This is a genomic window from Lactococcus muris (genome assembly GCF_042849115.1).
Classification (GTDB): domain Bacteria; phylum Bacillota; class Bacilli; order Lactobacillales; family Streptococcaceae; genus Lactococcus; species Lactococcus muris.
Window position 1 is genome coordinate 1 of the sequence record NZ_BAAFQO010000001.1, and the last position, 115,343, is coordinate 115,343.

Sequence of the window (115,343 nt, forward strand, 5' to 3'; positions counted from 1 at the left end):
ACGGTTAAAGGTCGGCATGAAGTAAGGGGCATTCAGCTGACCTGAGCCGTCTGTGGCTGCGCGGGGCTGCCAACCGACAGTCCAGCGGGCACGGGCATTGAAGACAGCGCCCGGTCCGACACGTTGGCCGACTGTATTGCCTGAGGCTTCTGGTGTCCAAGGCGTCCATGTGCCCGTGTCTTCTTTGATGGGTTGGACTGCGTTACCGTCTTCCACCTCTTGTGGGTCGGCTTGGACCAGAGATTCGCCATTGATTTCCATGTATTCGAGGAGTTTTACGCGCACCAAGATAGGGGCATCGCCAAAGTTCTCGGCGAAGACGTCCTTGTTGCCTGAGGCGCGGTCAAAGTAGTCGTGCAGGCGGCCAACTTCTTCAAAGTTGACACTGACACTGCGGTCATTGATGGCTCTCTGTGTGAAGGAGAACCATGCGAAGGTTCCTGAGATGAGCAGCAGGACTGACAATATGGCTAAAAGGATTCCTAGTTTTTTCCTGTTTCTGTTTGTTGCGTGCATTTTATTTCTTCCTTGTATTTCAAATTTTATGGATATGAGAAGTTTTATGACTTTGGGGTCAAAAACGATTATTTTTTAGCTTTAGTGCAGGGCAAAAAACGTCCCAGTTATCCGGAACGTTTTGGTGCATACGAAAAAGAAGGGTAATCTACCGCTTGTTGTGTTGTGTTGTGTTGTGTTGTGTTGTGTTGTGTTGTGTTGTGTTGTGTTGTGTTGCCTGATTATAAGTCATTGGGGGGCTTTCTCCAAATACAATGATATCTCTCATCATATTTTAACATGTTACTTAATATTTATGAAATGTAATCATAACATTATTGTTACAGTGCTATCTCTAGAAAGAATTCTTATTAAAAAACACCACCAATATCCTAATTATCACCAAAAAATCAATCCCATGATTTCGGATTGATTTTTGCTTTTTTCTAAACTTTATGTTTATCTGATTCCAAAGATTGTTTCTTCTTCATGAGTCCCACTAGGGCAAGAAGTAAGATGCCTGATGCAGTTAAAGTCAAGTCCAGAGTTTCTCCTGTTTTAGGGAGTTCCTTGGCTTTCTCTGCAACTGAAACTTTTTCAGAAATAACTTCAAGTACAAAGTCTTCTCCACTTTCTTGCGGAACTGCTATAAGCTGAGGAGGTGGAAGAGGGCTCTCTTCTTCTAATCCTACCTGAGTTTTTTCCTCTGGAATTAACTGCTCTTCATCGATACTATAAGCTCTTAGCTGAGTGATAGTATCGCTATTTCCCGCTTGGTCAATCACAGATAAAACTGCAATCACGCGTTGATCTGAATCTGTCAATAAGTCTTCCATACGCACATCCACTTGCCAAGAACCATCTTCGTGTAACTCGACAAAATAAGTCATATTACCGACAAGCACTGCCAGACTAGCCTCTTTGACATCTATTGGCAGGCTGAAACGTCCCCCTATCACAGCAGTAGCCTGCGCCTGCTCAGTAAGAGATACATAATCGTCATGCGCCACATGAAGAATTTCTAAAGTAGCACCTTCCAGTGCTTCCGTATCGTGATCCACTGTATAGCTTAAACTGTCTGAACTCATGGCACTATTATTGGCGCTATCCTTAGAAGTCAAGATGGCCTCAATAATCAAATCTTCATCTTGCAGTAAATCTGCCGTTGAAACTTCTAAAGACCATGAGCCGTCTAGCGCAACAATTGCACTATAAGTTTGATCGTAAACTTTGAGCAGCAAGCTATATTCAGCCGTGTCCGTAGGCAGCATAGCGTGACCCGTAACTGTTATTTTTTCTTGGGCTTGCTCCAAGAGTGTCAGGTGATTATCTGTCGCAATACTTTCGATAGTCACGCTGTTGCTATGTTCCTTATCCTCTAAAACATCATCGTCTAAGATAATCTCATTAGCCGGTGGTAGGATACGAATAGGCAAGTCCGTCTCTGAAATAAGTGCATCACCATCTAAGTCCAAATGTGCTGTTAAGATAATAACTGTAAAGTTTTCATCTGGTTCAACGATTGAATCTTGTGTAGTATTGACAAAAACAGTCACTTGCTTTTGTCCCGCTCTAATCCAAATCCCGCCCGTAAGATCTTCAAAATCATCACCTGCACCAGCACTGCCGCCTAAACTTGTAAATGTTAAATAGACATCATAGGGCTGTTCCTGATCCAGACTAAAGATAAACTCGGCCTGCTCTCCCTCTTTAATGGTAGGGTTATCAGTCACCCGAACCGTTGGCAAAGGGAGGATGGCGAACACTTCACCATCTGATGCGGTGTTGCCTGCTTGATCTACAGCAGTCGCTGTGGCAGTCAAGGAAACAGAATTTCCTTCTAAGAACAGGCTGTAGTCAATATTAGTAAGGGACCATTGACCGTTGACAACATTGACCACATAAGTTTTTTCATCTCCCAGTGCCGAAACCAGTGTAACAGTTACTTCCTGCCCCTCTTCTATATCTTCCACATAGCCTGTAATGTTCAAGACTTGGCTTTCATAGATGGTGCTGACAGGATTGATGTGAACTGTAGCTCGAGTATCTATGACAAAGCCCGAACGATCATTGTCCTTAATGCCAGCTTGTGCCTGTGTTTTTACAAGAGGTAGCGCTAAGAGTTGATTCCCAATATGTACTTTTGCTGAAAGCAACTGCAAGCTATACTTTTCCTCATCTGCTTCGTCAAAGCTATCATCGAGAGTCGCGACATCAACAATAACTGAAGTTTGTCCTGCTTTGAGAACAACTACTCCTGTTTTTGCGATGAAGTCTGAACCCTCACTGGCAGTTCCAGACTGCGTTTGATAAGTAATCTCTGTATCATATTCTAGAGCGGTTTCCAAACTGATAATAAACTGGCTTGTTTCACCCTCAACAACAGTTTGCGCATCAAGTATGTCGATACTTGGAAAATCAAGAACAGCCGTAACCCGCACATTACTTGTTTCGTTACCCGCTAAATCAATGGTCCAAGCCGATAAACCAAGCGCTCCAAGTTTGAAATCAGAGGAGGAAATCCCTAAAACTTTCCATTTGCCATTTTCTACGACAGTCGTAAAATACTTTGAAGTTAATCCATCAGTTACTGTAAGTTTAACCGTTTGTCCGTCTTCAACATCTGTGACTGTACCATAAACATCAAACAGTTGACCTTTATAAATGCTATTGCTTGCGTTTATTGGATTTGCATCAAAATCAATCCCTGCATAGACATCCGCTTCCCATGGTGCAACCGCAATAGGACTCGTATTTCCTGCTGGGTCAACTGCTTGGGCTGTGATATTTCCTGAGGATTGCTGTGCATTGCTTTCTACAGTCCAATGTCCAGCTGCATCTAGAGGCACGCCATCAGTCATCGTTCCGTCAGGCCAAGTAATTGTAATCGTTGTCCCAGCCTGAAACACTCCACTCATACTCCCTGATGCTGTAGGAAGGCGGTCATTATCGGCATCCGAAATATAGATAGACGGCTTGCTTGGTGGAGTAATATCTGCATATTGCGTGCTGACTGTCACACTTGCATTACCCGCAAGGTCAATAGCAGTGACACTTAGCGTACCGCTGCTTTGAGAAGTTGGGCTCTCTACAGTCCAAATTCCCTCTGTATTGACAGGAACATTAAATGTTTTTGTACCGTCTGGCCAAGTGACCGTGACAGTCGTGTCTAGTGCAGATGTACCTGTAGCGTTGATTCGGTCATTTCCGTCTGGGTCAGCAGCAACGATAGTTGGTGCTTCAGATACTTGTGCCAGTAGCGGCTCCAGCTGCTGCTCTCCACTCAAAGTTTGTTCAGAAATAGAGAGCACTTCTCCTGTTTGGACCTTATAAGTTACAGCAGTAGGAAGACTACTCCTATCTGCATCCAAATTTTCCTGAGTGGGGGCTTGGTCAAATAGAACAAAGTTATTGTCCTCAAGAAAGGCCTGTGTATCATCGTAAACAAAGATTTCAAGATTGAAAGCAATGTCATGTCCGTCAATGGCAACAACGGCTGACATATTATTTACACCGACAGGTGTACCCGCCTCGCGCAGTTGTATAAATAATGCCTCTACAATCTCATCAACATAGCCATCAATAATCGTTTCCGATGTGTTGGCATAGATAGCAGCCGAGGCCGAAATCAAAAGTGAACGCTCAATCTCAGCCCTTAAGGTAGCATCATCAGCCCTGTTCGAAATGGCAAAATTACTGAGCTGCTTCGCAATAATCTCTTGACTGCTTTGTTCTGCTGAAACCTTTTTAACTGGCCATACTGTTCCAACAGCAGCACCTAAGCCAGCAGCGACTGTAGCTGTCATCAGGACATTACCAAATTTTTTCAAGCGTTCCAACCTTGCTTCTGGGCTGGAATAGCGTGTGTGTGTTGTGTGCATAAAAACTCCGTTCTAATTATATTTTAACTTTGCAATCATTATCTCATAATTATCAAAAGTAAAAAAATAATATAAGGCTTGCACATTTTTAGGAGCAAATCACTATTTCTGAATATAAAAAAACTCCCGAGGAGTTTTTTCATTTATAAAATCATTATTTTGTTTTTTCTGTTAATTTTTTCTGTAAAAATTTATCGTAATTTCGTACAGATGGGGTGAAATAAAGGAGAAAAGCTGATAATATACCACCGAAGCCTGCGATGATAAGCATGTTTTGGACACCGATAGAGTCTGCAACAGGTGCTGCAAAAATAAGTCCTATAGGTCCAGCAAAACTCATCAAGGCAGAAACAATCCCCATGACACGCCCGAGGTATTGTGGTTCAAAAGACTGCTGTGTAAGCGCCATATTCATAGTATTAAAAATCTGTCCGACAACACCCGCTAAAACGTTAAGGACAAGGAAAATCCAAAAGCCCGTCATATTTCCAGGGAGGAAACCAGAGCCACCAATGGTCAAACCTACTACTAGATAAGCCATAATAATCCAAGGCATCCGATCTTTAACCTTACCAAAAATACCAACAGCAAAAGAGCCGACAAGCATCGCTGCTGCATAAAGAACTTCTACCCAGCCCGCATGAACAATTGTCCCACCAAAATATTTCGTCGTTACCAAAGGATAAAGACTCATGGCTGGCATAAAGAGAAGCATGAAGAGAGCCCCGATGAGTGTCATCTTCCACATCGGTTTATTGTCCCTTAAAATATTGAAGCCTTCTTTGGCATCTCTGAACACAGCAATTTTTTCACCCTGCGTAGAAACTTCAGGAATTTTGACCAGAAGCAGCATACCAGCCCCTAAAATAAAACCAATGACATCAAGTAGGATAACCCAATGAATAGGAAAGGCAGCAACCATGAAAGCCCCAATACCTGGAGAAACGATGAAAACTAAGGACTGAATCATCCCAAACTGCCCGTTTACTCTAGTAATTTCATGCTTAGGTACCATGGTAGGCATGATAGATTGGACGGTTGGCATTTGAGCGGTTTGTGCCACTGCACGAATCCCAATAGTGATAAAGACCATCCACAGGGGATATACATCATGATTAATACCATAAATAAAGAGCCCTAAGGCGATAACAGCAACGATGGCATCATAGAAAATTAAAAGAAATTTCTTGTTTATACGATCGATAAAGGGACCGACCAAAGGACTAAGAATAGCCATCGGTAGCATGCCAACCAAGGTTGCGATAGCAAGGACAGATTCTTCACCAGATTCGAGAGTAAGATACCAGATAATTGCATATTGGACAATCATCGATGTTACCCCGGTTAAGAGTTGCCCTATTAGAAACAGGTAAAAATTCTTTCGCCAGTTTTCTGGTTTGATTGTAGTTGTATTCAATTTATATTTTCCTTCTTCATAAAGTCAAGTATTCTTTTTCAGTTATAGCAACTTTTATTACAAACTCCTCTTCAAAGCGCTTTATTATTCTATCATATTCGTCTCACATAAACAAAAGGAATGAAAAAGATATTTTTCTGGAAAAATTAGTGAAAAAACAAATTCTTTTACGTACTAATATATGGAGAGGATTTATGAGCTTTATCAGGAATAAATAATTTTTATTTTTTGAAGTCTTTTTATGTTTATTTTTCCAACGCAAAGAGAGTTCAAAAGAGAGGAGGATTCACTAGAAAGTTCATAAAACTTAGAGAAAAATAAAAAGTTATACGCAGACTTTTCTAAACCCGTCAGACAGTGGTTAAAAGAAAGGTTTATCAAGTAAAAATGATGTGGAAATTTCCGCATAAATGTCGTTAAAGGAGACAATGATGATAAAAAACAGAGCAAAATTTTTTACAACAATAGGAATTTTAATCTTAAGTGCAGTGCTTGCAGGATGTTCCAAAGGAGACACAAATAAATCAAGCACAGCAGCACCCGAACAAAGCAAGACAGAAGAAAAAACACCGTCTTTTAATTTTATTGCTAATAAAAATCAACCTGAAACAGTCAATGACTTTTTACCTATCTTCGCTCAACAGTTGAAAAAATATAATCAGGTTGCTGAAAAAATTTGGCCTAACAGTGCCGTCACACAGATTCCTGTTGTTTTAGAAGACACGGACAGTAAAAAGATGTGGAAAATCACTCCAGATGGGCAAATCAGTGATTTTTCTGACAAAGATGCAGAAGATATGAATGTTAACCGCTCTGAATATCCAGGGACTTGGGGCTACTATGGCAAACAGTTTGGAAAGTTCGGAGTAGATGCAAACTATAGTGTACATGGCAAGGAGCTTAAGGGCGGAGGAATGTATTTCTCACTCAATAATGCTGCACTTAAGGATAAGAAAACATGGAACCGCTATCCACATCTTGGCACTTACGATGCCTTGGTCTTTGTCTTGCATGAAAATTTCCATATCTTTGAACAGGAGAGATGGGACAAGTTACCTGAAGAAGAAATTGCAAAAATTGGCTCCAAAAAAGATCAACATCTTGATAATGTAGAAGCCCGAGTCCTTCGTTATCAATTGATCCAAGAGCTAATGAAGGCTGTTGCGCAACCTAACGACCAAGCTTTAGTTCTCAAAGCTCTTTCAACTTATAAAGAATATGAAGCAAAGCACAAGGCAGACTTTGATGCTGCACAATATTGGGATCGCGTAGAAGGATCTGCTCAGTATATGGAAGTAATGGCTGCTCTCCAAACCTATTTCCCAGATCAGCTTAAGACGGACGATGATATTGCTCAAGCTGTCCAAGCATTAGGGAAGCAGACGAAAGGTTATGGAAAATCAACCGGAAATGTGGAAGAAGCTTATGATGTTGGTGCTTTCGCAGGTTTTTTATTGGATCGCTATGATACCTCATGGAAGACTAAACTTATGAAGGATAAAAATACAACACCAATAAGCTTACTCGCTCAACATTTTCAGAAAGAAAAACTTCCTGATTATAAACCGCTTAGTGAGGATGATAGAAATAAGCTCCTAGAGCAAATATCAAGTAAGAAAAAAGAGCTTATCACTTATCAAAAAGAATCATTAGAACAAATGAAAAAAGATCTTCAATCAATCGAAGACCCTCAACAGAAAGCGGAATTAGAAAAAGAAATCAAAGCTCTCGAAGAAAAAATTGCAGCCTTAGAAAAATAATCTAAATAAAAAAGACAAAATCATACCTCTTGAGTAAACATTTAAGAGGTATGATTTTTCATTTTATAATATCTTTCCATTCGTGCACTTAATGTATTTCCTGCTCATCCTCCCTAATGGCACAAAATACTTCAAAAGCTCAAAGTTTTCTTTTAAATCAGTGATATAACAAACAGTACTGCAATAAGCAAGACTAACAGCAAAAGTGATTCCCATATGATGAGAGAAAGCAAGGGATTCAGGCCTTTGATATGTAACCGATCCGCAATCCCATCTAATAAATTCTTATTCATGTATATAATATATCAAAAAGTTTAATGCTTTGCAATATGATTTCTTTATTTTTTCGTAAATATTTCCAAAATTATATTTCTCCCTTGCACTTCCTTTTTCATCTCACACAAAAAAGCTAGGAGTTCAACATAAATGAGTCTCTTTTTATACTCCTTCATGCATTTTTTCAAATTCTTTTTCCACAAAATATCCCGACAAGAAAATCGCAAAAAGTATCCCTATCATTCCTAAGAGCATTGCGGCCATGTCCGCCAGAAGCAGTTTGGAATTTATTATTTCTGCAAAGCTATAATGAAGTCTTACAAACCAAAGGATAAGACTAAGTGATGAACCTAATAATCCAAAAAACAATGTATTTACAGCAGTGCCAAGGATTTGTTGAGAAATTATAAAGCGTTGTTCTTTAAACTGGGCCAGTGACATCTGCGCATCTTGTTCGACAACTTCAGATAAACTAGCAACAAGTGCCATAGCTGCCTCTGCTACTGCCCCTAACATCGAAATAACCATAACCACAATTGCAACATTGGAAAAATTCAAACCAATAGCCAAAGACAGTTCCTCGAGTTCTTCCGTATCCTCAATTGCAAAGCCTTGGAGATTACCCAAATATTGGACAAGAATAGCTAAAATCATCAGCGTAAAAACAACAATAAGACTTGCTTTGAAAGAAATATTGGTCACCCTGTTGTCATCTGAAGACATATATATAGCCACTGCTAAAATTAAGACAGATGCAACACATAAAAGAATAAATGTATTCGCCCCCCATGACAGGAGCGTTATCATAAGAAAAATCAGAGCAAAGTTGATAAATAATCCGAAAAGGTTACGCATCCCTTCCCCTCCAGAAACGAGGACAAGCAAAAGTGCCAAAATGAGAAAGAGAACCATTAAACTATTCATTTTATTGTCTCCCTTCTTAAAGCAAAACTTGTCACAAAAGCCGTAATTGGCACTGCAAGGACAATGCCGATAGCAGAGATAATCGTCTGTAAGAGCCCCAAATTAAGCGCCGTTCCAGCAATATAACTCCATGTGTTGCCGTTTCTCAATAAGAGCAAGGTCATCGGAATCGTTTCTGCCATAAAAATCATAAATAGAACATTAGTTAATGTCCCGATAATTTCTTTCCCAATTTCCATTCCTGACTTTACATAATCCTTCTGGGTCATGTTAATATCATGGGCTTTGTTTTGACGATAAAGACCAAATAAACCTGCGACAATATCTCCTGTACCATCCATAATTGCTCCGAGTACACTTATGATTGCTCCGACAAAGAAAAACAGGATAGGGTTCTGTGTCACATAGCTCATATTTTCAAAATGTACACCTGAATTTCCTGTGGCCTTCAAAACAGAAAATGTCAATAAGAAAGTTAAGAGGCTTGTTAAAAGGGTTGTTAATAAGGTAAGGAACATCTGCCGTGTAAAGCCCAGTACAAAGCTCAAAGAACTGAATACGAAAAGAAAAGCTAAACAAGAAAAGATAATCAGAGCATTGACAGAAGTAAAATGAATGTCAGCAGCAAGAGCCAAGACAAAGTAAAGGAGGTTTAATGCGAGCGAAACAGTTAAAAATAGAGAAGCACGCCAGCGAATAAAACTTAGCAGTAATCCAATAAAAAGTACTGCTAAACTTACAATAACCGCATCACGTTTTTGTCCGACAATTTGCATTTTACCTGCGCTTTTTCGTAGAAGAATTTTTTGATTTTTACGAAAAATTTGTCCTGTTACCTGAGACTGATTTGTGATATTTTGTAAATGTAAAATTTCATTTTTTTGAGCTGTATTGAGCAGTTTAACCGTAAGGTTTTGCTGTATCTCTGTGTCCTTGTTACCAAAATTATCATCTAATGTTGTCTTTCCAACATGCTTTACTTCTTCAATAATGCCCAAGGGCTCCTGATAGAATTGAGCATTGTTATCCACGATAAGAAAAGCTGCCACTGCAGCTAAGCAGGGCAGAAGAACTTTTTTCAGAAAGAGTTTACTCATCATCTTTTACCACAGCTAGGACAACGAAATAGCCCAGTAAATAAATCACAGCAAAGCCGAAAATCAATCCCATTGGGAATTTTGTCTTAGGCTGCCTTTGCGAGATAGAAAATCCAAATGAAGCTTGCTTATCGTTAGGAAGCTCAATCAAATAAGGATAATCCAAATTTTCAGTATTGGTCATCAGAGACATGGTAACAGGAACTTTTTGTATATTTTGAACCTGCATGCGGTACTGACCAGCAGTCATGTCTGCTCTTAACACAGTTATCGCATCTTCTGGAAGTATGGCTTGCTCAGCCACTTTTTTCCACCCACCTGCTTCCTTTTTCTCAATAATCAGCTTCATTTCCATAGTTGCATAGGATTTGAAATCAATATGATTGGCAAAGGTAGCGAGCTCAAAAGGTTGAGAAATACTTTCTCCTGCACCAAGTTCAATGCTCCCCTTACTGTAACCAAAGTGGTTTAGGGAATGTTGTTGCGCATTGACAGTAATCTTCTGCTTAGGTTGCACCTGCATTAAGGTGAGCATCAATCCCAATGACAAAAGTGACAGCACTGGATAAGCTATTTTTAAAAGCTTCTTCTTCCCTTTTTCAGGTTTAAATAGTGCTTTTTCAGAAAAAATCTTATCAAAACTCAGTGCAGCAGCAAGTATAATCAACGCAATTGTCATAAATTGATAACGCGGTTTCACTTCCCAAAGTAAAGTATGAAAGAGCGTAATCCCCATCGTCGTCAAAATAGAGAGAGAGAAAACCGAGATTTCTTCCTCTTTTGATTTCCAAAGACGATAAACAATGGCCAGAAGGAAAATAGACATAAGTGCTTTGGCATAGGTTGAAATAAAGATATTAACAGCACCGATATTATCAATCAGCCAACCCGGACCTCTTGTCCAGTTATAGTGACCAGAGAAAAGTTGATAATCTGTTGCTGTGGCAAATGTTCCGCAAGACCACAGCTGCCCAAATTTTCCAAGGAGAAGCACCGGAATCATCCAAGGCTTCTGTCCCAAATATGCGAGTCTCTCTTTTATTCCCGCAATATTTGCATCTTTTGCTGTCTCGAAACCAAAGTGATTGAGCGTATAGTCACGGTCGGCAGGAGTCCAAGTTCCCATCGAATCCGTATTAAGAGCTTCATAAATCCAGTTGATGGTTGGAAAAACATCCGGACCTTTGAGATCGTATTGCATCACGCTCGCCAAACCACGGGTTACGCCCATGGCTAAAATAATTCCTACAAGAGAAGCTAAAAGGAGTTTAGTAATAGAAAGCCACAATTTTTTATATTTTTGACGCTGACTAAAAGCCACCAAGCCGAGTATTGCTAAAGCAACCAAAACAATAATAATATTTGGACGGGCCAAGTATCCTACTGCAAATAGGAATGCTGTGCTGATAAATTGCCAAACGCCAAATGTCTCTGTTTTTTGTAGTTTATCAAACTTAAGTGCAATAATCAGTAAGACTAAAATCGCAAAACCATCAGAGTAACCAACTCTTAGAAGAAAATCGTAATTCATTGGAAGAATAACCATGATTAAGGCAATAAAGGCTGCGAGAGCTGCTCTTTTCTTCCAAAGAAAACGAATCATCAAGACCCAAATGCTCGTATTAATAAAAATATTAAAAGCATAAAAAATCACATAATAAGACACATGAAACAGTTGAGCAAGTTTCATAAAGCCAACGTTCAGAGCAACTAAGGGAAGAAGGTTGGGATATTGTCGAATCCAAACATCCCAAACCATATCCCCTTGCATAATGCGTGTCGCTTGAGCTTGTATATGCCAAGGGTCTCCGAAAACCATCATGTGAATCTGAGTAACAGAAATAATCTGAAACAAGAGAAATACTGTAAAAAAGGCGAAAATAAATATTTTCAGTCCTTTTTTATTCATCTTATGGAATTTTTGATAGGCAAAACGGAGAAGGAAAAAGAGCAAAGCAGCCAGCAATAATACGGAAATCGGTTCTAAAAAACCCACATCTGTATAGGGCTGTATAGCCATAAGCGCCAAGGCTGCAATAAAGAGCCCCAGCAAAATACGATACATGCTTTTATTCAGAAAGTCCATTTTTCCTCCTATAAGATTTGATAAAGTCAACCAGACCCATAGTTGCTAAAACAAGCATTACTGGCGCAAAGTTATAAAGGTAACGTGAGTTAGCTTCCCAAAGCAAGAGAAAACCTGTAAGACCTACCATTGAAAGTCCAACAATAAACCACTCTGTTTTATGTTTTTTGAAGATGCCCAAAAAGATTTCATACCACATAAGTGGAACAATAGCCAGCCAATAAAGGGTTTGAGCCGCTTTGAGCAATAACCAGCCCGTGATATTGCCTTCTTCTGGAGCAAAACTTGTCCAGTCAAAGTAACGAAAAACAAAGGGATTAGAATGACGATAGGTGTAAAAGAAGCTACTCAGATCACCATTAAACCATGTATACATAATCTTACGCCAGAGCTGTAATAGAATATCAAAAACGCTCATCTCTCTCAGATTATTTTTAAGTCGTTGTACAATCCCCTCTTTCTTAGATTCTACGTCTGTAAATGATTGGGAATAAGCTAAAACGTCTGGATTAAAGCCACCGTATTTATTGATGGGATCAAAGGACATTGTAATCCAATGAATCATCGGCAAATTGTAGCGATCATTGGCTGACTCTGAAAATGCTGGGTCTGAGGAAACAACAGACTTAACCCCTTGGTGAACACCAACAAAAAGAAGTGCTGCAATAGGCAGCATGATAAGGAGCTTCTTCCATTTGCGATTAAGGATGAGGAAACAGAAGACAGCAATCATCGGAATGAAAACCGTTGGCTTTATACTAAATCCTAGAAATACAACTAAGCAAGCAGCAATCCACCACATAATCATCTTGCTTGTTTTTTCTGCTTTAAGGGCATAAACCATAAAAAGCAAACCGAAAATAACAAAAGGCAAAGTAGCGGTATCGGTATAGAGCTGGGCACCGTAGATGTAAAAAGGGAAAAATCCAAAGGCAACCAAATTATAGAGCAGAGCCATTTTAATAGTGGATATCTTTTTAATCAAGAGTGAACCACCTAAGACAGAAAGGCTCGTAAGAACTGCTGCTACAGCTGTTGTCGCTAAAATAAGAGAAGAATAGTTCCTAAAAGGTGCAAAAATCGTATTATAAATTATCCCGAAAAATTGATTATTAGGATAGCGCAAGAAATACAAAAGTTGGTTTTCTGTCATTGGCAGATTTATAAAGGAACGGCCGCCCAAGTAAAGGCTGTTTCTCAAAACGACAAAGAAATCCCAGTCATGTGCCGTGTCAGGGACATGAATAATAAAGAAAAAAGGAACGAGCAATACTGCAAGACCTAAAATCCACATTGACATTTTATAGTAACGTTGGAGTTTATTTTCTGTCAGAGTGGCTATTTTTTTGAATGAGCGATAAACGAAAACCATGTAGGCTGCTGCGATAAACATACAGACATTCCCTAAAATGAAAGCTGTAATATACTTCTCATTCCAAGCGGGCGTTTCCATGATTACATAAATATTTGTTCCGAGCCAAAGAAGGCCAAAAATAATTGACCAAAAAATCTTAAACTTTTTCGGATCTTTTAAGTGCTGATGTAGTGTATTCAACTTTATTTTCCTTTAGTACATTTTGTAGAAGTTGATTGGATTTTCCCAATACAACAAACTGATATTCCTTGCCGATATAAATAAATCGAAGCGTTCTTGGCGTAACTTTAACGGAGCTCATGTAAGCGAAATCTATTTTGAGCATTCCTAATCGAAAATCCCGAGAAAAATGCAAGGCATCCTCTGCAGCAAAAAAACGACGCTGCCTCACTAAAAAGTAAAAGGCAAAAACTAGAAAGACAAGGATAGAGATTTGAAACCAATTTGTCCGAAGATTATTTTCATAGAAAAGCACTTGCTGGAAAGAAAGAAGAATAACCCACCATATCCAAGCTATTTTATAAGCATTTGTCAAAGGCTGAAAATATCCTGATTTCATAAAAGTTTACTTTCCTTTCTCAACTTTTTTAGCTGTGGAAGATGTTCTATTTGTGCCGTCCTTTTCCGCATTTTTCACTGCTTCAGCTTCTTCCTGTGCCTTTTGAGCTGCCAATACAGGATCATTAAAGAGATTCACAGAAGAAACGCCCTGATTTTCTGACAGAAGGGATGTCGAACGTGCTTTCAGCACATCTTGTTCCTTTCTCAAACGTTCCCGTGTTGAGTTTACGCCATAACTAAAGCTTCCTGGTTGCACCGGTTCAAATCCTGGTGGCGTATAGAAGCGCAGCAAGTCTTCCGTATTGAAAGTATCAGACATGTCTAACATCTGATTAACTTTTTCCTGAATACTGTCCACATACTTTTGTTGCTGCTCTGTCAGCGTCAAAACTTCTCCTGTTTTTGTATCATGATAAACAGAACTTGTTGCACTTGACTTAGTGATTGTAGGCGTAACAAAACCACGATTTCGAAGCGCTACAAATTGCTCACGATTTGGTGCAAATGCATCCTGACCAAACTGGATATAATCCTTGGTTGAAATTCCTAACAAGTGTTCCAAGGTTGGCATAACGTCAATTTCACCGATGTACTCATCACTGATATGTCCTGTTGTTTGTCCCGGAATATCAATCATGAATGGTGTACGCTGCATCATTGTGTTATCGTACTCTGTCCAGTCTTCTGCATTTTTACCAATAAATGGTGCATAGTATTTTGTATCTGAACCAGAAATACCATAGTGATCGCCATAAAGGACAATGATCGATTTTTCATAAAGTCCTGATTTTTTCAAATAATCAAAGAAATCTTTAACTGATGAATCTAAATAATTTGCAGTTACAAAGTAATTATCAACAACTGAGTTGCCAGATCCTCCCTCTAAAAGTTTCGGATTTATTTCAAAATCTTTCAGCCCTGTGTAAGGCGTGTGATTCGTAACAGTCAGATATTTCACATAAAAAGGTTGTTGTAACTGTTCAAGATACGGAATAGAATCCTTAAAGAAATACTTGTCCTTTATGCCCCAAGCCGTTGAGTTATCCGGTGTGAGATTAAAGAAAGATTGGTCAAAGAAATTTTGATAACCCATATTGCGGTAAACATTGTTACGGCTGTAGAAGGACCCAACGTTTCCGTGGAAGACTGCACTAGAGTAACCCTCTTTTTGCTGCAAGATGGCCGGCATGGCTTGGAAGGTCTGTGTGCTGCCCAGACTTGAAAAAAGTGAACCTGAGGCTAAGCCAAATGTAGACGTTTCAAGCATTGTTTCCGCATCTGATGTTTTCCCTTGTCCAACTTGATTGAAGAAATTAGAGAAAGAATAAACAGAAGGATTATTGTTATAAAGTGAATTCAGGAAAGGTGTAACTTCTTCACCGTTTACTTTCATATTGATGACATCTTGCTGCAGGGACTCAAGATGAATTACAATGACATTGCGATTTTTAGCAATACCGAACATCTCATCGTTGGGGGCAAGATAGCGTTCTTCTTGGATATAATTTTGAACCTTAGTGAAGTCAGTTTTTGAGGCCATGGCTCGCGTTTCATTAGATACATGCGTATACCAACTGTTTGTTGCTAACCATGGACCCAAACCCAGATAACGTACAATATAAGTCGCATCATATTGCGCTTGGCGTGAAACTAAGCGATGTTCTGTCAAGTCTGCCATCCAGAAGTTCAAGCCGAAAATCATCACAGATACGCTGAAAATTTTAAAAGCATAGAGCGTTGTTGGACGTCGTTCATCCATTTTGATCTTTTTCGTAAGGAAAAGGATGAGGATAAGGACAAGGTCAATCCAGAAAACAAGGTCAACCCATGAAACAGCAATTGCTCCTAGGTCAAAACCTTTACCTACCATACCTGCTCCACCTGTAAGTGTATTTAAAGTAAGAAAATCCGAAAATTCTCGGTAATAGAGAACATTCCCATAAACGAGCAGGTTCCCGATAAGGTTCATAAGGAGCAGACCCAAATAGAAAAGTTGCTTCCTTTTGACAAACAATACTAAACTAAAGAAAATTGCTGTGAAGCCTATCGGATTAACAATGACTAACAAATAATCTGCAAGCTTTGAAGAGTTTAATCCCTTAAAAACAGAGAAATAAGCAATCATGGTTTTGACCCAAATAAAGAAGGTCGACCAGCAAACTAAACCTAGCCGTGTATTAAAACTGTTGAATAATTTTTTCAAGGTTAACCTCAATTTATTTTTTATTTGCACAAGAGTAGATTCCTTTTTTACATTAGGAATAATTTTACCAGATGAGTCTTGAGTTAAGCTTAAGTTTTTTACGACCTACCCATTTTCTACTAAATATCATCCTCTAAGCGCACAGAAATAACTTTGGAGACACCTGCATCTGCCATTGTTACACCGTACATCGTACCAGCTGCTGCCATTGTCCCTCGACGATGTGTGACGACAATAAATTGATTAGAGTTATCAAAATGATTCATATAATCACCAAAACGTTTTACATTCGCCTCATCTAAAGCTGCTTCAACCTCATCTAGAACGACAAAAGGAACGGTTCTGACACGCAAGATAGCAAAAATTAAGGCCAAGGCTGTCAGAGCCTTTTCGCCACCCGACATAAGGTTGAGACTTGCTAATTTTTTACCCGGTGGTTGCACTTTAATCTCTACACCAGCTTCGAGTAAGTTCGTGCTGGTCAGCTCTAGGTTTGCCTCTCCGCCCACAAACATTTGTGAAAAAGTCAGTTGAAAACTTTCTCTAATCTGCTCAAAGGTTGATTTGAAACGAATTTCAACTTCTTCGTTCATCTCTTGGATCGTTCCAAGAAGCAAGTCTTTCGCCTCCAGAAGGTCATCTTTCTGCCCACTTAAAAAGGTGTGACGCTTGTTTACTTCTTCAAATTGCGTAATAGCATCCAGATTAATTGGACCTAGTGCACGGATTTGACGTTCAAGCTGGCGAAGTTGGTGCTCTGACTCGGCTAGGTTATCAAGTGAATTAGCTTTTGCTTTTGCCTCATCAAAACTCATCTCATATTCAGTAAAAAGTATGTTTTGACGATTTTTTAAAAGCTTTTCTGCCTGTTCAATTTTTACTTCTAAACGCGCTTTTTGATTATTAAGAGCTTGGTTTTGTTCAAGTAACTCATGATTTTGTTCTTCTAGCTCCTCCATTTGAGCTTGTAAATCCTCGCGTTCAAAGCGTAAGCTGACTAATGTCACATTGCATTCCTGAAGTTTTGCTTCTGCTTCCTCCAGTCTCTTGGCATAGCGATTACGGCTTTCTTCATCAATCTGAGTTGAGTTTGCAGCTTCCAGCTTAGTCATCTCTGATTGAATAAGAACTTGCTCTTCGCTCAAGCGGTCAAATTCCGTTTGCATAAAGCGCAATTCATTTTTTAGGTTTGAAAGTAACATTTTACTCTCATGATAAGCATTGCTTTTTTCTGTCTTAAGCGCATTGAAACTTTGACTGCTTGATTTTACATCCTCTAGCTGACCATCCAGAGCTTGCTTTTCTTCATCAATTTTTTTCAACTCCAGTGAAATTTTTTCATTTTCTTCTGTCAGTTCTTGCAGTACTTGGTGTGATTCTGTACTCTCAGCTCCAGCCACCAAGGTTGCAAGGTCTGATTTTCGCTCTGACAGTTGTTTGAGCTGCAGTTGTAACGCTTGCTCAGACAGGCGTTTTTCTTGAATATCTGAACGCAACTCCGCCACATGATTTCGCAAATTTTGTCTCACAGCTTGCTGTTTTTGCAACTTGTTCTCCACTGCTTTGAGCTTACTTTCTGCTAAGGCGATAACTTCAGTCAAGTGTTCAATTTCTGTACTTGTAAAAGTTGTATTGTTACGCTTTGCGGCTCCTCCTGAGTAAGAACCTCCTGGATTAATCTGCGTGCCGTCTAAAGTTACAATGCGAATCGTGTAGTTCATCGCTCTTGCAATTTGACTGGCATGTTCTGCTGTATCAACAATTGCTGTAGTTGCCAGTAAACTGGCCATAGCGCGCTGCAAGCGCGGCTCAAAATGAACAAGATTTAAGGCTGTATCAATAAAGCCTTCCATATTTATTAGACGCTCATAATTACGAAATTCACGTGGTTTAATCGTTGTCAAGGGCAGGAAAGTGGCACGTCCTAAACGTTTTTCACGTAAGTAGGCAATGGCTGCCTTCGCTGCCTCTTCGTCTTCAACAATAATATTTTGACTTCCAGCCCCCAAGGCAATATCAATAGCCGTCGTATATTTCTTATCAAAAGTCAGCAGTTCCGCAACAACTCCAACTATCCCACCTAGGTTTGAAGCTTGTGTCATTACGGCACGAACCCCTTGAAAGAAGTTACTGTGACTCTCACGGATATTTTCCATACTTGCCAGATTAGCCTTGTATTTACTCAGCTGTTGCATCTGGTCATACATGATGTTCTGCACGTGACGTTCATTTTCAGCATGCTGTGCTTCTTCTTCGGACTTTTCTTCCAATTCTTTTTCTAAAAGATGTATAAGCTGAGTTAAATCGCTCAACGATTTCTCAATTTGGGTTAATTCTGCAGACACAGCTTGGAATTTTTCCGTATTTTCTCGTACATGTTCATCGGATTCCATGAGACGACGTGAAATATTTTCAAATTCCACCTTATTTTTAGTCAGTTGATTGGAGAGCTCGGCTTCGTGATGTACGAGTTTCAAATAATCTTCACGAAGACGTTCAGACAAGCTTTCTGGATTTTCAGAAAAACGTGCCAGCTCTTTTTCTAACTGTTGGAGTTGAACCTGAGCTTTAACTTCCTGATCTTTCAAGTGTGTTTTTTTCTGCTCGGCTTCTTTCCTTTTGTTTGTTACTTCAAGGAGTTTTACACCCAGCTCATCTATCCGACTTTTCCGCTCTGCTTCTGATTTTTCAGAAGTTGATTTTTGTAAGTCAAAAACCTCTATTTTATGTTGCAGTTCTGCTTTTAGCTCCGTTAAAGTCAAGCTATTATGCTGAAGTTTTTCTTGCTCGCTCTCTACTTTCAAACGTGATTTTTTCAGCTGAACAAGCTCTGATTCATAGTTATTTTGCTGCCCCTTTAATCTTTCCAGCTCCAACTCGGTTTTACTAAGGTCACTCTTAGCTTTTTCGTATTTTTCTTTTTCATCTAAAAGCTGAGCAACAAGGACAGAAAGAGCTAGCTCTGAACGCTCTGCCTCTAAATCTTGAAAGCGCAATGCAACATCACGTTGTGCACGGAGAGGCGTCAACTGACCATTCAGCTCAAAGATGATATCTTCTAAACGGTCAAGATTATCTTGTGTCGTCTTTAGTTTGCTTTCTGTCTCAGTGCGGCGTGTCTTATATTTAAGTACTCCTGCTGCTTCCTCAAAGATGGCACGCCGCTCTTCTGGTTTAGAGTTAAAAACTGATTCGATACGTCCTTGAGAAATGATGGAAAGCGAGTCCCGCCCTAAGCCTGTATCCGTAAAAAGCTCATGAATATCTTTCAAACGACATTTTCGTCCGTTGATTAAAAACTCAGAATCCCCATTGCGATACAAGCGCCTTGTAATTGTTACTTCGCTTTCTTCTTCATAGCCAACAAGGTATTGATCTGAATTATCAAAAGTGACAATGACTTCTGTATAATTCAAAGCTTTTCTTTTAGCCGTTCCAGAAAAAATGACATCAGGCATTTTCCCACCACGAAGCGACTTGGCAGACTGTTCTCCCAAAGTCCAGCGTAATGCCTCAACAATGTTTGACTTTCCTGACCCGTTAGGTCCTACAACCGCTGTGACTCCCTGATCAAATTCGATTTTTGTACGGTCGGCAAAAGACTTGAAGCCGACGATTTCCATTTTTTTAAGATACATGAATTTGACCTTTTATTGCATTTTCTGCTGCTTTTTGTTCAGCAAGTTTCTTTGACTTTCCACGCCCGCGACCAAGTTCTTCACCATTATTGTAAACCGCGGACACAAATTCGCGCGCATGGGCAGGACCAGTTTCTTCCAAAATTTTATATTCAATTACTGTCTCACCATCTGCCTGCAAGACTTCTTGTAAAGTGGTCTTATAATCGATTACCTTAAAATAATCATCTGCTTTCACATGTGGGATAACAACACGGTTGATAAAACGCCTTACCTCTTCCATCCCTGCATCAAGAAAAAGAGCACCAAGGAATGCTTCAAATAAATTTTCCAGATTTGTGTCACGATTACGGCCACCTGTTTTTTCTTCACCATTTCCTAGGCGTAAAAAACGACCAAATTCACACTGACGCGAAAAGTTAGCTAAAGATTCTGTGCGGACAATGCTAGAACGCATCTTCGATAATTCACCTTCAAGTTTATCTGGATAAGTACGGTAAAGATATTCTGAGATGATTAAAGACAGTGCGACGTCTCCCAAAAACTCCAAACGTTCATTGTTTGCAACCTTTGGGAGGCGTTCTTCATTCGTGTAGCTCGAGTGAGTAAAAGCTATTTCTAATAACTCTTCATCGGCAAATTTTATACCGAATTCATCTTTAAGCTTAGTTTGAAGCTCAAACATAAAAATTCCTCCTAATTTTTAGTATTAACTTAGTTATTATACCAAAATTTTGTTTATTTTTGGTATTAACCATAAAGGAAAAGAGAGCTTACTACGATAAGCTCTCATACACTGTCCATACGGGCTAAAATAAAAGACAAGACAAAGCACAGTCCTAACGGTAAAGTAACTACCATAACATGCAAGTCCACAAGTGAAACCAAAATATAAAAGCTGCCAATAATCAACTGGTAAAACTGCCATATTCCACCAGTTGGACGATCCATACGAATAAAAGCAACCCAATTTACAATCATAATGGACATGACAATAACAAGGATTAAGGCAAAGAGTTTCAGCAAAAAGATCCCACTATGCCCCGCAATAGACAAGGTCACTTCTAAGTCTTTGACCTCCCAGTTAACTATGAATCGAATAAAGGCAAACATCATTAATACAGCAATAAGGGTCGTAAAAGCACTCCCAATTAAGGCACAAATTTTCGCTCGTTTCATCTTTTCTCCGTTGTTTTAATGACTGTATTTTATAACTATAAGCTTAAACTAATACTAAAGCAGCATATTTCAAATAAGAGCACAAGGCTTAGACCCCACTTCTTTCTCTAAGAAGAATGCACAAATGGGGTACCACTCGCTACGCTCCTTGCGTATTATCATTCTAATCTGCTAAAGCAGAAAGAATGTACAAATGGTTCACCACTCGCTGCGCTCCTTGCGTATTATCATTCTAATCTGCTAAAGCAGAAAGAATGTACAAATGGTTCACCACTCGCTGCGCTCCTTGCGTATTATCATTCTAATCTGCTAAAGCAGAAAGAATGATAATAAAAAACCACGACAGCGTCATGATTTTTTGAATACTTCTGTGTTATTTGAGTGCTTGCGCTGCTGTAATGATGGCAAGTTTATAAACATCTTCCTCATTACTTCCACGAGAAAGGTCAGAGATTGGTGCATTCAAGCCTTGTAAGATTGGACCAATCGCTTCAAAGTTCCCCAAGCGTTGCGCAATTTTATAGCCGATATTCCCAGATTGGATATCTGGGAAGATGAAGACATTTGAATGGCCAGCAACTGAACTTTCTGGTGCTTTTTGTCGTGCTACAGCAGGGGAGAAAGCCGCATCAAACTGCAGTTCACCATCAACATCAATTTCTGGATGTGCTTCTTTTACGAGAGCGGTTGCTTCAACTACTTTCGTCACATCATCTGACTTCCCTGAACCTTTTGTTGAGAATGAAAGCATCGCAACTTTTGGCTCAATATTGAAAAGTTTTGCTGTTTCTGCCGAAGCAACAGCAATGTCTGCCAAAGTGTTCGCATCTGGATTAATATTAATCGCACAGTCTCCGAAGATATATTTTTCATTATCATCGCGACCACGAACCATGATAAAGGCACCGGATACAGACTTCACCCCTGGTTTCGTCTTGATGATTTGCAAAGCTGGACGTACAGTATCTGCCGTTGAGTGAACTGCTCCTGAAACCATACCATCTGCGATTCCCATGTGAACAAGCATTGTTCCAAAATAATTTGGGTCTTTCAAAATTTCACGCGCCTGCTCCTCAGTCACCTTACCCTTACGACGTTCAATAAAAATTTCCACCATCTTTTCAAAACGACTACAGTTCAACGGATCGTAGATTTGGAAACCTTCTGGATTAATCCCACGAGAAATCAAAGTCCCTGTTACTTCCGAAATATTCCCAATAAACACGGGCGTAATGAGCTTGTCTGCATAGAGACGGTTAGCAGCGCCGAGAACACGTGCATCGGTTCCCTCTGGAAAGACAATTTGTAGACCTTTGCCAGAAATTTTTTGTTTGAGCGATTCAAAGAGTTCCATAATTCTTCCTTTTACTATTTTTAGAATTTCATTATTGATTATATCACAAAGTCACAAAAAATGCCTACTTATGTAAACGTTTTTTTGGATATTAGGATGCAATTGCTGAAACTGCAAAATGAAACGTGAAATTTCGACCGTGATAAGCTTGATTAAACGGCCAGAAATCAAAGAATCCTCCAAAGACTCAGGACTATCTTATCGTTTTTTATATTTACTCAGCTTTGTCAACGCAAGGCTAAGCTTACCTCCAACCGACTCCGAGAACCATGAGAGTAGCCAGATTATTCGCCCTATCACAAAGCATTGTCCACTTATTATCTCTTGGAACCCTGCTTGAATGCACGTCCATAAGAAGCAGTTATTTCTTAATTAACCGAGCCTTGAAAAACCATTTCCAGCCCCCACTCCGTTTTAAGAAGCTGAAACATTCTCAACAAACATAGACTTATTTTTAAAAGACAACCTGCTTAATACCTTGACAATCGACTATGGTGCCGCCCACAGTAAAAGCTCTATTTTCTATAATAGAGCCCGCTAAACAATCACACTGCATTTAGAAACAATAAGATGTTGTTAAATTATATATACAATCCATCATACACCATATCAGCACCAGCAACCTATTTACCGACAACATCTGTATTCCTTTGACAGTCTTCTTTGTGTAGATATGCGCCATTTCTCGCAGATGTTCAAAAAGTCTCTCTAGAACGTCATACCTACTCCCATTATACCCAAAAAGGGAAGTTTTCTTGACAAATGACAATGTTTATAAATGAAAATGTAATGTTGCTTATTTCCGATAATTATTTTACCAATCCAGTTGTACTCCAACTGTAATATGTTGGGCATCCTGCTTTAGCAGAATTAAAGAGTTTTGCTTTTTTCATTTTTCTCCTTTCTATTTCTACAAAAAGAATAAATGAGCAACTCTAGAAGCATATGGTGTCATCCATTCTTAAGGTTTAAGTGATGAAAGTATAAATACAATTCAGTAATTTTATCTCTGATTGAGCAATGCCGACAATAATATTATCATGTTTTAGTTAGAAAGTTTCAAGTATAAAAAGTTGCCATTTTATAGCTATTTAAACAATCATTTATGATAAAAATAGTTATTTTTAATAAAATCTATTCACTAAAGGAAACTTTTTCAAGACGATTGGCAATTTAAGAACAAAGTAAATACCATAATATTCACCTCAAAAAAAGATGTGAAATATCGTATTGTATTTCACATCTTTTATTCTATAGCATTTGATTTACAACTGTACCAGACCCTACTAAGATAAGCAGCACTTTAGGTAAAATCCTTCCAGCCAGTAATTGTCATTAATAAAAAGAAAGTCTTCCAATTGTTTCTATATTATTCTTCATGTAAAATACTTGCTATCTTGGTCGTTAAAATATCTACTCCGACAGTATTTGACACGCCTTCTGGAATAATCACATCAGCATAACGTTTGGTTGGTTCAATAAACTGGTGATACATTGGTTTAACAGCGGTCATGTATTGCGTGATTACAGAATCTAAAGTTCTGCCGCGTTCCTCAATATCACGACGAATACGACGAATAATACGCACATCATCATCCGTATCTACAAAGACTTTAATATCCATCAAATTACGTAACTTTTCATTTTCTAAAACCAAGATTCCTTCTACAATCAAGACATCTACAGGTTCTTGACGATAAGTTTTTTCACTTCGTGTGTGCTTGGCATAATCATAGGTCGGAATATCAACGGCACGCCCATTTTGCAGCTCTTTCAACTGAGCAATCAGATAGTCCGTATCAAAGGCTAATGGATGATCATAGTTTGTTTTTGTACGTTCTTCAAATGTCAGCTGTGATTGATCTTTATAGTAACTGTCATGCTCAATCATAGCAATCTTTTCATCCTTAAACATAGATAAAATAGCATGGGAGACGCTGGTTTTTCCACTTGCTGATCCCCCTGTCACACCGATAATCAATGGTTTTTTCAAAATCATTTCTCCATACTTTACATATCCACTCTAGTTTCTCTTCACGGATATTGTGTTATTCCACTTAATTTTATCACAAAACTAAAGTTCATTCAGTTTTGAAACGCCTCCCAAAATCCTATTCGTTTTTATATGCGCTATATACTATTATCATTATCATTCAAGTTCCAATGAAAAGTGACATTCTCAATAATTGCTTCTCTCCTGTATCCCTTGAAATTAAAAAGATACTTTTCATATTCAGCATCACAAATTTTACATGAGTTTTACGAAAAAATTTGCTATAATAGATTTAGTAAATTTCAGATAGGAAATGGAGTATGATGCTTAAACTTGGAATTATCGGTACAGGGTGGATTAGCGGTTCTTTTGTAGAAGCGGCCCACCTCACAAAAAAATATAGCCTTGAAGCTGTTTACTCGCGTAATCTTGAAAGTGCAGTGTCGTTTACTGAGGACTTTGATGACGTTGAACTTTATGATGACTTAGATGATTTTTTTAAGCATGATTTGGACATTGTCTACATTGCAAGTCCTAACGCTATCCACTTTGAGCAAGCCAAAGCAGCAATTTTAGCTGGAAAGAATATTATTGTAGAAAAACCAGCTTTTTCAAATCCGCAAGAACTCTCTGAAATCATTAGGCTTTCAGATGAAAATAATGTTCTCTTTTTTGAAGCTGCACGAAACATCCATGAAGCATCTTTTGAGACAATCAACTTGTTCTTAGCGGACAAAAAAATAGTGGGCGCTGATTTTACCTATTCAAAATATTCTTCTAAAATGCCTGCTCTCTTAGCTGGGAAACTTCCTAATAAATTTAACAGTAAATTTTCTGGTGGGTTGCTTGCTGACTTAGGCGTTTATTTGCTCTATGCAGCTATCTACTGGTTTGATAAACCGCAATCTGCCTGCTATGATGCCGTAATTTTACCGAGTGGTGTAGATATTTCTGGTATTGGTAGCCTAGACTATGGGGATTTTAAAGTCGCTATCAAATGCGCTGGAAATCTAACAAGCTATCTTTCATCCGAGATTTATACAGACCAAGGTACTTTAATTTTGGATGGTGTTCATGCAATTACCTCTGCCAAATTTATCAAATATGATGGCAGCAAGGAAGTCCTTAAAATCACCCCTCCAAAACACTCTCTCTACGATGAGGCACTCCACTTCGCTGAAATTATCGAAACGAAGTCAACGCCAGCCGCGCATGCACTTTATAAATCTTTGCATCAACTGGCCCAAGATGTTTCAGAAACAAGTTATATGATGCGCCAAAGCGCTGGAATCGTCTTTGAAGCAGACAAAAATTAATCTCTGGCTCCTTGAAGGAGTCTTCTGATCCCTTAGTTAAATTGGATATAACCCGGACCTCCTAAGTCTGAATCGCCAGTTCGAATCTGGCAGGGATCATCAAAAGCAATTGTTTTGAAAAAGCTACCGATAAATCATGAAAGTCTGAACGAACATTATTATAAATCACTTTTCGTCTATACTTTGGAGTAAAAACGATATGATATTTGCACATCCATTTGGTATGTGATAAGCTGTAGCTAGTTTTTGCCATTTCTTTCTCCTTCTTTTTGAGCCTGAACACTCTAATTATACTAGGAGAAAGAAATGGAGGCTATAAGCCTTATCAGCCACCCGTTCAACGGGTGGTTTTTTCATCGTCAACTTCGTTGCCGACTGGCTCGAAGCCAGAATAAAAAATGGAACCTGGATGTCAAGGTTCCGTTTTTGTGATTTTTGAATGATTCTTCTTCAGAAATCCAATGCAGAAGGAGAATATGTTACTGCAAAAGTATTAGGCCACTTTGTTAGAGAACCTATAGACATTTATTTAGGGAGATTGAAAATAAGGGATTTGATAAAATTAGTAGTCTTTAGAAAAAGAATCCTAGTTAATACTAACTAGGATTCTTTTTCTAATCGCTTTACTCTTTTTGTAAGCTTTCTTATCTTCCTTGGTATGAAAAATTTTTCCTTATCTATTGAATAAGTTGGGAACGTTTTTTTCATAGAGACTTTAATTGGTATTCTTAGCTCTCCCGCATCACCACGTCCAGTATTTATTTGATATATTTGATGATAGTATTTTCCGTTTAAGCAAAGGAACTGCAAAATATAATAGTCATTGTGTCCAATGGGAAGATTATCCTCGGAGTTATTTAGCTTAACTTCTTCATTTACTTTTATAGTCCTAATGTTATGAATAAGGGACACAATAGAATCTTTTTTATCTAGATTGGGAGTAATTCTGTATATGGATACATTAAACGCAGAAGTATCTCCCATATTTTTTATCTTAGAATATCGTTCTTCAAAGGACAGGAAAGCCAGTTTCTCCTCTCTTAATTGTATCCTTAGAACAAAAAAAGAAACAATTGCACCAATTACTGAAGTAATGGCTGCAGTTATAATTTCCGTCAAAATATTAACTCCTTAAAATGAAAAGGGGCAAATTTATGGGTAAATAAAAAAATTTCCATTAAATCTTCTTGATAAGTAAATCCTAAAGAAATATTTTAAGGAGAATATGGGATTCGAACCCATGCGCGGTTTTACCCACCTATACACTTTCCAAGCGTACCTCTTCAGCCTCTTGAGTAATTCTCCAAATAGAAGCAAAACACTTCAGAACATATTATATCATATTATCATTATAAATGTGAAACTAAACTCATCTAATCAAGAAAACCTTCGGACTGTTCCAGGATAATGATGTGTTTATATGTGTGGCTTGATTTCATGAAAATATTTTGTTTGAAAATCTCCCCTTCCATATATTTTACTCCTCGCTCTATCAAGCTTCTTGTAAAACCACATTTTATCCTCATAATTTCGAGGAGTTGAATTCAAGAAAAAACTCTCCCATATTGTCACGGAAGAGTAAGGAGTTTTATGAAAAAATTTTATCGGAACATATGTATTGTACTGCTTATTTCTTAAAAATGGCTCAAATCAAAATAAAGTGAAACAAAAATGATTTATTTAGTCCTGAAGTATCGTGTTGAAAACAAAAGGATAAGACAGTTTTCAATGCTGATGAAAAGCCCTGCTTATCCAAAATCTATAAAAATAGAACCGTGTAGTTGAAGCTATTCCACTGTTTTGCTTTCATGATTTAGTATTGATTTTCAGCAGTTTCAGACCCTACAACCTCTTTTCTTAATCCCTCTTACTTCATTTCATTATTTAATTTTTCTGAACGATCTTCTTCATCTTTTCGTTCTTGAGCTTTTTTTGTGCGGTGTAATGCTCTGAGCCTTTGTTTCTTTTTGCCATGATAGATTCCTAAAGCATATATGGGAATAGAGATAAAGAAGAGAAGAACCATCTCTATAAGTGTCATCCGCTCAGAAAACAGAAGCAACACAGAAAAAATCACTACAAATGTAAAGACATAATAAGCACGGTTTTTATTTTTACTCATAGGCATTATGGAAGTGATACTGTTCGAGACAAAGAGACACGTGGAATGTAGACACCGACACTTACACGGCGAACTCTATTTTGTACCGCCTCTCGAACAGCTCCTACAACACCTCCTGCAATAATAGCAACGACACCTGCCGTATGTGGGGTTGTTGCAAAAATTTTTAATGCAAATTTAACTTGTCCTCCCGCATAAAGGCCCGCTGCCCAAGCATTCATTGACCGAACTCTTGGTCCTAAGTTAATATGTAGTCCTACAAATCCCCGAGCACGCAGGGGGCTCTCTTGTACATTACCTGCATCTGCGATAATCAACTTCGCATCTTTTTCTGAAATCCCAAGGGCAGTTAAATCCTTGACTGTTGCATTAAACTGAGCATTACCATTTTTATCAAATGAATAAAAATCTGCGATAGCATCGGCTATTTTTTGATCTTGGTCAGACAAGGCAACATCAGTTTTTATATCTTCTGTAATATCGAGGTGTACGGTATCATTGTAAATCTCAAATTTTTCTGGAGCTCGCTCTTGCACTAAATTTACATCATTTGCTTGAACTACACCAACTGCTGAGGGTAACGTTGCTGATAACAAAGTTAGTCCTGAAATGCTCATAATCATAACTTTCTTTAATTTTTTGTTCAATAAGTTCTTCCTTTCTCAACTTTGAATTGAACTATTTTTTTCTAGCTCACTCATTTGCAAATCCCTCTTCTAAATTTTCTGCTCCTTTCACGAAAAGGCTTTCATCTATGTTCTTGAGAAAAGCTTAACAAGCCAACCTTAAGCAAGGCTGAATTTAAGACAATATTCAGATGATTCTGAAAGCCAAATATGGCATGCTTTGTTTAAAATCTAAAATTATACATAAAAAAACGTCCGTAAAGACGTTTCGCTTTTCTATTAGTGGGCGACTGGATTACTTGCAATAATTTCCATATTTCCTGAAAGTTCCCATTTATCAATGCCTGTAGGAAGAATAAAGTGGTCTCCCTTCGATAGTGGATAAGTATTGTCTGCCACAATAAGTTCCCCTTGCCCCTCAAGAACTGAAACCAGCATATAGTCTGCTCTTGCTTCAAAAGCTTGTCTACCATGGATTGACCATTTGTAAACATCAAAGAACTCTGAGTTGACCAAGGTACTTAAGTCAGCATTCTCTCCCTTAATGACCTGAATCTTATTTTCTGGTGTTTGGTCTCCTGGGATATGTAGCACATCAATAGACTGCTGGATATGCAACTCACGAAGATTGCCTTGGTCATCTTTGCGGTCAAAGTCATATACACGGTAAGTCGTATCACTGGATTGTTGTGTTTCCAGGATAACAATGCCCGCACCGATAGCGTGCATCGTTCCTGCTGGTACATAAAAAAAGTCTCCGGCTTTGACTTTCACTTTGCGAAGGAGGTGACTCCAGTCAGCAGATTGAATCATTTTCTTCAGTTCTTCACGGGATGTTGCATTATGACCATAAATAATTTCAGAGTCTTCTTCTGCAGAAATGATATACCAGCATTCGGTTTTTCCGAGCTCTCCCTCATGTTTCATACCATATTCGTCATTCGGATGAACTTGGACAGAAAGCCAATCATTAGCATCCAAAATTTTTGTCAGGAGTGGAAAGACTTTCTCATCAGTATTACCAAAAAGCTCACGATGCTGATCAAATACCTTATCAAGCTTTTGCCCAGAAAATTGACCATTTTTTATGGTTGATACACCATGTGGGTGAGCCGAAATTGCCCAATATTCTCCAATTTTATCGGAAGGTAAATCATAACCAAAGCTTTTAAGATGTTCGCCACCCCAGAGTTTCTCTTGCAATACGGAATCTAGAAATAAAGGTTCTACTGACATTTTTTCTCCTCAACTGTTTATTATCACTTCGTTCATTATAGCACATATTTGGAAATTTCCGGTATCTATAACACATAAATAGATTCTATATCTTTCGCGCATCGTTTTCATCGGTTTTGCCTTCGATAAAAATAAAATTTTTTCAGGTTGGTACACTCCTATGAATTACTGTAAACCTACGGACAGGATAATCTTTAAGTTCCTTTATTACTTCAAACTTCTCTCTAAAAAAATAAGCCTTCAAAACTTAAGGCTTATTTTTTGGATCACTCTTCTGATTTATTCAAATTGCGGAGAAGTTCATCGATTTTTGAACCGTATTCGACAGATTCATCTTTGGCAAACTTCAAATCCGGGATGCGATACATGGTCATACGTTGCGCTAATTCGCGCTTAATAAGACCCGTAGCTTTTTCCAGACCTTTCTTAGCTTTTTCATTGTCACTGGCAAGAGTTGAAAGCAGACTATAGTAAACGGTAGCTTGACTCAAATCACCAGTCACCTGAACATCTGTGATATTCACTTCTTGAACGCGGGGGTCGCGAATCTTGTGGCGTAAAATGTCATTAATTTCACGTTGAATTTCAACAGCCACACGATCACTGCGGAAGGAAGTGCCCATACTTATTCTCCTTTTTTATTTTTTTATAGAAATTATCCTTAACGTTTAATTTCAACCATTTTATAGACTTCGAAAGTGTCATCGACAAGAATGTCATTGTAGTTTTCAATCATCAAACCACCCTCTTGTGCATTACCAACTTCTTTCACATCATCCTTATAGTGTTTCAAGCTAGCAATAGCTCCGTCATGAATAACAACACCATCACGGATTACACGAACGCTGGCATCACGTTGAACTTTACCACGAATGACCATAAAGCCAGCAATAGTACCAACTTTAGAAACATTAAATGTTTCACGAACAACTGCTTCACCGATAATTTCTTCTTTGTATTCAGGATCAAGCATACCACGCATGGCTGTTTCGATTTCCTCAATAACTTTATAGATGATGCTGTGGAGACGAATATCTACATCTTCATGTTCTGCTTGCTCACGCGCTAGACCTGTTGGACGTACGTTGAAACCGATAATGATCGCATTTGAGGCTGCAGCTAGTGACACATCTGACTCACTGATAGCACCTACAGCAGCATGGACGATATCCACTTTTACACCTTCAACATCAATCTTTTGAAGAGAGGCCGCTAAGGCTTCCGCTGTCCCTTGCACGTCTGCCTTAATGATGATATTAACAGTTTTAACTTGTCCTTCTTTAAGAGTATCAAAAAGATTGTCAAGACTGACACGGCGCGTGCTTTGACGTTTAATCAGTTGGGCACGTTTGGCACGTTCTTCACCGGCTGCTCGTGCAGATTTTTCATCTTCAAAAACAGCGAAGTGATCACCAGCTTGTGGTACATCAGATAAACCTGTCAATTCGACTGGCGTTGACGGTGAGGCTTCTTTGATACGACGGCCAAGGTCATTCGTCATCGTCCGTACACGTCCGTAAGTATTACCAACAACGATTGGATCTTGCATATGAAGTGTACCTTGTTGTACTAAAAGTGTTGCAATAGCACCACGGCCTTGATCCAGACGTGCTTCAACTACTGTACCAATCGCACGTACTGTTGGGTCTGCTTTGAGTTCTTGTATTTCAGCAACAAGCAAGATGGTTTCCAAAAGAGCATCAAGGTTTTGATTGAACTTGGCTGAAATTTCAACAAACTCAGATTCTCCACCCCAAGCTTGTGACATTACACCATGTTCAGCCAGCTCTTGAATAACACGTTGCGGATTAGCCCCTGGCTTATCAATTTTATTAATCGCAACGATAATCGGAACTCCAGCAGCTTTTGAGTGGTTGATGGCTTCAATCGTTTGCGGCATGACACCATCATCAGCAGCAACAACCAAAATTGTAATATCTGTTACTGAGGCACCACGTGCACGCATGCTTGTGAAAGCCTCATGTCCAGGTGTATCCAAGAAGGTAATCTTCTTATCTCCCGCTTTGATTTGATAAGCGCCGATATGCTGCGTGATACCACCAGCTTCTCCTTCAGTGACACGTGACTCACGGAAGCGATCAAGCAAGGTTGTTTTACCATGATCGACGTGCCCCATAATCGTAACAACTGCTGGACGTTCCACCATCTCCTCTTCGTTCAGATAGCCTTCTTCAACAAAGAGACGCTCAATATCAGATGCATCTTCTTCAACTTTTTTAATAGGCGTAATGCCATAATCCATGAGAATCAATTCTAAGGTATCTTCGTCAAGAGATTGATTTTGATTAACCATTGTCCCCATCATGAAAAGTTTTTTGATGATTTCTGCTGGTTCACGTTTGATAGCTTTAGCAATGTCTTGAACATTCATCCCTTCAGCATATTCTACTGATTCTGGTAATTCATGGAATTTACGTGTAGATACTGGAGCAGTCGATTGTTGATTTTTCCCTCGACGGCCCTTTTGATTCCAATTTGAGTTGCGTGCATTACGGACTTGATTTCGGCTATCATTAACGCGAAGTGGTCCACCTGGGCGACGGCCTTCTGAAGTTTTGTTGTGCTCATTTTTCTTGCGCTCACGGTCTCGACGGCTATTACTCTTAGCTGGAGCTACTGGAGCAGTGAATACTTCTGCTGAAGGGGTGCTTTCAAACTTGCCTCCGCGATTTTGGTTATCATTTTTGCGACGGTTATCGTTTTGATTGCGTCCTTGGCCTCCACGGCGGTTGTCGTTGTTACGGCGATCATTTTGACGGAGTTCTTGACGAGCAGCATCTTTCTTCGCTGCTTCTTTTTTGATGTCTTCTGCACGTTTTACAACTTTAATCTGAATCCTTGGTTTTTTATCCAATGCTTTTTTCGGTTCTTCTTTCACTGGCTCAGTAGTTTTATCTTCTTGCTTTTTCGTTGCTGGAGCTTCTGATTTTTTCTCTACTTTTGGCACTGTTTGTTCTTGTTTTACTGCTTGGGTTTCTTCTACTTTTGGCTCAACTTTAGCTTCTGCCTCAAGTTTCGCAGCCTTTTCTGCCTCTTCTTTAGCTTTAATGCGCGCTAGGATGGCAGGATCTTCAACAACCGCTTTCCCTGCAAATGTGCGTGGTGCATCCTCTTTTTTCTTCCCGGCTTTTGAGTCAGCATTTTTTACTGAGAGTGAGGCATTCTCACTTGCCATCACGCCTGATTTGACATGTGCAATGATTTTTTCTGCTTCGGCTTCTGTTACCGAACTTGAGTGAGCTTTAACAGCCATTCCCAATTCTTGTGCTGCTGACACAAGTTCAGCATTTTTCAATCCTGTTTCTTTTGCGATTTGATTAATTCGTTTTTTATCAGACAATGTTGCCCTCCTTATTTTTTAGTTAGTCATAAGGCTCTCCATTTTCTTTGCAAATCCATCATCAGCAATAGCTAATACCTTTCGGTTAGCTCCAATTGCCATTGACAGTTCATTTACTGAGAACGTTTGTAACACGCTTACCTCATAGTAACTCGATTTATCGGTGATTTTTTTGATTAAATTCTCGGAAGCATCATGCGCGACGAAAACTAAGCTTGCTCTACCTATTTGAATGGCTTTGACGACTAGCTCCTCGCCTGTGATAACTTTTCCTGCACGCTTGGCAAGACCGAGTAAGTTTAATATTTGTTTTGTACTATCCATATTAGTCGTAATCCGGTGCTAAGTCTACCGAGTATGTAGCTCCTGCTAACTCACGGCGCGCGACTTGGTGTTCAACATAATTGATCAGTTCATCATAAAACTCATCTGCGATTTTTGTACTGAATGTACGATCAAAGACACGTCTTTTTTTGGCAAGTTGTGCTTCTTCATTGGATAAAGCAATGTAAGCCCCTCGTCCATGTGCTTTTCCTGTCGGGTCAATAGAAATTTCCCCTTCTTTGTTAAAAGCAATACGTAAAAGGTCTCGTTTCGCGATTTGTTCACCAGATACTACTGATTTTCTCATGGGAGTTTTTCTTTGTTTCATAGGCTTATTCTTCAGTGCTTGCTTCTTCTAAAACAGCTTCAGCAACTTCTTCTGTAAATTCATCCACTTCTTCAACAAGTGCATCAAGCTCAACCATTTCTTTTTGGAAATCTTCTTCTGACTTGATGTCGATTTTACAATTAGTAACATGGGCTGCAAGGCGGACGTTTTGGCCTCGTTTACCGATAGCCAATGACAATTGATCTTGAGCAACAACTGCAATTGCTGAACCATCTTCACGAATCGCCACCTGTTCGATGCGTGCAGGTTTGAGCGCATTAGCAATCAGTGTTGCTTTGTCGGCATTGTATTCGATGATATCCATCTTTTCCCCCGAAAGCTCACGGATAATTCCTTGAATACGTGCGCCTTTTGTACCAACCATAGTACCTATGGCATCCACATTCTCATCATGACTCTCAACGATAACTTTCGCACGATCGCCTGCATCCCGCGCAACCGATTTGATTTCCACTGTTCCATCGTAAACTTCAGGAATTTCTTTTTCAAACATACGTTTGAGCATATCTGGTGCTGTCCGGCTAATAAATACACGCGTACCTTTAGGAGTCAAAAGAACATCCGTCACATAGACTTTAACCTTGTCTCCAACATGATAACTTTCTTGACTGATACGATCTTTTGCTGTTAAGAGTGCATCAACGCGTCCCAAGTTAACATAAACGGCACGTGCATCAACTTTTTCAACTGTTCCTGTGATAATTTCATCTTTATAACGGCTATACTCGTTATAGATGATTGTGCGTTCTTCTTCACGCATTTTTTGCATAATTACTTGCTTGGCCGCACCAGCTGCTGTACGTGCAAAATCTTTTGGTTTTTCTTCAAACATGATTTTGTCGCCAATTTCATAATGTGGGTTAAGTTCTTGGGCATCTTCAAGCGAAATTTCAAGACGACTGTCAAAGACTTCATCAACGACTTCACGTGTCGAATAAACATTGAAGTTCCCTTTTTTTTCATCAAAAATAACTTTTACATTTTGCGCTTGACCATATTGGCGTTTATAAGCTGCCGTGATAGCTTGCTCAATAGCTTCAATAACTATCTCTTGTTTAATGCCTTTTTCTTCTTCTAGCATTGCAAAGGCGTTAAGCATTTCCTTGCTCATTTTGCTTTTTCCTCTTTCTTGCGTTTTTTGGAAAATATTTTAATTTTTATTTTTAGTGTCAAGATTTCTTAAAGCTTAACCAAAGTCGTTGCTTTTGAAATCTTATCTGCTGGAATTTCAACTGTTTTCTTACGGGCTTTGTCCATATACTCAACAGTCAAGATGTTATCCTCGTACTTCACCAAATCACCAACGAATTCTTTTTCGCCTTCGATTTTTTGATAAAGCTTTACAAGAATATAATCACCAACAGCATCTCGAAAATGCTCAGCCTTTTTAAGTGGACGTTCAGCACCAGGACTGACTACTTCAAGCATATAACCCTCTGTCGGGAAGGGGTCTGGTGAAATAGTATCCAGCAAGGGCGAAAGAATTTCACTTAAGTCTGCTGTGTCTTGAATGGTAATTCCTTCCGCCTTGTCTACCAAGAGTCGCAAAACCATATCCCCGCCAAGCTTCTCCCACTCGACATCGATAAGTTCAAACTCCTCTGGTAAGTGAGGCAAGATGAATTCCTCCACTGTTTTCACAAGTGTTTCTGACATCTCTTCTCCTTTCAGAAAACAACACAGAAAGAGCGCTCCCTCGAACGCTCCTTTCTAGTAGTTTTTATTTAGACCTATTATAACATATTTTAACTCGATGTCAAGCCCCGTGATTATGAAAAAAATTTCCCACGGACATCTGCTCAAATACTGCCCTTATTTCCATGAAGTACTTTAGATATCTTCCTTGGCATTCTGTGGCTCCTTCTTAAAATTCTTGATAATCTGGTCTTAAAGGGCTATGATAAAAAGAGTGTAATTTATAGGAGATTTTTATGAAAATTTATTTTCAATTACTTATTATTTTTGGTTTTTCTTTTGCGGGAGATACGCTATCGAACAGTTTGCATCTTCCTATTCCCGGAAGTATTTTAGGAATGATTTTTTTATTCCTTGCGCTGCAATTTAAGGTTTTAAAATTCACCGATGTGGATGAAGTTGGAAGCTTCTTAATCAATAACATGACGATTTTATTCTTACCTGCTGGAGTGGGCATCATGGCCAAATGGCCCTTAATTTCCAACTTTTGGTGGCAAATAGCCTTGATTATTCTTCTTGCCCTTATCGTGAATGTCTTTGTTTTAGGTCATTTGGTTCAATTTATCAAAGTCAAATATGAGGGGGATTACCTCGAACCTGAATTATTAAAAAATAAAAGAGAGGTACACTGATGGATACCATTACTTCTAGCCCGCTGTTTGGATTAACTCTGACACTTTTAATATTTATTGTTGGTGTACGTATCAATGAAAATATACGTAAACCTTGGACAAATCCTTTGCTTTTTGCTACTCTCGTTATTATTTTGATTTTGGTGGTAGCTAAAATACCCTATGAGAATTATTACAAAGGAGGCGCGATATTAAATGACTTGATTGGTCCTTCAACTGTTGCCTTAGGTATTCCTTTGTATAAAACCTTTCAGCTTATGAAACACCATGCACGCTCTATTTTAATCAGTATCGCTGCTGCTGCCCTTATCAATACAGTTATTACAGCCTTATTGTTAAAATTTTTTGGTTTATCAAAATTAGCTTCCTTGTCTCTTTTTCCAAAATCTGTAACCACTGCTATGGCTATTGGAATAACGGAAAAAATGCAAGGTGTTACAACGATTACGGTTGTGGTCGTCGTGGCTACCGGAATCCTAACCAGTGTTCTTGGTGTGTCATTGATGAAACTCTTTAAAATTGAAGATTCTGTTGCCCAAGGTGTCGTTCTTGGCGGCACTGGACATGCTGTGGGCACAGGTACTGCCATTGAACTGGGAAAAGTTCAAGGTGCAATGGGAGCTTTAGCTATTGGTGTAACTGGGATTATGTATGTTATTTTTGCACCCTTAGTGGCTCATATTATTCTTGGGTATTGAGACATGTCTGCGTGAAGTGCCGATAAGTTATGATAAAAAGCTTGAAAATTAACTTCAAGCTTTTTTATTATTTACGCTTACGTGCAATCAAATGAATCGGTGTACCTTCAAAGACAAAGGCTTTACGGATTTGATTTTCTAAGAAGCGCATATAAGAGAAATGCATGAGTTCTTCTTCATTAACGAAGATTACAAATGTTGGGGGCTTCACTGCAACTTGTGTTGCATAGAAAATCTTCAAACGTTTCCCTTTATCTGTCGGTGTCGGATTAATCGCTACCGCATCCATAATGACATCATTCAAGACAGAACTTGAAATACGGAGATTTTGAGAATGATGAATTTCCTTAATCATATCTGGAAGTTTGTGGAGACGTTGACCTGTTTTAGCTGAAACATACACAATCGGCGCATAATCAAGAAATTTAAATTTCCAGCGGATATCTTCCTCAAATTTTTTCATGGTGTAGTTATCTTTTTCAAGTGTGTCCCACTTGTTGACCACGAGAAGAATTCCCTTGCCGGCATCATGCGCGAAACCTGCGATGCGCATGTCATATTCACGAATTCCTTCTTCTGCATTGATAACCATGAGGACAATATCGCTCCGATCAATGGCACGCATGGCGCGCATCACAGAGTATTTTTCTGTGTTTTCATAAATTTTCCCTGATTTACGCATCCCTGCTGTATCAATCATGAGGAACTCTTGCCCTTCAGCATCCGTAAAACTTGTATCAATCGCATCACGCGTTGTACCTGCCACAGGGCTGGCAATGACACGCTCTTCTCCAAGAATGGCATTAATCAAACTCGATTTACCAACATTTGGTCGACCAATCAAACTGAACTTGATGACATCTGGATTTTCTTCTTCTGTTTCTGTTGGGAGATTTTCAATGATTGCATCAAGAAGATCCCCTGTTCCCAAGCCGTGAACAGCGGATACTGGATAAGGTTCTCCAAGTCCGAGTGAGTAGAAGTCGAAAATTTCCATGCGACGTTCAGGGTTATCCACTTTATTGACAACGAGGATAACTGGTTTGTCTGTTCGATAGAGGATTTGCGCCACATGTTCGTCAGCATCTGTAATCCCTGTTTCGCCATCCACAACGGCAACAATGACATCCGCTTCTTCCATCGCAATCTCTGCTTGGGCACGGATTTGTGTCATGAAAGGCTCATCCGAAAGTTCAATCCCTCCTGTATCAATAAGTGAGAATTTTTTATTCAGCCACTCGCCTGTGGCATAAATACGGTCACGTGTCACTCCAGGAACATCTTCAACAATCGAGATACGTTCCCCAGCAATACGGTTAAAAATTGTGGACTTCCCAACATTCGGTCGGCCAACAATAGCTACTGTAGGTAGTGTCATTTATTTTTTTATCCTTTTCTTATCAGTAATAAGCTCTTTTCTCTTATTCACCCTCTTCTTTCCACACGAAAGAGAAAAAGCATACACTGTAATTGTAACATTTTACTGACTTTTTTTATAGCTCTGCCCTTTCACTTCAAAAGTGTGACAAAAAACTCAGAGTACTCAAAATTATTTTTTTATGTTTTTAATCGGAATCTCTTTAACGCCGAGTAAATCTAAAGCAAAGTTAAAAATTGGAATACCTACAATTAACCCCCAAACGCCAAAGAAATGTTCCCCTAAAAAAAGAATGACAAAGGTATAAAACATCGGCAGCTTTGCCTTGTGCGCCATAAGATGTGGATTCAGCACATAAGATTCCAGAGCATGAATCAGGGCTATAATCAGTAAAACCAAAATAACGTCCTTAATCCCACCAATTGAATAGCCAATAATCGATAAAGGTACACAAGAGATTAGAACTCCAGCCACAGGAATAAGACTAAGCAGGAAAATCATTACTCCTAGACTCAATAGTTCAGGAAATCCCATGAAACTTAGTGCTACAATCGTTAAAAGAGTGTTAACCACTGCGATAATAAACTGTGTTTCCAATACTACACCAAATCCAGTAAAGAATTTGCTGACAAGATAGTAGGTGTCTTCAAAGAACCATGCAAAATCACTTTTTAGGAAAAGTTTTGAAAACTTGTTGGTTTCCTTACGATCAATCGTAAAAAAGAAACTCATTAAAAAAGCAAAAAGAACTATCAATAATCCCTTTCCAAAACTAGTCAAATAGTTAACAAGTGTTCCCAAACTGCTTTGAATTTTATCTGCAAGATTGTATTCCTTGAAAAGCGTATAAATCGAATCCATCAGAGTACTCCCTCCGTGATTATTGCTTTGATAAAACTTGTTCACTGCATTGATTAAATGTGTAACTTGATTGACCAAAACAGGAATATACTCTGTAATTCCCAAATAAGCTAAAAAGAGAATTACTCCATAAAGGATAAAACCACTTATTTTTCCGGGGAGTTTTATTTTTCTCTCAACAAAACTTACAAATCGATAAGCGAGATAGCTAAACACGAAGGTCAAAAGCGTGAGTGGGAGAATGCTTCTCAAAAAATAGAGCATAACGACCAAAAATGCTAAGACCATCCATCTGCGTAGCTTCTCATTTTTTATAAACTTTTGGTAGTATTCCATGATTCTTCCTTTATCCATTTCTTATTAAGTTAAACAATTCCAGCTTAAAATTTTCAGACATCTAAATTATATCATGTTCAGTATAGAAAAAGATACATCCAAAGACGTATCTCAGACTATAGAGTGTGAGACACAGGTCCCTCCTCCTTCTTAAAGTGACTAAAAGCTACTTGCCTAAGTCTTGAGCTTGCCCGCATAAAAGAGAAATTAGTCTCACTCCCACCATAGGAACACACACACTTCCCCAGTCAAAGCCAAAGCATAAACCTTCATCTCTTTCAATCTTAGAGTAGCATAATGCTTATAAGTATTCGAGCTCTGTTGTCTTCTGGTAATCTGTTTTAATATTTTTCAGATTGGGTGTCAAAAATCAGCTCAACAATTTGCGAGCCTCTTAACGTAATGAGCATCATAAAAGGACTGTTCGGCTACAGTCTGAGATTAAAATGTTACTCTTGATTTTTGATACTCACATAGCGCTTTGCCTATTTTTTATTTTTTTTGTCTAAAATAATACCTATAATATTTATTATCACAACTGCTGCTAACAGTATATTTAATATCAATTGCCCCCAAAAACTACTGTTCAACACAAAAGAGATAAATAAGCTAATTAAAATTAGAATTATTGCAACACATTTATAAATTCGGTTATAATTGTTCATTGAAAACCTACTCCCCAAACTATGGCTCCTGAGCCTGCAATAGGAACAAATTGAGGAGATGAGTTAAAAACAATACCTCCTGGAATATTACTTGCTGCCAGTCCTAATACTCCAAGAGCAGCTATAACTGCTCTTGCTGGAACATAAACCGAACCTATTGTACATCCTACTTGAAATGCAGCAATAAAATAAAATAATATACTTTAATTTCTCTTGCATGGAAGCCATAAAGACAATAAAAATATAAGTAAGAACGGGATGTATAACCATTTGAGGTCTGGAAAAACAAAAGGAAGAACAAAAATCAATATACAAAGAATAGTTTGAAAGATTTTTAGCTTCATAAATAAGACTCCTCATTATTTTATTGAAATTCAGCTCCCCAGAAAACTGCAATAGGCGGAGTGGAATTGAAAACAATACCACCAGGAGAGGCTGCTGCAAGAATGCCCAAAGAAGCTAAAATCTTAGATACAGTAGGTTCAGGAATCCATACTCCACCGATAGCAACACCAGTTCCTATTCCATTTACAGTTGACTTAGATAGACCGATACGTAACCCCCACCAATAAACATGGACGTAATTGCTTCCTTCTCTAAATCTTAATAATCCGCTATTTCCAGAATTTGAAATAATAGTTACAGAGTTATTATTTTGTTCAATTCTTGTTCCATTTTTCAAATTTTCAGAATCTGAAATAATTTCATTTTTTTGAGAAATTAGTGCTTTTAATTTTGATAACTCCTCTGAAGCAATATCTTTGGGTAATTTATTGGTATCAATAATAAATTTATTCCCTAATAATTTGATAGATTGGTCAAATTTATTAATAAAATCTGAAGAAAGTGGATGCTCTAAACTTTTTTGTACATCTGTAGTTATAGATGTGTTAACTTGGTCTGCCGACGCACTGTTTACCCTCAAAGATGCTATAGCAGAAAATAAAATAGGTGCTATTGCTAAGATGGCAATCGATTTTTTCACACGAATCTCCTTATGACTTGATGCCCCCATTAAATCACTTTAACAACCGAAAGTAAAGCGTTATCATGAAATTAGTAAGACTATTTTTTTATTACTTGCGTTTATGGCAAGAATCATTAGTGCTGCAAAATGACTCTATAATCTATAGAACAAGGTGTAAACAAAACACCTGCCACAGTGATAAATGTGCAGGTGTTTTGTTGGTATTTCCGTCTTTATTTTTAAATTTTAGCAAGCTAAGGTAAGCTGCCCCAAGTAATAAACTAAGCTATGAACTGGTAGTTACTACTTTAGATAATGTCCTTTTTGACTGGGGGATTCAGCCCCCCTCCTGTCACAGCATCAGTACTTTTCATTCTTGCCAAATCAGAAACTAATTTTTAAACATCATCTTTGTCTTCACTCCCAGATACATCCGAAAATATATCTGCTTCTTTTATATGCTATTTCTTTCTGCCTTTTTTCATTTTTTTCTGCGCGCGTTTCATAGCCTGCTTCATGGCAAACTGAGTGGCTTTTCCTTTAAGACCACCTCCAAACATGGCACTCATATCAGGCGTGCCAGAAGGTGTTCCGCCTCGCATAAGACCTTGCAAATCTCCTAGGGAAGACATGTCTGGCATACCTCCAGGCATATTTTTCATGTTTGGCATTTTACCACCAGCGCCGCCCATCATTTGTTGCATCATTGCATCCATATCCCCATTCATAATGCCTTGCATCATGTCTTTAGACTGATTAAACTGCTTGATGAACTTATTTACTTCAATGAAACTATTCCCCGAACCTGCAGCGATACGACGACGACGTGCTGGTGAAAGCTCCACCTCTAATTGACGTTCCGCTGGTGTCATCGAAAGAACAATGGCACGTTTACGCGCGATGTCTTTCGGATCAACTTTGACATTTTCGATGCCAGGCACTTGTGACATCCCTGGAATCATTTTCATAATTTCTTCCATAGGTCCCATATTTGTCACCTGATCCAATTGTTCGACAAAGTCACTGTAGTCAAAACGATTTTCCGCCATCTTGGCAGCCATCTTCATGGATTGTTCTTCGTCAAACTGTGCCTGCGCTTTTTCAATCAGCGTCAGCATATCTCCCATACCAAGGATACGCGAGCTCATACGGTCTGGGTAAAAGATTTCTAAATCTGTCAGCTTTTCTCCTGTACCCGTAAACTTGATGGGTTTACCCGTAATTTCACGAATAGATAAGGCTGCACCACCACGTGTATCTCCGTCAAGTTTGGTGATAATGACACCACTAATATCTAACTTTTCATCAAAGGTTTTAGCCACCTGAGCTGCGACTTGACCTGTCATCGCATCAACAACCAAAAGAATTTCGGTTGGTTGTGCAAGAGCTTTGATCTCTTGCAGCTCATTCATCAGCTTATCGTCAATTTCTAGGCGTCCTGCCGTATCAATCAAAACATAATCTTTACGTTCTTCACGCGCTCGCGCTAAGCCGTTCTTGACGATATTTACAGGACTTTCAGCTGTGCCCTCATCATATACAGGGATATCAAGCTGTTCACCTAGAGTTTTTAATTGATCAATGGCTGCTGGACGATAAACGTCAGCCGCAATCATGAGGGGACGGGCATTTTGTTCTTCTTTGAGTTTTTTAGCCAGTTTACCTGCAAAGGTTGTTTTACCTGCCCCTTGCAAGCCGACCATCATGATGATTGTTGGAATTTTAGGTGATTTGAGCAGCTCAGCTTCACCGCCACCCAAAATCGCTGTCAATTCTTCATTGACAATAGAGATGACTTGTTGCGCTGGATTAAGCGCTTCTGAGACCTCTGTCCCAATCGCTCGCTCGCGAATCGCTTTGATGAACTTTTTCACTACAGGAAGAGCTACGTCAGCTTCAAGAAGCGCCACACGTATTTCTTTTGTAATTTCTGTTACATCTTGTTCTGTGATTTTCTTTTTGCCGCGCAAATTTTTGAACACATTTTGCAAACGTTCTGTTAGATTTTCAAAAGCCATTTTTATATTCCAGTCCTATTCTTTTATTCAGATAGTTTTATTATATCACATTCTCTTAGAGGTCAATCATTGACCGTGTCTTCGTACAATGAAGGTATAATACTGTAGATTTTAGTTTTGCTCAGATAGTTTCTTGATATCCTCTGGACGGCCAATGACAAACAAAGAGTCACCAATCATCAAGCGCGTATCTCCTGAAGCAATTTCTACTCCACCATGGATATGTTTGACATAGCTGATATTCAAATCATATCCATTTAACTCTGAAATTTCAGAGATGAGACGATTGTCCATCTTACGCGAACATACCTTAACTTCTGCAAACTCAATGTTTTCTGCAATATCCACGACATTACTGATGTTTTCAAAAATTAAACTTTCAGCAATCTTACGCCCCATCTCAACTTCGGGAAGAACAACCCGGTCTGCACCGATTTTTTCTAACAGGCGATAGTGATTTTTATCAACAGCCTTCGTGATGACTTGAGGTACTCCTGCATCTTTAGCAAGCATGGTTACCAGTACAGAGGACTGAATGTCTTCACCGATAGCAACGATAGCAACATCAAAATCTTTAATGCCAATCTCCTCCAGAACACGTTCATCCTTTGCATCCGCAATGATTGCATTAGGTACTATATCTTTAAAGAGATTGACCCGGTCCTCATTTTGATCCATGACGAGCAAGTCGGCTTCTGTTTCTGCGATAGTTTTAGCAACCGCAGAGCCAAAACGTCCAAGCCCTATAACAACAAATGATTTCATATTAGCCCACCATTACCTTTTCTTCTGGATATTTATAGAGAGATTCATGATTATCTTTCGCATTGATTGAATAAATAATCGTAAACACGCCGACACGACCAATGAACATAAGAATGCCTACAATGATTTTTCCGAGCACATTTAAATTCGGTGTAACTCCCATACTCAATCCTACAGTAGATAAGGCTGAGATAACTTCAAAAAGAATTTGATCTACACGAAATTTTGGATTCGTCAAAAGGAGGATAAATGTCGCAATAACCATCATAAAGAAGTAGAGAAAGACAGATTCGTATGCCTGTTTGACAACACTTTGTGGAATTGTTCTATTTTTAAAGCTGGTGTGTTTATCGCGCTTAATAATCGCGCGCACATTGAGCGCTAGGACACCTATTGTCGTCGTTTTCAAACCTCCGGCTGTTGAGCCTGATGTTCCTCCGATAACCATTAATATTATGGTGAGGAAAATACTTGCTTGACTGAACAAATTATACTCTTGGATAGAAAAGCCCGCTGTCCGCTGAGAAATCGATAGAAAAAGGCTCTGCATCACAAATATAAATGGATTATTACTTACACTTTCAAAGTCAGAAATTAGAAAGAGCAACATCCCACCAAAAACAAGAAAGGCTGTCGTTGTAAGAGCTAATCGAGTGTGAAGAGATAACTTTCTCTGCTTCCTATAGTTAAGTAAATCCATAATAACGATAAACCCTAAACTTCCGCAAACAACCATTGATGCAATAACCATCAAGACGTATGGTGAATGCTCATAAAGCATAAGTGAATTGCCAAACAAGTCAAAACCAGCATTGCAATATGCTGAAATGGTATGGAAAACACTGTACCAAATCCCCTTGACTAGTCCAAACCTTGGGACAAAGGAAAATGACAAAAGAACGCTGCCACAAAATTGAATCAAAAGCGAAATAATCAGTACGTTAATGACTACTCGAACACTTGAACTCATATCTGATAAACTATAGGATTCCTGAATAATCAGCCGAGATTTGAGGGACATTTTTTGATTGAGGAGGAGGAAAATACTGACAACCAATGTCATAAAGCCCAACCCGCCTACCTCGATCAAAAGCAATAGGATAACTTGTCCAAAGAGAGACCAGTGGGCACCGGTATCAATTACAGTTAAACCTGTAACACAGACAGCAGAAACAGCAGTAAATAACGCATCTATCGGATGTGTAAACTGCCCCGTACTCGAAGAAATCGGTAAACTGAGCAAGGTTCCTCCTCCAATCACGAGCATCAAAAAGGCGATAAAAATAATCTGCAGCGCTGTTAATTTTTTTAAGTTTTTTTGCATGAAGTGCTTACTCTATTTCTCCTGTTTGTATTTTGTCTAAAACGCTTCTCTTTTCAAAAAAATATAGCAAAAGACAGGCCTTTACTATATAATATTTTGCCGTGTTTATCTGGAAAGTAATCTTAAGCGCTTGAGGAAAGCTTATCCAGCCTTTCCACTAGTCTTACTTGACTTCTTCTTATTGCCCTTATAACGGCGAGTCAACTCTTGTGGAGCACGTGCTTCCATGACTACTGGCAGAACAACTGGTTTACGACGGGTTTGAGTATAAAGGAATTTGCCCAGAGCATCACGGATGGCACCCTTGAGGTCTGACCAATCAAAATCAGTTCCTGCAAGATACTTTTCAACCGTCTCATTTACCAAGTTTCCCGCATCCTTCATCAAATCTCGTGAGGTTTTGACATAAACAAAACCGCGTGTATGTACACGTGTTTGGCTGATAATTTTACGTTCAGCCTTATTGATTGTTATAACAGCGATAAAAATTCCGTCTTCAGATAATACTTTACGGTCCCGTAAAACCACTGAACCGATATCGCCAATACCTGAACCATCAATCATCACGTTTTCCGCTGGAACAACTCCTGCTGGAATCATCTCGTCTTCTTTATTGAAAGAGACAGACTCCCCTTTTTTAGCTATAAAGATATGTTCTGGAAGCATTCCCAGCTCCATAGCTAACTCTGCATGAGCACGTAACTCCCGATATTCACCTTGGATAGGAATCAGGTTTTTCGGACGTAAGATATCAATCATGAATTGTAAATCACGCGCGTTGGCATGACCGGAAACCTTCAAGTCTGCGCCCAACATCTTCATGACACCACCAGCACGATAGACATCATTTTCAATGCGCGCAATTAAGGTTTCATAAGCGATAGAAGGTGTTGTTACTGCAAAAGCAACATCTCCTTCTTTGATTTTCACCCATTTATGACGCTTATGAGCCATGTCTCCGAGGACTTTTAGCGGTTCACCCATGCGACCTGTTTCGATAATAACCAGTTCTTCATCCGCATACTTACTGATTTCATTTGGCTTAATAATCGCCTTTTTATCTTCAATTTTCAACTTCTTCAAACGTGTCGCTGTCTCGACGATCTGGTCCATGTCTTGACCTGTAAAGGCAATACGCCGGCCAAGTTTGAGCGCCGCTCCAACAACCTGTTGAATGCGTCCCAGATTACCAGCATTACAAGCAATGATTACGCGTCCTTGTGCTTCATCAATTGTATCGTAGATTTTCTCATAAATTTCATGCTCACTTGCTGACTGTTCGGGTGACAAGGCGTTAGGAGAACTCGAAAGCAGGGCCAGCACCTTACTGTTTCCTATTTCTGCAAGACGTCGCATGTTCGTCCGATAGCCTTGTGCAACGGCTGGATCAAAACGGAAATCACCCGTGTAAACAATATTTCCCGAATCAGTGCCAACGACTATCCCCATTGATTCTGGAATGGTGTGTGTTGTTGAGAAAAAGGAAATTACTGCTTGACCAAAATCTATTTCTGTTTCCTCAGTTACAACGTGGAAGTCCTTGAATTTTTTGCTGCCCTCATAGTTGCGCACATTGATTTTAGCAAGCTCTATCGTCAACTCACTCCCAAATACAGGGACACGTAATTCTGAAACGATATAAGGCAAAGCACCGATAGAATCTGCGTGACCATGTGTCAAGAAAATTCCCGCAACACGGTCTGCATTTTCTACGAGATAATCAATATCCGGAATCACAAAATCAATCCCTAGCATATCACTATCTGCATATTTTAAACCTGCATCAAGAACGAAAATTTGCTCGTTCACCTCCACTAGGTACATATTTTTACCAAATTCGCGTACACCACCTAAAGGTGTAATTTTTATATCTGCCATTTATTAATTAAAAAACCTTTCTTTTTTCGTAATAAAAGGGATTGGCATTCCAATCCCCACCGAGAATACTTACTACAAGTATAACTCAAAGCTCCAAAAAAATCAATCAGCTGTTCCTTAATTCCTCTTATCATGCGGCTTATACAATTTTACATTTTGAAAAAATTCCCTTATTTCAACATCATATTTTTCCATAAATTTTGAACTTTTGATACGTAAACAGCCCTTGCCCATGGCTGATTTGGGAAAGTTGTTTTGCCACGATATATTTTCACCGTAAAAATAAATCGCCACATAATTTTTTTGTGAAGAAATGTTGACAGTGCCAGCTTCTTCATAGCCTGGACTGGGGTAAGGGTTTTGTCCTAGAGCAATAGCAGAAAAAGTCTTGCCATTGTCAAAATAACGCAGTTCTTCTTCCGGAAAGGTGCTGTGAACCATGTGTAAGACCTGCCTCAAAAGTTGCGAATCTTGAGCTTGTGCGATGTACTCTTCGATATTTCCAGCAGCATTATACATTTATTATTCTCTCTTTCTGCATCAGAAGTATTTGTTCAAAAAACTTTCACAACTTCCTTATATTTTTCCTTATCCATTTCATAAGACCTAATGTGACGAGCCCCCTTAGCAATATAGATTTCTTTTGGTCCTTGGGTCGCCTCATAGTTTCGATAGACCATTTCTAGAGGTACAAACGTATCCTGATCGCCGTGTATAAAAAGGAAGGGTCTATTATTCTTCGCCAGCTGACTAAGCGCAGAGGCTTCTTTCCAGCTGTAGCCTGCAAAAAGCTTTGACCAAAAAGAAAGGAGATGCATCAAGGGAAACTGAGGTAAGTGAAAATCATGTTTCGCCTTATAAGATAACTCGTTCCACACTGTATCATAACCACAATCTTCAATAAGGCACTTGACATTTTCCGGGAGTGCTTCACCTGAGAGCATCATCGTTGCAGAAGCTCCCATCGATATACCAAACAAAGCAATCTGGCTCTGTGCATTTTTCTCAATAATTTTTTCAATCCATCCCTTATTATCCTTAAGATCCAACCAGCCAAAGCCAATAAATTTTCCTTGACTTCTAGCTCCAGCTCTATAGTCAGGCATCAACACGTTATATCCTAACTCATGAAAAAGCCAGCCAAACGCACCGTAACGCTCTCTTACAGACTTATAGCCATTGAACAGTAGAACCGTCTTATCAGTTGGTACTTTAGCTGAAAGATACCAAGCCTTGAGTATGAGGTTATCATGTGTCTGTAACTGCCATTCTTCTTTTTCAGCCTGCATAAATGCGGCCCATTCAGAGTATAATGGAGAATTCTCTTGAGGTCGTCTTACCCAGATACTTCTATTTTTATTTTCAATAAAAACAAAAAGTCCTAAACTGACAACAAGGATGAAAGAAATAAGGGAAAATGAGAATATTAAGAGGGATACCATGTTGCTATTATAGCATGATTTTTATCTTTGTTTTTCAAAAATGAAAAAGCTAAGCCGTCCCTGACTAACGGAATCTCAGACTATAAATAAACAGCCCCGGATTGCGGAGCTGTTTGGATATTTTGGATACTTTTAGTTTGACGTTTGTTGGATGATGAGAGCGGGGCGGACACCTCCATTAATACTTACGGTATTTGCTGTATGTCCTCCATTAAAGGCTCCACCTAAGCTTGTCGCCTCTCGTGCCTGAAGGAGAACCCAAGCATGCCCTGCTTGAGCACGAGTTCGAAGCCACCACCAACTATTATTGGCACCTATACGTCCTGCTGGATTAGGAAAAGCTTGCCCGCTTCCTGATAAACGTGCTACATCAGCTAAGGAGAGGGCAAAAGCACGAGGAGCTCCACTTGTATCAACATCAGTCACATCAGCCGCAACCAGTGGAAAATCTGTCAAGTTACTTGGTAGCCATGCCTGAGTTGAACCTGAGCTTGTCCAAGTCAGATAGTGATGCGAGACCGCTCCTGTATCAAAATTATCTGAAACCGGTTGAACCATAGTCCGAACATCCGCATGTAGGGCGTCATACCAAGAAACCAGTTCTGCCTCTTGATCGTTCCAAGAAACATTACGTATCGCCTCATTCCGGATAATCATATGATTGCCAGAACCCATGTTTTCAAGGTAGCGGTACTGCTCACCTGCCATGGTAAAGATACGGCCCGGACGCATGGTTGAAAAGTCAAAGTCTGCTGGTGCACTGTCTTCGTTAGGCAATGGGTTCTGTCCATCATCAAACATCACCCCGTTCTGGATACCTTGGAGAAAGTCTTCCAGCTCCGCATGGTGCTGCTCCCCGTCATTGAGGAACTCCTCATGCTGGTCAGGGCTCACCAGCCCACTCTCGACATGAATCCCATAGTAGTAAAAGCCGTTAAAGACCTTGTCCTCAATGGCAGCCGTCATCTCTGCTGCATCAAGCAGGTAAGAGGTGGCTTGTTCCCGGTCCAGTCGGTTGGCCCAGTAAGCCCAGCCTGTGTTCGGGTCAACCACCCAGAAGTTCCCTATCTTGTCTTCGTTAGGCAAATTACTCCACTGGTTCATGGTCATTGGGGCACGGTCCTGTTGTAAGTTTTGGGCAGTTTGGTTGGTCACTTCTTCTCCCGGCCAGATTGGACCACTGTTGTCAAAGTCTTCGTTTGCTGACCAGTAAGCATCAATACCATCTCCCGGATGTGTCGCGCCATCTGTGACCCCATCTGTTGCCTCGTTCCCTTCGATCCAGTCCCGCGCATGACCTGCCGCTGCTGTTCTTAAGTCTAGGTTGTCATGGTTGAAGGTCGGCATATACCATGGGGCATCTTGACCGGAACGCTCCCAACCAAAGATGAGGTTGGCGTACTGGTCGAAAGCATTTGAGTCATTGGTGTTTTCACGGTCGGTGATGTCGTTTGCGCTGGGAATCCATGTGGTCCAGTTTTCTACATCCTCACGGCTGGTTCCTGCCACTAATGGGGTGAAGTTGGCTTCATCACGTTGGCGGGTTTCGAGGAACTCGGACAGGCGTATCCGGGCCATGATTGGCCGTTCGCCATAGTTTTCTACGAAGACGTCCTTGTTTTCTGTCTCACGGTTGTAGTAGTCGTGGACACGGCCACCGACATTGATGTCTACTTCATTCAGCCGGTCATTGATGGCCCGCTGGTTGAAGGCTTGGAAGGCGAAGGTGCCGCCTACTGCGAGTAACAAGAGCGACAGGAGTGCGAGGTTGCGCAGCCGCCGCTGTTTTTTCTTTTCTGGTGTCATAAACTCCTCCTTTGACGTAACCTGTGGTTTTGTATTTTTATTACAAGTTCATTTCTAATGTTACGTTTACTTTCTGAGTCTATAGTATAAAAAAAAAAAAAGGTCAAATGAAATGAGTGTTTGATGAGAAAAGCGGAGGGAACTTCCATGTGGGTTGACTTCTGGCTTCCGTAGTCCGTGCCTGAAAAGTGGACAAAAGAAGCTCCAGTCTAGGCTGGAGCTTCTTGACTTCATGAAAGTACTTCTCACTTTCTCTTTTTACAATTCTCTATCCCCTTTTATTTTTTCATGTGGTTCATCACAGATTTACTTAATTACTTGGTACGTCAGATAAGGTCCAAGTCAACCCACCTTGATATTTTGCTGCATATTGTTGAGTAACAGGTACCTCTAGATAGATACCTTTCTGAGTTGTTCCATTCCAATTTTGGCTCAGATTAAACGTGCCGCCTTTTGTTCCTGCAAGCTCGCTATGAACGAGTGTGTTATTGGCTGACAGCATTGTTTTGTTTACACCATCAGCACTAAACCAAAGCGCTCCAACTAACGACCGTCCTCCTGCAAGAGCTACTCCTGACTCATCCACCTCGACTAAAGGATGATTTTCTTTTACAAACATTGTCCATCCTGTATTTTTAGATACCTCTCTTGTATCAGTTACCACAACATCCTGATCGTAGCTTGGAAACGCTCTTAGGCTGCTTGTTTTAACTTTCAATTGTCCAAAACTCATTATTGAGGGTGCGCTTGTAAAGTTAAGGCTTCCGCTAAAAATTGTGACATCTACAGACTTAGAAAGTGTTTTATCAGCAGCAGAGAAGTTATAAGTAATGGGGACAACGTCATTTGATGCAGCATTCTTTAAAGCAGAAAAATATTCGCCCGCATTAGCTAATACTGCTGGAGAAACAGTGCCGTCTGCCTGATAAGCTTTTGCACGCGTGTAAAAGTCAAGTTTTTCTTGATTCCTGCTCGCTCCTATTTCATTGGCTATATCTTGTCCCAATGTCACAGGGTAAGCATTCACAGCCTTTTGTCTGTCTGAAGATATGACCGCTTCATCTGCCACAAGGACGAGATGTGCCTGTGCCTTTTCATAGCTTGTCGTCCATGTGACAGGAATGTCAAGATAATCTCGACCTTCTAAACCAGCATTTGCTGTCTTGATTGTATTCGCATCAAGTTGAAGTCCTGCCAGATTTTCTCCAGCAACATTCATAAGAGATTTCAGCTGACTTTCAGTGAGACTTTTTGCGGTAGTTTCTGAAATAATTATATTTTGGGCTGAAAGTTTCAGTGTGATAGTGATTGTAGCCTTTTGAGAAATGTGAGGCACCGCTGCAGAAATTTTATTTGTAGTGATACTATTTAGAAGAGCAAGTGATAAAACTACATTTATTATAAAAAGACGTTTCATTTTTCTCCTCTTCTTTATGCTGGACCGTGCGCAAGGGTATATTTAAAGATACCAGCTCGTGTCCCTGTTTGTGAAAGTAATGTGTTTTTTGCTCTAATCCTTATGCCAGCTGAGCTTGGAACATTCACGGTATAATTTTGACCAGCATTAGCCATCGAAATATAGGACGGAAGCTTTGCATCCGAAGTAACAGATACAATGGGAAGTGCTATTCCTTTCCTAAATTCTGCCGTATTCTCCTTATTTGCTGGATCACTCCAGTAATAGCTCAGACGGTCAGAAAAATTATTTTCCATCATGGTTACAGTAAGATGAAAATTAGGCGCCTGTCCCCTATCATCTCCTAGAACGAGTCGTTGAGCTGCGTTACCATTGATCAAATTTGACCAAGACCCGTTAGCAGGTGTCCCATTAGCATCATTCGGATTGAGTGATATATTAAAAGTTCGTGTCATAGAAGATTGCCCTGCATCTAACCAGAGCCCAATTGGCTGGTACCAAGAAATATAGCGGGCATTATTCATATTAACTAAATCCACTCTAGAATAGTTATTCGGCGTTAATGCAGAGTCTGTAATAGCACCCAACCCCGTTATTCGGCCTGTATTTTGCCTGTACCAAACATCACGCGTTCCTAAATTATTTCGATTAGGTGCCACTAAATCTAACTTTGCTGTATCAAAGCGTGCTGCTGTCGTTGAGGTATGTGTTCTTAAACCCCTTCCTGTAATTGTGATTGGAAAATTATTATTTGCATTCACAGTATAATCAAACACTGAACCCCCAGCCGTGTTTAAGGTTACGACCTTAGAATCATTAAGCATCATACCGCTTCCTACTCCTGGACTTCCAGCCACGAGACTCGCTGTTGTTTTCAAGTTATTTAAGAGTAAGCTAGCATTTTGCCCAATGTTCCAGCGCACAACTCCTGTACCTACAAAACCATTGAGATTGATGTTTCCACCGCCAGTAGTTACGGCAAGTCTGCCGTTATTTCCGATATTCAGTGTCCAAGAGTTATTGGCTACAGCTAAAAACCAGCCTCCGTTGTTTCGTGCAGCTGTATTTTCTGTTCCTTTGATATCAAAGGAAGCATTATCACCAATATCCCAAACCATCGGACCACTATTACCATCATCATAATACATACAATATGTATCATTAAGATTCCAAACCAAACGCGCATTATCCGCAACTTTCAGTGTATGAGCGTTATTATTATAGGTATAAAAAGGTTGATCCCAGCCCCAGTTTTGGTTTAAAGTTGTCGTCCCTGAAACAACTTCAACCCACTTCCCACCTTGAATCCACTCCCCTTGATTATCAGCGCCGGTCAAGCCCACCGTGGTCATATTATTATTTTGTCGGATATTAAAGGTATTATTACCGAAAAACAATATTCGACCGTTGTCATTACGGATAGGTTGAGCACCAGCTGTTGGTGCTCCATTGCTCACTGTAACATCTTGATAGACAAAGGTTGGTTCAGAACCACCTCTTCCAACAGACTGAAAAATTCCTCCAGTAATATTGTTTATGATGTAGGCATTTTTCACCTCCAAGACCGTAAACTGTGAAACACCTGAGTTTGGTACACGGAAAGGACCTCGGATATATCCTGCCCCTGCACCAGAACCCGCCCCTGCTGTCGTGTAGTTGGTATCTGTATCAAGATAAAGTCGTCGTCCATTCCCATTGATGGATAAACTTTTGCCCTCAACAATCGAAACGCCATTATTGGTATTTCCAGTATTTGCGTAATTATAACCTCCAATATCAGGAGCGCCTGGCACATCTCGAACAACGTTAAAATAGACTGTCCTGTTTGAAGCAGCATTGGGTCTAACATGATGGTAGGTATCCATCATATCTTTCCAACTGTCCGTATCATAGTAAGTCGCTCCTGCCTGACCTGTGATTGCCCCAGTGGTATCAATACGGCCGCTTAACACTGCTGCATCTACATTTCTTCCGATTCCGAGCAGTATCAAAATCATAGCTGTTATAAAGAATGGAGCAAGATATTTTTTACTTAATGTCATAAATTCATTTCCCTATAGTCCTTGAACAAGTGTATTTGTGATTGTTGCTTGATAAGCGCCGGGCTTTATTTCTCGTGTGGTGTCCAATTGCATTTCAGCAGTGACACCTCCACTCTTTTGGTTTCCCTGAGCGTTTCTCTGTCCAGTTAAGACCCTTCCCGCTTGCCCAAGGATATTGACAGCAGGATTTCCCTTTATCGTGCCAGAAGCATTGTCTGCAACGCTAATCTTAAAATATTTTAAGGGTAAAACCGTTGGCTTACCATTAATATTTCCTGTAAACTCACTTATCTTTTGCTGCAAATTATAGCCATTAGAATTCCCTGTGATATTGACGATAGTATAGGGTTGCGTTCCTTTAGTGCTTATAGCGCCAGTTGTCGTAGCTTCTGTATTTGAAAAGTTAAAGTCTGGAGCTTGAGTAAGATATAAGTTATCTGTCGCAGGTGCAGTGACATTAATATATGTATCCGCACTGCCATTATTTGTATCAATCTGTACATCTGCATGAACAGGTGAAATAAATGTTACGTTAGCTATAAGAGTCAAAGCTGTATAAAAAATGAGTTTCATTTTTCTTTTCAATTTTTCTCCCTTCTTCGCTTTAGACTATAACTAATAAACCCAGTCACTCCCCCACCTAGAGCCAAAGCACCCAGCCATAAAAAGTTTGCCTTGGCTTTTTGTTTAGCACTTTGGGGGCTAACCTGAACCTTGCCTTCACTGTCCACTCTAAGCAGATAGACTTCTTTTAATGTTTTGTTCTCCTGCCTCGCTTCAATATCTAGTTTATACTCGCCACCTTTGTCCAACGCTTTTTTCACCTGTAAAGGGAGGAGAATATCGGCATAAGGTACCACTGTTCCCGAAGGATAATCTAAGCTTGAATAAAGATTTCCCTTTCTATCTTTTATAGATACACTGAGCTGAGTTTTCTCTTGCAATACATTCTTAGTATTTTTAAGACGAATGAATTGTTCATCTGTTTTCATCTCACCAGCTGAAAGCGCGAGAGAGGCCGACTTGTCCCGTTCACCAGACTGCAAAATCAGAGCAAAAGCTGAACTATAAATGTTTAATAAGCTTTGTTCTTTCTCTACCTCATTCGCACGTCGCGTCACATTGATCCCCCCTATTGCAATCTTATTTGTCCAAGAACTAGGAATTCTAACTCTCAGAGGAATTTTTTTAGACTCTCCCGGCTGCAACACTACTGTAGCACTTCCTGAACCTTTCTTTTCGCCAATCAAAACATCTCTGTAAAAGTCAAAGACTTTTGTATGTGAAAGAAAGTTTTTAGTTTCGTCTTCTTTCAAGCCATAGTCTATAACAAAATTTGAATTCGTGATGGCTTGATTTGATGTGATATAAAATGTATTTTTCTGCTTGCCGTTGTTTATTTGGATGTATAAAGTGAGTTCTTCACCACTTTTGACATTTAACCACCAATACCCTAATTTATCGTCTATCTGACGTTCTTCAAGTAGAGGACGTGCTGAGAAGTCTGCTCCTGCATTTTCTTGGGCAGCGATGCTTTCTCCATTTACCATCAAACCCAAAAAGCTCGTTAGGAATAAGAGTGAGCATATTGTAATTTTCTTCATTTCTTTCATCCTTAGTGTCTAAAATACAGCAAGTTCAGCTAATAAGTAAAACAGTGATTGCTTCCTTAATTTTCGATATCTTTTTCATTCAATCTTTTCTCAAGTTCAGCTATACGTGCTGTTTTCTCATCCTCCTCTTGGTCTTTTTTGCGACGTTTCCAAAGGATAAAGAAGAAGATAAGAATGAGGAACAAGAAGATGAGAACAATGATTAACCACTTAATCCAAGAACTGTCTTGCTTTATGGTGACATCTTTCGCATTAAGCTCCCGCGCTTTGTCCGCTGTAATTTCGAAATCTTGTACGAATGTCCATTCATATTTGTATCTTGTTTCATTGCCTTTTTCATCTTTGACCACATAGCTTCCATTTTCATCTTTTTGCCCGTGCACAACCATCTTCATTTGATATTTACCCGGTTGTAACTTCTCTCCATTCAATGACAAAGGGTAATCAAAGTTGGAGTTGGGAGCCATCTGCATCATCTCTTTGCTTGACTTATATTCCAGCTTAGGGTTGTCAATACCTTTGACAGTTGCTGAAAGTTGCATCTGATTCAGATAGCCCATACTTGGATTTTGTAAGTTGGCATTAATCACATTTCGATAATTGACTTGACCTGCTGAAACTTTTGTGAGTTTGAGATCCGGAGCCACTTTTTCATTTGATTGACTCAGCAAAAGGGCAATAACATAGGCATATTCATTTTGGATACTGATTCCTTTTGTATCTGCTGTCTTTTTTGAACCTTGCTTTTCTTTATAAGTAAGTCCTCCGGCCATATAACCTTTGAATGCCGAATCAGGCATTTTGACAGTAATCTTTACAGTTTTTGTACTTTTTGGCTCTAGGACTATTTCTTCATCAAGTTTCACATAGTCCTTCATATTATATTTTAAAGAAGCATCAGGTTTTATACTGTTCGGGGAGTATTCCACTACACCATTCAAATTTGTTGTTGCACTGGCTAGTCCTTGCTCAACAGTAACTGATTTATCTGTTGAGTTACTCAGCTCAACTGTAAGCGTCTGTGTTTGACTGGGATTCATTAAGAGGTCAAAATACGAAGCTTTACTTGCTTGATTGTCAGGAAGTATGGCCTTGACACTAAAGTTAAATTGGTTGGCAAAGGCTGGATTTACAAAGATAAACATCCCTGCTAGAGCCAATATAAGAGTGACCCACTTTTTTAAGTTTTTCATTTTTTGTTTAACCTCGATAATAATCTGCGAAATACAAATAGTAATTTTATAAATAATGACTTATTTTCTTCTCTCTTTATTCCACAAGAGAGAGGAAAATATAATTTGCTGAAAAATTTAGAGTGATGTAATCTTTTTAAGGAAGGAGTCTCAGCTTAAACTTTTCAGCTGTAACAATCTTCCGAAAGCTCAAACGCTAGTTCGCAGGAGTATCTGTTAGTGCCCATGTAACCGTAGATTTATAAGTCGTAGCTAACTTTGTCGTTTTACCCGGAACAAACAAGGATACTGATGAACCTTTACTTGTGTCATCTCCCCATACGAGCAAGTTTGTCCCTGCACCTTTACCAGAACTTGCACCAAGTATCGTACCTGACGAAGCTCCCGGCGTTAAAGTTACTGAAGAAACGGACTTATTTGCAGGTGCATCAGAGATGGAAACAAGACGACCATTTGCAAGTGTTAATTGAGCACCAGTCAAAGTTGAGCCTGTCCCTGCTGCACCCGTTGTAAATTCTGTCGCTTGGACAGAAAGAGACCAGCCTGCAAATGTCCCACGATTATCCGTCACTTGAACCCAGTTTGGACGAGTTGAACCATCGGAAATTGGATTTGCGGCAGCATTGTATGTTCTATCTGCTGAAGTGATTTCTTGGCTGCCAAAGTCAAAGCTGGAAGCATAGTCAATAGATAGAGGTCCATCCGTACCAGGATTGGGGCCGTTTGGATCGGTAGGATCAACGGGTTTAACTGGCTTTGTAGGATCAGTGGGATCGACAGGATCCGTTGGTTTAGTTGAAGGGGTGTAAGCCACTTCTCCTTTTGAATTATAAACAGCTTCATCGGCAGCAAAGACTGTCGATACTCCAGCAGATGAAGCAAGTAAAGTCAGTAATGCGAAAGAAAGAATTTTTTTCGTTTTCAATATTTATTTTTCCTTATTTTTATCTCTCTAACTGTTCTGAGGAAGTTCAGACAGTATCCATTTTAGTTGTGTTGTATAGAAGGTTGAATCTTTAAATGTTTTTCCGGGGACGAAAAGTTGAACATCTGTGTTAAAACTTTCTTTTACCCATTGTCCCTCTTTATTAAGTGTCCTTTGCTCTACGAGTCTGCTTCCCCAACGTATCATCCAAGTTCCGGCGCCTGCACCCTTATCTGCTGCTGCCACAAGAGTTTCTTTCCCGGGGACAAGATCAATCACTTCTTGAGGTTTTGGCGCTGTATCCGTATTTTCTGACACTGCTTCTGGTTTTTTCAAGGAGAGCATTGCTCCTTTCAAATCGGGATATTTTGCTTCTGGTTTTCCTTGATGAAACTGAGTCACCTCTAAGACTTTCAGCGTCCAGCCCCCCAGTGTTCCTCGGTTGTCTGTCACTTGGACATAATTAGGTGTTTCGAGTGTTGAAGCATGATATTTTTGCGCTTTGGCATAATAGATTTTATCCTGAGCCGAGATAGCATTAACTCCAAAGTCAAAAGAGGAGGCATAATCTATTGATAAAGGACCTGCTGTTCCCGGAGCAGGAGTAACTCCTCCCGGCCAGACTGGAGAAACAGGAACTCCTGGATGCTCTGGACCTGGGCTAATCGGCGGGGTTATCTTGCTTCCTGCAAGAAAATTAATTTGTCCCAATGCTGGATGGTCTTCAGAGTCAGCTTTGCTCTTCTCTGAAACGCTCGTGAAAATCATAAAAACTAGAAGTAAAGCTACACTGTACACAGATTTTTTCTCATTCCACCTGCCTTTCGTTAACCAGCACATCCTCTAATTTCCTGGTGTATCTGAAAGTTTCCAGATCAGGGTTGTTGTGTAAGCTGCTGCCTTTTTAGCAGTACTTCCCGGAACAGTGAGGGTAATTGGAGATTGAGCCGCTACAGCATCCTGAGAGCGTGCACTCGAATCGTAATCTGCTGTAGCACCTAGAGCGTATGTCCAAGTTCCCATCCCTTCATTTGCTTTGGCTGACATCAGAACTTGATCAGAGGTATTTAAGGAAAATGTTGCTGAATTAACATTAGAAGGTTTTGCAGGAGTTACTGTACCGTTTGTTACACCCTTGCTGAACTTGAGGTCGGCGCCAGTCAAGTATGTTCCAAGAGGTGCAGCTGTTTCGGGTGTGCTTGTGATGTCCGTTCCCTTTTCTCTAAATTGTCCGTCTGTTGCCACAGAAAGGGTCCATCCTGCAAAGTTTCCACGTACATCAGTCACTTGTGCATAGTTTGGCACAATGCCAGAAACCGCACCATTTCCATCAAGTATTTTTTGACCATGAGCATAGTATGTTTCACTTTTCGCGCTGATTTTTTGCTTACCAAAAGCTAAACTAGAAGCAAAGTCTAAACTCAATCCCTTTGTTACTTCAACAGGTGGTTTTACTGGATCCGTTGGGTCTGGATTTTCTGGTGTTACTGGTTTCTCAGGATCTGTTGGATCCACGGGTTTGGTTCCCGTATCTCCTGTTACGAACTTCACGTCCCCTGAAGTATCATAGTTCGCGTTTGCAGCAAAAACTGGGGGTGCAATAAGTGGGCCAACCAGCATCAAGGCTGCAAGCGCTGCTGCTGATTTGATATAAATTTTATTCATAAGTTTATGGTATTCCTTTGGTTCTTTGTAATTTGTGACAGCCATGAATTTGAGTAATGTTCACTGTCAAGGGGGTATTTGTTCGCCTCCTAAACTGGAGGTCACTAGATAAAGCAAGATATTTTAATCTCCTACAATTTGAAATAAATCTTTCAAGCTGTTCTTTTGGAATGCTGTTCAAGTATTACTCATTTCCTGATTATTTGAAGTCCGCTTTTCGACCAAGTCCGCACGTTTTTGCATTTTATAATATCTACTGTTCACTTGGGATTCAGTCATTATGGGCTCAAAGATAGTCATGAAAGTAATAAAAACTTTTTTACATTCCCTCTCCAATTCTTTTAAGGTTTTATTAAAATGAGGTAATAAAGTTAGACGTCAATCACTTTAAACCACAAATCTATTTAAGCATACCCTTCATTCTCTAGTCAATCTTATTTTGAGATTTTCATTTTTTATTATTTTTTTCAAAAAAAATTTTAAAAAAAATACGCTTGAAAGCCAATAATAGCGCTGCTCTATTTCTTCCAAGCTGAAAATACACCCTCTTGCTTTACTCGATATTGATTTCAGAAAAAAAGGAATTATTTACAAAATTTTTTCATTTTGTTATGATTGAAAAAATAAGAAATGGACTAAAAATGAAGAAAAAGCGCCTAAAAATCCTGATTACTTTACTCACTCTTTCAATGCTCGGAGTTCTCTCCATTCCCTTTTCAAAATATTTTGGACTAGCAAGCCATTCCCAACTGATAAAAAAACCAGATATAACAAATACTTTGCCTGAGAGAATTGCGGAGCCTGAGCTTATTGAAGCTCCTAATCTGAGGGATGTGGTAAAATCCTACAGCAATAAAGATAAAACTGCTGTTGGGCAGGTAATCATTCCCAGTGCTTCTGTCAACCAACCAATTTTTATAGGTTTGACAAAGGAAAATATGGCTCGTGGTATTGTAAGTCTCTTTCCCAAACGCCAGCCGGATCAACAAAGCTTAACGCTCATTGGGCATCATGTTCAGTATGACTCTAGTCTTCTCTTTGGTGGTGTCCAGTCCTTAAAAAAGCATGCGGATGTTTATGTGCGTTATTTTGATGAGTATTACAGTTATAAAGTTGAGTCCAATCGCATCATCAAAGAAACAGACCTCGCTGCTCTTGAAGATAAGGGGCCTAATTATCTGCTTCTTATTACTTGCAATAGCGCGACAACTACTCCCTACCGTGTTCTTGTCACTGCTAAAAAAGTAGCCACTCCATCTAAAAAAGCTCACGCTTCTTTTACTCATCAGAAAGAGATTATTCAAAAAGCGCATAGCAAAACCTATTGGATAAAATTTCTACTGCCACTATTTTTTGCTATCTTTTTGTCAGGAATATTTTTAATATATATTTGGAAATTTTAAACAGGCTACTGAAAATGACAATAGCTCGTGAAAACAAAAAATGAAACCCCAATCCTGTGGTTTCATTTTGATAGACTCTCGATAAGCCGAATTTTTTAAACTCCCTCTTCACGATGGGTTTATTTTTTGTTTAAGCTCATACAAATGCTTTATACGTCTATTTTTCTCCGAAGAGTAATCTCCCTGACATGCTAGAGAGGACTCTTCCAGTGTTGGTTGACTGCAAAGCTTCTCCATCCAACATGCGCACTTTTTTCGAATTTTGAAGGGAGACAGCAGTGTCTGGTGCAAAGAAATACTTGGCCTTCTTTTTCTTTTTATTTTCCTTTTCACGTTTTTCTTTTTTTATTGGTTCAGACGACTTAGAAGGACATTTTTTTGTTTTCTCTGTTCTTGGTTCTTGAGGAGCAGGTATCGTTTCTGGATCCTCGGGCCTTACTGTCGTATCTGGCGAAATGGGGTTCAGAACTTCAGCAGCCTCAGCAGATGTTTGAGATGTTAGCTCTGTCGAACTAAAAGATAATAAGATCAGACCACAAACAAGCCAAGAAGCCATCTTCGCTGTTTTTATATTTATTTTTTTCATCAAAGATCGTCCTTTTCGCAATTTATTGGTTGTCTGGAAGCTCACTGAGTATCCAAGTTAATTTTGTACGATAATCAGCGGGGGCTTTAGGCGTAATTCCGGGAACATACAAGCTAACAGAGGAGGTAAAGTATTTTTCAAGCTTTTCTTTACCAGCGAATAGCTCCTTTTTGAACAAATCTTCTTTTCCTCCCCAGCGAATAATCCATGTCCCAGCTCCCTCACCTCTTTCTGCTTGAGCAATCATTGTTTCCACTCTTGGTGTCAGATTAATAACCTCATAGGGCTTGGGATGTTTTGAATCGCCATTCGTTACTGCTGTTGATTTTAGAAAAGACAGAGAAGCCCCTTTCAACTCCTCATACTTTGACGATTTCCTTGTTTTAAACTGTTTTTCTTCATAAACTTTTAAAGTCCAGCCCTTAAGTGTCCCTCTATTGTCCGTTATTTGAATAAAATTTGGTGTCACAAGCGAGGAATTATAGTAACGTTGAGCTTGGGCAAAATAAACTTGATTTTTATTCGAAATTTCATTCATCCCAAAATCAAAACTGCTTGCAAAATCAATAGAAAGATTACCCCCGGTACCTTTATTCGGCTTGGTATCATCTGGGTTAATCGGTTCAGCAGGAACATCTGGATTTTCTGGATTTACGGGTGGCGAGACTGCATCAGATGGGGTATAGGTAAGTTCAGCATTTCCTCTGTAAGCTCTAGTTTTGTCGTCGGCTGCTCCTATTAGGACGAACTGTAAGGAAAGAAAAAGCCACAGTGAAAAAATTATCATTTTTATATACATCTTCCCTCCTCTACTTGGATTGATTTTGAGTTGTTACTTTTAGAAAATTGTCTGTTCTTCCTTCAAAGTTTTCATCAAGAACATCGCCAACAAAAAAGGCAAGAGAGCAAAAACTATAAATTTTGCATTTGAGCCATCACCTGCATCTGGTATCTTTTCACTTTTTGCCATCCCTGCTTCCCTTTTTTCTGCAGATGACAGGGTATTCTCCTTATCTTTTGGAGGATGATATTCTCCATAAAATCCTGTTTGCCCATATCCTTCATAAGAGGCAGCTGTTACAGAAAAATTCATAAAACTAAATGGTATTAAAATTAATAAAAGCAGAACCCATAAATTTTTCCTTATTTTCTTCATGCAGCCTTCCTCCGAAATATGTCATTGTATTCACTAATTCTAACATTTCACATGAAAGAAATCATTTTTATTTTTTGTTCAAAAATAAAAATAAAACAAAAAATCGAAAAAATGAATTTACGATTTTTTAACAATATTAAGAGTCTAGGCTGTCTTTCTTTATCCTCACCACGCTGTTTCCAAAAAATTCCCAGTCATAAGAGGTGGGAGGAGAAGCCCAAATGATTTGCTCTGCCTCAACGTCTAGGGAGGGCAAGTTGGACAAATAAATATCAATGTTTTCTCTGTCCCCTCCAATACTTGCTTCAATATTTAAAAAACCCAAAGATTTTATATTTCTCAAAATATACTGGTTATAAGATACTCCATAGGAGAAATCAACACATATTTTGACCGTTTTCCGCGTTTTGTGAACAGAGGTATAGCAGAGCAACAAAAACATATATTCACGCGCAAGTGCCTCATGTTTTTCTTGAAATAAATCGCCATCTTCGGAAGACATCATCTTTTGATTAACGAAGTTATAGCAAAAGATTTCTATTTCTTCATAATTTTCTCCCATAAATTTAAAATCATTGAGACTAGAAGAATCAAAGTTTGCTCTTAAGGAAATGAGTAATCTCAAGTGAATATTATTTAATTCTCTTTGAGTTTCGGCTTTTTCAAACTCAGATTCATGCTCCCCAAATTTTTCACTGAAAGTTTCTGTAAATTCCCTTGTCAGTTGAAGAACCTTCTCTGGCATCTTAAAACTACACTCTTCCGTTATACCCTCACTTGAAAGAAAGTAGAGCAGCTCATGAGCTTCTTCTAATATTTCATGATCTGCCCCCTTGAGAAACTCTTTTAGAAGTTCTTGGATAGGTGCAATAAAAGGACTATTTCCTTTCATAAAAGCTTCAGCTTTTGTTTTATTTCCAAGATAATTTCTCGTATAAATGACAAAGAGACGATACGATAGTTTCGTTTTATCTGTTAAGGTAAGGTCCTGAGTAAAAAGTCCGTTTATTTTTTCTAAACCCGCTATCATCAGACTAAGATTTGCGGCAACATCACTCGAAAAAATCTTGTAGAAGTCACCATAAAGGGAGAGATAAAAGTTATAAACAAACTCTCTAATCATCCATTCTTCACCTGAAAACCTCATGTTTTTATCAATGGAAATCCCATACTCTACTGTCAAGTCAGAAAACTTTTTTACAAGCTTATAGGTTGATGATTTGGATAAAAAAACTATTTCTTCCAAATCCGCAATTTTGTTGACTTCCTCTGTAAATATAGCTCTTACAAGCGATTGCATCTGAGACCTTTGCACATAGTGATTCAAAAGAATCATTATGTTCCCTTGAGTCTTCCTTTCATAACGCACATAACTTTTCTTGGTCTGCAAATCGATGAGATAATAGCGCTCTAACTTCCAGGTCTTAATTTCTGCCTTTATTTCTGATAGCAGTTTTTTCACTTGATAGTTATTAATCTTAACTTCTTCCATCAACTCATCAAAAAGAATTGTAGAAAGATGGTGATTTTCAAGATAATAGAGTATCTTCAGTTTTTTTAAATCATCTTCGTCTAAATATTTTAACAAGCAACACTTCCTCCAACTCTCTTTTTTATTTATCTAATATTACACTATATTGAATAAATGTCAAATAGCCTAACAGAAAAAGAGGCGTGCCGCAATTTTTTTAATTTTCTATCCGATTGTTTATAGATTACAGCTTAAAATTTGAGTCTAACAAAAAAATCGTAAAGAAAATTCTTCACGATTTTTTATATGAGCAATTACTTTGCGTTCAAAGCAGCAACAGTCATGTAATTATACGGACTATTGAAATGCGGTAAAAAGAAAAGGTCAAGCAGCGCAAGTTCATCAATTGTTTTCTGTTCCTGAATTGCTAAACTAAACATGTTGATATTTCCGGCGATAATCTCGCTATAGCTGGCCATTTGAGCCCCCACGATACGACGACTTTCTTTTTCATAAACAATACGAATCTTGACTGTATCATTGTCTTCATGCAAGAACCAAGCCTTTTGCTTATCCTCAAAGTCCGTGTAGCTCACATCTAGTCCAAATCTCTCCGCCGCCTTAACTGAAAATCCTGTTGAAGTCATGTTATAGCCAAAAATAGAGATACCATTAGAACCCTGAACACCTGCTGATTCCAGAGATGTTCCCCCGATATTATGACCTGCGACAATCCCTGAGCGGACAGCATTTGAAGCGAGTGCGATGTAGGTAAAGTTCTGTAAAGCATTTGAATAAATACTTGCTACATCTCCTACAGCGTAGACATCTGGATCACTCGTTTGTTGATGCTTGTCTACTTTAATCGCTCCGTTTCTTAATGTTTCAAGTTGATCACTTGCCAGAGCACTGTTTGCTGTAAAGCCGATACAGTTGATTACCATATCAACGTCATAGCTGTCCTTATTGGTCACAATCTGTGAAACACGACCATTTGTGCCCTTAAATTCTTGGGCAATCTCCCCAAAGTGTAATTCAATCCCCTGTTTTGAAAGATTTTCATCCATTCCTTTGGCAAAGTCTTCATCGTAATACGAAGCAAGAGAGGTAGCCTCTGCATCAAATAATAATACTTCCTTACCGCGGCGTTTTGCGGCTTCAGCAATCTCTGTCCCAATATATCCTGCGCCAATAACAGCAATACGTTTCACGCTCTCTTTAGCAAATTCTTCATCAACTGCTTGCCCTTCTTGGAAAAGTTTAAGAAAATGAATCCCTTCTAACTCGTTGCCTAAAATTTTAGGAATAATTGGTCTTGAACCCATGGCAAGAATGAGCTTATCATAATCTCCCACCAAAGTTTCGCCAGTTTTTGCTGTCGCGTGTACTTGCTTCTTCTGAAAATCAATAGTGGAAACTTCTGTTTCAGTAAGAACCGTCGCGCCTTTTGCTTCAAAATCTTCTGGACGAGCATAAAATAACTCGTGGGGTTGGTCAATCTGACGCCCTACCCAAAGCGCAGTACCACACCCAAGGTAGCTCATATTGCTGTTGCGGTCAATCATGACAATTTCATGGCCTGGGTACTTATCTAATAATGTATTTGCAGCAGCAATACCAGCGTGATTTGTGCCTATGATAACGATTTTCATATTGAAAAATCTCCCTTTTACTTTAGTTATATTACGTATATTTCATTTACATAACTATATTATCACATATATTTCTATACATCAAACAATACATCCTGTTCACTATAGCAAAATAGGACTTTTCACCTGCTCATCGTCTATAATCAGACTTGGAGTTACAGCTCTAAGATAAGTACTCTAAGGGAAGCAACTTTTATCAGCACTTATCAGTTGCTCACTTTACCCTGTCTTTATTTCGTTCATTGATTTTCCTCTGTTATTTGGGAACAAAATAGTTAATGCTTCTGCCTTTCTCTCAAAAAAGGCATCCTTTTATCCTTAAATGTTTCTCCTGATTTCTTAAAGAAAACCATAAAATATGTGTTGTTTCTTACAAAGAAAAAAAGCCTCCCAAACGGAGAGGCTTTGTTAGGCAACTTTCGCTGTGTCAGAGTGGTTCACACACACTGACAAGTTCTCATGCTTCCTGCACGAACAACTTAATGCTCCAGAACTCCTGTGCTTCAATAATCTACCAAAGTAGAACATCGACTCATCGCATGAAACTATTATAACATAATATGCTCCCCTGAGGGCAACAAAAATTTTTCACGATATTGCCTGAGATTAACAACAGCCTTTAGGACAATTGTCTTTCATTTCTTTATATGTTTTTACAACATTTTCTACTGTAAAGCCATATTCTGGCAAAATAACATTTGCAGGTGCTGAAGCGCCCCATTTGTCTACTGTTACAGTAGCTCCAGCTAAACCGATGTATTTGGCCCAGCCGAAGCTTGTACCTGCTTCGACAGCCAAGCGGCAGCATACATTTTTCGGAAGAAGTTCTTCTTTGTACTCTTCAGATTGTTCATCAAAGATATTCATTGACGGCATAGAAACGACACGGACACCTTTTCCGAGTTCTTTCTTCGCTTCAAGTGCAAGTGCAACTTCTGAACCTGTCGCAATGATAATCCCTTCAAGTTCACCTTCTTCTTTAGAGAGAATGTAGGCACCACGGTTTAAGCCTTCTTCAGCCAACTGTGCTGTTCCTTCAAGTACTGGCAAGTTTTGACGTGTCAAAACAAGTGCAGTTGGGCGTTTTTTACTTGAAACTGCACGGCGCCATGCTGCAACAACTTCGTTGCCATCTGCAGGACGAATCGTGTCCAAGTTTGGCATAGCACGCACTGAGGCCAACTGCTCAACGGGTTCATGTGTTGGCCCATCTTCACCAACAGCGATAGAATCATGCGTCCAAACGTATGTGACTGGCAATTCTTGCAAGGCAGCCATACGTACTGCTGGAAGCATATAGTTACTAAAGACGAAGAATGTACCGCCATAAACACGTGTACCCCCATGAAGGGCAATGCCGTTCATAATGGCTCCCATGGCAAACTCACGAACACCAAACCAGATGTTACGACCTGCGTAGTTATCTGGCATGAAGTCTGTATCATTTTTCGCCATTGTATTGTTGGAGGCTGACAAGTCAGCTGAGCCCCCCCAAAGGTTAGGCATTTGTGCTGAAAGCTCTTGGATAGCTTCTTGTGATGTGACACGTGAGGCTTTGCTTGACCCCACTTCGTGTTTGCTTAAATCAAGTTCCGGCGTCTCATTTTCAAATGCTTTGGCATATTGTTCCGCAAGTTCTGGATATTTTTCAGCATAAGCTTTAAAGGTATCGTTCCAGACTTGTTCCAGTGCTTCGCCACGTGCATTGAGTGTTTGACGGAAACGTTCAGTGACTGCCTCAGGTACAGTGAATTCTGGGTAATCCCAGCCGTAAGCCTTCTTAGCAAATTCGATGCCTTCTGCTCCAAGCGGTGCACCGTGTACTGCTGAAGTTCCTTGTTTTTCAGCACCATAACCAATTATCGTTTTCACTTCAATAATTGTTGGTTTCCCTGTTTCTGCTTTTGCTTGCTCTACTGCTGCTGCGATTTCGGTCAAGTCATTGCCATCCTTAACCAAAATATGTTGCCAGCCATAGCTTTCAAAACGCATTTTAATGTCGTCAATAAATGATTTGTCCAAATCACCATCAAGCGAGATATTGTTTGAATCGTAGAAAAGAATAAGTTTTCCAAGTTTCAGTTTCCCAGCCAGTGAAGCTGCTTCTTGTGAGACCCCTTCCATAAGGTCACCATCCCCATTGAGGGCGTAAGTATAATGGTCCACGATATCAAAACCAGGCTTGTTATAGGTTGCTGCCAAATGCGCTTCAGCCATCGCCATACCAACCGCATTAGCAATACCTTGTCCCAAAGGACCTGTGGTAGCTTCTACACCGTCTGTCCAGTCAACTTCTGGGTGACCAGGAGTTTTTGATTGCCACTGGCGGAAGTTTTTCAAATCATCCATGGATACTTTATAGCCTGCTAAGTGTAAAAGGCTGTAGAGCATTGCTGAACCGTGACCCGCGGAAAGAACAAAACGGTCACGGTTAGACCACTTACGTCCTGTTTGTGGGTTCACATTCAAGAATTTGCTCCAAAGTACATAAGCCATTGGCGCTGCCCCCATGGGTAAACCTGGATGTCCAGAATTTGCCCTTTGGATAGCATCCATTGACAATGTACGGATTGAATTTACAGCCAACTGATCAGTGTAGTCGAACATACTTATCTCCATTTAATCTTTTAGTCATACATCTTATTATAACATAATTGAAAACGTTTTTTATTTTCGCCTTATTAAAAAATCAGATTTCCCCAATGGAAACTGATTTTTGTGCGCATCTACAAGTGTTTAAGCTTTTGATTTATCACGGGCATTTAAAACTGCACTAAGGATTAAAACAACAGCCAAGAAACCGAGAATGAGTGTAGCAATAGCTACAGTTCCCATCTCTCCAACACGGCCAATAATAATACCTGGAATCAGATAGTCCGTATCGGCAAAGGTCGCTGATGCCCCAGCTCCAAAGGCGCCCAATGATGGAATGATGAACAGTGGAAGCCATGATAAGAGTAAGCCATTGGCAAATGATCCAATCACTGCGCCACGGCGCCCACCATAGGCATTACCAAAAATTGCGGCTGCTGCACCGCAGAAGAAATGTCCAACAACACCTGGAATAATAACTGTTGTTCCCATGACAAGCATAGCAGCCATTGACAAGCACCCTGTAATAAATGAAACAAAGAATCCAATCAATACAGCATTAGGTGCGTAAGGAAAGACGATAGGAACATCCAAAGCAGGCTTTGAGTTAGGAACTAACTTTTGCGCAATCCCTTGGAAGGCTGGAACTATTTCTGCCAAAATCATACGTACCCCTTGGAGGACTACAACGAAACCTGCTGCAAAAGTTCCTGCTTGAACTAATGAAAAGATTACAAAGTTTGTGCCACCAGAGAGCTCACCCTCAACATATGCTGGCCCTGCAGCAATTGCGAGAAGAATGTAAACTACGGCCATCAACAAGGAAATCGATACTGTTGAGTCACGTAAAAATCCAAGTGATTTAGGAATGTTAAGTTTTTCTGTTGATTTTTCAGGATCTGGATTACCCAGTGTTTTCCCTAACCAACCAGCAAGAGCATAACCAATATTTCCTGTATGCCCCATGGCAACATTGTCTGTTCCCGTAATTTTACGCATGAAAGGCTGACAGAGCGCTGGGGTAACAGTCAAGAGTGTTCCTTCAAAGATACCCCCAAGAAGGATTGTTTGCCAGCTTTGCCCCATTCCTGCTGAAACAAGAATAACCGCTGCCATACAGGAAACATAGAGCATAGCCTGACCTGTTAAGAAGATGTACTTAAATCTTGTAAAACGCGCCAACAAGATATTGACAATCATTCCAACAAGCATGATCAAAGCTGTTGGTGTCCCATACTCAACCAGAGCTAGAGCAACGACACCCTCGTTTGTTGGGACAATCCCTTTAACATTAAAGGCATGTTGAAACATGTCCGCAAAGGGTGCAAGAGCACCAACTAAAATCCCAGCACCACCGACCAAAACTAAGAATCCAGCAAAAGTTTTAACAGAACCTTGAATAACAGCTGTAGCTGGTTTCTTTTGTAAAATAAGGCCGAGCATCGCGATTAGTCCAACAAGAAGTGCGGGAGTTGTCGCAACAGAGACAATAAAGTTTAAAACTCCATTCATTTTTTTGTTCTCCTAAATTTATTTTTTACTAATTTTTATTACAGGTCTTCTCAGCTATGAGAAATTCCTCTTTCGTCCAAGACCTTAACCAAAGCTTCACGTGCTGCATCGCGATCAATAATTGAAGATAGGGGCACGATTTTTTCTTCCGGAATATTCGGTAATGCTGTTGTTAAAGTTGACTCTACAAAGAAATAATCAGCTGCATCAGGCGTTGCAGAGCCTACATCCATGTGATCGAGCTCAAATTCATTGGCATCTAATCCCATCTCTTGTAAAAGTGCTTGGAGGTTCATTTGTACCATAAAGCTTGTTCCTAGTCCTGATTGACATACGCATGCGATTTTCATATTATTCTCCTTCTTTCTCTGAAAAAATTTGTTCTAATTCTGCTACCGTTTCTGCCGTTAGCATTTTATTGAGTTCTTCTTTATTTGACAAAATTTGCGTCAAGGTCGATAAAGCCTTAAGGTGTGTTTCGTTATCAATGGCCGCAAGAACGATAAATATTTTTATTTCATGTTTGGGATCGTCTTGCAAATACACGGGTTTATCACATTTTAACAGAGACATGCCCAGCTTATTGACGCCATCTTCTGGACGCGCATGTGGCAGCGCAATTCCCATCCCTAAGTCAATATAAGGTCCAAATTCATCTACACGATTGATAATGGCTGAAATGTAAGACTCCTCGATTTCTCCTTGACGAAGCAAGGGCTGTGCAGCAAGCGTAATCGCGGATTTCCAGTCTAATTCTTCATCTGTAAAATGGATTTTTTCTTGAGTTAATAAATCTGAAAGCATTACCCCTAATGCCTCACTTTCTGTCTTTTTATTGTTTAACTTGCGGTCTATAATCCGCGTTAACTGTTTTTTAGTTGCATTACTTTTAATGTCAACATAAGGCTCAATAGCACGCAAGATAGCTTGAGCACTCGGTTTATAAAAACCTGGAAGATTAAAATCTTGTGAAATTTGATTGTAAAGTCTTGTTTCTTCCTCAATATCTGGAAATGCAGACATGACATACAATTTCTTGTCTGTCATAACAGGTACTGTGGAAAAGATAATATCATAGGAATGCGCAGGAATATTGTCTAAGTCAGAGCTGGCTGTGCTGAGAAGAAAAGTCATATTAGGAAACATGTTTTCTAAACGTTTACGCATGATTAAGCTTGAGCTCACTCCATTGACACATAAGACAATGGCACGGAGATTTTGCGCGTGCTTCTTCTTATAAATTTCTCCACCAAAGAGAATGACAAAGTAAGCGCGCTCATCTTCTGAAATTTTGCCACAGACTTCATGTAGAGGTGCTAAGGCAAGCGCCATTAATTCAAAGAGTGAAGCATACTCTGCTTTTATTTTAGGCAAAAGTACATTGTCTATCTCATAATGATATTTCAAGCGAAAATATGCTGGTACAAGATGCGCACGTAAAGCTGCAAAGGTCTTTGTAAAGTCTTCGAACTCTACAGCTGCGAGTTTCATGACATTTTCCATGATTTCAAAACCGATACGATAGAGAAAATCAAAACCAGATTTGTCAAAATTTCCATCGCTCATACCAATAACAAGTGCTTCAACTTCTTGGATATTTTGTTTAAGACTTCCAAGACGCGCTTGAAGCAGAGCAAGAAAAATTAACATTGAAACATAACGACTGTGTACAACTTCAACTTTCAGTTCCCTGATTAAACGATTTGTTTCTTGCCCCACCTCGTAAATAAAGAACTTATTTTCTTGATTAAGATATTTTGATAAAACATAGTAATCTTTATCATCATGGAGCTCTTGTAGAAAGCGCCAAGCTATTTGTCGAAGTTCAAGCTCCTCACCTTTCAGATAAAAGCCTGACTTTCGAGAATATTCTAGACTAACCGTTCCCTTGTTTAGTTGTTGTCGTAGCTTTTTAATGTCAGATAAAACTGTGTTGCGGCTTACATTGAGCAGACTCTGAAAGTTACTTGTGGACAGTGCGGAAAGTTTGGAGAAGACAAGCAGATAAATCAAACATTGTCTTTTAGACTCGCTTAAAGTAAGAGCATATTCGTCTATATTAAATCGGACAGCTTCAAAATTTTCCAACCGCTCTGGAAGTGCCAAGACATCGTCTCTAAATTCCAATGGTCTTTGTTTTTGATCTTGCAACGCACGATTCAACTCACTAAGTTGCCTGTGAAATTCCTGACTCTTAAGGCCTGTAAGTTCAAGAATTTTTTCCAGTTTCCAAAAACGTCTTTCTGAAAACAATAGGATATCTAAGTTATAACTAAGCATCTTTTTTCCTCACATCTAAATTATAACGCACTTTAAGTGCATAAAATGACAACTTCAGCACAAAATAAGAAAACGTTTTCTTTATAGATTGGACTCTTCTATAAAAAATGACGTTTTCCTCTATGTTAAAAATCGCTTCGATAAAAAGCGATTTTTATTATGAAATAAAAAGTTTCGAAAAGCTAAAGCTTAAACAATGTCAATGCCATGCAAAGCTGCAAAAAATGGGACTTGACTCAGATTGACTTTAATATTTTTGGCCAGTTCTGGACTGACATCCAGCCTTTCAAATTGATTAGTTGAAAAGTCAATACCCGCTAAGGAAGTCTCCCAAAAATTGGCCTTCTCTAAATCATTATCCTCAAACCTTACGTGCTTAAATTGACTTGCAATAAAAAGACTTTCTTTTAACGTATTGCCAGAAAAACGCACATTTTTCAAACGGGCACTTGAAAAATTCGCATAGTTAAGTAAACTGTTCTGAAATTGAACATCTTGCAAAAAAGACTGGGCGAACTCTGTTCCAAGAAGTTTACAATCCTTAAAAACGCAGCGGTAAAAACCAAATTTGGAAAACTTAAGGTTTGAAAAGTCACATTTTTCAAATACACAGTCTGTAAATTCTAAATCCGCTTCCACAGACAATTCAAAGCTTACATTTTGCAAATGACAGCTGCTAAATAATTGTCTATCAGCTATATCTATTTCTTGGTTTTTTAAGTGCACTTGATAAGCTTCATTATCTTCTAAATCTTTAAAATCTACAACTTCAAGTTCAGTTGGTAGTTTTGGAGGCAAGATTCCTTTCATAAAAGTCCCTTCACCGTAAGATTTTCCCTTGTTGAAGGATTTTCTGGTTTTCCCCATTGGTCAACCATTCGACTCGACCAAGTTGAGTTTAAGCGGCGCGCTCCAGCATAATCATCTTGGACCTTATCATATTGGCGAAGGACTTCTTCATCTTGCTCAATATATTTTTCTGGGAAAACAAGAGCATCATAAGGCAAGCGAGGCTTGACTGCGTTTACACGTGCTGGTTTCCCCAAGGCAATAGCAAAAATCGGATAGGTATAGTCTGGAAGATTCAAAAGTTCAGAAATCTCACTGGACTGCTCTCGAATCAGACCAACCATGACACCACCATAGCCAAGCGATTGTGCAGCAAGTAAGGTGTTTTGTCCCGCCACGGCAGCATCAACTGACGTGATAAGAAGAGACTCTACACCTTCTGGTTGGAACGTTCCGCCATTCATTTCTACAGCTGTTTTGGCACGATGAAGATCACCTACAAAAACCAAAAAAGCGGCACAGTTCTTAATTGCTTTTTGCGGTTGCTGCGCGAAGATAGCTTCTTTTTGCTCTTGAGATTGCACAACAACAATAGAGTAAGACTGAAAATTTTTCCAGTTTGGCGCTGCACGTCCTGCATCAATAATTGTTTTTAATATTTGTTCAGGAATTTTTTCTTCTGTAAAATTACGGACAGAACTGTGTTGCATCATCAGATTAATTGTTTCATTCATGACGTCGATTTGCTCCTTCTAAACGAACTTCATTTGCCAAATATTTTACACGTTCCATCACACGTTTGGCCGGCCATATCTCATCTGCTTTTTTTGTTTCAGCCAAATGTAGCTCAAGTTCTGTCATATTTAAGTTTGATGTGAAAAATGTTGGTAAGTTTTCTTGCATTCGGTGCTGTAATATAACCTGTAAGATACTGTCACGCACCCAAGCATTATTCAGTTCAGCTCCGATGTCATCCAAGACCAAGACTTCTACTTTTTTGATTTCATTCACCCAGTACTTGGCATTATCAAAGTCTAGGTCAGAAATAAAGGTCGGATAATGCAGCAGAGTAGTTGAAATACCTTTTTTGGCTAACTCATTCGCCATGGCAGCCATGAGGTAAGATTTTCCAACACCAAAATCTCCATAAATGTAGAGGCCCTTTTCTTTTGGATAATTGTCGATGAAGTTTTCTACCTTGCGGAAAAGATCAAACTGATTTTGATTGTCGGTCAATACATCCGCATAAAAATCGATCTGCTTCATCTCTCTAGGCAAGCCGATGATCTGAACACGGCGGAGTTGATTGCTTGCTTCTTGACGACGGGCAAGCTCTGCTGTCGTCTGATAAGAAACATCTGCATAACCGTGATTCATAATCAAGACAGGTTCATAGCCATCGGCCGCCATCTTCTCATGTTTTTCGAATTTTTTTCGCTCTTTGACAAATTCATAAAACTTAGAATAGCTACGCTGTACTTCATCTTCAGTCATTTGATTTTCTGAAATAAAAGCTTGAACCTGCTCATTTTTCATGACTTCAGACACAAGTTTATCGAAATTCCCACGTACATCTGGGCGCTTACTCAAAAGTTCTCCGATTGATTCCATGTTCACTTCTCCTCTCTGTCCTTGCGACGTGAAGCCTTATATTGCTCAAATTTTGCAATATCTTCCGCACTGGTCGTATTTACATAGCTGGCGTTCGACCATTCCGGTGCTTTTTTCACCAATTTTCCCTGATTTTTATGACTTTTATTGTTCTTTTGTCTTTCATCGGCCTTTTGCTGATGCTCCAAGATACGTTTTACCGCCGCTTCAGCATTATAAACTTTATGACGCAGCCAGTCATTGGCCAGCGTGTTCACAAAACTTGAGTTGAGGCTTGATTTTCCCTGCTGAATGAGCACATAATGAATCAAAATATTTTGAACTTGATCTGCTATATTTTGCTTGGTCAAACGATTAAGAATTTTCATTTCTTCCTGTGAGGCAAAGCCACCCGTTTGCTGTTTCAGCTTACTTAAGAAATCAGCAGGAGTTACTTCTTTACTGATAACAATCAAGTCTTGAAAGCCTTTAGGAAATTCAGACAAGGACGGCACGGGCTCAGACTTTCCAGCCAGCATGCTCGCAAGGTGAGCTATGTTCAAAGTCTTATCTGCATTGGCTGTTTGTTCTGCGGCTTTAAACAGTTCATACCAATTTAGGTCAAATTTTTCAGCTAGACTGTAGAGCGATAAAATATCTTGATTTTCATTAGAAAAAGTCAAATGCTGACTTTCCATAATGCTCTTAAAGGAAGTGAGATCAAATTTTTCTGGTTGAGCAAGCTTACTGCTCCTTTCAAACTTGACAGAATAAACTTCATGGAATTTTTTAGTAATTTCCAACGCATTGGGTTCATTTTTCTGAGCAAGCGCTTGAACTTTATTTTCACCAATTCGCGAAATTAATAACTGCTTATAGAAATCGTCTGCCAAAAATTCCTCAAAACTCAAAGGGCTTTTAAGCTCTAAAAAATAGCCAGGTTGTTGGTCAAAAACCCGAACCAGTCCAATCCCTGAAAGCTTGTCTAGCGCGTCAATGAAGGGATTGAGACCAAAATCAAGGTACTCCAAAAAATGAGAAATCTTGCCCGTCGAAAAAACGCGCAAGAGTTGATAAAGTCCAAATGCATCTCGACCAATGATTGGTAAATAAAGCAGCGAAAAAGTATCGGCATCAAAGCTGATTTTTCCTCGATTTAGAATAGAAAATGAATCACCTGGTCTCATAGTTCATCCTTTTATTTCTCTTTTTACAACCGTTAGTCTTTTTTGGTAATCTTTTTAAGTAAATCTTCGATTTCACTTACATCTTTAAATGAGCGATAAACACTGGCAAAACGCACATAAGTAATGTCATCCAAATTCATCAGTTCTTCCATGACAAATTCGCCAATGACTTCTGTACGTACTTCATTTTTTTCTAACTGACGTACTCTTTGTTCAACACGATCAACCAGTTTTTCTATAGCTTCACTGCTTACTGGACGTTTACGTGCACTGCGGACGACTCCTGTGATGATTTTATCACGGTTAAAGACTTCACGTGTATCGTCGCGCTTAATGACCAAAAGCGGCATTTCTTCAATACGCTCAAAAGTTGTGAAGCGATTTCCACAGCTTTCACATTCACGACGACGACGAATCATATTATCTGCTTGGCGTGAATCCACTACTCGTGACGATTCAGATTGACATTTTGGACATCTCATAGCTTAACCTCTCTTTGGGAATTTTGCTTCTAAACGGTAAATCACCTGCCCCTTACTTGAGAATTTTGCTTCATACTCTGTCATTACATTGACTCCGGCAAATTCTTCATCTGCGTGCAAGTCCAACCATACTTTTTCTAAAATCATACCATACTGGCTCATGCTTGCCAAAGAATATTCGAAAAGTCCACGATTATCTGTTTTAAAGTGGATTTCACCTTCTTTAGGCAATATTTGTTCATAAGTTTCTAAGAAAGACTTATAAGTCAACCGACGTTTTTCATGACGTTTCTTGGGCCAAGGATCACTGAAGTTAAGATAAACGCGTGACACCTCCGCATCTTCAAAATACTCTGTTAGAGCCGCGCCATCAACTAACATCATCTGTACGTTAGGGAGGTTGGCTTCTAAAGCTTTGTCCAAGGCATATGACAGCACAGATAATTGCATATCAATAGCGATGTAGTTTATGTCTGGATGTTGCGCAGCCATCCCTGTAATAAAAGCCCCTTTGCCACATCCAACTTCAATATGAATGGGATGATTATTTCCAAAGCGTTCTGCCCAGCGCCCCTTGAAGTCTGCTGGGTTTTCTACAACAACATGTGCGTTATTTTCTAAGTGCTCCGCAGCACCTTTACGATTTCTTACGCGCATTTTTTCTCCTATTTATTGAAAAAATAAGAAGGCAAGCCTCCTGATTTTATTATCTAATTTTTAAAACAAGCGACAAAAATCCTGAAAACGTGATATTTCTTGTTCCGTTTCCTTAATCTGATCCCTCGCCATATACTCTGATATTTGACGCAAAAACGAAAGTTTCCCATACCATATCAACTCACTTTTAATATTTGCTGCCACACCATAACCTGAGTCAAGCAACCATTTTTCCCACTCTTCTGGTTTTATATAATGTGTCAAGACGTGAGCTATATCGACAAGAGGACTGCTCAAAAGTACTGTATCCCAATCTACAAGGTACACTTTATCACTTTCGTCATCCACCAACCAATTCTTGTGGTTCACATCACCATGAACTACAGCAATATCTGTTGCTTTTAATTCCGGAAGAGTTTCAGACAGCTCAATAACAACATTTGCCAAAAAACCATTCGTCTCAAAAATTGAGCTCTTACTCAGCACCTGCTCCAAAAGATCTGCAGGAAACAAAATCTCGTTATCTAGCTTTCTACAGGCTTCGATAAGCTTTTCACTTTGATGCAGATGACGCAAGATTTTGCCAATACGAGAATCATTCATCTCATTCGGTTTCAAAGTATGACCGTTAATCCAAGGCTGAGCAGCTAACATGTCACCTTCTGCCGTACGCTTCGTCCATAAGACCTGTGGCGTAATCCCCTCAAGGTAGACACTTGTCAAAAAGGGGCTGCAGTTTTTTTTGATAAAAACACGCTTATTGTCGCTTTCACCAACAAAAGCATTTCCTGAACCACCTTTGACAGGTATCATTGATAAACTTGAAGATGTCATGTTTACTCCTTTCTTTGGATTTATTTGTTTTTTGTTTGAGAAGTTTTCTAGTAGTGAGTGGTCATAGAACCACCTGCAATAATGTCTAGTGCTTGCTTAAGCTCCTACGGAGACCTTGTATTCACAAGACATTGTAAGCAGTGGTCTACCATTCTGCGGATTGCACAGCGCTAAAGTACTGGCAATCTTACTACCAGAGAACTTCTCGAAAATCCCCCTGCAGGGTGAGCCGCTACGTGAAGTGATTGAATGTTGCAAAGCAAAGTCGACCATTGAGCTTCTATCTAGAGTTTAACTCATCCAACAGTGCTTTAGAAAATTTTTCAAATAAATAAATGAGCGAAACAAATTATTTATTTGGATAGTGAATCAAAATAGTTTGTGTCAAAATGTCCGCATATTGGTAAGACTCTGTTACTTTCGGTCCACGTGTTGGGATGTTTTCAATAATAAAGTGTGTGGCATAAGTCTCGATCAAGTTAACCTTATGACGATTTTCACGTTTACGTCCAAATTGTGATGTAATTTCAATGGTTTGACCAACATGTTCTTCAACTTGTTTTCTGATATCGACGATTTTTCCTACTTCTTGACTTTGATTTTGGTTATCCATTTTACTCTCCAATTTTTCTCTAGAAATGCAAAGGCAGGCGTTTTTCGCCTAGCCTACCATTTTAAATTTTAAATCTTATCCATTATAACATGAATGCTACTAGAAATGCTAGTCTGCATATCGATTATCAATGCTGGCAAATTTATTGTATTCCTTTAGGAAGAGCAGTTCGACTGTACCACGACTTCCTGAACGGTTTTTTTCGATAATTACTTCAACCTTATTGTCCACTTCTGCGATATCATTAAAGTCATCGTCATCTTCCCCCCCTGCACGCTCATAATAATCGTCCCGATAGAGAAAGGCAACGATATCAGCATCTTGCTCGATTGACCCTGATTCACGAATATCTGATAAAACAGGTCGTTTATCCTGACGCTGTTCCACTCCACGTGAAAGCTGACTCAAAGCGATGACAGGAACTTTTAACTCTTTTGCCAAAATTTTCAACTGACGCGAAATTTCCGAAACTTCTTGTTGACGGTTTTCACGGCCTGTCCCTGAAATTAGCTGCAAATAGTCAATCACTATGAGTCCCAAATTTCCGGTTTCTTGAGCCAACTTGCGTGAACGTGCACGAATCTCTGTAATTTTAATGCCAGGTGTATCATCGATGTAAATACTGGCTTTTGAGAGCGTTCCCATAGCAATAAAGTATTGATTCCACTCTTCGTCGTTGAGTTGACCCGTGCGCAGATTATGGGATTCAATCGTCCCTTCAGCAGCCAACATCCGGTTAACTAAGCTTTCCGCCCCCATTTCTAATGAGAAGATGGCGACTGTCTTGTCCTGTTTGGTACCAATATTCTGTGCAATATTAAGGGCAAAGGCCGTTTTACCAACGGCGGGACGAGCAGCAAGAATAATCAATTCTTCTTCATGCAAGCCCGTTGTCATCGCATCTAAAGCGGGGTAACCTGTTGCAATACCTGTAATAGTTGATTTTTGTTTGGCCCGCTCCTCCAGCTCATCCAGATTCATTGACAGGACATCAGAGATACGCCGAAAGCTTGATGTATTTCGACCTTGCTGAACATCAATCAGTGATTTTTCAGCTTCCGCCAGAACGTCCTCGGCAGAATCTTCTTGGCTATAGGCTCTCTCCACACTCTGTGTCAATTTATTAATCAGCTGGCGTAAAAGTGATTTTTCCGCAACAATTTTTGCATAATAGGCAGCATTAGCAGCGGTTGGAGTAGCTGTTGCAAGCTCAGCGATATAGGAAATTCCACCAATCGTATCCAAATCATTTTGATTTTCTAAAAGGGAACGAACCGTTAGAACATCAATAGCTTCACGATTATCCGACAGATGCTCCATCGCACGAAAAATAATCTTATGCGCATTTTTATAAAAATCATCTGCAGATAGAAATTCTTTTACTTCAATCAAGCGGTCACTATCAAGGAAAATAGCCCCCAGAACAGCTTGTTCGGCGGCTAAATCTTGTGGTGGAGCTTTGATAATATCAATATCAGGCATTTCTTATCTCTCACTTACTTTGACCTTGACTGTAGCAGTGACATCACGATGCAGCTTGATAGGAACATCCTTAACACCAAGGGCTTGGATTTTATTGATCAACTGAATTTTGCGTTTATCCACTTTTACATCCAGTTGACTTTGAAGTGCTTTTGCGATGTCAGCCTTATCCACAGCACCAAACGTATGACCTGTCGCTCCAACTTTCATCTTGATTTCAACCATAACACCGTCTTGCTCAAGGCGTTCTTTCAACACTTTAGCAGCAGCGAGTTCCTCAGCCTCTTCTTTCTCTTTCGCTTTAGTCTTACCTTGGAGCTCTGCTATAGCAGCACTTGTTGCAACTTTAGCCAACTTTCTCTTCAGGAGAAAATTATTGGCATAACCTGTTGGTACCTCTTTGATTTCTCCTTTTTTTCCTTGTCCTTTTACATCTGCTAAAAATACTACTTTCATTGTTCTTTCTCTCTTTCCTTAATAATCTTTACTAAATCTTCTTTAACTTCATCAATATTACGTTCATATATTTGGGTAGCAGCTGCATTAAAGTGGCCGCCGCCTCCCATAGCTTCCATGATTGTCTGGACATTGTAATCTTTGAACGAACGTGCTGAGATAGAAATATAACCGTTTTGATGGTTAGCGATAGCAAAAGCGGCTTGAACGCCCGCCATATCAAGCAAAGTATCCGCTGCTTTAGCTATGGCAACATTATCATATTTATGTTCAGGCTTCCCAAGGGCAACGATAATCCCTGGGACAACATATTCAGAATTGAGAATAATTTCGTTAATCTTTTTATATTTTTCAAACTCTGTAGCTAAGATGCTTTTAATGAGGTTGTTGTCTGCGCCTTGTGAACGGAGGTAAGCTGCAACTTCAAACGTACGTGACGTTGTCGCTTTGGTAAAGTGCTTCGTGTCAAGCTCAATACCTGCCAGAGCAATACTCGCATCTGTTACTGTCATTTTAGAATTATACTCATGGAATTGCAAAAGCTCAACAGCTAACTCACTGGCTGAACTTGCACTGGATTCGATGTAAGAAAGTAAGGCATGCTCTGGAAAATCATCATCCCGTCTATGATGGTCAATAACAATCAACTTATTAAAGGACTTATAAAAATCAAGATTTAGAGTTTGGCTTATCTTAGAATGGTCAACCATGATAAGCAAAGAGTTAGCTGTTTTCATATCAAAGGCCTTCTCTAACTTAACAATATGTGCAAATCCTTCCTCTGTTTCATTAATCAAGTCAATCGCCCGACTGACCTCTGGCATGAGCTGATCGGGGTCATAAACTACATAAGCTTCCTTGCCTGATAAGTTGACAAAATTTTTCATCGTAATCGCAGCACCCAGTGCATCCATATCGGGAAAACGGTGTCCTACAATGAAGACATCCTCACTCTCACTAATAATCGTTTGGAGAGCCGTTGAGATAGCTCGAGCACGCGTTCTTGACTTTTGAGTACGACTTTCAGAATTTCCGCCGAAATAAATCGTCTTGGCTTGCGGCGTATTTTCACGAAGGACTGCTTGGTCACCTCCGCGGACTAAAGCAAGCTCTAAGTTGTTGAGTGAGATTTTTCCGATACTTGGAAAATCATTCCAACCATAGGAAACCCCAACAGATAAAGTTAATGGAATTTTACTTTCCGCTGAATTTTTACGGAAGTCTTTCAGCAGAGAAAACTTATCCTCAATCATTCTACTCAAAATACCATAGTCACAGAAAAAGTAGTAACGACTGCTTGATACACGGCGAAGATAAAAACCATATTTACTCGCAAAACTCTCCAAGTTACTCGCAATCAAGCTATTTACTTTGGTACGCTCACTATCTGTAATCAAATCTGTAACATCGTCATAGTTATCTACAGAGATACTGCCAATAACTGCACGACTTTCTTGCAAACTTTCTCGGCTGTTCGCTTCTGATGTAGCATCTGCCAGATATAAAAGATTTTTTTCATCGTCTAAGGTGATAAAGTATTTCTTTTTCTCAATCGTAAAAAACTGATTTCTTTCTTCATGGTATTTTTGAATAATTGACTTGACTTCGTTTTTATCTAATACACGGTCATCACCATGATAAATCAAGTCAATAAATGGATTAAACCATTCAGGTTCATAGGTCTCTTTGTTATAACGTATAACACCTATGGGCATGTTATCTAAGGTTGCATTGAGTGAATTTTCAGCTTCATCATTTATTTTTCTGATAAACTCAACCCTTCTCAAACGATAATTTCGGGCTTGGAGTAAGAGAACAGCTGTTATAATGACATTCATAAGAAAAAGATAGAGCACTGCTATCCATCGTGAACCCGAAAAGACCAGCAAGAGACTTTCCAGAGCTTGTACGATAACCATGGCTAATACAATCGCCACTGGTGAAAATCTCTGTACAATTTTCATTTTCTTCTCCTTTTGTGCATTTGACTCGACTCATGTGGCAATATTTTATAGTGCCTCGGAATCACAGTTTCACTGCGTTCTTTCCAGTTCCTTTTTGACTGATGTTAGATTAGGAAACCAGGCATCTGCAGCAGACTGATCCATCCCAAAGCGCATATCTTCAATAGCCCAAACCATAGCGCCAGCAGCTTTACCAGCCGTAATCCCTTTTTCCGAATCCTCAATAATCAAAGTTTCCTCTGGTTTGACATTCAGAGCCTTCATGCTCAATTGATAAATCTCCGGATGAGGTTTTGTCGCTTTCAAGTCATTTCCCGAAAGGATGGATTCAAAATATGACCGTAAGCCATGTATATCAAGCATCTCTTCAATATCTTGCATCGCAGAACTCGAAGCCAGACCAATTTTGAAGTTATCTGCTCGCAAGGAATCCAAAACATCCTTAACATCTGGGAAAAGTAGTTCTTTGTAAGGAAGGGGTGTCCTATCTTTAAATTCCAAATAGGCAGTCTGTAAAGCTTCTGCTTTTTCATGGTCAAAATCTATACCTAAAATTTGCGGCCAGATTTCTCGCATATTTCCACCAATAAAATCCGAGTGCCTCATGTGGTGAATTGGAATATTATGGCTACTAAAAAATTCTTCACGTCTTTGAGCATAGAATTGTTCCGTATCAACTAAAACACCATCCATGTCAAAAATCACCGCTTTATACTTGCTTATGTTCACCTAAAACTCCCCAGTCTTCTGCTTATATCTGCTCTATTATAACATATTTTTCAGTTGAAGATTGTGCAGAAAAGGCAAAAACCGCTTCAAAGCGACTTACTTTTCTTTCTTCCTGTTATTTGCTTCCCTTAATCCTGCCTTTCGTAGAGCAATTCTTTTCTGTCTTTCCAACTCTCGCTCAATCTTTCCTTCTGGGGCATATTTGTCTTCCCAATCCTCAGGCTTAAGTATTTTATGCGTTTCAGGATCAAAATGGGGCTGACCATCTGGGAAGATTTTTCCCATATTTGCATCATGCACAAAGTTAAAAATCTCGTAAGGGTCCACTCCGGCTAGCACCAAACTTCCATAAGTAAAATAAAGAAGATCAACTAGCGCATCAACTTCTCCAATCAAAGGGGCTTCATCTTTGGCTTTACGCTTCACTTTGTCGACTGCTTTGTCAATATCCGTATGCAGATTTGCAGCCAGCTCATCAAACTTATCCCTATCACCATTTGCTGAGGCATAGAGGAACTCCACAATTTCTTCTACTTTAAATCCTGCACGATATCCTGCTTCCATAGGAGGAAAAGCCCGTGGAATTTCCTGACTACGCCCATCCATCATCCTGTGAAACTCTTTGACCTTATTAAAGTTTTGATCCCGGGAGATGAAGTTGTTCGTTGTTGAAAAATCAATGAGACCATAATACGCAAGAGCCTTGGCAATGCCATCATGGTTATTGCTTGCCGTAACATGTGTTGCTTTCTCCTTAACGGCTTTTGAAGCATTTCCCATTGCGATACCGTACTCCACATGTGTTAGCATGTCCAAGTCATTTTCTGAATCCCCAAAAGCCATGACTTGATGAAAGTCAAAACCATAATGCTCACCAACTCTTTTGATTCCGCGTAACTTCCCTGAATCGCAGGGAATCATATCTACAGAATAAGGATTACTCCGTGTAATCATCAAATTTGGAAATTCTTTTTCCAGCGTCTTTGTTTCTGACTGGGTAGCAACCATCATCACCTGATATATTGGCTCACGTAGGATATTCAAAAAATTTGACTGAGGCACGACACGGCGCACAATATGCTTGAAACTGTTTCTTGCTATGTCTGAAGTACCAGAAGGTAGTATTCCTGAAATAATACCTGCCATGCGTGTTTCACCAAACTTTAAAAGTTTGGAACCATTAACACCATGGGCTGTTCCAAGGGAGATATCTCGATGATGGTCCTTTGCAAAACGAACAATCTGACGTAAGGTCTTCTTATCAATCTCCTCGGCATGTAAAATATCCTTTGGCGTAAAAATATATTGCCCATTGTAAGTTACAGCAAAGTCTAAATGGAGCTCCTCCATCAAGGGCAGAGTAAAAGCAGGACCTCGTCCCGTAGCAATTCCAACTAATATATCTTTGCGTTTTAATTCATCAATAGCTACTCTTGTACTTGGAGCAATTGCTCTTGTTCCTGTAAAAAGAGTGCCATCTAAATCGAAAAATACTGCTTTTATATCCATTTTCCTGTTTTTTGCCCTATACTTATAAAATTTCTATACTTGTCCTTGTTTTCTGCTTAACTTTTTATACCCTTCAAGAACTCTATCCTACTAATTATACAAGTTTTCCCCTTGAATTTCCATGAATGATGACCATTTTGCACACAAATTTCCCATGTTTCTATGCAGGTTACTATTTTCAAAATAAAATAATCGTTTAACTTGACCCCTTGCAAATATGCTATAATAGAGTTGTTTTGATAGGAGTTTGGAAAGGAAAATGATTGATGAAAAAGATTTTAGTGTTGCATACTGGGGGAACTATTTCTATGGCTGAAGATGCTAATGGTCGTGTAGCTCCGAACGCAGTGAATCCTATGAATGCTGTAAATATGCCTCTTGATTCGATTCACATGGTCTCCGAGGATATCTTTAACCTCCCCAGTCCCCACATTACTCCCAATGAAATGCTGTTGCTTAAGAATCGGATTAATAAAGCTTTTGCTCAAGAAGATTTTGACGGTGTTGTTATCACGCACGGGACAGATACGCTTGAAGAAACAGCTTTTTTCTTGGACTCAACTATTCCACGAGGTAAACCAATCGTCCTAACAGGAGCGATGCGGTCAAGTAACGAACTTGGTACTGACGGTATTTACAACTTCCTCAGCGCCCTTCGTGTCGCTGCTGATGATGCTTCTCACGACCGGGGTGTATTGGTTGTGATGAATGATGAGATACACTCTGCACGCTATGTCACCAAGACACACACAACTAATGTGTCGACTTTCCAAACCCCAACACACGGTCCTGTTGGCTTAGCGACAAAACACAAACTTTTTTATTTCCATACAGACAGTGAAAACCAGCATCTTGATATCTCTTCTGTTCAAGGAAAAGTTCCCATTGTTAAAGCTTATGCCGGTATGACTGGTGAGGTCTTTGATCTTTTTGACCTAAGCAGTCTCGATGGTCTGGTGATTGAAGCACTTGGTGCGGGCAATCTTCCTCCAACAGCTGCACAAAAATTGGGGCATATCCTTGCTATGGACATCCCTGTTGTTCTGGTGTCCCGCTGTTTTAATGGTATCGCTGAACCTGTTTATGCTTATGAAGGCGGTGGTTCTAAGTTGGCGGAGGCTGGTGTCATGTTTGCACCCGAAGTCAATTCACAAAAGGCGCGTATCAAGCTTCTCATTGGTCTAAATGGTGGTCTCCACGGCGAGCAGCTCAAAAATTTTGTTGAAAATTAAGAAAAGAGGAGCTGTGAAAAGATAAAGCAGCCTTTCTCTCCACTCTATAAGACTCATCATATAAATGAACTCTAACAATATTTAGAAAAGTTACTTTTTAGTAACTTTTTTTGCTTGCCCCCTACTCACTAAGGCAAATCCCTTTGGTTTAAGCTAATATTAGGACACCGCTTAGATTCATTAAAGGTGAGTATTGTAAAATGCTATTAAGCTAGCTTAAAAAACACAACAATGGAGGACAACAAAGTGAAATTAAAAGCAATCGTATTAGGGGCAAGCCTGCTCTCTGTATTGGGCGTAAGTTCAATAGTGGCTCATGCTAATATGCAAGAGCAAGGAGCATCCGCAAGCTCAAATGAAGAAATTTTCAAAAAATTTGATGAAATCAAAGCAACAGCGCCCAAAGTTGATATCCAAGAAACTTTAAAAGAAAGCAATGCTCAAGAAATTAGTGGCATGACCGAATATGGAGCAAATGGTGAAGAAACATCGGTTTACTCCCTAGACGGCGAAAAAACATGGGTACAAGATAACAAGTAATAGAATAAACATCTTCTAGTAGAAATCTGGGAAAGATATAAAAACGCTCAACGACTGCCTTCATGTGCAATCGTTAAGCGTTTTTTCAAGCCCTGAATAAAGTCAGTCCTTTTTCGTTAGCACTTCGCTTGCTAGAGCAAAATTTCCAAGAGTTGCTGAACCATTATTTTTAATGCTTGGTGCAACAATATATTCTTCTATCTTGCAAGGGAGGTCCACATAGTTGTTCAGCAGCTGTTCAAACTGCTTATGCACGCGTTCCAGCATATGTTCTTGTCCCATCACACCTCCACCAAAAACAATCTGTTCTGGTGCTAATGTCAACGTTGCATTGACTGCAAGCTGTGCAATGTAATAGGCTTGAATATCCCAAACCGGTGAATCTGCTGGAACGTTCTCTCCACGAATTCCCAAACGTGCTTCAATCGACGGGCCTGCTGCCAAGCCTTCAACGCAATCTTGGTGAAATGGACAAATGCCTGCAAAATCCAAATCACCTGGATGACGTTTGACAAACTGATGCCCCATTTCAGCATGAGAAACAGCCCCAATAAACTTACCGTCCTGTATTGCTCCTCCGCCAATTCCGGTGCCAATCGTAAAGTAAACCAGTGATTTTTTCCCTGTCATGAACATTTCACCATAGGCTGAACTATTGACATCAGTGGTAAATGCCATCGGAATGTCGAGCGCTGTTTTCAGTTTGCCCAGCAAATCAAAGTTTGCCCAGCCCTCTTTTGGAGTTGTAGTAATGAAGCCATAGGTCGCACTGCTCGGGTTGACATCAATGGGACCAAAAGAGCCGATCGCGAGGGATACAACAGGATTTTGCTTGAAAAACTCAATCGTTTTTTCAACGGTTTCATCGGGAGTTGTCGTTGGAATTTGTATAGATTTGACAACTTGATAGTTTTCATTTCCAACAGCTAAGACAAATTTTGTTCCTCCTGCCTCAATCGAACCATAATATCTCGTCATAAAACCTCCTATTTGGTCAGTGTGAGTAGAGCCTCACCTACTTTGACTCTTGTGTTTTCCTTAAGTGGCTGAACTTCAGAAAATTCTGCAGTATTTGTGACAATTACCATGACAGTATCATCAAGTCCTGCATCCTCAATAGCCTTTCTATCAAAGCTTCCCAATAAATCACCTTTTTTAACAGTTTGACCGGCGGTTACCTTTTGCTCAAAACCTTTTCCAGCCATAGACACTGTGTCAATTCCGATATGGAGCAAAATCTCAGCACCTTGGGCTGTTTTTATCCCATAGGCGTGTCCTGTTTCATAGGCAATCATAATTTCACCATCAGCTGGTGCAAAAATTTGACCTTCAGAGGGTTTAACCGCGATTCCTTTTCCCATCACTTCTTTCGAAAATACAGGGTCATTGACAGCGTTGAGCGGAAGAGCTTCACCGTTTAGCGGAGCTGCTATTTCTTGGCTCTCACTCTTTAAGACTGTCACCGTTTCAACTGTTTCGTCCTTCTTTTCCTGTTTTTCAACTGCTGCCTTTTTCGCTTCAATGGGTTTTCCGTAAATATATGTTACCACAAAGGCTAATACAAAGCTAATCAGAATTCCAACAAGGAACATCGGAATACTGCCTGCCTTGATGGAAATGAAGCCCAAAATACCAGCAGATCCTAGACTTGCAGCAAGCACATGGAAAAGTCCCATAAACAAGCTGGCAATTCCTGAAGCACCTAGCGCAATAAAGAAAGGATACTTGTACTTCAAGTTCACTCCGAACAGTGCAGGCTCAGTGATACCAAGTAAGGCAGACACACCTGATGGTGCTGCGAGAGCCTTGGTTTTCTTATTTTTTGTGATAAAGAAGATAGCAAATGTCGCTCCAGCTTGTGCCATGTTAGCAGCGGAAGCCACAACGAAGATAAAATCTCCTCCCTGACCTGTTTTTTGAAGATTAGCAATCAGCATCGTTTCGATAGCTGGAAAACTTTGGTGAAGCCCAGTAATGACAATAGCTGAATAGAAAGAACCAAAAATTCCCATTCCAAGCCAACCTGCTATATTGTAAAAACTAACTAAGCCGTTTGTTAAAGCATCCGCAACCGTACGCAGAACTGGTCCCACAATTGTAAAAGATAAAAATCCAGTAATAATAACAGAAAGTAAGGGAGTAAAAGTAAAGTCAACCGCATCATTCAAATGTTTGTGGAAGAATTTTTCCAGCTTAGCCAAGATGTAGGCAATGGCGATGACAGGTAAAACCTGTCCTTGGTATCCTGCTTGTGCTATGTTAAGCCCAAAAATATTCCAGTAAGGCATCGTATTATTTGCCACAGCTTCAGCAACATTGTAACCATTGACGAGACTCGGCATAACAAGAATCATCCCCATCACTGCACCGAGATAAGGGTTCCCTCCAAAGCGTTTTGTCGCAGAATAACCGATCAGGATAGGAAGGAAAGTAAATGGCGCAGCTGCCATTGTATTAATAATTCCTGCTACATCTTTCCAAGCCGGATACATCTCAATCAGAGATTTTGGTCCGAAAAGTCCAGCACTTGTAAATACATTGTTAAGTGCCATAAGAAGACCGCCCGCAACTAAGGCTGGAATCAAGGGAACAAAAATGTCTGACAAGAGTTTAACGAGAGCCATCAATGGACTTTGCCGTTTCTGACTCGCTGCAATCTCTTTCAAATCTGTTGTAGACACCTTAGAAACTCCGGTCATTTTGACAAGTTCGTCATAAACAACGTTAACATCCCCAGGCCCTACAATAATTTGATATTGTCCGGCAGTTTCAAACGTTCCTTTCAAATCTGGATCATTGTCTAAGGCTTCTTGGTCAATTGTGCCACTGTCTTTTACAACCAAGCGCAATCTTGTCGCGCAATGCGCAGCAGCTTGTAAATTATCTCTGCCAACAGCTTTGAGCACCCGCTCTGCAACTTCTTTGTGGTTCATATGTTTATCCTTTCAAAATTCTTTTCATTTACAAAGCTTAGTTTAGCATTTTTCATTTTTTATGTCAAACGTTTATCATATTTAAATTAATCCACCAATCTACAACTTGATTTTATGCGAGAAAACGTTTATCATAAGTATATGGAAAATATGGAAAACACTCAAACTTGGACAAGAAATGAACGTTACAGAAGTTATGACAGCTATTCTGTTGATTATTTAGAAGCTTTGAAGAAGAGCGTGTCTCGCTCTCCTTGGCGCGCTCGTTTTCACATCGAAGCGGAAACAGGACTTCTCAATGATCCCAATGGCTTTTCTTACTATAATGGGAAATGGCATTTATTTTATCAGTGGTTCCCATTTGGTGCGGTTCACGGACTGAAATCATGGGTGCATTTGACAAGTGAGGATTTGGTGCATTTCGAAAAGGACGATGTCCTTTTGTTACCAGATACCACTTTTGACAATGCTGGTGCATACTCTGGCTCCGCCTTACCTATTGATGGAAAACTCTTTCTCATGTATACAGGCAATCATCGTACAAAAGATTGGACACGTATTCCTTACCAACTGGGCGCATTTTTAAACGAAAGAAACGAGCTCAATAAATTAGAGAAACCAATCATCGAACCTGATTTTTCCGAGGTTACTGAACATTTTCGTGATCCCCAAATTTTTAGACATGACGGCTGTATTTATGCTATAATCGGTGGACAAGATTTGCAGGAAAACGGGATTATTAAGCTCTATAAAAATGAAAACAAGGACTTAAGAAGTTGGCAAAAAGTAGACAACTTGAAATTTACAAGTGATAAAATGGGCTATATGATTGAATGCCCAAACTTGGTTTTTATTGACGAAAAACCTATTTTGATTTTCTGCCCGCAAGGACTGGACAAGACAATCAGCGCTTATGACAACATCTACCCAAATATGTACATAGCAGCCGAACATTTTGACGCTGACAGTGCAGAGTTGGTCAATCCCTCAAGATTAAGAAACTTGGATGATGGCTTTGATTGTTATGCGACTCAGGCTTTCAATGCACCAGATGGTCGGGTTCTGGCTATTTCTTGGCTGGGATTACCTGACACAAACTGTGCAACAGATGCTTACGGCTATCAAGGTGCCTTATCCCTTGTCAAAGAGTTGAGCTTAAAAAATGGGAAGCTCTATCAATACCCTGTAGAAGCTCTTAAAAGCCTGCGGCAAGAGGAACAAGATTTAAACTTATCAAAAGTAAGTCTAAAAGAAAATGCCTATGAGTTAGAAATTGATTTTGCTGCGCAAGAGTCAACCGAACTTACCCTAATGGATGGTGCACTTTTGATTAAATTTGATAAGGAATGCAAAAAAGTCACCGTGATTCGTGGCAGTGAAAAACGGCAGGTTGAGGTCAACATTCATCAAGTGAACATTTTTGTTGATGAATCTATTTTTGAGATTTTTATCAATAAAGGAGAAAAAGTCTTATCAGGACGCGTTTTTCCAGATAAAGACCTCAAAACAATTTCTGCGAGTCGTCTAACACAAGTCAAACTTTGGAATTTAGGAAAATAATGGTAAAACTAGAAGACGTTGCAAAAAAAGCGGGAGTAAGTTTAACAACAGCTTCGCGCGTGATTAACCGCAAGGGGTATCTGAGCAGTAATACGATTCAAAAAGTGGAGGATGCTATAGCAGAGTTGCACTATACGCCAAACGCTGCAGCACGAAGCTTGCAAGGGAAATCTTTGAAACTCATTGGTTTGGTTTTCCCAAATATTCAGAATATCTTTTATGCCGAGCTGATTGAAAAAATTGAGCAAGAGCTCTTTAAAAAAGGCTATAAGTCCATGCTTGCCTTGACTGAACACGACAAGCAAAAAGAACGCGATTATCTGTCCCTTCTCTTATCCAATCAAGTCGAAGGCATTATCTATGGCAGTCATAATTTATCACCTGACGAATACAGCAGTATTCAAGCGCCAATAGTCGCGTTCGACCGTCTTCTAACGCCTGAGACAACCGTTGTCGGCCCTGATAATTTTCAAGGAGGGCAGCTTGCAGCGGAAGCACTGGTTCAGACCGGAAGTAAAAAGATTGCCTTTTTCGGCAGTACGGATAACCCTTTCTCCATTACAAATTTGCGGCGGGAAGGCTTCCTTTCTTCTCTTGAAACACAAGGTCTGGAGGCAAGTGTCCTGAACTTTTCTTCAAGTTTAACTGTCACAAGAAAGTCCGCTCAGATTAAGCAAACTTTACTGGAGCATCAATTTGACGGTATCTTTTGCACGGATGATTTAATGGCACTGCTTGTCAAAAACATCGCTCAGGAGCTTCATCAAGAGCCTTATGTTATCGGTTTTGACGGGACAGAGTTCATTCAAAATTATGAAACAAGTCTGACAACCGTCAAGCAACCGATTAGTGACTTGGCAGAACTTCTTGTGGAACTCCTTCTTAAGAAAATTGCCGGTGAGACACTTGCACATAGCTATCAGCTCCCTGTTAAATTACACATTGGCGAATTATAAAAATCAAGAAGGTTTACGGGAGGCTACTTCTGCACGTAGTATCCCTCTTAAGCTAAAAAGGCACATTTTTTGGTTGTTTTAGACAGCCTGCCCTTGATATTGTATATTCACGCTCATTATTGCGATTGTAAAAATATAAAAAAATAGACCGAACTTTTTGGTCTATTTTAGTTTGAAAAAGCCAGCCGTCTTAAACGGTTTCTTTGGCGCTTGTTTGCACAAGCTCTCTTTCTTTGTCTTTATTATACAATTAAACGTTTCTTGCAGAGGTGCTGCAGTTCTCTCCGTGTGCCTTTTTCTTGAATTGAAGAATGTAAGCGCTACAAGAAAGGTTAAAAACTAGAGGTCCATGCGCCGTCTTGGTCACGGAGGATGAGGGCGGGGCGCGGAACATGAAGAGAGGTATCCACAATACCAGCAAGATGCGCCATAAGTCCCCCGTTTGCCCACCATGTAGGAGAAGGCGCAATTATCCACGGTACATTATGCCTAGCCAATGTACGAAGTGCCCAAGTTCCATCCCACCCTGTACCACCCGAACTATTCCTTGAATTACGGTCTGGAAAAGCTAAACCTGAGCCAGAGGCACGTACAACATCAGCCATAGATAGGGCGAAAGCTTTCTTCTCCCCACCCGGAGTATACATGGTGATATCGTCACGCATTGCAGCTGGTACTGAAGGATGATTCAGATCAAACTTCCAGTTGATGTCACCCTCGACCCAGATATCTGTTGGATTATTCACACTGCCACCAGGATCGAGCCAACCACTTGCTGCTGTAGTCCAGAAACCCTCGGGCGCATTGGCAAAATCATCTGGGAATGTTGCTTGAACAGGTTGTACCTGTCGTCTGATGACACTCGGTAGCGCATCATGGAAGTCACGCATTCTACTGTCAATTATGGAGCCGTTGTAACTTGTCGTTCCCTCCGTTCCCCATTGTCCAGCACCAATTCCAGCATTATGTAAAACCAGATGATTTCCTTCACCCTTGTTCTCAAGGTAGCGGTATTGCGTGCCACGCATAGAGAAAATCTGTCCCGGTTCCAGCTCACCAAGGATAGGTAAGCCATTACGCACTTCATCCACCAGTTGCTTGGCAAGGTCGCTGTGGTTTTCGTTACTTCCCTCCCATAGTGCCGACACATCATTATCTGTGTTAGACACCATATTGGCTACAGCCTTAATGCCATAATAATAATCTCCCCGAATCCCGCTTGTCGCAAAGTTAGCCTGATCGAGAAGGAAAGAGGTGGCTTCCTCTGGGAAAAGCAGATTGGCCCAGTAAGCCCAGCCTGTCTGGGGATCCACCACCCAGAAGTTACCGACACGGTCTTGAACGGGCAGGGCATTCCACTGACTGAGCAACATGACCGGTTGGTCTTGGATGACAGTTTGGCGAGCCGTGTGTGTCCCGTCTTCAGTATCGGGCGGTGTTCCTAGGAGTGAGGTGGCTGTGCTGCCACTGTTCCAGTAGCCATCTGTACCATTCCCGGGATGTGTGACCCCTGTGGCATCTGCGCCGGCATTGGTTCCATCAGGGCTAGCCGATGTATCGGCTTCTTCTCCCGACTGGGTCCAGTCACGCCCGTCTCCTGCAGCGGCTGTCTTGTGGTCATCGCGGGCGCGGTTAAAGGTCGGCATGAAGTAGGGAGCATTCAGCTGCCCAGAGCCGTCTGTGGCTGCTCGGGGATTCCAATCGACGGTCCAGCGGGCACGGGCATTGAAGACAGCGCCCGGTCCGACACGTTGGCCAACTGTATTGCCTGAGGCTTCTGGTGTCCAAGACGTCCATGTGCCTGTGTCTTCTTTGATGGGTTGGACTGCGTTGCCCTCTGCCACCTCTTGTGAGTCGGCTTGGACCAGAGATTCGCCATTGATTTCCATGTATTCGAGGAGTTTTACACGCACCAAGATAGGCGCATCGCCAAAGTTCTCGGCGAAGACATCCTTGTTGCCTGAGACGCGGTCAAAGTAGTCGTGCAGACGGCCTACTTCTTCGAAGTTAATATTTCCACTTCGGTCATTGATGGCCCGCTGTGTGAAGGAGAACCATGCAAAGGTCCCTGAGATGAGCAGCAGGACGGAGAGTATGGCTAAAAGGATTCCTAGTTTTTTCCTGTTTGTTGAGTACATTTTATTTCTTCCTGTCTTTTAATTCTTATGAGTGTGAGAAGCCTTATGACTTTTGGAGTCACAACCAATAGTTTTATCTTTGGTGCACGGCAAAAAACGTCCCAGTTATCCGGAACGTTTTGGTGCATACGAAAAAGAAGGGGAATCTACCGCCTGTTTATGTGTGTTGTGTTGTGTTGTGTTGTGTTGTGTTGTGTTGTGTTGTGTTGTGTTGTGTTGTCTGATTATAAGTCATTGGGGGGCTTTCTCCAAATACAATGATATCTCTCATCATATTTTAACATGTTACTTAATATTTACGAAATGTAATCATAACACTTTTGTTACAATGATATCTCTAGAAAGAATGTTTATTAAAAAAGAAGCACCAATATCCTCTATAATCACAAAAAATCAATCCCATAATCTCGGATTGATTTTTATACTTTATTTCAAATTAGCCTGTAGTTCTTGCCAAATTTGCTCGTTTTCTTCTAAAGAGTAGGAGTTAGCTCCTGAAGCCAAAGCATGCCCCCCGCCGTCATGTCGCTTGGCAATCTCATTGATAGGCTTTGTTTTTGAACGCATACGCACACGGTAGTGTCCATCTTCTTGCTCCACAAAGATAGCCCAAGACTGGACCTCTCGGATATTTCCCGGTGTCCCTACGATACTTGAAGTTTCTGCATCACGTAAACTAAACTTTTCCAAAATCTCTTTGCTTAAAATCACGCGCGCTGCACCATTTTCAGAAATTTCAAGGTTTTCATAGACATAGCCTTGCAGGCGTGCGACGTTCATATCAAAGGAAGTCATTTCCCGCCCTAGCGCTGGACGATCAAAGTCATATTCTGCTAACTTACTCGCAAGATATAAAGTTTGGGCTGATGTGGCAGGATAAAGAAAACGCCCCGTGTCTCCAACAATTCCACCATAAAGGAGTCGAGCTGCCTCTGCATTCAACTTTAATCCCTGTGTTAAAGCCAAGTCGGTGATGATTTCTGAAGTGGAACTTCGTGCTGGCTCAACCAGACGCAAGTCACCATAAGCATCGTCATTGGGATGATGGTCTATTTTGATAACATAATCTGCCTCCTTCCAGCGGTCGTCATCAATGCGGGGAGTATTTGCTGTATCACAAATGATACTCAGATAGGAAGTGTCAGACTCTAAATTTACCTGATCCATTACTGCCAAGTATGTCAGTGTTGGTTCATCATATCCAACAGCATAGATTTTTTTTTCAGGAAAATTCTCTCTCAAAATAGCTCTTAGTCCGCACTGTGACCCAAGTGCATCGGGATCTGGATTTTTATGACGATGAATGAGAATCGTATCGTATGCTTTAATTTTTGTAATAATATCTTTCATAATTTCTTTCCTCATGTAATTTGTAAGTTTACGACAGCTTTAGCAATAATGTTATTGATGTAATAAATCTCAATATCCACCACTGCACCTAAACGCGTTTCATTAATGACTTTAGGATAAATCTCCAAAAGGTTATCAATCGCTACAGTCCCCATTAAGTGGAGATTCATTGACTCTAGGATGACATTTCTGCGGCGCCTTTTGTCTAAGGTGCGCTGCACCACTATGGTCACAATTTCTCCCAGCGCAGCACTGGAGATATTTCCCACATTGTTAACCATCAGCGGCTCAACCATAACAGTATATGCGGAGCCTTTTTCACTAATCTTTCTGGACATATCTTCACTAAAGGTATGTGTCACTTGATTTTCTTCTTGACTCCTTTGAAGACTCTCTAAAACCTCAGACTTGGTCACAACACCTGCATAAGTATAGTCCTTATTCACAATAGGCATAATATCATACCCTTCGTGAATCATCTTTTGTGAAATGCTGGCAACAGTCATTTTTTGCTTGGCAACTTCTGGAGAATTCATCAATTTGTTGATCTGCGTGTCCAAGTTTTTGTGAGCAATATCTCGCATAGTCACGACACCAACAACGATACGATGAGGGTTGACAACAGCAAAACGGCTTAAGTTCGTCCGCTTCATGAGCTCCATAAAGTCCTTAACCGTATCTTCTTCTCGAAGAACCGGACGGTGATCGTGGGAGATTTCTGCCACCGTCATGATATCTTTTTTTATCAGTTCATTTGCCAAAGCATGACTGATACGGTTTGCGACTGTAAAAGTATCAGCTGTCGCTCGCAACAGTGGGATGCCCATCTCATTTGCATAGTCAATGACATCTTGATCAACTTCAAATCCTCCTGTGACCAGCACAGCACTCTGCCCATGAAGTGCCATACTCTGAATATCTTTCCGATCCCCAACAATCATCAGACTGTTTTTCATCAGATATTTTTTGACACTTTCGGGTTGCATGGCTCCGATAGAAAAGCGGCTAAACTCGACATCTAAGCCAGCATGTCCCCCAAGAATTTCGGCATTGGCTACTTCTGCTATCTTACCGAAAGTCAGCTTGTTTCTACGCTTTTGACCTTTTATAGAGACTCGAACTGTACCTGAGCGGTCATTGACTGCCACTAAACCACGATTTTCCGCCTCTTTGATGGCCCGATAAGCTGTGCCATCTGCTACGTTTAAATGATTCGCGATACGCCGAACACTGACTTGTTTTCCAATGTCGAGTTTTTCTATATAATTTAGAATTTCTTCGTGTTTAGACATGATCTACTCCTGCTGCTTGATTTCTTTTTATTTCATACTTTTCAAATTCAGATATACGTCCGGTATATTGATTGCTTCCTTTGAAACGCTCTACTCGCCTGTATCCTGCTTTTTTTGCGACCTTAATTGAACTGTAGTTCTTTGTGTCACAGTTGAGCACCATGGCTTTTAGCCCTATTTGCTGGAGGCAAATATCTGTTAAAACTTGCAAGGCCTCAGTCATCAGCCCTTGATTCCAGTAACGCTTATTGAGCACATAGGCGATCTCCGCGACCTCCTCACGTTCAGAAAGTCTGACACACTGTAAGACCCCAATCATCTTTTTCTGATCTTTTAGCTCTATCGCCCACTTTCCCAAAGGTTCTTTCATGAAATGATTGGCGAGGACAAACTGAGTTTGTTCCACAGTACGATGAGGTGGAAAGATAAATTCAAGATTAGCTGCATCAGAACTGTATTCAAACATGTCAGCCGTATCTTTCATGGAAAAAGGCCGAAGCCACAGTCTCTTACTTTCTATCTTCTGATGCTCCGCAAGTCCTACATAGATATTCATTCAGTTCTTTCCAGTTTCTTCTATATTTTTTAATAAGTTTATTATATCACGTTCTTTCCCCTATCTGTGATATAATTTCAGACTGAACTATAATTAGAATACCGTCAAATCCGCATAATCACCAATATTAAAGGCATTTCAATAAAAAAGACCTAAATGAGGTCTAATGAGTTGTTACTCAAACATAGTTAAAAACGTAACCAAGCACCTACCGCGTAACAAAGTTGGCTCTATTCCTGACCTAATTACTCTAATCTGTGATATAATTTCATTACTATGAAGTATAGACGGATAAATCTCAAATTAAAGCACCCGCTTGCTTTTTGGTCTGCCTTTCCTGACCCCAGTGAGCGTTTTTTTTGGTACGATAGTCAAAAGCAAACTTTGATTATTGCGAGTCAGAGACTAACAACAGTTCAAGAAAAGGAGATAAAAAACTATCCTTACGTTTTCTATAGTCAAAGTTTTTTTGAACAGGTGAAGGGTGAGCTTTGGCAAGATATGGGCAATGAAATCATCGCTTTCAAACATTACTACATCCAAACAAAGACAGACTCTTATGTCCTGTCGTGTGATCCCCTTCCCGATATTAAGGACCAAGAGACTGTCCTTCAGCATCATAGCTACGAAGAGGAAGCGCCAGAGTATACGGAGTGGGTAAAACTTTACAAGAAACTTCAAGAAAACATCACTAGCGGAAAAACTGTCAAAATCGTTGCTTCTAGAGAAGTAAAATTTACCAGTCTTACTCCCTTCAATGTTGAAGCAATCCTTGAACGTCTTGTGCAAAACAATCTTGGAGCTTTTATCTTTGCTTATCATAAGTCCGGCAAAACCTTCCTGGGAGCTTCACCGGAAATTTTGGTCCAAAAAACTGGGAATCAGGTGCTGAGTTATGCTTTAGCAGGCACGATGCCCCGTGCTCTTGAAAATGGAGCACAGCTTTTACTGAAAGACTCGAAAAATCTTCAGGAACATCAGATTGTTGTCCAAAAAATTAAAGAAAAATTGTTGGAGAAAGTTTCACAAGTTAAAATTGAGCAAACTGACATAATGACTTTAAAAAATGTTTATCATTTACAAACAGTTTTAAAAGCTAAGGCTGGTGAGCATTCCCTAATCGACTGGACAAAGCATCTTCATCCAACACCTGCGTTAGGCGGTCATCCCAGCCGTGCTGCACTTGACTTTTTACGTGCAAACGAAAAACACGAGCGGGGGTTATATGCTGCGCCTTTAGGGCTCATTGATTCCCAAGGCAACGGCACAATCATCGTTGCGATTCGCTCTGCACTTCTTAAGGATAAAGCCTGTTACGCTTATGCCGGATGTGGAATTGTTGCTGCTTCTGACTGCCAGGCTGAATTTGATGAAACAAAAATAAAACTAAAAACAATACTTGAGGCTCTTTAAGATGAATAATGAATACTTAGCTCCACTTGTTGATGAACTTTATCATTTGGGCGTACGCGAAGCGGTCTTTAGTCCGGGTTCTCGTTCGACAGCACTGGCCATGCTTTTCGAAGAATATGGGAAGTACGACACTTATGTAAATATTGATGAACGTTCTGCTGCTTTTTTTGCTCTCGGTATAGCTAAAGTGCAACAACGCCCTGTTGTGCTTATCTGTACCTCTGGTTCTGCCGCTGCCCACTATCTTCCTGCCCTTACGGAAGCAAAACACAGTCGTGTGCCCTTAATTCTTCTTACAGCCGATCGTCCCAATGACTTGCAGTTTGTAGGCGCTGCTCAAACTGTAAATCAGTCGGAGTATTTCGGAAAATTTGTGAATCATTATGAAGAATTAAGTCGTCCGACTGAGCACAACTTTTGGACATATCCTCGTAAGGTAGCACAGCGTGCTTTTGCAGCTGCAGTCAGTATCCCCTCTGCTGCTGCCCACGTTAATGTACCTGTCAGTGAGCCTTTGATACCTGACTTAAATGCTGAAAATTATCGAAAAGGCAGAAAAAAATTCATCATCAGCAAAGGAAACATTAAGCCGCAATCTATCCCAGAATTAAGCGGTAATGGTATCATTCTTGCTGGTCCAGACAGTAACTCCAATTATCAAGAAGCTCTCATAACATTATCCGAAAAACTCCAAGCCCCTCTTTTGGCTGATCCTCTGTCTAATCTTCGTAAGTATGAACATCCCAACATTATCGACACGTACGATGCTTTTCTGGCCCATCCGCAAGTTTTAAAAGAACTCAAGGTTGATTTTTTCCTACAATTTGGACAAATTCCTGTATCGAAACATGTTTTGCAATTGATTGCTCAAAATGCTGATGCCGAGTACATCCAAGTTGACCCTGCGCTGGATTACCGAAACCCAAGTCAAACAACGACACAGCTAGTCCAAGCAGATGTACCTGCTTTTTGTCAAGAAGTTCCTACTTTAAGCTCTGACAACCACTATCTGAAAGTCTGGCAAAAACTTCAAAAGAAAATGCGTCAAAAACTCCAAACTGTTGAAGGTGAGAGCGCTCCCTTTGAAGGGCACTATATTCAAGTCCTTCAAGCACTTATGCCAGAAAAGGCGCAACTCTTGATTTCTAACTCCATGACTATCCGTAATGTTGACTATTTTTGGCGCAGTCAACATTCTCATGTTCACCTTTTAGGAAATCGTGGGACAAATGGTATTGACGGTCAAGAATCCACCGCTCTAGGTGTCTCCACCAACGGGGTGCCAACCGTTTTATTAACTGGAGACCTTTCCATGCTTCATGATATGAATGGTTTGATTGTTGGAAAAACACAGCAGTTAAACCTGACTATTGTACTTTTTAACAATGACGGTGGGGGTATCTTCCATCATTTGGCACAAAAAGGGCAGCCCCATTTTGATTATCTTTTTTCAACACCTCATGGACTTGATTTTTCTGGCTTAGCTCGTTTAATTGGGCTTGATTATCATCTGGTTGTAGATTATCAAGATTTTGAAGAGCATTTTCGTCAAAGCATTAACTCAGCAGGAATCCATTTACTCGAAATTAAGACGGACAAGGACGTGAGCTTAGAATTACACAAGAAATATACGACTTATGATATTTGAAGATAGGTACATTCAGATTGGCATGAATACTTTTCATGTCAGAATACATGGGCAAGGTAAACCCCTGTTAGCATTGCACGGCTTTAGTCAGTCGGCTCTTACTTGGGAAAATTTATTGCTTCCAGATTATCAAGTTTTTGCTTTAGACTTTATTGGACACGGGAAGTCCAGTAAGCCTAAAACTCTGGAAGCCTATCAGCTTTCAAGCATTCTTCAACAGCTTCAAAAGCTTGTAGAACTGCTTTTTCATGGAGAGGCTTATACTCTCCTCGGCTATTCGATGGGGGGACGAATTGCTCTACAATTCGCATTTCAGTTTCCTGACCAACCTATTGAACAGCTCATTTTGGAATCTGCGGCTCTAGGTATTTCTAATCCTCTGCAGCGTAAAAAGCGGAGGCAGTCTGACCTAGAGCTTGCAGACCAGATAGAAAAAAAGGGAGCGGTCTGGTTTGCGGACTATTGGGGCGCGCTCCCTATCTTCCAAAGTCAACAAAAACTTCCTCAGGAAGTACAATATAAAATCTGGTCCAGCCGTGCCCTAAATGCGCCCCATGCTCTCGCTCAAACTTTGCGAGCTACTGGGCAAGGAAATCTTCCAGACATTTCGCAGAGGCTTCAAGATTTAAATGTAGCTTTACTTTATATTACCGGTGCTCTGGATCAAAAATATAGGCAGATTGCTGAGCAACTCAGTACTTATAAGAGAGTACGGAGTCTTATCGTAGAGGGCGCAGGGCACAACGTACACCTCGAACTGCCTCAGCATTTTAACTTAATCTTATCCAACTCTTTGCCAGGTAGAACCATGCTATAATGAATAAGGTAGAATACTAAAAGGAGACAAACTATGTCAAAATATAACTGGCTTGCTTTAGACCGCAAGTATGAAGATGTCATTTACGAAACTTATAACGGTATTGCGAAAATTACGATCAATCGTCCTGAAGTACGTAATGCGTTTCGCCCTAAAACAGTGGTGGAACTTATCGATGCCTTTACTGTAGCACGTGACGACACTTCGATTGGTGTCATTGTTTTGACAGGTGCTAACCACGGTCAAGGTGAAGACAAGGAAGCTTTCTGTTCTGGCGGCGACCAAAAAGTCCGTGGCGACGGTGGCTATGTTGGTGAAGATCAAATCCCTCGTCTTAACGTCTTAGACTTGCAACACTTGATCCGTATCACACCAAAACCTGTTATTGCTATGGTCAACGGTTTTGCTATCGGTGGTGGGCACGTTCTCCACATCGTTTGTGATTTAACAATTGCTTCTGAAAATGCTAAGTTTGGTCAAACGGGCCCACGTGTTGGTTCTTTTGATGCTGGTTATGGTGCTGGACTCTTGGCTGCTATGGTTGGCCAAAAGAAAGCACGTGAAATCTGGTTCCTCTGCCGTCAATACACTGCACAAGAAGCAATGGATATGGGCATGGTAAACACTGTTGTACCTTTTGATCAACTTGAAGACGAGACAGTTAAATGGGCCGAAGAAATGCTTGCCTTGTCACCAATGGCACTTCGTATGCTTAAAGGCTCAATGAATGCTGCAACTGATGGACTTGCTGGCTTGCAACAATTTGCCGGTGATGCAACGCTCATGTACTACCTCAGCGATGAAGCCAAAGAAGGGCGCGATGCTTTCAAAGAAAAACGCAAACCTGACTTTGATCAATTCCCTAAATTCCCATAAGCTATGAAATGGTTAAAAGAACAGGCTGAAAAATCGCCAAATAAACTTTTCTTAAATCAACTGACTTTTAAAGAAGTCTACGATAAAACTGTTCAGACAGCCCAACATTTAAACAAAGAAACAGCTAGGCACAACCGCCTAGCTCTTCTTTCAGAAAATTCGCCAGAGATGGCAATTGTGCTCTTTGCGCTGTTGGCTTTGGATAAGGAAGTCCTCTTGCTCAACACCCATCTTACAGCTAATGAACTTCGAGAGCAACTGACTGAACTTGATGTGGAACTGCTGATTGCTTCGGACCAGCAAACCTATCCAGCAGACTTGTCTTTCTCTGATATCCATTCTTTAGAAACCAGCAGAGCTGTGCTCAATTGGCAGCCAGCCCCAGAGAAGATTGCTGTAATCATGAACACCAGTGCGACAACTGGAAAGTTCAAATCTATTCCTATAACTTGGAAAATGATTGCGGCCCATGTGGCTGCTTCTGCAGCAACCATGGGCGTTCTTCCAGAAGACAACTGGCTTGTCGTTCTCCCCATGTTTCATGTCAGTGGTCTATCCATCATCATGCGCAGCCTCTATAATGCCACTCAGGCCACCATATGTGCTTCTTTCGATGAGGAAGAGTTGATTAAACTGATTAATAACAGCTCGGTCAACATGGTTTCCATGGTACCGACCATGCTTAAACGTGTTCATGAAAAGATTGCTGCCAAAAGTCTTCGTGTCCTCTTATTAGGAGGGGAATTTATTCCGCAGCCTTTGATACAGGCATGTTTTGCACAAGGTCTACCTGTCTACAAGACTTACGGGATGACCGAAACTTTTTCCCAGTCTGTTACCTTCAACATTTTGGAGCATCCAGACAAGCTGACTTCGGTCGGTCAAGCACTTCCTGGCGTAGAGATTGAAATTTTAAATCCTGATGCTGATCAGGCTGGCGAAATACATCTAAAATCGCCAATGCTTATGAAAGGCTATCTTAATCAAGAGGACGTTCATCTATTCAATACAGGGGATATTGGCTATCTTGATAAAGACAATTTCCTTTATATTCTCAATCGTCGTAAAGATATCATTATTTCCGGTGGAGAAAATATTTATCCCAAAGAGATTGAGGATTTACTCTATAGCTTAGAGGGCATTGTCGAATGTGCGCTTGTCCCGCAGGAAGACGAAACTTGGGGCCAAGTGCCACTTCTTTTCTACGCTGGAGCGCCCGATATACAAGAAATTACAAGCTTTTTGAGTCAACGTCTGGCCAAGTATAAACTGCCGCGTCAAATTATCAAAATGAATGCTCTACCCAAAAATGCCTCAGGCAAAATCCTTAGGAAAAATTTAAAACATGAAGCTTAGATCGATTAGTTTGAATCACGTCCAACTTCCGATGAAGTTTAACTTCAAGACAGCCAAAGGTGAGCTGAAGCAGCGTGACACCATTATTATCATTGCCGAAGACGAAACCGGCCATCAAGGGTATGGTGAATGTGTAAGCTTTACTACACCTTTTTACACGCAAGAAACATTTGAAAGCTCATGGGAATACTTGGCGCAGACTTACATTCCAAAAGTAATGGCGACACACTTCACGCATCCCTTTGAGATTCATGCGTTTTTTGAGCAGCCCTTGCCGATGGCAATGGCGGGTTTGGAGAATGCCTTGCTGGACCTTTATTACAAAGTCCAAGGAAAAAATACAATCGCTACCCTTTTTCCTGAACCATTGACAGAAACTTTATCCCGTGGGGCCGTCTTGGGCGATATGCCTTTTGAGCAGCTTCCTAGCAAAATCGAGGCCTTAATCGCTCAAGGTGTGGAAAGAATAAAGCTTAAAATTAAACCCGCAGATGGTTTTGAACGCGTCCAATATGCTGTGGAGCATTATCCTCAGCTCCAATGGGCTGTTGATGCCAACCGTTCTTATGCCCTTGAAAATATCGAAGCGCTGATAAAGCTCGATCAATTTGGACTTGTCTGCGTTGAAGAGCCTTTTGCTACTGATAATCTCGAAGATTATAAAGACATTTTTCCGCAGCTTTCAACACCTATCTGTTTTGATGAAAATGTCCAAAGTTGGAGTGATTTACAGGCTCTTTCTCAACTTAAGGGGAAAACCATGCTCAATATCAAAATTGGCCGCTTAGGTGGACTTTATCAAACAAAAGAAGCTATCGCCTTTTGCCGGAAAAATAACATTTCCTTCTGGATTGGCAGCATGGTCGAAAGTGGTATTTCTAAGATATTGCATACACAACTGGCCACTTTAAGCGACAATGCCATGCCAGGGGATTTGTCAGATTCGTCCTATTATTTTACGGAAGATTTGATTCTACCAGAGATTAAATTTATTGAAGGTAAGATGAACAGACCGCGTGGCAAGGGCTTGGGTGTATCTATCAATCAGGCAGCACTTGAGCATTACACCGTGAAAAAGGAGATTTTTACATGACTTTGATTGAACAACTGGGTATTCAAAAGCTGGTTTTAACCCCAACAGGTTTTACTGCTCAAATGCCTTTAGGAGACTTTCACGCGCAACCTCAAGGTTTCTTAAATGGTGGTGCAACGCTGGCCTTTGCTGAGGTTGCTGCTGGTATGGCAAGTAATTTCTTGCTTGACGATAAACATTTTGCTGTCGGCCAAGCGGTCAATGGCAATCATTTGAACCTAACTAAAGCAGCAGGAATCCTCTTTGCTCAAGGTCTTCTTCTGCACAAAGGTGGGCGTACACATGTGTGGGAGATGAAGTTTACAGATGCGCGTGAGGTTTTAGTGGCACAAGTCACTGTGACCAACGCTATTGTGGAAAAAAGATATGAATAAAGACAACGTAATATTTGCAGAATTGGTGGACGTAAATGAGGCCGAACTTGCGGATATCAATCAATTAATTATCGACACTTGGGCTTATCAAAAATAAAACACAAAAAATGAGAGATTTCTATCTCATCCAAAAGTCTAGCTTTTAGGAGTCACTACATTAAACATATGATTCCCTATCTTTTTCCTTCATCCACTTCACAAAGTAACCTCACTGTTATATTGTTAGCTCCCGCCATATTCGTAGAATAATTGTCTCCTAATCCAAAAGGATTTTAAAAAATTAAGACAGCTAAAGTGTGCTAAGATTTAAAGTAAATATATTTTTAGTATGAGACTGCAGCTCATGAAAAACATTGGATATGGAGGAAAGCAGAGGGTGAAGAAAAAACATTTTAAAAAAACAGTAACTAGTCTCGTCACCACAACAGTACTATTTTCATCACTAGTCCCCTCAGTAGTGGGGGTAGCTCAGAGTCAAGTTATTCCAGAAGTAACTGAAGAGGTAACTCAAGTTAATGAGACAAGTCTAAATTTAGGTAAAAAAAGCTTTGAAGATTTCTTACTTAGGAAAGGAATTCATGATATTAAAGAAATTTCACAAGAAGATGGAGAAAAGCTACTTGATGAATATGCAAATTTACTCGATAGACAGAGACTTGCGCCTGTAGCTGCGGCGGCGGCTGTTGCCTCACTTATTTGGGCAGGGATTAATATTGGTAAAAGTTTTTATTCTGCGGGTAGATATGCAGCTATGCAAGCGTTGAGTCGTCGATGGACGACACGTACTGCATATAAAAGAAATTCAAAACCGTATTGGTTTACCATCAGCACCATTAGCTTTTGGGCAGCCTTAGGCTTTGATGACTTTATGTATGGACGATGAGCTATGGATACGTTTTTTTCAATCCTATCGGATATTACACAATTTCTCTTAGCTCTCGGTGTTTTGTCGTTAGCCCTTGACTTCAGCCGAGCAAAAAGAGAGCTCAGAGACATAAAGCAGATTTTATTAGAAAAAGAAGCTAAAAACAGAAAATAACAAAAAACAGGAGGTGGTTCTTAATCCTAAGAATTATCTCCTGTTTTTTAATCGTTTGTATCTTTCTTTATGGGAAACAACCAGCTTCTTCTGATGAACTTAACTACAATCAGTTCAAAATGTTCTGGTAATCATAAATATCAGTTTGGCCTGCATGTTTGTGCTGCCTTTTAAGTGCTGCTTGAAAAGCGGTGTTATCTTGGGACAAGATTTTAACTTTGTCAATCAGTGCCTGTGCATTATCTTTACTGAAAATATTTTCTGTAGCGGTATAGCGCTTATTGTGCACGACATTATCGAAAGCTAAAATCAACTGATTGTGTTCAAAAGCTTGCCGGATGATATTTTCCATTTCATTAGCATGATTGATATCTAAGTAGAAACTGTTATTTTTCAGAGACTTTCTGATGTCTTCATCACCAACATTAGGATAAACACTGACATTATTTCTATCTTCATAAGCCATCAGAGAAGGACTCATCGTGGTTCGTGCTGCAATATGAAAATGAATTTCGGGCAGTGCTGCAACTATAGTTTCCAGCGCTTCAATTTCTGCAGAGTTAGTGAAAATAAAGGCTTCTGAACTTAAGGAACTACGATTTTTAAGAGGATAGAGGTAGCCCAGTTGCATAAGTTCTGTGTTCAGAGATATTCCCTCCAACTGACTCATGATTCTCTCAAATTCCGCTCTGTCTTGAATAACAATCCGTTGGGTTGCATTATTAGTATCATCAAGAATGCTTCTCATATTACCAGGAATATCTTCTGAAGTTTCCTGCCAAAAAAGAGTATGGGCAAAGTTTTTTTCAGGATTGAGCGCTTTAAGGCGATTGATAATAAAGAAGGGGCGCCCCAGATTGTTGTAGAAAATCTCATCACTTTCTATATGCGCTATTTCCATGAAGAAAAGAATGAAGGCATTGAAGTTTTCAAAAACATGGTGCTTTCCTTCATGATTAACCTGGACTGTACCCGTGACGTGATTTTCTAAAATAACTTCACGTCCTTCATCATCAAAATAAGTCGTCAAAGCCATGTTGCCATCTGAGTAAGTACGCTTTCCATAACGTTCTCCAAACTGATTATACATATCTATTTGACGCACACGGCCAGCATCGTTATACCATTCGACAGTTGAAACTACTCTATAGTCATTTTCACGCTTACTGTACTTGATGTGCCCCATTTTTTTATAGCCTTCAAAAATTTCAGCTTGTGTGCTGTCCCCTCTTATTTCCCAATAGAAAGGGACCTTGACTTCGTTAAAAAAGAGTGGTTCTGGTCGAGCATCAGCATCCAGTTGATGATTTTTTTGCATGCCCGTAAAATAACCAACGGGAGTTTGGACATGTTCAGGCATAAAGCCATTTTCTTCCAGAACAATGGTGGTGTGTGTAAAACCTGCCTGGCGTAAAGAATGTTCCAAGTCAAAAGCTTGGGCATTATAATTTTCAAATAAGTTAATCATTGTTTTATTACCTCTTGTTCGAGTTTCAACCACATTTTTTGAATCTCCTCTGTCAAATATTTTTTGGCAATATCATAGGATGATTGGGAAATGAGGTGAAGTGCTGCTTCGTCTTTTTCCTGCATGGCGATAATAGCCCGAGTAATGTCTTCAACAGCTTTGGAGCGATTATTTTTGTCATAGTCCAACAAGTAACCGTTTTGCCCTGGATGAATAAACGTTTGGTTACCGTAAGGAACATCAAATCCAATCATGCCAAGTCCTGATCCTACTGCTTCAAGTAAGGTCAGACCAAAACCTTCTGAAGTTGAAGTCGCCACATAAGTTTGATAGTTCTTATACACATCCGTCAAATCATGTTGTCCCATGAGACAAATATAACTTTCCGCGCCTAAATCCTTAATTAACTGGCGCAAAGCTGTTCCTTCACCTCCATAGCCATAAATATCTAAAGTTAAGTCCTTAATCTTCTTACGTGCTTCCACAACTGCTTTAATCTGCCAATCTATGTGTTTCTCAGCAGCAAGTCTTGAAGCTGTAATCAAACTATTTTTCTTACGGACACTCGCTTTTTTCAATTCGTCAATAGAACCTACAGGGAGAGTATAAATGGTAATTTCTCCCTTATTATATTTCTTAAACTGGTCCTCAATGACTTCTTTTTGTCGTTCAGTAGCTGTGATAAAGAAATCAATAACAGAAGCATTTTCAAACTGATAGTCATAGAAATTATTCCAAAGAATTTGCTTATCCGTCGTAAACGACTCACTGAAATGCTCCGCATGAATGACGATACCAACTTTTGCTGGCCCTGAAGCCCTGATAATTTGTGGTCCCATGCCCGTAGAACGATCAATAATCAAGATGTCCTGTTCCGTCAAGTCAAGACACTCCACAAAATACTGGATTAGCGCCTCCTTAGAGTAAATGGTCCGGTCACTGAAAATATAGAGGGATTCCTTGCCATTGATTAATTCATCGTAAGCCACCGAGCCATTTTCATTGAAGAAACGTCGCTGATAAATATTTGCCTGATTATTCACAGGTTTAAAGTACTCGCTAAAAGTCTTCGTGTAAGTGTAGTAATCCCGCTGAATTAGCTTGCCAGCAACGACAATCTCTGTACGATAGACTTTATCCTTGTTCTTTTTATCCAAGAAAGCAGTCATCCTCATGTGATTATCGTTAAAGCTGTAGGTAATTTGTGTTTCCCCTTCCTCCACCTTATCGGCGGCCTTGGGAAAAGTCGCTTCCAAATCTTGTCTGCCGAAACGAGTAGGCGAAATCTTTACATCTGTAAAATAGCCATAGAGCCAAATGATTTCACCATCATCAAACCCAATATTTTCCGTCATAGGCTGAAGATTTTCGAGAAAGAGATCCGTAAAAATAAATTGAGCATCCTGCTTGTTTTTCTTAAAAATATTCGAACGGTAGGCTTGGGCATATTCTACACCGGAACTAGCCCAACCGATACCATGATTAAAATTGTAAATAGTCATACACTACATCATCCTATTCTTACTTCAAAAAGAGAGCTTTTTCAATCTCAATTATAAGACTTTTCGTAAAATGTCCATCGGTGATTAAAGCACCTACATCTTTCACATTTTCGATGAGTTTTTCATACTCTTCTTCATTCATCTTTTCCACGATTGAGACAACTTCTTCCAAACTTCCAGCCACAAAACCAAGACCATTACGTTGTACAAAATCTGCCTTCGCAAAGCCTTTAGGCACAATAACAGGAAGACCTGCTGCCAAATAAGTTGAAAATTTAAAATGATTAACAATCTGGAAGTACGCTTTGTCAAAGTGCTCATCTTCCATATCATCTTCTGTCCAAACTAGACCAATTCCCCCTTCATTAAGCGAACGCATCAGTTGATCATCGTGCATCCAGCCTTTGAGTTCAACATTTCCCACCGCCTCAACTGTTCCTTTCGAATATGCTTCCAGCAAGATATTACTGGACCAGTTTTTGATAAACGGATAACGTCGAACACCTCCAGCAAACTTAATTTTTCGCTGAAAAACCGGCTTCGCCTCAAGAGTGATACTGCTTGTATGGTCCCAAATTTCTTGGATCAAAACGGGTGTTTCTAAACCAAAATTGATTAAGATTTTATGCATCTTTTCAGAAGGCAGAATTACTAAATCTGCTTGATTATAGAGCTCAATATAGTATTTCATCAGATAAAAGTTGGGTTTAAACATGAGCGGAATGAAGTCGTGAGTGAAAATTACTACTTTTTCTACACGATTTTTTAACTGCTCAATCAAGACTTTGTCAAATTCAAAACCAGACCAGGACGGCAGTTGCACCACGGCTAATTCGCCGCCCTGTACGGGAGCTAGAAAACCTTCTATACGTTTCCAGCGTTCCATATCCGTATCACGTCCTGAATCATGAGCAACGATTGCAATTTCTTTAAAACCCATTGTTTTAGCAATATTTGTCGTCATATGTTGAGCAATCTGTGCAGTTGAAACAGCTGAATGCCCATAAAAATTAGTAATAAATTTATTCATAAAATTAAATTCCTCATTCTGTATTCGCAAGAATAGTGATAAACTTCTGGAAGTTCTTTCCTTGAAAACATATCCTACCGTTCTTACTCCCATCATTTTTTAGAGTAATGTCAGATAAGTTTCCACATTCCGTTTCTAGATTTACAACTGTTCCTAAAAGGCCAAATAAACCACAAAGTCCGCAATTGCGGACTTCTTGGTTATTGAAGCTTAGTTTTGCTCCTGCTCTTTATCATCCTTTTTGCGTTTTTTACCCGCAACAAGGGCTGCCGCAAGGATAGAGAAGCCTGCAAAGGTTGCTCCTAGAGCATTTTCATCACCAGTCGCTGGTAATTTTTGACCTATACTGTTCCCTGGATTTCCAAAGTCTGGCTGTACTTCGTTTGTTAAGCTATCAGACATTGAAGTTGAGATTGACTCTGTCGCTGATGTTGACTCGCTTATCGATTCGGAAGGATAGTCAGAGTTTGACACTGAATCTGATACAGACTCACTTTCTGACACGCTTACTGATAACGATTCGCTTTCTGAGCCGATATCAATCAATGAAAGAAGCGCTGATTCTGAACTTGATTCTGAACCGCTCGTTGAAGTACTCAGAGAGCCTTCTGGAGTCATTGATGGAGTGATTGGTCTGAATGACATGAACTCTGAGGATGATTCGGAAAGACTTGCTGAGGTACTCAGAGAACCTTCCGGAGTCATTGACGGAGTGATTGGTTTAAAGAAATCGTATTCAGAATCTAAAGCAGATTCAGACATAGAGGCAGAGATGGAACTAGATTCTGATGCTTCCACAGAAATTGACTCTGAGGATGATTCGGAAAGGCTTGCTGAAGTACTCAGAGAACCCTCCGGAGTCATTGACGGAGTAATTGGTCTGACTGCTGGAGCCAATGATGGAGTGACTGGCTTAAAGAAATCGTATTCAGAATCTAAAGTGGATTCAGATAGTGAAGCGGAGATTGAAGCGGACACTGAACTTGACTCAGTTTCTGAAAGCTCCATTGATGTCGATGCCGACTCGGACTCTGAAAGGGAAGCAGAGATTGAACCGGATACCGAACTTGACTCAGATTCGGAGACTTCTACTGAGGTCGATGCTGACTCGGATTCGGAGAGCTCTACTGATGTAGATGCCGATTCTGATTCAGAGACTTCCACTGAGCTTGACTCTGACTCAGAAAGGGAGGCAGAAATTGAAGCGGATACTGAACTTGATTCGGATGAGGATTCAGATTCGGATACTTCTACCGAAGTTGATGCTGACTCGGATTCAGAGACTTCCACTGAGCTTGATTCCGAATCGGAAAGTGAAGCGGAAATCGATGCGGACACTGAACTTGATTCGGATGAGGATTCAGATTCGGATACTTCTACCGAAGTTGATGCTGACTCGGATTCGGAGAGCTCTACTGATGTAGATGCCGATTCTGATTCAGAGACTTCCACTGAGCTTGACTCTGACTCAGAAAGGGAGGCAGAAATTGATGCAGAGACTGAGCTTGACTCTGATGATGAGTTAGATTCGGAGAGCTCCACTGATGTTGAAGCTGACTCGGATTCGGAGAGCTCTACTGATGTAGAAGCAGATTCTGATTCAGAGACTTCCACTGAGCTTGATTCTGAATCGGAAAGTGAAGCAGAAATCGATGCAGAGACTGAGCTTGATTCGGATGAGGATTCGGATTCTGATACTTCTGCTGATGTAGAGGCGGACTCTGATTCGGATACCTCTACTGATGTTGAAGCTGACTCGGATTCAGATACTTCCACTGATGTTGAAGCGGACTCGGATTCTGATAGCTCCACCGATGTAGATACGGATTCGGATTCAGAAAGTTCCACTGATGTTGATGCAGATTCGGATTCTGAGAGCTCTACCGATGTAGATGCGGACTCGGATTCTGATAACTCCACCGATGTAGAGGCGGATTCGGATTCAGAAAGTTCCACTGAGCTTGATTCGGAATCGGAAAGGGAGGCAGAAATTGAAGCGGATACTGAACTTGATTCGGATGAGGATTCAGATTCAGAGACTTCTACTGATGTCGATGTGGACTCTGATTCGGATACTTCTACTGATGTGGATGCGGACTCTGATTCGGATACTTCCACTGATGTTGAAGCTGACTCGGATTCAGAGACTTCCACTGAGCTTGACTCTGACTCGGAAAGGGAGGCAGAAATCGATGCGGATACTGAACTTGATTCGGATGAGGATTCAGATTCGGATACTTCTACCGAAGTTGATGCGGACTCTGATTCGGAGAGCTCTACTGATGTAGATGCCGATTCGGATTCTGAGAATTCCACCGATGTCGATGCTGATTCGGATTCAGAGACTTCCACTGAATTTGATTCGGACTCGGAAAGTGAAGCGGAAATCGATGCAGAGACTGAGCTTGACTCTGATGATGATTCAGATTCGGAGACTTCTACCGAAGTTGATGCAGACTCAGATTCGGAGAGCTCTACCGATGTCGATGCGGACTCGGATTCAGAGACTTCCATTGATGCAGAGGCTGATTCTGATTCAGAAAGTTCCACTGAGCTTGATTCCGAATCGGAAAGGGAGGCTGAAATCGAGGCAGAAACTGAACTTGACTCTGATGATGAGTTAGATTCGGAGAGCTCCACTGATGTAGAAGCTGACTCTGATTCAGAGAGTTCCACTGAGCTTGATTCCGAATCTGAAAGGGAGGCAGAAATTGAAGCGGATACTGAACTTGATTCGGATGAGGATTCAGATTCGGAGACTTCCACTGATGTAGAAGCAGATTCTGATTCAGAAAGTTCCACTGAGCTTGATTCTGAATCAGAAACTGAACTTGATTCTGAAAGCTCAGCTGATGTTGATGCGGATTCTGATTCGGAAACCTCCACTGATGTAGAAGCTGACTCTGATTCAGAAAGTTCCACTGAGCTTGATTCTGAATCGGAAAGGGAAGCAGAAATTGAAGCAGAAACTGAACTTGATTCTGAAAGCTCAGCTGATGTTGATGCTGACTCAGAAGCAGACTCTGAAACCATGGCTGACTCGGATGACGATGCGGACTCAGATTCGGAGATAACGATTGAGAGTGATTCGGATTTGTCTAGCGAGTCGCTTGTTGATGCAATTATTGATGTTGATTCAGATTGAGAAACGGATGTCGAAATTGAAGCGGAGACAGATTGTGATTCAGAAACTGATGCAGAAACAGATTGCGATTCGGACTGCGATACCGATTGGGATTCGGATATTGAAAGAGAAGCGGATTCAGATGTGGAAAGAGAACCTGAGCTTGAATAAGATGCCGAAAGTGAAGCCGACAAGGACTCTGAGCTTGATACTGACACTGACTCTGAACCACTTTCAGATTGTGAAACTAGGGCTGACTCAGATGCTGACAAAGACCCCGATGCAGAGGAGGATTCCGACTGTGAAGCGGACACGCTCATGGATTCTGAACCTTCTGGGCTGAACACGTAAATCACTTTATTGTGTTCTGTTGTCGTGTCTGTGATTTCTGTTGTAGTTGGTTGCGTTACCCCTTCAGGCAAGAATGAATTCCCGTCTTCCAGATAAGTATAACCTTCTGGGACGTTAGTCTTCGTATAAAGCTCTGACGTCCAATCGATGGTATTGCCCACGTTAGCCGGAACATTAGCTGACCCAGCTATCTCGCTCCCTACTTGATTTGAAGATGATGATACAGGTAAACCAGAGATGACATCAATGTAGGTGTAGCTTACATTTGGATTAGCATCACCATAAACATAAACATTATACTCGTTGGTAGTCCCTTCTTGAGGAACTACTGCATAGTTTGCCTGTCCCCACTGATCACCATTATCGACTGTAGAAGTTCCATCACCACTTGGTTGTCCCTCGGTTCCTGTTGGAACATCCTTAGAAATTTGTGTTGTTTCATCATTCGCACCAATAGCCCACTTATAACCGGCTGGCATGTTATCAATCGCATACTTCTTATTAACCAAGTTGATGGTCTGTCCGATATAGTTTAAATCATTTGAAACAGGAATTGTGGTTGAACCCACTGTCTTCCCACGTTGATCCACATAATTTAATTTGATTTCACCCACAGAAAGAGCATTGGTTTGAAGCTCACGTGTGTTGCTAGTTAAAATACTAGAATCTGCTGTTCCATCTGTTACTGTGGTTACACCATTTTTATAAGTTAATTGTCCAACAGTTCCTGTAGCATCCGGAGTATTTGGTGAAGCATTCACTCCCTTCCAACTACTAACAGAAGAATTATTAAGTGTAAACGCACCAGCACCTTGGATGAGACGCCCAGCAGCATTTTCACCAGTAGAATTTTTAATTGCAAAATTCAAGGCTTTAGGTGAGGTAAACTCTACTTTTGCAGACGCCGAATTAACATTAATAAGTGCACCTGCATTCCATTGATTGACTTCAATCACAGCGTTTGCCGCGAATGAAACACTTTGGTTTCGATTGATATAAGCAGCACTGAAGGATTGTGTAGCTCTAGGAATGCTTAAACGAAAATTCTGTCCAAAAACCCATTTAGCATCTGCCGCTGCTCCCTCACCTCCATGCATAAAACGCTGCCAGCCATCTTGAGTCCAAGAAACGTTGTCACCTGCAATAATACCATTAGTATAATTATAAAATGCTGGATAGTTAATATTAATCCCCACTTCTGCTTTAGCATCAAAGCTAGAGCCATCCCCCATTGTGATAGTATTACCATATCCAGGGGAATTAGGATTACTATTATAATTATCAAACCAAAAGACGGAATCATCACCGTCAGTATTTACATCAGGCCGGAAATAATCAAGCGACGCTCCGTTGGCAACCTCAATCTTGGTGATACCACGCGTAATCTCATGATTCATGCGGAAGACATTGCTACCTGAGAAAACTGCCTTGCCGTAATTGACGTTGACCGCGTGTATAGCAACTTTGCTAGAGTCAGTGTCGCTTTCGTTAGAGATGCTGACATTATTTATATTCGCAGTCAAAAGTGGACCATTAGCCCCCCATTGACTCGCACCTCCATCAAGCAAGCCACGTTCAGCCTCACCATAAGGAAAGCCTTGAATAACTTTCATATTGGTAAACGTAATCGTTGTTGCTTTACTTGTCACATTAGATAGTCCAAAACTTTTTTGGTGAAGGTTCAATGTATGATTATTCCCTTGAATTATTACATCATTACCTTCATTACGTAGCTGAAAATTCGAACCATCAACCGATTCAATATTATTTTGGATATCAATATAGCGTATAGTCTGATTATTCCATGCAGAAACAAGCTCTGCAAATGTTGATACAGCGGCATAAGTGCCATCAGCCTGTGCTTGTGCCTTATATTGTGCATCATTGATTACTTGATCAGGCGTAGCAACATTAACTGACGTTGGTGATTTAATATTATTCGCATTGTCAGTCAAGATGTTTTCAAAATCTGGGCGGTTGCTGTCAGGGTCTACAGCAACAGAGTTAGCCTTGCCCCTCTCATCACTTTCCAGAGCCTTTAAGGCGGGCAATTTGAAGTTCGTTTTTGAAGCATTAGTGTCTTTCACCGAAGCAAGTGCAGTCAGATCTGTCCCCGCAGCTCCGCCTCCCAAAATACTAATACTCGAAATCGTTGCATACAACCAACGTTTCTTCGACTTGTACATGCGATAGCGCAGCTTTGGCTCCGAGGTTTTCAGTTTTAAATTTTCTCTTTTACTTCTTTGTTTTTTCCTCATAGTCATTTTTACCTTTTCACTTTCATTATTTGGGCAATTATTACTCCTTATCAATTCCCAGAAAGGGCTTGATTTTATTCAGATGGCTTTCAACATGTGCTGCAGTTCCCAAATAAAAATCATCATCATCATCTGGAGTCAAAACAATCTCATGATAAGTGGAATAATCATGGCTATTGCAAGACTCACAGCAATAAGTGTCGCTATCAACTTTTTGTTACTGGCATCCTCTTCGATATCGTTAATGATACGGTCTGATTCTGCTTGAAACAATTGTTCAATTTCTACCTGCAGTTGTGTCATCTCTTTCAAAGATGTTTCCTGCTGTTCTTCCGAAATTTTTGGCATTTTGTAGCACCTCTTTTAGCTTTACAAACCTGGCATTTTTTCATACCTATGCGCTTTTAATGTTACACTTAAATTAATATTAGATGTTTAAAAGTAATATTAAATACATTATATCACACAAAGGTTACATTTAGATAACGAAAAGCAAGTTTTTTCAGTGTATTAGTTTCGCCTCTTGTTCTTCTATTTTTGTAAAGCTAAAAGAAGCATTTGAATTTCATAGGCTGTAAGTAAATCTGTTGTATTTTTGAT

92 protein-coding genes, 2 tRNA genes and 3 pseudogenes (1 of these 97 running past the window's edge) are annotated in these 115,343 nt (G+C 40.0%); 19 read left to right on the forward strand and 78 right to left on the reverse strand.

The window, feature by feature from the left end; translation table 11 throughout:
* The 3 genes and pseudogenes from ACGHCK_RS00005 to ACGHCK_RS00015 form a co-directional block, all read right to left on the reverse strand.
* Positions 1-516, reverse strand: a pseudogene (locus ACGHCK_RS00005) (hypothetical protein); the annotation flags it as partial.
* Positions 517-941: 425 nt separating this feature from the next.
* Positions 942-4,376 carry a Calx-beta domain-containing protein gene (locus ACGHCK_RS00010; RefSeq protein ID WP_271328185.1) on the reverse strand — a complete coding sequence of 1,145 codons (3,435 nt, stop codon included), beginning with the start codon at positions 4,374-4,376 and terminating at the stop codon, positions 942-944.
* Between the two features lie 154 nt (positions 4,377-4,530).
* Positions 4,531-5,793 (reverse strand): MFS transporter, encoded by a 1,263-nt coding sequence (locus ACGHCK_RS00015; protein WP_251421991.1) that lies wholly within the window; start codon positions 5,791-5,793, stop codon positions 4,531-4,533.
* 431 nt (positions 5,794-6,224) lie between these two features.
* Between ACGHCK_RS00015 and ACGHCK_RS00020 the strand changes: the two genes are divergently transcribed.
* Complete coding sequence (locus tag ACGHCK_RS00020) at positions 6,225-7,553, forward strand: hypothetical protein (RefSeq protein ID WP_202230513.1); 1,329 nt, start codon at positions 6,225-6,227, stop codon at positions 7,551-7,553.
* A 438-nt stretch (positions 7,554-7,991) separates the two neighbouring features.
* Here the strand turns inward: ACGHCK_RS00020 and ACGHCK_RS00025 are convergent, their stop codons facing one another.
* The 11 genes from ACGHCK_RS00025 to udk form a co-directional block, all read right to left on the reverse strand.
* Positions 7,992-8,753 (reverse strand): YibE/F family protein, encoded by a 762-nt coding sequence (locus tag ACGHCK_RS00025; protein WP_251421985.1) that lies wholly within the window; start codon positions 8,751-8,753, stop codon positions 7,992-7,994.
* Entirely contained in the window at positions 8,750-9,850 is a 1,101-nt protein-coding gene (locus ACGHCK_RS00030) for a YibE/F family protein (RefSeq protein WP_271328189.1), read from the reverse strand. Before ACGHCK_RS00030 ends, ACGHCK_RS00025 begins: the two co-directional genes overlap by 4 nt.
* Positions 9,843-11,936 (reverse strand): hypothetical protein, encoded by a 2,094-nt coding sequence (locus ACGHCK_RS00035; RefSeq protein ID WP_251421982.1) that lies wholly within the window; start codon positions 11,934-11,936, stop codon positions 9,843-9,845. Before ACGHCK_RS00035 ends, ACGHCK_RS00030 begins: the two co-directional genes overlap by 8 nt.
* Positions 11,920-13,491, reverse strand: coding sequence for an ArnT family glycosyltransferase (locus ACGHCK_RS00040; RefSeq protein ID WP_251421979.1), 1,572 nt, complete (start codon positions 13,489-13,491; stop codon positions 11,920-11,922). Before ACGHCK_RS00040 ends, ACGHCK_RS00035 begins: the two co-directional genes overlap by 17 nt.
* Positions 13,448-13,870: an EbsA family protein gene (locus tag ACGHCK_RS00045; RefSeq protein WP_251421977.1), complete on the reverse strand. Its 423-nt coding sequence runs from the start codon at positions 13,868-13,870 to the stop codon at positions 13,448-13,450. Before ACGHCK_RS00045 ends, ACGHCK_RS00040 begins: the two co-directional genes overlap by 44 nt.
* A gap of 6 nt (positions 13,871-13,876) precedes the next feature.
* Positions 13,877-16,105 carry an LTA synthase family protein gene (locus ACGHCK_RS00050; RefSeq protein WP_394304416.1) on the reverse strand — a complete coding sequence of 743 codons (2,229 nt, stop codon included), beginning with the start codon at positions 16,103-16,105 and terminating at the stop codon, positions 13,877-13,879.
* Between the two features lie 89 nt (positions 16,106-16,194).
* Positions 16,195-19,713, reverse strand: a complete 3,519-nt coding sequence (gene smc / locus ACGHCK_RS00055) for a chromosome segregation protein SMC (protein WP_271328188.1) — start codon at positions 19,711-19,713, stop codon at positions 16,195-16,197.
* The gene (gene rnc / locus ACGHCK_RS00060; protein WP_202230528.1) at positions 19,703-20,398 is read right to left on the reverse strand and encodes a ribonuclease III; all 696 of its coding nucleotides are present in this window, start codon (positions 20,396-20,398) and stop codon (positions 19,703-19,705) included. Before rnc ends, smc begins: the two co-directional genes overlap by 11 nt.
* A gap of 104 nt (positions 20,399-20,502) precedes the next feature.
* The gene (locus tag ACGHCK_RS00065; protein WP_251421969.1) at positions 20,503-20,892 is read right to left on the reverse strand and encodes a hypothetical protein; all 390 of its coding nucleotides are present in this window, start codon (positions 20,890-20,892) and stop codon (positions 20,503-20,505) included.
* A gap of 373 nt (positions 20,893-21,265) precedes the next feature.
* The gene (gene pta / locus ACGHCK_RS00070) at positions 21,266-22,246 is read right to left on the reverse strand and encodes a phosphate acetyltransferase (protein WP_202230531.1); all 981 of its coding nucleotides are present in this window, start codon (positions 22,244-22,246) and stop codon (positions 21,266-21,268) included.
* Between the two features lie 1,369 nt (positions 22,247-23,615).
* The gene (udk, locus tag ACGHCK_RS00075; RefSeq protein ID WP_237459947.1) at positions 23,616-24,245 is read right to left on the reverse strand and encodes a uridine kinase; all 630 of its coding nucleotides are present in this window, start codon (positions 24,243-24,245) and stop codon (positions 23,616-23,618) included.
* A gap of 317 nt (positions 24,246-24,562) precedes the next feature.
* Here udk and ACGHCK_RS00080 point away from each other — a divergent pair, with 317 nt between their 5' ends.
* Positions 24,563-25,555 carry a Gfo/Idh/MocA family protein gene (locus tag ACGHCK_RS00080; RefSeq protein WP_251421996.1) on the forward strand — a complete coding sequence of 331 codons (993 nt, stop codon included), beginning with the start codon at positions 24,563-24,565 and terminating at the stop codon, positions 25,553-25,555.
* Between the two features lie 26 nt (positions 25,556-25,581).
* Positions 25,582-25,654 (forward strand) — tRNA-Arg (locus ACGHCK_RS00085).
* Between the two features lie 31 nt (positions 25,655-25,685).
* Here the strand turns inward: ACGHCK_RS00085 and ACGHCK_RS00090 are convergent.
* The 12 genes and pseudogenes from ACGHCK_RS00090 to rimP form a co-directional block, all read right to left on the reverse strand.
* Positions 25,686-25,808 (reverse strand): annotated as a pseudogene (locus ACGHCK_RS00090) (transposase); the annotation flags it as partial.
* A 347-nt stretch (positions 25,809-26,155) separates the two neighbouring features.
* Entirely contained in the window at positions 26,156-26,674 is a 519-nt protein-coding gene (locus ACGHCK_RS00095; protein ID WP_251421967.1) for a hypothetical protein, read from the reverse strand.
* A 98-nt stretch (positions 26,675-26,772) separates the two neighbouring features.
* Positions 26,773-26,860 (reverse strand) — tRNA-Ser (locus tag ACGHCK_RS00100).
* 562 nt (positions 26,861-27,422) lie between these two features.
* Positions 27,423-27,677 (reverse strand): hypothetical protein, encoded by a 255-nt coding sequence (locus ACGHCK_RS00105; protein ID WP_202230535.1) that lies wholly within the window; start codon positions 27,675-27,677, stop codon positions 27,423-27,425.
* A 5-nt stretch (positions 27,678-27,682) separates the two neighbouring features.
* Positions 27,683-28,324, reverse strand: a complete 642-nt coding sequence (locus tag ACGHCK_RS00110; protein WP_251421965.1) for a hypothetical protein — start codon at positions 28,322-28,324, stop codon at positions 27,683-27,685.
* 258 nt (positions 28,325-28,582) lie between these two features.
* Positions 28,583-29,539 carry a mannose-6-phosphate isomerase, class I gene (manA, locus tag ACGHCK_RS00115; protein ID WP_251421963.1) on the reverse strand — a complete coding sequence of 319 codons (957 nt, stop codon included), beginning with the start codon at positions 29,537-29,539 and terminating at the stop codon, positions 28,583-28,585.
* A 266-nt stretch (positions 29,540-29,805) separates the two neighbouring features.
* Positions 29,806-30,162 carry a 30S ribosome-binding factor RbfA gene (gene rbfA, locus ACGHCK_RS00120; protein WP_202230538.1) on the reverse strand — a complete coding sequence of 119 codons (357 nt, stop codon included), beginning with the start codon at positions 30,160-30,162 and terminating at the stop codon, positions 29,806-29,808.
* A gap of 38 nt (positions 30,163-30,200) precedes the next feature.
* Positions 30,201-32,900 carry a translation initiation factor IF-2 gene (infB, locus tag ACGHCK_RS00125; RefSeq protein WP_251421960.1) on the reverse strand — a complete coding sequence of 900 codons (2,700 nt, stop codon included), beginning with the start codon at positions 32,898-32,900 and terminating at the stop codon, positions 30,201-30,203.
* Positions 32,901-32,918: 18 nt separating this feature from the next.
* Positions 32,919-33,224: a YlxQ-related RNA-binding protein gene (locus tag ACGHCK_RS00130; protein WP_251421957.1), complete on the reverse strand. Its 306-nt coding sequence runs from the start codon at positions 33,222-33,224 to the stop codon at positions 32,919-32,921.
* A 1-nt stretch (position 33,225) separates the two neighbouring features.
* Positions 33,226-33,552, reverse strand: a complete 327-nt coding sequence (rnpM, locus tag ACGHCK_RS00135; protein ID WP_202230543.1) for an RNase P modulator RnpM — start codon at positions 33,550-33,552, stop codon at positions 33,226-33,228.
* Positions 33,553-33,556: 4 nt separating this feature from the next.
* On the reverse strand, positions 33,557-34,684 hold the full coding sequence (gene nusA / locus ACGHCK_RS00140) for a transcription termination factor NusA (RefSeq protein ID WP_251421953.1): 1,128 nt from the start codon (positions 34,682-34,684) through the stop codon (positions 33,557-33,559).
* 68 nt (positions 34,685-34,752) lie between these two features.
* Positions 34,753-35,229, reverse strand: coding sequence for a ribosome maturation factor RimP (rimP, locus tag ACGHCK_RS00145; RefSeq protein WP_202230547.1), 477 nt, complete (start codon positions 35,227-35,229; stop codon positions 34,753-34,755).
* Positions 35,230-35,504: 275 nt separating this feature from the next.
* Between rimP and ACGHCK_RS00150 the strand changes: the two genes are divergently transcribed.
* Together ACGHCK_RS00150 and ACGHCK_RS00155 are read left to right on the forward strand one after the other, a co-directional pair.
* On the forward strand, positions 35,505-35,900 hold the full coding sequence (locus ACGHCK_RS00150) for a CidA/LrgA family protein (RefSeq protein WP_251421950.1): 396 nt from the start codon (positions 35,505-35,507) through the stop codon (positions 35,898-35,900).
* Complete coding sequence (locus ACGHCK_RS00155; protein ID WP_251421947.1) at positions 35,900-36,598, forward strand: LrgB family protein; 699 nt, start codon at positions 35,900-35,902, stop codon at positions 36,596-36,598. The genes ACGHCK_RS00150 and ACGHCK_RS00155 overlap by 1 nt, the downstream gene beginning before the upstream one ends.
* 67 nt (positions 36,599-36,665) lie before the next feature.
* Here the strand turns inward: ACGHCK_RS00155 and der are convergent, their stop codons facing one another.
* The 18 genes from der to ACGHCK_RS00245 all read right to left on the reverse strand — a co-directional run bounded on the left by der (position 36,666) and on the right by ACGHCK_RS00245 (position 58,893).
* On the reverse strand, positions 36,666-37,976 hold the full coding sequence (der, locus tag ACGHCK_RS00160) for a ribosome biogenesis GTPase Der (protein ID WP_202230552.1): 1,311 nt from the start codon (positions 37,974-37,976) through the stop codon (positions 36,666-36,668).
* Between the two features lie 171 nt (positions 37,977-38,147).
* Positions 38,148-39,173, reverse strand: a complete 1,026-nt coding sequence (locus ACGHCK_RS00165) for an AI-2E family transporter (RefSeq protein ID WP_251421944.1) — start codon at positions 39,171-39,173, stop codon at positions 38,148-38,150.
* A 1,029-nt stretch (positions 39,174-40,202) separates the two neighbouring features.
* On the reverse strand, positions 40,203-40,823 hold the full coding sequence (locus ACGHCK_RS00170) for a hypothetical protein (RefSeq protein ID WP_251421942.1): 621 nt from the start codon (positions 40,821-40,823) through the stop codon (positions 40,203-40,205).
* A gap of 443 nt (positions 40,824-41,266) precedes the next feature.
* On the reverse strand, positions 41,267-42,823 hold the full coding sequence (ffh, locus tag ACGHCK_RS00175) for a signal recognition particle protein (RefSeq protein WP_251421939.1): 1,557 nt from the start codon (positions 42,821-42,823) through the stop codon (positions 41,267-41,269).
* Between the two features lie 111 nt (positions 42,824-42,934).
* On the reverse strand, positions 42,935-43,588 hold the full coding sequence (locus ACGHCK_RS00180) for a potassium channel family protein (protein WP_202230558.1): 654 nt from the start codon (positions 43,586-43,588) through the stop codon (positions 42,935-42,937).
* Position 43,589: 1 nt separating this feature from the next.
* The gene (locus tag ACGHCK_RS00185) at positions 43,590-44,912 is read right to left on the reverse strand and encodes a TrkH family potassium uptake protein (RefSeq protein WP_202230560.1); all 1,323 of its coding nucleotides are present in this window, start codon (positions 44,910-44,912) and stop codon (positions 43,590-43,592) included.
* A 141-nt stretch (positions 44,913-45,053) separates the two neighbouring features.
* Entirely contained in the window at positions 45,054-46,790 is a 1,737-nt protein-coding gene (locus tag ACGHCK_RS00190; protein WP_202230561.1) for a ribonuclease J, read from the reverse strand.
* A gap of 117 nt (positions 46,791-46,907) precedes the next feature.
* Entirely contained in the window at positions 46,908-47,309 is a 402-nt protein-coding gene (locus ACGHCK_RS00195) for a DUF1801 domain-containing protein (RefSeq protein WP_251421936.1), read from the reverse strand.
* 35 nt (positions 47,310-47,344) lie between these two features.
* Positions 47,345-48,079: an alpha/beta hydrolase gene (locus tag ACGHCK_RS00200; protein ID WP_251421933.1), complete on the reverse strand. Its 735-nt coding sequence runs from the start codon at positions 48,077-48,079 to the stop codon at positions 47,345-47,347.
* A gap of 285 nt (positions 48,080-48,364) precedes the next feature.
* The gene (locus ACGHCK_RS00205; protein ID WP_394304418.1) at positions 48,365-50,038 is read right to left on the reverse strand and encodes a hypothetical protein; all 1,674 of its coding nucleotides are present in this window, start codon (positions 50,036-50,038) and stop codon (positions 48,365-48,367) included.
* Between the two features lie 310 nt (positions 50,039-50,348).
* Entirely contained in the window at positions 50,349-51,455 is a 1,107-nt protein-coding gene (locus tag ACGHCK_RS00210) for a WxL domain-containing protein (protein WP_251421319.1), read from the reverse strand.
* A 14-nt stretch (positions 51,456-51,469) separates the two neighbouring features.
* The gene (locus ACGHCK_RS00215; protein ID WP_251421321.1) at positions 51,470-53,497 is read right to left on the reverse strand and encodes an RTX toxin; all 2,028 of its coding nucleotides are present in this window, start codon (positions 53,495-53,497) and stop codon (positions 51,470-51,472) included.
* 12 nt (positions 53,498-53,509) lie between these two features.
* Positions 53,510-54,070, reverse strand: a complete 561-nt coding sequence (locus ACGHCK_RS00220) for a hypothetical protein (RefSeq protein WP_251421323.1) — start codon at positions 54,068-54,070, stop codon at positions 53,510-53,512.
* Positions 54,071-54,078: 8 nt separating this feature from the next.
* The gene (locus ACGHCK_RS00225; RefSeq protein ID WP_251421326.1) at positions 54,079-55,101 is read right to left on the reverse strand and encodes a DUF916 domain-containing protein; all 1,023 of its coding nucleotides are present in this window, start codon (positions 55,099-55,101) and stop codon (positions 54,079-54,081) included.
* Between the two features lie 65 nt (positions 55,102-55,166).
* A complete protein-coding gene (locus ACGHCK_RS00230) occupies positions 55,167-56,303 on the reverse strand; it encodes a DUF916 and DUF3324 domain-containing protein (protein WP_251421328.1) in 1,137 nt (378 codons plus the stop codon).
* A 196-nt stretch (positions 56,304-56,499) separates the two neighbouring features.
* Complete coding sequence (locus ACGHCK_RS00235; protein WP_251421331.1) at positions 56,500-57,228, reverse strand: WxL domain-containing protein; 729 nt, start codon at positions 57,226-57,228, stop codon at positions 56,500-56,502.
* A 27-nt stretch (positions 57,229-57,255) separates the two neighbouring features.
* Positions 57,256-58,068, reverse strand: a complete 813-nt coding sequence (locus tag ACGHCK_RS00240) for a WxL domain-containing protein (RefSeq protein ID WP_251421335.1) — start codon at positions 58,066-58,068, stop codon at positions 57,256-57,258.
* A gap of 3 nt (positions 58,069-58,071) precedes the next feature.
* Positions 58,072-58,893 carry a WxL domain-containing protein gene (locus ACGHCK_RS00245; protein ID WP_202230928.1) on the reverse strand — a complete coding sequence of 274 codons (822 nt, stop codon included), beginning with the start codon at positions 58,891-58,893 and terminating at the stop codon, positions 58,072-58,074.
* A gap of 611 nt (positions 58,894-59,504) precedes the next feature.
* Between ACGHCK_RS00245 and ACGHCK_RS00250 the strand changes: the two genes are divergently transcribed.
* Entirely contained in the window at positions 59,505-60,296 is a 792-nt protein-coding gene (locus ACGHCK_RS00250; protein ID WP_394304420.1) for a class A sortase, read from the forward strand.
* Positions 60,297-60,453: 157 nt separating this feature from the next.
* Here the strand turns inward: ACGHCK_RS00250 and ACGHCK_RS00255 are convergent, their stop codons facing one another.
* The 22 genes from ACGHCK_RS00255 to ACGHCK_RS00360 form a co-directional block, all read right to left on the reverse strand.
* Entirely contained in the window at positions 60,454-60,882 is a 429-nt protein-coding gene (locus tag ACGHCK_RS00255; RefSeq protein ID WP_251421341.1) for a hypothetical protein, read from the reverse strand.
* A 22-nt stretch (positions 60,883-60,904) separates the two neighbouring features.
* Positions 60,905-61,681: a WxL domain-containing protein gene (locus tag ACGHCK_RS00260; RefSeq protein WP_251421343.1), complete on the reverse strand. Its 777-nt coding sequence runs from the start codon at positions 61,679-61,681 to the stop codon at positions 60,905-60,907.
* Between the two features lie 39 nt (positions 61,682-61,720).
* On the reverse strand, positions 61,721-62,038 hold the full coding sequence (locus ACGHCK_RS00265; RefSeq protein ID WP_251421346.1) for a hypothetical protein: 318 nt from the start codon (positions 62,036-62,038) through the stop codon (positions 61,721-61,723).
* Positions 62,039-62,174: 136 nt separating this feature from the next.
* Positions 62,175-63,626: a helix-turn-helix domain-containing protein gene (locus ACGHCK_RS00270; protein WP_202230931.1), complete on the reverse strand. Its 1,452-nt coding sequence runs from the start codon at positions 63,624-63,626 to the stop codon at positions 62,175-62,177.
* 197 nt (positions 63,627-63,823) lie between these two features.
* A complete protein-coding gene (nox, locus tag ACGHCK_RS00275) occupies positions 63,824-65,161 on the reverse strand; it encodes a H2O-forming NADH oxidase (protein WP_251421349.1) in 1,338 nt (445 codons plus the stop codon).
* Between the two features lie 606 nt (positions 65,162-65,767).
* Positions 65,768-67,768: a transketolase gene (gene tkt / locus ACGHCK_RS00280; protein ID WP_251421352.1), complete on the reverse strand. Its 2,001-nt coding sequence runs from the start codon at positions 67,766-67,768 to the stop codon at positions 65,768-65,770.
* A gap of 129 nt (positions 67,769-67,897) precedes the next feature.
* Positions 67,898-69,265: a PTS ascorbate transporter subunit IIC gene (locus ACGHCK_RS00285; protein ID WP_202230934.1), complete on the reverse strand. Its 1,368-nt coding sequence runs from the start codon at positions 69,263-69,265 to the stop codon at positions 67,898-67,900.
* A gap of 50 nt (positions 69,266-69,315) precedes the next feature.
* A complete protein-coding gene (locus ACGHCK_RS00290) occupies positions 69,316-69,615 on the reverse strand; it encodes a PTS sugar transporter subunit IIB (protein WP_251421355.1) in 300 nt (99 codons plus the stop codon).
* Between the two features lies 1 nt (position 69,616).
* A complete protein-coding gene (locus ACGHCK_RS00295; RefSeq protein ID WP_271328192.1) occupies positions 69,617-71,545 on the reverse strand; it encodes a BglG family transcription antiterminator in 1,929 nt (642 codons plus the stop codon).
* Positions 71,546-71,734: 189 nt separating this feature from the next.
* The gene (locus tag ACGHCK_RS00300) at positions 71,735-72,355 is read right to left on the reverse strand and encodes a pentapeptide repeat-containing protein (protein ID WP_251421358.1); all 621 of its coding nucleotides are present in this window, start codon (positions 72,353-72,355) and stop codon (positions 71,735-71,737) included.
* The gene (locus ACGHCK_RS00305; RefSeq protein WP_251421361.1) at positions 72,352-73,068 is read right to left on the reverse strand and encodes an NADPH-dependent oxidoreductase; all 717 of its coding nucleotides are present in this window, start codon (positions 73,066-73,068) and stop codon (positions 72,352-72,354) included. The genes ACGHCK_RS00300 and ACGHCK_RS00305 overlap by 4 nt, the downstream gene beginning before the upstream one ends.
* Positions 73,061-73,945 (reverse strand): primosomal protein DnaI, encoded by an 885-nt coding sequence (dnaI, locus tag ACGHCK_RS00310; protein ID WP_251421364.1) that lies wholly within the window; start codon positions 73,943-73,945, stop codon positions 73,061-73,063. Before dnaI ends, ACGHCK_RS00305 begins: the two co-directional genes overlap by 8 nt.
* Before the next feature lie 2 nt (positions 73,946-73,947).
* Positions 73,948-75,111 (reverse strand): DnaD domain protein, encoded by a 1,164-nt coding sequence (locus ACGHCK_RS00315; protein ID WP_251421367.1) that lies wholly within the window; start codon positions 75,109-75,111, stop codon positions 73,948-73,950.
* A gap of 32 nt (positions 75,112-75,143) precedes the next feature.
* Positions 75,144-75,593: a transcriptional regulator NrdR gene (gene nrdR / locus ACGHCK_RS00320; protein ID WP_202230941.1), complete on the reverse strand. Its 450-nt coding sequence runs from the start codon at positions 75,591-75,593 to the stop codon at positions 75,144-75,146.
* Between the two features lie 3 nt (positions 75,594-75,596).
* Positions 75,597-76,250 (reverse strand): tRNA (guanosine(46)-N7)-methyltransferase TrmB, encoded by a 654-nt coding sequence (trmB, locus tag ACGHCK_RS00325; protein WP_251421370.1) that lies wholly within the window; start codon positions 76,248-76,250, stop codon positions 75,597-75,599.
* A gap of 60 nt (positions 76,251-76,310) precedes the next feature.
* The gene (locus tag ACGHCK_RS00330; protein ID WP_251421373.1) at positions 76,311-77,084 is read right to left on the reverse strand and encodes a phosphotransferase family protein; all 774 of its coding nucleotides are present in this window, start codon (positions 77,082-77,084) and stop codon (positions 76,311-76,313) included.
* Positions 77,085-77,433: 349 nt separating this feature from the next.
* A complete protein-coding gene (locus tag ACGHCK_RS00335; RefSeq protein WP_202230944.1) occupies positions 77,434-77,697 on the reverse strand; it encodes a Veg family protein in 264 nt (87 codons plus the stop codon).
* Between the two features lie 108 nt (positions 77,698-77,805).
* Entirely contained in the window at positions 77,806-79,179 is a 1,374-nt protein-coding gene (gene dnaB / locus ACGHCK_RS00340) for a replicative DNA helicase (RefSeq protein WP_251421376.1), read from the reverse strand.
* A 3-nt stretch (positions 79,180-79,182) separates the two neighbouring features.
* Entirely contained in the window at positions 79,183-79,635 is a 453-nt protein-coding gene (gene rplI, locus ACGHCK_RS00345; RefSeq protein ID WP_202230946.1) for a 50S ribosomal protein L9, read from the reverse strand.
* Positions 79,632-81,599: a DHH family phosphoesterase gene (locus ACGHCK_RS00350; protein WP_251421379.1), complete on the reverse strand. Its 1,968-nt coding sequence runs from the start codon at positions 81,597-81,599 to the stop codon at positions 79,632-79,634. Before ACGHCK_RS00350 ends, rplI begins: the two co-directional genes overlap by 4 nt.
* Positions 81,600-81,668: 69 nt before the next feature.
* Positions 81,669-82,322 (reverse strand): HAD family hydrolase, encoded by a 654-nt coding sequence (locus ACGHCK_RS00355; RefSeq protein ID WP_202230951.1) that lies wholly within the window; start codon positions 82,320-82,322, stop codon positions 81,669-81,671.
* A gap of 102 nt (positions 82,323-82,424) precedes the next feature.
* Entirely contained in the window at positions 82,425-83,837 is a 1,413-nt protein-coding gene (locus ACGHCK_RS00360) for a Cof-type HAD-IIB family hydrolase (protein ID WP_251421382.1), read from the reverse strand.
* Between the two features lie 266 nt (positions 83,838-84,103).
* Here ACGHCK_RS00360 and ACGHCK_RS00365 point away from each other — a divergent pair, with 266 nt between their 5' ends.
* Positions 84,104-85,069, forward strand: coding sequence for an asparaginase (locus tag ACGHCK_RS00365; RefSeq protein ID WP_251421385.1), 966 nt, complete (start codon positions 84,104-84,106; stop codon positions 85,067-85,069).
* A gap of 246 nt (positions 85,070-85,315) precedes the next feature.
* Entirely contained in the window at positions 85,316-85,609 is a 294-nt protein-coding gene (locus ACGHCK_RS00370; protein ID WP_251421388.1) for a hypothetical protein, read from the forward strand.
* Positions 85,610-85,711: 102 nt separating this feature from the next.
* On the opposite strand, the gene scrK is transcribed toward ACGHCK_RS00370, so the two are convergent.
* Both scrK and ACGHCK_RS00380 read right to left on the reverse strand, forming a co-directional pair.
* On the reverse strand, positions 85,712-86,587 hold the full coding sequence (scrK, locus tag ACGHCK_RS00375; protein ID WP_251421391.1) for a fructokinase ScrK: 876 nt from the start codon (positions 86,585-86,587) through the stop codon (positions 85,712-85,714).
* 8 nt (positions 86,588-86,595) lie between these two features.
* Positions 86,596-88,542 (reverse strand): sucrose-specific PTS transporter subunit IIBC, encoded by a 1,947-nt coding sequence (locus tag ACGHCK_RS00380; RefSeq protein ID WP_271328193.1) that lies wholly within the window; start codon positions 88,540-88,542, stop codon positions 86,596-86,598.
* A 141-nt stretch (positions 88,543-88,683) separates the two neighbouring features.
* On the opposite strand from ACGHCK_RS00380, the gene ACGHCK_RS00385 reads away from it, so the two are divergent.
* Both ACGHCK_RS00385 and ACGHCK_RS00390 read left to right on the forward strand, forming a co-directional pair.
* Positions 88,684-90,102, forward strand: coding sequence for a sucrose-6-phosphate hydrolase (locus ACGHCK_RS00385; protein ID WP_251421397.1), 1,419 nt, complete (start codon positions 88,684-88,686; stop codon positions 90,100-90,102).
* Positions 90,099-91,058 (forward strand): LacI family DNA-binding transcriptional regulator, encoded by a 960-nt coding sequence (locus ACGHCK_RS00390; RefSeq protein ID WP_394304439.1) that lies wholly within the window; start codon positions 90,099-90,101, stop codon positions 91,056-91,058. Before ACGHCK_RS00385 ends, ACGHCK_RS00390 begins: the two co-directional genes overlap by 4 nt.
* Before the next feature lie 332 nt (positions 91,059-91,390).
* Here the strand turns inward: ACGHCK_RS00390 and ACGHCK_RS00395 are convergent, their stop codons facing one another.
* From ACGHCK_RS00395 to ACGHCK_RS00410, 4 genes are all read right to left on the reverse strand, one after another.
* A complete protein-coding gene (locus ACGHCK_RS00395) occupies positions 91,391-93,196 on the reverse strand; it encodes a hypothetical protein (protein ID WP_271328195.1) in 1,806 nt (601 codons plus the stop codon).
* A gap of 426 nt (positions 93,197-93,622) precedes the next feature.
* Positions 93,623-94,546, reverse strand: a complete 924-nt coding sequence (locus ACGHCK_RS00400; RefSeq protein WP_251421406.1) for a DHH family phosphoesterase — start codon at positions 94,544-94,546, stop codon at positions 93,623-93,625.
* Positions 94,547-94,557: 11 nt separating this feature from the next.
* Complete coding sequence (locus tag ACGHCK_RS00405; protein ID WP_251421409.1) at positions 94,558-95,838, reverse strand: DRTGG domain-containing protein; 1,281 nt, start codon at positions 95,836-95,838, stop codon at positions 94,558-94,560.
* Entirely contained in the window at positions 95,831-96,394 is a 564-nt protein-coding gene (locus ACGHCK_RS00410) for a GNAT family N-acetyltransferase (RefSeq protein WP_251421412.1), read from the reverse strand. Before ACGHCK_RS00410 ends, ACGHCK_RS00405 begins: the two co-directional genes overlap by 8 nt.
* A 276-nt stretch (positions 96,395-96,670) precedes the next feature.
* Here ACGHCK_RS00410 and ACGHCK_RS00415 point away from each other — a divergent pair, with 276 nt between their 5' ends.
* The 9 genes and pseudogenes from ACGHCK_RS00415 to ACGHCK_RS00455 all read left to right on the forward strand — a co-directional run bounded on the left by ACGHCK_RS00415 (position 96,671) and on the right by ACGHCK_RS00455 (position 104,854).
* Positions 96,671-97,807 carry an isochorismate synthase gene (locus tag ACGHCK_RS00415; protein ID WP_271328222.1) on the forward strand — a complete coding sequence of 379 codons (1,137 nt, stop codon included), beginning with the start codon at positions 96,671-96,673 and terminating at the stop codon, positions 97,805-97,807.
* A 1-nt stretch (position 97,808) separates the two neighbouring features.
* Complete coding sequence (gene menD / locus ACGHCK_RS00420; protein WP_251421419.1) at positions 97,809-99,455, forward strand: 2-succinyl-5-enolpyruvyl-6-hydroxy-3-cyclohexene-1-carboxylic-acid synthase; 1,647 nt, start codon at positions 97,809-97,811, stop codon at positions 99,453-99,455.
* Positions 99,445-100,272 (forward strand): 2-succinyl-6-hydroxy-2,4-cyclohexadiene-1-carboxylate synthase, encoded by an 828-nt coding sequence (menH, locus tag ACGHCK_RS00425; protein WP_251421422.1) that lies wholly within the window; start codon positions 99,445-99,447, stop codon positions 100,270-100,272. The genes menD and menH overlap by 11 nt, the downstream gene beginning before the upstream one ends.
* A 33-nt stretch (positions 100,273-100,305) precedes the next feature.
* On the forward strand, positions 100,306-101,148 hold the full coding sequence (gene menB, locus ACGHCK_RS00430; protein WP_003134096.1) for a 1,4-dihydroxy-2-naphthoyl-CoA synthase: 843 nt from the start codon (positions 100,306-100,308) through the stop codon (positions 101,146-101,148).
* A gap of 3 nt (positions 101,149-101,151) precedes the next feature.
* Positions 101,152-102,504 (forward strand): o-succinylbenzoate--CoA ligase, encoded by a 1,353-nt coding sequence (menE, locus tag ACGHCK_RS00435; protein ID WP_251421425.1) that lies wholly within the window; start codon positions 101,152-101,154, stop codon positions 102,502-102,504.
* Entirely contained in the window at positions 102,494-103,597 is a 1,104-nt protein-coding gene (gene menC, locus ACGHCK_RS00440) for an o-succinylbenzoate synthase (protein WP_251421428.1), read from the forward strand. The genes menE and menC overlap by 11 nt, the downstream gene beginning before the upstream one ends.
* The gene (locus ACGHCK_RS00445) at positions 103,594-103,971 is read left to right on the forward strand and encodes a PaaI family thioesterase (RefSeq protein WP_251421431.1); all 378 of its coding nucleotides are present in this window, start codon (positions 103,594-103,596) and stop codon (positions 103,969-103,971) included. Before menC ends, ACGHCK_RS00445 begins: the two co-directional genes overlap by 4 nt.
* A pseudogene (locus ACGHCK_RS00450) lies at positions 103,964-104,065 on the forward strand (GNAT family N-acetyltransferase); the annotation flags it as partial. The gene ACGHCK_RS00445 and the pseudogene ACGHCK_RS00450, both read left to right, overlap by 8 nt.
* Positions 104,066-104,314: 249 nt before the next feature.
* Positions 104,315-104,854 carry a hypothetical protein gene (locus tag ACGHCK_RS00455; RefSeq protein WP_271328221.1) on the forward strand — a complete coding sequence of 180 codons (540 nt, stop codon included), beginning with the start codon at positions 104,315-104,317 and terminating at the stop codon, positions 104,852-104,854.
* A 265-nt stretch (positions 104,855-105,119) separates the two neighbouring features.
* On the opposite strand, the gene gtfB is transcribed toward ACGHCK_RS00455, so the two are convergent.
* The 6 genes from gtfB to asp3 all read right to left on the reverse strand — a co-directional run.
* On the reverse strand, positions 105,120-106,478 hold the full coding sequence (gtfB, locus tag ACGHCK_RS00460) for an accessory Sec system glycosylation chaperone GtfB (protein WP_251421437.1): 1,359 nt from the start codon (positions 106,476-106,478) through the stop codon (positions 105,120-105,122).
* A complete protein-coding gene (gtfA, locus tag ACGHCK_RS00465) occupies positions 106,475-107,980 on the reverse strand; it encodes an accessory Sec system glycosyltransferase GtfA (protein WP_251421440.1) in 1,506 nt (501 codons plus the stop codon). Before gtfA ends, gtfB begins: the two co-directional genes overlap by 4 nt.
* Positions 107,981-107,999: 19 nt before the next feature.
* Positions 108,000-109,010 (reverse strand): beta-1,6-galactofuranosyltransferase, encoded by a 1,011-nt coding sequence (locus tag ACGHCK_RS00470; RefSeq protein WP_251421443.1) that lies wholly within the window; start codon positions 109,008-109,010, stop codon positions 108,000-108,002.
* Between the two features lie 210 nt (positions 109,011-109,220).
* Positions 109,221-114,743 carry a pectate lyase-like adhesive domain-containing protein gene (locus ACGHCK_RS00475; RefSeq protein ID WP_394304421.1) on the reverse strand — a complete coding sequence of 1,841 codons (5,523 nt, stop codon included), beginning with the start codon at positions 114,741-114,743 and terminating at the stop codon, positions 109,221-109,223.
* Between the two features lie 138 nt (positions 114,744-114,881).
* The gene (locus tag ACGHCK_RS00480) at positions 114,882-115,091 is read right to left on the reverse strand and encodes a hypothetical protein (protein WP_202230658.1); all 210 of its coding nucleotides are present in this window, start codon (positions 115,089-115,091) and stop codon (positions 114,882-114,884) included.
* A 183-nt stretch (positions 115,092-115,274) separates the two neighbouring features.
* Positions 115,275-115,343: the 3' end of an accessory Sec system protein Asp3 gene (gene asp3 / locus ACGHCK_RS00485; protein WP_202230659.1), read on the reverse strand. The gene runs 750 nt beyond the window's last position; only the last 69 of its 819 coding nucleotides appear in the window; its start codon lies beyond the right edge, outside the window — the gene reads right to left on this strand; the stop codon is at positions 115,275-115,277.

Coding starts and splice junctions, on each gene's coding strand:
- ACGHCK_RS00010 (WP_271328185.1), bottom strand. CDS start 4,376: ATGCACACAACACACACACGCTATTCCAGCCCAGAAGCAAGGTTGGAA.
- ACGHCK_RS00020 (WP_202230513.1), top strand. CDS start 6,225: ATGATAAAAAACAGAGCAAAATTTTTTACAACAATAGGAATTTTAATC.
- ACGHCK_RS00025 (WP_251421985.1), bottom strand. CDS start 8,753: ATGAATAGTTTAATGGTTCTCTTTCTCATTTTGGCACTTTTGCTTGTC.
- ACGHCK_RS00030 (WP_271328189.1), bottom strand. CDS start 9,850: ATGAGTAAACTCTTTCTGAAAAAAGTTCTTCTGCCCTGCTTAGCTGCA.
- ACGHCK_RS00035 (WP_251421982.1), bottom strand. CDS start 11,936: ATGGACTTTCTGAATAAAAGCATGTATCGTATTTTGCTGGGGCTCTTT.
- ACGHCK_RS00045 (WP_251421977.1), bottom strand. CDS start 13,870: ATGAAATCAGGATATTTTCAGCCTTTGACAAATGCTTATAAAATAGCT.
- smc (WP_271328188.1), bottom strand. CDS start 19,713: ATGTATCTTAAAAAAATGGAAATCGTCGGCTTCAAGTCTTTTGCCGAC.
- rnc (WP_202230528.1), bottom strand. CDS start 20,398: ATGTTTGAGCTTCAAACTAAGCTTAAAGATGAATTCGGTATAAAATTT.
- ACGHCK_RS00065 (WP_251421969.1), bottom strand. CDS start 20,892: ATGAAACGAGCGAAAATTTGTGCCTTAATTGGGAGTGCTTTTACGACC.
- pta (WP_202230531.1), bottom strand. CDS start 22,246: ATGGAACTCTTTGAATCGCTCAAACAAAAAATTTCTGGCAAAGGTCTA.
- udk (WP_237459947.1), bottom strand. CDS start 24,245: ATGATTTTGAAAAAACCATTGATTATCGGTGTGACAGGGGGATCAGCA.
- ACGHCK_RS00080 (WP_251421996.1), top strand. CDS start 24,563: ATGCTTAAACTTGGAATTATCGGTACAGGGTGGATTAGCGGTTCTTTT.
- ACGHCK_RS00105 (WP_202230535.1), bottom strand. CDS start 27,677: ATGAGTAAAAATAAAAACCGTGCTTATTATGTCTTTACATTTGTAGTG.
- manA (WP_251421963.1), bottom strand. CDS start 29,539: ATGTCAGTAGAACCTTTATTTCTAGATTCCGTATTGCAAGAGAAACTC.
- rbfA (WP_202230538.1), bottom strand. CDS start 30,162: ATGGGCACTTCCTTCCGCAGTGATCGTGTGGCTGTTGAAATTCAACGT.
- ACGHCK_RS00130 (WP_251421957.1), bottom strand. CDS start 33,224: ATGGATAGTACAAAACAAATATTAAACTTACTCGGTCTTGCCAAGCGT.
- rnpM (WP_202230543.1), bottom strand. CDS start 33,552: ATGAAACAAAGAAAAACTCCCATGAGAAAATCAGTAGTATCTGGTGAA.
- nusA (WP_251421953.1), bottom strand. CDS start 34,684: ATGAGCAAGGAAATGCTTAACGCCTTTGCAATGCTAGAAGAAGAAAAA.
- rimP (WP_202230547.1), bottom strand. CDS start 35,229: ATGTCAGAAACACTTGTGAAAACAGTGGAGGAATTCATCTTGCCTCAC.
- ACGHCK_RS00150 (WP_251421950.1), top strand. CDS start 35,505: ATGAAAATTTATTTTCAATTACTTATTATTTTTGGTTTTTCTTTTGCG.
- ACGHCK_RS00155 (WP_251421947.1), top strand. CDS start 35,900: ATGGATACCATTACTTCTAGCCCGCTGTTTGGATTAACTCTGACACTT.
- der (WP_202230552.1), bottom strand. CDS start 37,976: ATGACACTACCTACAGTAGCTATTGTTGGCCGACCGAATGTTGGGAAG.
- ACGHCK_RS00165 (WP_251421944.1), bottom strand. CDS start 39,173: ATGGAATACTACCAAAAGTTTATAAAAAATGAGAAGCTACGCAGATGG.
- ffh (WP_251421939.1), bottom strand. CDS start 42,823: ATGGCTTTTGAAAATCTAACAGAACGTTTGCAAAATGTGTTCAAAAAT.
- ACGHCK_RS00180 (WP_202230558.1), bottom strand. CDS start 43,588: ATGAAATCATTTGTTGTTATAGGGCTTGGACGTTTTGGCTCTGCGGTT.
- ACGHCK_RS00185 (WP_202230560.1), bottom strand. CDS start 44,912: ATGCAAAAAAACTTAAAAAAATTAACAGCGCTGCAGATTATTTTTATC.
- ACGHCK_RS00190 (WP_202230561.1), bottom strand. CDS start 46,790: ATGGCAGATATAAAAATTACACCTTTAGGTGGTGTACGCGAATTTGGT.
- ACGHCK_RS00195 (WP_251421936.1), bottom strand. CDS start 47,309: ATGTATAATGCTGCTGGAAATATCGAAGAGTACATCGCACAAGCTCAA.
- ACGHCK_RS00200 (WP_251421933.1), bottom strand. CDS start 48,079: ATGCAGGCTGAAAAAGAAGAATGGCAGTTACAGACACATGATAACCTC.
- ACGHCK_RS00205 (WP_394304418.1), bottom strand. CDS start 50,038: ATGACACCAGAAAAGAAAAAACAGCGGCGGCTGCGCAACCTCGCACTC.
- ACGHCK_RS00210 (WP_251421319.1), bottom strand. CDS start 51,455: ATGAAACGTCTTTTTATAATAAATGTAGTTTTATCACTTGCTCTTCTA.
- ACGHCK_RS00215 (WP_251421321.1), bottom strand. CDS start 53,497: ATGACATTAAGTAAAAAATATCTTGCTCCATTCTTTATAACAGCTATG.
- ACGHCK_RS00220 (WP_251421323.1), bottom strand. CDS start 54,070: ATGAAACTCATTTTTTATACAGCTTTGACTCTTATAGCTAACGTAACA.
- ACGHCK_RS00225 (WP_251421326.1), bottom strand. CDS start 55,101: ATGAAGAAAATTACAATATGCTCACTCTTATTCCTAACGAGCTTTTTG.
- ACGHCK_RS00230 (WP_251421328.1), bottom strand. CDS start 56,303: ATGAAAAACTTAAAAAAGTGGGTCACTCTTATATTGGCTCTAGCAGGG.
- ACGHCK_RS00240 (WP_251421335.1), bottom strand. CDS start 58,068: ATGTGCTGGTTAACGAAAGGCAGGTGGAATGAGAAAAAATCTGTGTAC.
- ACGHCK_RS00245 (WP_202230928.1), bottom strand. CDS start 58,893: ATGAATAAAATTTATATCAAATCAGCAGCAGCGCTTGCAGCCTTGATG.
- ACGHCK_RS00250 (WP_394304420.1), top strand. CDS start 59,505: ATGATTGAAAAAATAAGAAATGGACTAAAAATGAAGAAAAAGCGCCTA.
- ACGHCK_RS00255 (WP_251421341.1), bottom strand. CDS start 60,882: ATGAAAAAAATAAATATAAAAACAGCGAAGATGGCTTCTTGGCTTGTT.
- ACGHCK_RS00260 (WP_251421343.1), bottom strand. CDS start 61,681: ATGTATATAAAAATGATAATTTTTTCACTGTGGCTTTTTCTTTCCTTA.
- ACGHCK_RS00265 (WP_251421346.1), bottom strand. CDS start 62,038: ATGAAGAAAATAAGGAAAAATTTATGGGTTCTGCTTTTATTAATTTTA.
- nox (WP_251421349.1), bottom strand. CDS start 65,161: ATGAAAATCGTTATCATAGGCACAAATCACGCTGGTATTGCTGCTGCA.
- tkt (WP_251421352.1), bottom strand. CDS start 67,768: ATGTTCGACTACACTGATCAGTTGGCTGTAAATTCAATCCGTACATTG.
- ACGHCK_RS00285 (WP_202230934.1), bottom strand. CDS start 69,265: ATGAATGGAGTTTTAAACTTTATTGTCTCTGTTGCGACAACTCCCGCA.
- ACGHCK_RS00290 (WP_251421355.1), bottom strand. CDS start 69,615: ATGAAAATCGCATGCGTATGTCAATCAGGACTAGGAACAAGCTTTATG.
- ACGHCK_RS00295 (WP_271328192.1), bottom strand. CDS start 71,545: ATGCTTAGTTATAACTTAGATATCCTATTGTTTTCAGAAAGACGTTTT.
- ACGHCK_RS00300 (WP_251421358.1), bottom strand. CDS start 72,355: ATGAAAGGAATCTTGCCTCCAAAACTACCAACTGAACTTGAAGTTGTA.
- ACGHCK_RS00305 (WP_251421361.1), bottom strand. CDS start 73,068: ATGAATGAAACAATTAATCTGATGATGCAACACAGTTCTGTCCGTAAT.
- dnaI (WP_251421364.1), bottom strand. CDS start 73,945: ATGGAATCAATCGGAGAACTTTTGAGTAAGCGCCCAGATGTACGTGGG.
- ACGHCK_RS00315 (WP_251421367.1), bottom strand. CDS start 75,111: ATGAGACCAGGTGATTCATTTTCTATTCTAAATCGAGGAAAAATCAGC.
- nrdR (WP_202230941.1), bottom strand. CDS start 75,593: ATGAGATGTCCAAAATGTCAATCTGAATCGTCACGAGTAGTGGATTCA.
- trmB (WP_251421370.1), bottom strand. CDS start 76,250: ATGCGCGTAAGAAATCGTAAAGGTGCTGCGGAGCACTTAGAAAATAAC.
- ACGHCK_RS00330 (WP_251421373.1), bottom strand. CDS start 77,084: ATGACATCTTCAAGTTTATCAATGATACCTGTCAAAGGTGGTTCAGGA.
- ACGHCK_RS00335 (WP_202230944.1), bottom strand. CDS start 77,697: ATGGATAACCAAAATCAAAGTCAAGAAGTAGGAAAAATCGTCGATATC.
- dnaB (WP_251421376.1), bottom strand. CDS start 79,179: ATGCCTGATATTGATATTATCAAAGCTCCACCACAAGATTTAGCCGCC.
- rplI (WP_202230946.1), bottom strand. CDS start 79,635: ATGAAAGTAGTATTTTTAGCAGATGTAAAAGGACAAGGAAAAAAAGGA.
- ACGHCK_RS00350 (WP_251421379.1), bottom strand. CDS start 81,599: ATGAAAATTGTACAGAGATTTTCACCAGTGGCGATTGTATTAGCCATG.
- ACGHCK_RS00360 (WP_251421382.1), bottom strand. CDS start 83,837: ATGGATATAAAAGCAGTATTTTTCGATTTAGATGGCACTCTTTTTACA.
- ACGHCK_RS00365 (WP_251421385.1), top strand. CDS start 84,104: ATGAAAAAGATTTTAGTGTTGCATACTGGGGGAACTATTTCTATGGCT.
- scrK (WP_251421391.1), bottom strand. CDS start 86,587: ATGACGAGATATTATGGTTCGATTGAGGCAGGAGGAACAAAATTTGTC.
- ACGHCK_RS00380 (WP_271328193.1), bottom strand. CDS start 88,542: ATGAACCACAAAGAAGTTGCAGAGCGGGTGCTCAAAGCTGTTGGCAGA.
- ACGHCK_RS00385 (WP_251421397.1), top strand. CDS start 88,684: ATGGAAAATATGGAAAACACTCAAACTTGGACAAGAAATGAACGTTAC.
- ACGHCK_RS00395 (WP_271328195.1), bottom strand. CDS start 93,196: ATGTACTCAACAAACAGGAAAAAACTAGGAATCCTTTTAGCCATACTC.
- ACGHCK_RS00400 (WP_251421406.1), bottom strand. CDS start 94,546: ATGAAAGATATTATTACAAAAATTAAAGCATACGATACGATTCTCATT.
- ACGHCK_RS00405 (WP_251421409.1), bottom strand. CDS start 95,838: ATGTCTAAACACGAAGAAATTCTAAATTATATAGAAAAACTCGACATT.
- ACGHCK_RS00410 (WP_251421412.1), bottom strand. CDS start 96,394: ATGAATATCTATGTAGGACTTGCGGAGCATCAGAAGATAGAAAGTAAG.
- ACGHCK_RS00415 (WP_271328222.1), top strand. CDS start 96,671: ATGAAGTATAGACGGATAAATCTCAAATTAAAGCACCCGCTTGCTTTT.
- menD (WP_251421419.1), top strand. CDS start 97,809: ATGAATAATGAATACTTAGCTCCACTTGTTGATGAACTTTATCATTTG.
- menH (WP_251421422.1), top strand. CDS start 99,445: ATGATATTTGAAGATAGGTACATTCAGATTGGCATGAATACTTTTCAT.
- menB (WP_003134096.1), top strand. CDS start 100,306: ATGTCAAAATATAACTGGCTTGCTTTAGACCGCAAGTATGAAGATGTC.
- menE (WP_251421425.1), top strand. CDS start 101,152: ATGAAATGGTTAAAAGAACAGGCTGAAAAATCGCCAAATAAACTTTTC.
- menC (WP_251421428.1), top strand. CDS start 102,494: ATGAAGCTTAGATCGATTAGTTTGAATCACGTCCAACTTCCGATGAAG.
- ACGHCK_RS00445 (WP_251421431.1), top strand. CDS start 103,594: ATGACTTTGATTGAACAACTGGGTATTCAAAAGCTGGTTTTAACCCCA.
- ACGHCK_RS00455 (WP_271328221.1), top strand. CDS start 104,315: ATGAAAAACATTGGATATGGAGGAAAGCAGAGGGTGAAGAAAAAACAT.
- gtfB (WP_251421437.1), bottom strand. CDS start 106,478: ATGATTAACTTATTTGAAAATTATAATGCCCAAGCTTTTGACTTGGAA.
- gtfA (WP_251421440.1), bottom strand. CDS start 107,980: ATGACTATTTACAATTTTAATCATGGTATCGGTTGGGCTAGTTCCGGT.
- ACGHCK_RS00470 (WP_251421443.1), bottom strand. CDS start 109,010: ATGAATAAATTTATTACTAATTTTTATGGGCATTCAGCTGTTTCAACT.
- ACGHCK_RS00475 (WP_394304421.1), bottom strand. CDS start 114,743: ATGAGGAAAAAACAAAGAAGTAAAAGAGAAAATTTAAAACTGAAAACC.
- ACGHCK_RS00480 (WP_202230658.1), bottom strand. CDS start 115,091: ATGCCAAAAATTTCGGAAGAACAGCAGGAAACATCTTTGAAAGAGATG.